Source organism: Niabella ginsenosidivorans (assembly GCF_001654455.1).
GTDB classification, from domain to species: Bacteria; Bacteroidota; Bacteroidia; order Chitinophagales; family Chitinophagaceae; genus Niabella; species Niabella ginsenosidivorans.
Genome location: NZ_CP015772.1, coordinates 1153429 through 1268771 on the forward strand (window position 1 = coordinate 1153429; position 115343 = coordinate 1268771).

Genomic DNA, 115343 nt, shown 5'->3' on the forward strand with positions numbered 1-115343 from the left:
TAAACCGCCCGGATGAAACAACAGACCCGGTTGAAGTGGACACACCGGTTACTGATGGCGATGCGCTTACCGTAAATGAATACCTGGGCGATGGTGCTGACAACCCCGGACTTGACGCCTTTTTAAAAACGGACCTGTTTAACCTGTTATCCATTCCGCCACCGGTAAGAGGTCAGGATACCAATGCGGCTGTGTATACAAGAGCGCTGGATATCTGTGTAAAAAAACGAGCCATTTTATTGGTAGACCCGCCGGTGGCATGGGGCAGTAACAGCAATAATGCGGTCAGCAATCCTATTGGAGGTCTGAACAGCTTAGGAATATCCGGTAGTGTTGCCAGAAATGCTGCACTGTATTACCCGTTGGTTTACAAAGCTGATCCTTTAAGGGAAAATCAAACCGATCTGTTTGTGCCCAGCGGGATCATTGCCGGACTTATTGCGGCTACTGATACTAACCGGGGCGTCTGGAAATCACCTGCAGGCGTAGACCTTGGATTATCCGGTGTACAGGCATTACAGGTCAGTTTGTCGGATGATGAGAACGGGCAGCTGAATCCGCTGGGGATCAATTGCCTTCGTTCCTTCCCGGTGATCGGCCGTGTGGTCTGGGGCGCACGCACCATGCGGGGCGCTGATCAGCTGGCGGATGAATATAAATATTTAGCGGTCAGGAGAACAGCGCTGTATATAGAGGAATCTTTATACCGCGGTACCAAGTGGGTGGTATTTGAGCCCAATGATGAACCGTTATGGGCGCAGATCCGTCTAAATGTAGGTGCGTTTATGCACAACCTTTTCCGGCAGGGCGCTTTCCAGGGTAAAACACCAAAAGATGCTTACCTGGTAAAATGCGACAGCGAAACCACCACGCAAAATGATATTAATATGGGCGTGGTAAATATTCTTGTTGCATTTGCACCGCTGAAACCTGCGGAATTCGTCATCATAAAAATTCAGCAGCTGGCTGGTCAAATTGATATTTAAAATTCTATAACTATGGCACAATTCACAGTAAACACACAGCGTTTTGATCCTTATAAAAACTTTAAATTCCGGGTGAAATGGGATGGCCGCTATGTAGCCGGCGTAAGCAAAGTGGGCGCTTTAAAAAAGACCACCGAAGTGGTAAAGCACCGGGAGGGAGGCGATCCGAGCAGTAGCCGTAAGAGCCCCGGCAAAACGGAGTACGAGGCCATTACCCTGGAAAGAGGAGTAACACATGATACGGAATTTGAAAAATGGGCCAATAAGGTATGGAATTACGGAGCGGGCCTTGGTGCAGAAACATCGCTTAAAGATTTCCGGAAGGATATTATTATAGAACTGTATAACGAGGCGGGCCAATTGGTAATTGCCTATAAGATTTATCGTTGCTGGGTTTCGGAGTTTCAGGCCATGCCCGACCTGGATGCCAATGCCAATGCTGTGGCGATACAAAATATTAAACTTGAAAACGAAGGCTGGGAGCGGGATTATACAGTTGTAGAACCGGCTGAACCTTCCTTTACGGAACCTTCCTGATGCTTAAATGGAACTGCTGTCAACCCCCCGGTTATTAAATTTGTGGGAAACCTGCTTGCCGCTTTCCCCTGTCCGGCGTTCCAGGCTCCTGCTGACTGTTGCATTCCCAAACGATGACATCGGCGGCTTAAGCGTGGGCCAGTGCAACGGACGGCTGTTACGGTTACGGCAACAATTGTTTGGTAACCGGCTTCCCTCACTGGCCAGGTGCCCCGCCTGTTCACAGACAGCGGAATGGGAACAGGATCTGCTCAATTTTCAACTGGAAACAGTATTGGGAAATAAAACTGCCGAACAACGGGATATAACGCTTGATGAGTATACAGTTCATTTCCGGTTGCCTGGTATCGCAGATATGGAAGTGTTGGAAACCATTATAGCTGCCGGAGAAAAACAGCAACACCTGCTCAAACAATGCGTGCTCAATGCGTATAAAAAAGAGGAAGTCTGCCCGGTAAATGAGTTGCCCCAAACAGTTATACAGGAAATGGAAGCGCAAATGGCAGCAACAGACCCACTGGCTGATATAAGGGTCTTATTGAGCTGCCCAGCCTGCTCCAATTCCTGGGAGGCTGTTTTTGATATCCAGTCGTATTTATGGAAAGAACTGAACGCCTGGGCCCGTAGTCTTTTTAAAGAAATTTATACACTGGCAAAATATTTTGGCTGGGGGGAAACAGAGATCCTGGAAATGAGCCATCAGCGGCGACGGCTCTATCTTAAAATGATATGGGGATGAGCGGTTTTTTAAGCAGACTGGCAGGTGCGTCAAGCAGCAACAGCAAGGTAGAGCCACGGTTGGCTACTGCTTTTGAAAGCCCGGCAGCTGCAGCTTTCGGAGAAGTGCAAACGGTTTATGAGCAATCACCCGATCCTGTCAAAAGGCAGATGGGAACTGATGCTTTTGAACAACCAGCCATTCCGCTAACTGAAAATGTTTCTGTTAAAGAATCTCTTTTTGCAGAGTTACTGCCTGGTACGGTTACAGCTCCTGTAATCAACACTGAAACCGGGCCACAAGGGAATGTGCTACATCCGGAGGCTAAGGGAACAATCTTACAACCCATCAATATAAAAAAGGAGGAGCCTGTAATGCCGGTGATTTTTTCAGGCGTATTGAAAAGTGAAGCTGAAACGTCCGGATCATTGTCGCCGGTTGACAATAATAAAGCGCCTTTCAATTTTCCGGAGACCGGTAAAGAGGCATTTGTGGCCGGCACCGGTGATCAACAGAGCAGGTATGCGACCATCCGGCCAAAACAAACTTTTACAGCCTTCAGTCTGAATAATACATTCAATGCATTCCTGTCATCTGGAGGGGGCACTGAAATTAACAATTATTCAGAAAGTGCTGCTCCTGCGCAGCCTGTTATCAAAATAAATATTGGCCATATTGATATAAAAGCCGTTGCACAAACGCCTTCTGTACGGGAAGCAAGAAAACAGACCCCGGGTATATCACTGGATGATCTTTTGAAGAAGAAAAATAAGTAAGTATTATGAGCTCGGCCCTGGCCATTGCGGGAATAACACAGGTTCTTAAGGACCTGCTGAATGACGGTATTATTAATAATATTACCACAGCTACCGGCACAACGGTTACTGTTACCGCGCTTCCGCCGGACAAAATAGAAGATGCCGGTGAGCAAACCCAGCTGAACCTTTATATGTATCAGGCCACGGTGAACCAGGGATGGCGCAATGAAGGATTACCTGTTTTTACCCCGCGCGGGGACCGGGTCAGTAACCCGCCATTGGCGCTGGATCTGCACTATCTTTTATCTGCCTACACCGGAGGCGCAGAACTGCATACGGAAATATTACTGGGCTATGGAATGCAGCTTTTGCATGAGAACCCGGTTTTAACAAGGGATGCGATTAACAAATCATTAAGTCCGCCGGATCATGTAGACCTGGACGGGCTGCCACCGGTACTGAGAGCACTGGCAACAACGGGGCTTGCAGATCAGGTGGAACAAATAACGATCACGCCTGAAGTATTAAATGCAGATGAGATTTCCAAGCTCTGGACAGCCTTCACTACAAAATACAGACCTACAGCCGCGTATAAGGTAACCGTAGTGCTGATCCAAAGCGTAAAAAGCACCCGCAAGGCGCCGCCTGTTCAGAGCAGGAATATTTATGTGATTCCCTTTAATGAACCGGTTGTTGAGGAAATAGAACCGGTTCCGGCTACAGGAGAACCGTCATTACCGCAGCAATTGGTTTTTTCAGAGTCAGATCTTATCCTGAAAGGAAAACGGCTTTGGAACGATACGGTAATGATCAATATCAGTGGCATTCAGTTTCCCGTTATGGGAATGGGAGTAACAGGCACCACTATTCAACTTAAGTTGCCCGAAGGATTAAAAGCAGGTTTGCAAAGCTTACAGGTCATACACCCCGTGGCAATGGGTACCCCGCCTGCTGCTCATAATGGAGTTTGCTCAAAAGTACAGGCATTTATTTTATCGCCTCTGGTTATTGACAACCCGATAGCTACCGGTACCGCGCCAGAAGGAAAATTTAAGGGGAGCATCAAAGTAAAAATAAAACCAATGGTTACGGCCCGGCAGGAGGTGCAGCTGATCTTAAATGGACTGCCACCTGCTACCGGCGCATATACGTTCTCATATGTTGCTGCAGATAAAAACGGACCGCCGGTAGATGAACTAACAATCCCTGTGTCCAATGTTGCCCCGGGTACTTACCTGGTACGCGTTCAGGTAGACGGAGCCGAGAGCCCGCTGGAAACGGATAATAGCACAAAAACATACAACAGTCCTGCAATAACAATCACATAATGGATCCCTCAATTCAGGAATGGAGCTCAGTAAACCAGCAATTTCTTGCGGCAATGGTTGCCATTGTCCGCAAGCGGCTGGAGGTTTACGATCAAAACGGTAACGCCGATGCGGAAAGGAAGCAGGAAGCAGCGCTGCTGCCGCTCCAAAAAAAAGCAGCTGTTCTTCTGAACGGGATGACAATACCTGCTGCGCTGAACAGGCTGGGAGATACGTTCGGGCTGTCGGAATTTGAAAAAAATGTGCTGCTGTTATGTGCAGGAGTAGAACTGGATCCGGAATTTGGTGGCCTGGTTTCAAAGATCCAGGGTGGGGGAGTATATCCTACTTTCGGCCTGGCACTTGCGGTACTGCCGGATGCGCATTGGAGTGCTGTTGTACCCGGCGGATCGCTGCGGTACTGGCGGTTTATAGAGCTGACAGGGCACTTACCTGTAACAAAAGCACCTTTAAAAATTGATGAGCATATCCTTCATTACCTGGCAGGTATTTACCAGGTAGATGAGCGCCTGCTGACTTTTGTACAGCCGTTCCGGACTGCGCAGGATATGGTTCCCTCACATGCTGCGCTGTGTGATCTGATTTTAAATAACCTTACAGCCGCAGCACCGGATAACAGGCTGCCTGTCCTTCAACTGGGAGGAGCCTATGATTCGGATAAAAAAGAGATGGCTGCGCAATTGTGCAGGCAACTGGGCGTGCAGCCTTACAGCGCTTCTTTATACGCACTGCCTTCAGGGTATACAGAGATCGAAGATTTTGCAAGGCTCTGGAACCGCGAATCTGCCCTTAAATTGTATGCCCTTATTATAGATGCCACCAATCTGGATCCTTCAGACAAACACCGGGAGCAGATCCTGAATCAATACATTGTGGCTGTTCAGAGCCCACTGATAATCCTGGGTGGCAAAACGATTAATAACCGGGTACATTCCGGCCGGTTTTTTGAAATTCCCAAACCACTGGCAGAAGAACAATATCATTTATGGAAAAAGCACCTGAACGGTTCAGTTGCCCTGCCTGATCAGGAGCTGAGACGCCTGGTGTCCCAATTCGACTTTAATGCAAAGACCATAGAGCAGACAGTAACCGGCTTTACCGCTATTCCTGTAAACGGAAAAGATAACCGGCTATGGCATGCCTGTTGCCACCAGGTTCGCCCGGAAATTGAAGAACTGGCCCAACGGATCCCTCCTCTGGCGGAAATGGACGATCTGATATTACCGGAATCACAAAAGGAACGTTTGCGGGAATTGATTTTACAGGTAAAACATCGTTCAAAGGTATATGATGAATGGGGCTTTGGCCGCAACAGTAACCGGGGACTGGGTATTACCGCCCTCTTTGCAGGAGAGAGCGGAACCGGAAAAACCATGGCATCAGAAGTGATCGCAAAAGCACTGGATCTGGATCTGTACCGGGTAGACCTGAGCCAGGTGGTTAATAAATACATTGGCGAAACCGAAAAAAACCTGAAAAAGATATTTGATGCTGCGGAGCAGGGAGGAGCGGTGCTCTTGTTTGATGAAGCTGATGCGTTATTTGGAAAAAGAAGCGAAGTAAAAGACAGCCATGACAGGTATGCCAACGTGGAAGTAAGCTATTTACTGCAACGCATGGAAGCCTATAAAGGATTGGCGATACTGACCACGAATATGAAGCAGGCTATGGACAGGGCCCTGATGAGAAGGATCCGATTTGTTGTTCAGTTTCCTTTTCCCGGAGCAGAACAGCGTGCCGCAATATGGAAGCGGGTTTTTCCCCGGGAGACCCCCATAGCTAGCCTGGATATTTCAAAGCTGGCTCGTTTAAATATAGCAGGCGGCAGCATTAAAAATGTAGCCATGAACGCAGCCTTTATAGCCGCGGAAACAGGCGGGCCGGTAACCATGATGCATATACAGCGGGCACTCCGGGGTGAATATGAAAAAATGGAAAAGCCATTAAGTCATGCAGAAATCAACCAGCTGCAATGAAATGTTCCAAAGAGCCTGGGCCTGACAAAGACTACCTCTTGTCTATATTTCGTCAAGCTGTTAATGACAAGTATCTTATTGTATTGAAAGCCAATAATATACAAGATCGTCGTCTTGACCGAGTTCGGAGAACGAGCGGAGAGATCTCTATAACAGATGAGATCCCCCGGCTTTTTCCCGCTATCGCGGTATGCGCTGCCAATGACAAGTTGCCTTATACATTGAAGATCAATCACACTTATCGTCATGCTGAGCGAAGCGCAGCGTAGTCGAAGTATCGCTGTAATATAGAAGTGTTCGATGATTGAGAGATCCTTCGGCTCCATCCCGAGGGCTTTCGGGATTGCGTTGCCAATGACAGATGATTGTTTTGAAAATCAATCCTTCTTATTGTCATGCCGTTCCGATAGTTCGGAATTGTTTCGGCATCTATCTATCGTTCCCCTGGACCCTAAACAGGAGTAGACCCTGAAATACCTCGAACATTTGGGGCAGGGTGACCATAAGCGTATTTGTCATCTTCTCATAGATTCAGGATGACGATAGGAAGATTTGTCATTGCCACATTGTTTTGTAACAAAAATAAAAAACTCAGCGTGACAGATACTTTTATCATTTTAAAGAACTTAAAAATGTTTTTGTTTAAACTTAACAGGACAGGCATTTTTGGGTTATCCTCGTAAAAAAGATACAAATGAATCCCGGTTTTGAGATCAATATAGACGCGATAACCCTGGAAGGCTTTGCACCGCAGGATCGCAGAAAAATAAAGGAAGCGGTAGAGCAATCTCTTATACAGTTGTTTACAATGCCCAGCACGGATTGGATTGCCGCAGCCGGTTTTTTTGATAAAATGGATGGCGGCTGCTTCCAGGCAGGCGATGGTAATAACCCCCATCAGTTGGGCGCACAAATTGCCCGGTCTGTGTACAGCGCTATTACAGGGGCGGGCAACAAGTGAAAACCGGAGGTGGTTTCATAGTTCATGGTCGATAGCTCATAGCTCAAGGTCTGTTATCTAACATTTATTATCTAATATCTAACGTCTCAATTCCGGATCCTGGTATAACGGATATACTGCAACTGATAGCTGATGACTGATTCCGATACGCTTTCATACACCCGCCGGCGTTTAACCGGTCCGATATTATAAACATATGTCTTCATTTCCCGGTACTCCGAAATTAATAAAGGGAGGGCTGGTGCTGCTAAATGCCACCACCTCTGCAATTGAAAGAATTATAACCCTGCAATACAATCCTGATGCCCTTTCGCGTACATTACAGGCGCAAACGGTTAGTGAAGACGGGCATAACCGCTCCCAGCCACTACGGCTGAAAGGGCCTCCTGTTGAAACCCTGAAGCTGGATGCGGAAATTGATGCAACAGATCAGATGGAAGTGGCAGATCCGCTTACCAGCGCAACCGGCATCCACACACAACTGGCGGCGTTGGAAACGATCGTTTATCCCACCAGTCAGCAGCTGATCTCCAATAATAATCTTGCAGCGAACGGTACCCTGGAAATTGTTCCGATGGAAACCCCGTTGATCTTATTCATCTGGAATAAAAACCGCATTTTACCGGTACGCATTACAGAGTTCAGTATTAATGAAGAGGCTTTTGATCCGCTGCTGAACCCGATCAGGGCTAAAGTGAGCCTGGGTTTAAGAGTGTTAAATGTAGATGATCTCGGGTTTGCCCACAAAGGCGCCAGTCTTTATATGGCCTATCAGATCAATAAAGAAAAAATGGCACAACAGGCAAAATCGGGCACATTAAATAACCTGGGCATAAATGCAATACCATGACCCATCCGTTACAGGTATTATTACAGGGCAGCAACCAGCCGGTGAATTCCCTGCCTCCCAACAGCCGGTATTATCCGGTTGCTACGGCATCATTGGAAAAGGAAGACGGCACAGAAGTGAATTATCTGAAACGGCGCCTGATACCGCCGGTGGATAGTTTCCGGACGGACCAGCTCTATATTGTAAAACAGGCAGACCGCCCGGATAATCTGGCGGCGGTATTTATCGGGGATCCTGAGCAGTTCTGGCAACTGGCCGATGGCAATAATAATATTGCTCCGGAAGCATTGACAGCCGAGCCGGGTTCGGTATTGAAAATAACAAAACGAATACAGACACCCATTTATTAATGCTGCTCTTTGTTGTCATGCTGAATCCTAACAAAAATATTTTGCGTTCTTTAGAATGATCAGAAGTGCTGTTGTGCTGAGTCCGAAGCCTGCCCTGGCCCTACCAACTTTCCGGCCCGTTCAGGCGGGCATGATTACATTGTAAAAACTGCCCTTCGTCAGGCTGCTAATGACAGATGTGTTATTGTTTTGAAAATCAATCTTTCTTTTTGTCATGCCGTTCCGATAGTCCGGAATTGTTTCGGCATCTATTTATCGCTCACCTGGGCCCTGAAACAAAAACAGATCCCGGAACAGGTCGGGATGACATCTTCAGGGTGACCCGTAAAAATGATTGTCATTGCCGCATCCGAACTTTCGGATGATTTTGTTTTTACAAATGGAAAAACCCAGGATGACGGTTCTTATGCCTCGGTTCACATGCGCCGGTTCGTGTCCTCAAGAAACGGAAAAGAAGTCACTATTGATTATTGACCCAATCCTACCATGTTAAAAGGAAAAATAAGTATTGCCATATTCATTGGTACTCCCGTTCCGGTGCCTGTACCGAACCCGGTCATTGAAGCGCTTTCCAGCGTGGAAGTGAATACGGATACAGGCTCTGCGAGTGGTTTTCAGCTGGTGTTTAACTTCGATTCTAAATCTCCTTTGAACACTTTGCTCCTGCTGGTGGGACAAACAGGCCCTTTTGTCAGGGTCATTATACAGGCAACAATAAATGGTACGGATTCGGTGCTGATGGACGGCATGATCACGAATCATCAGCTAACCCCTAATGTGCAAACCGGTGAGTCTGTGTTTACCATTTCGGGCCGTGACCTGACCTCGGTAATGGATTATATTGATTTTTCAGGATTGCCCTATCCCTGTATGCCGCCCGAGACCCGCGTCCTGCTGATACTGGCCAAGTATGCGGTGTTTGGGATCATACCGATGGTGATCCCCAGCATTTTTCCGGATATACCGATCGTAACAGAGCAGATACCATCACAACAGGGAAAAGATCTCGAATATATCACGCAACTGGCTACTGAGAACGGGTATGTCTTTTATATAGAGCCCGGCCCCGTGGTAGGCACCAATGTGGCTTACTGGGGGCCGGAACTGAAAGTGGGTGTTCCGCAAAAAGCGCTGAACATAAACATGGATGCATATACCAATATTACCAGTTTGAATTTCAGCTTTGATGACAGCAATAAAAGTATGCCCATTGTTTATATACAGAACCAGCAGACAAGGGCGCCCATTCCTGTTCCCATACCGGATATCAATCCCCTGCAGCCACCACTGGGCTTAATTCCGCCCATACCGGTGCAGTTTAATAAGATGACGGATACGGCAAAGCTGAATCCCGTGCAGGCACTGGCAAGAGGGGTTGCTGAAGCATCTTCCTCTTCTGATGCAGTTACAGGAACCGGCTCCCTGGATGTGGTACGTTATGGTGCTGTTTTAAAAGCGCGCTCCCTGGTAGGTGTGCGCGGTGCAGGAGATGCTTTTGATGGATTGTATTTTGTAAAAAGCGTAAAACATAAAATACAGCGGGGCACCTATACACAGGATTTTACATTAACACGCAACGGGCTGGTGTCTACACTCCCGGTAGTGCCCGCTTAATAATCACAATCGTAATGGCTGAAAAATATTATGGTAAATACCGGGGCATGGTGCTGAATAATATCGATCCCATGAACACCGCAAGGTTGTTGGTCCAGGTACCGGATGTGCTGGGGTTAAGCACTTCCAGCTGGGCACTGCCCTGTGTTCCTTTTGCGGGCGTACAAAGCGGTGTGTTTGTATTACCCATTATTGGCGCCGGTGTATGGGTGGAATTTGAAGGCGGAAATCCTGATTTTCCCATCTGGACCGGTGGCTTCTGGGGATCCGCAGCTGAAGTGCCCTCCTCCGCTTTATTAGCGGCGCCCGGTTTACCCAATATTGTATTACAATCTACCAATATGAACGCAGTAGTGATCAGTGATCTGATCGCCGGGCCCAAAGGCGGCATCATGCTGCAATCCACTACCGGCGCATTTATTACGGTAAATGACACTGGCATCTATATCGACAACGGCAAAGGCGCCAGCATCAATATGATTGGCCCAACTACAGATATTAATAAGGGCGCATTAACCATTACCTGAATCATTCATCCGATATAAAAATATGCCCGGTCCTTTATTACATATGGGAGCAATGGTTCAATGCAGCCACGGAGGCCAAGCCCAGGCCACATCTCCGGTGCCGAGAGTATTAGTCAGCGGCCAGCCGGTTGTTGTGCAGCCGTTTCCTTATGCGGTTACCGGCTGCCCGTTTAATGTATCCGGTTCACCCGTGCCCTGTGTTACGGCACAATGGACCACCGGGGCCACGCGGATCCTTTGCAACGGCATGCCGGTGTTATTGATGGACAGCCAGGCAATATCGGTTCCGAACGGTACACCTTTAATGATCGTTAGCACCCAGACGCGGGTAATCGGAGTATAAACGATGAATCTTAAATTTCCCATACAGTTTGACCAGAACGGAAAAACAGCGGTTGCTGGTTCCGATGGTCATATCTATTCTTTGATAGAGCAGGTCCTGTTTACCACGCCCGGTGAACGGGTGAACCGGCCGGACTTTGGCAGCGGGCTGATGCAGCTCGTTTTTGAGCCAAACAGTGATGAACTGGTTGCTGCTACCGAGTTCCTGGTACAGGGCTCTTTGCAGCAATGGTTGGGCGACCTGATTGAAGTAAACAATGTGCTGGTAGAGAATACAGATGCGGCCGTACAGGTTACTGTGGTGTATACCGTTCGTGCTACCGGGCAAAACAATACAGCCACTTTTACACGATAAAGATCTTATGAATTATTTCTGTTGTGACGAAGAGCGCCGGACCCTGGTCATCAATCATCCTGTATTGAACGGGATTGATTACCTGGAAGTGGTGGACAACCCGGAGGATGCCAATGCCATCCGCCAAACAGTGCTGCAGGTATACTTATTAAAGGAAGTAATGCCCGGCACTATTACCACAGAGAATATAAGTATAGAAGGCGGGGAACGGATCCGGAATATTGAAGTGCTTTGGGTTTGGGTAGGGCCGGCAGCTACTCCTCCGTCATTATCCATGTCTCCTCCCGGCAGCAGCTCAAAGGTGCTGACCGTAAAAGTAAAGGCAGCCGGAGACTTTTCAGTTTACCAGTTACGCCTGATCAACCTGGAGACAGAAAATTTTGATCCCATATTATCATCTGTCGATTTTTCTTTTAAGGTTGTATGTGATAATGAATTTGATTGCAGCCCGCAATGTACCTGCACAGAGCCAATGGCAAAAGAGCCGGATATTAATTACCTGGTAAAAGACTACAGCAGTTTTAAACAATTGATGCTTGACCGCATGGCGCTTTTGCTGCCCCGGTGGCAGGAGCGGAACGCGGCAGACCCCGGCATCATGCTGGTTGAGTTGCTGGCCTATGTAGGCGATTATTTAAGCTACCGGCAGGACGCCATCGCTACCGAAGCTTACCTGGGCACAGCACGTAAGCGGATATCGGTAAGAAGACATGCCCGCCTGGTGGATTATCGCATGCACGATGGGGCAAATGCCCGTACCTGGGTACATTTTGAAGTAGCAGAAGGAATCACCAACCTGCAAATAAAAAAAACCTGTAATGGTGCAGCTACGTCGCTCCTTACAAGATCGCCGCGGTTACCATTGATTTCGGTTCCAGGCACAGAGCCCGTTGAAATGGCAATGAAAGAAGGGGCGCTGGTATTTGAGCTCCTGCACGATGCCACACTCGATGCCCGCAATAATATCTTTTATTTCTATACATGGGGAAATAAAAGCTGCTCACTGCAAACAGGTGCTGTAACGGCTACTTTTGATACACACTTATTAGCCTTGAAACCCGGTCAGGTGCTTATTTTCGAAGAAATTGCCGGGCCGCGCACCGGCAAAAAAAGCGATGCAGATCCCAATCACCGTCACCCGGTTAAGGTTACATCAGTTTCTTATCAGTCGGATCCTGTAGGAAATCCTTATGGCGTGCCGCCCGATAATACTCCAAGACCGGTAACCGTAGTAGAATGGGCGGCTGCCGATGCGCTTCCCTTTGATCTGTGCATCAATACGGTTGATGAAAACGGAGATGCCATAGTGGTGAGCGCAGCCATAGGCAATAATATACTGGTGGATCATGGCTATACATTGCCCCCGGAACAATTGCCCGGTGTGCCCGAAGCACAACAGGCTGTGCTTGTTAAGAATACCTCCTGTGATCCCTGCAAAGAGCAGGTCTATAGTAATACACCGGCAAGATACAACCCGGAGCTAAAGCAGTACCCGGTAACCCGGGCTGTTCCCTGTCCGGCAGATCCGTCTTCTGCATACTCATTAATCAATGCAGATCCCACGGAAGCCAGTCCTGCCGTTGTCATCAGGGAATTACCTGTAAATGAAACATGGACACCGCTGAATGACCTGCTGAGCAGTAACAGCAATGACAAAAATTTTGTGGTGGAAACGGAGTCGGACGGTGTGTCTTACCTGCGTTTCGGGAATGATGTGCAGGGAAAGTTCCCCGCTGCCGGCAGCGTGCTCCAGGCGGTCTATCGTATTGGAAATGGGCTATCAGGAAATATCGGTTCGGAGGCGCTGCAACATATTGTAACGGCAGATCCTGCACTCACTGCATTAAATATCCAACAGGTTCGTAATCCCCTGCCGGCTGTCGGTGGTGTGGATCCGGAAAGCATAGAAGAGGTGCGGAACCGTGCCCCCATTGCTTTTCGTAAGCAGGAAAGAGCCGTGACGATGGAGGATTATGAAACTGTTTCCCAACGGCTGTTTACCGGTGTGCAAAAGAGTACCGCTGCCCAGCGATGGACGGGAAGCTGGCGCACTGTCTTTCTTACGGTAGACCGGCTGGGTGGTCAGCAGGTTGATGAAACCTTTAAAAATGCTTTAATAGCTGCTGTTGAAAAATACCGGATGGCAGGCGAGGACGTGGAAGCAGAGAATCCTGTTTTTGTTTCTCTGGAAATAGATATTACAGTATGTGTAAGGACTGACTATCTCAGGAGCCAGGTAAAACAGGCGGTAGCTGAAATGTTGAGTACCCGTGAGCTGCCCGGTGGCCGTAAGGGTGTCTTTCATCCGGATAACTTCAGCTTTGGACAGCCCGTCTACCTGAGCGCCGTTTATGCGGCTGCCCAGCAGGTAGCCGGTGTTTATTCCATTACCATTACAAAGTTTCAGCGTCAGGGGCAGGCAGCCAGCAATGCTTTGTCCAGTGGCGTTCTGACCATCGGCCGCAATGAAATAGCCCGTTTGGATAATGACCCCAACTTCAGGGAGCATGGGGTGCTGAATATAACCCTGCAGGGTGGAAAATAAATTATTATGTTGAACAAATCGGATACCTGTCATTTTTGCGAAGGGCTGTCGGTACAAACACCGGTTAGGATCGATAACCGCAGCGGGTTATCTGCCATTGCTTACAGGGTGGGAACGCATTCCACATTTAAGCAAAGCCTGCTGGCACGCTTATCATTGATCGATCATCCGCTGCTGAACAGGCTGACCAACCGGACAGATGACGATTTTACGATAGCCTGGCTGGATGCATTTTCAGTAATAGGAGATGTGCTTACTTTTTACCAGGAACGGGTTGCCAATGAATCGTATTTACAAACAGCCACCGAGCGTTTCTCCGTTTTACAACTGGCCCGTTTAATCGGATATGAGCTGAGGCCGGGTGTTGCCGCAACCACCTGTATTGCATTTATAGTAGAAAATGCAAACGGCGTTTTGGGGCCGGTATTGCCGGCTAATCAATTATCCAATCACCTGGTGCCCTTACCACCGGTATCCATAGAAAAAGGCATTAAAATTCAGAGTATTCCCGGCCCCGGTGAAAAAGTACAAACCTACGAAACCATTGAATCTATTGAGGGACGGCCGGAATGGAATGATATGCATCCGCGGATGTCACAGCCGCAAAACCCGTTAAATGACGGGCTGTTGCTGTTGCAACAAACCAATAATAATCTTAAGAAAGGAGATGCGCTGCTCATTCGTAAACAGGACGGGAGCAATGATCTGAAAACCATTCTGAATTGTACAACAGACGAGGAGTTAAAAACCACAAGGGTAGACATCGGTCTTTCTCCTGTTTTACCTGTTTACAATAAACCGGCATTGGAGTACGCTGTTTTCAGCCAGTTCTACAGTTCAGCCTTATTGACAGGGAGCACCGTAAATAACCTGATCAATAAATCGTGGAGGGAAGCCGATCTGTCGGCCCTGGTAAAAGCAAATAAATGGGCGGTTACCGCTGCGGTTCAGAGCATCAATACGATTTCCGGGACATTGCAGCCCCCCGCTGAAGCGGAAGTATATGTGATGCGGAAAAATGCCCAGGTGTTTGGCTATAACGCCGCAAAAAAAGTGACCTATGATTCCGGTGGTAAACCCAATGATCCGGAAAGCTGGACCGAACGGGATCATAACGAAACACCCGGGATCTTATATCTTGACAATAAATATGAAGAAGTATTATCTGGTAGTTATATTGTCATTCAAAACCCGGTTACCACCCCTTCACTTAAATATTATAAGGTGGATAGTGCGCATATTATGGCGTTAACGCGTTACGGGATCAGCACCAAAACCACACAACTAAAACTGATACCGGAAGATCAATGGTGGGGAACGGGCACAACACTTGCCGCTATCCGCAATGCAACGGTATATATTCAAAGTGAAAAACTGGAGCTGGCGCCATTGCCTCTTGAAGATATTGTTACAGGCGATGCTTTAACCCTGGATCGTTATTATCCGGGATTGAAGGAAGGTCAGCAGGTGGTGCTGAGTGGTGAATGCAGCGATCTTCCGGGTGTGGCTAACAGCGAATTGCTTACATTGAAAAGTATCAATGTGATTCAGGGATTTACTGATCTGGAATTCCGGCAATCGCTGATGTATAACTATATCCGTAAATCCGTAACTATAAATGCAAATGTGGCAAAGGCCACACATGGCGAAACAACGGAAGAGATACTGGGCAGTGGTAATGCCGGGCGTACCTTTCAGAAATTTACATTAAAACAGCCCCCGCTTACATTTGTCAGTGCCGCTACCAGCAGCGGTATACAATCTACCCTGGAGATCAGGGTGAATAATCTGCTGTGGAAGGAAGTGGACTATTTCCCGGATCACGGTCCTGATGAACGCATCTACATTACCCGGAGAGATAATGAGGGTAACACTACGGTTATTTTTGGAGATGGTATTACAGGAGCAAGGTTACCCAGCGGCTCCCAGAATATAAAAGCTACTTACCGGAAAGGGATCGGAACAGCCGGACTGGTAGCTGCCAACCAGTTGTCGCAACTGGTAACAAAGCCACTTGGCGTAAAGTCGGCTGTGAACCCTGTTGCACCTACAGGGGCGGAAGATCCCGAGAACCTGGATGCTGCCCGTAATAACGCAGGTCTCACCATCCGGGCGCTGGACAGGATCGTTTCCTTACAGGATTATGAAGACTTTGCCAGGGCATTTGCCGGTATTGATAAGGCGCTGGCCAGCTGGACCTGGCTGAACGGGAAACGCCAGGTGTTTATAACCGTTGCCGGCAGTAAGGGCCAGGCGGTAAAAAAATCGGACGATCTGTATACAAAACTGGTGACAGCCATTAAAAACGCCGGTAATCCAAGGGTTGCCATATGGCTGGGCACCTATTCCCCCCGGTTTTTTCGTATAGCTGCGGGAATCATTCCCGGCCCGGAATATTTACCGGCGGAAGTGCTCACAGCCGTTGAAGAAAATTTACGGGTGGCCTTCTCTTTTGAAAACAGACGTTTTGCACAGCCGGTCACTTACAGCGAGGTAGTTACCTGCATACAGCAGACGGCAGGAGTGGTTGCTGTAGACATTGATGCCTTGTACCGGACGGAAGATAGTACCGCAGGCATTCAGTATTTTATTGATGCGGCTCTGCCCAGGATAACGGCAACGGATCTGTTTGCTGCGGAATTATTAACACTTGATCCCACTCCTGTTGATTTAAAAATAATACAATGAGTTTTGATAAAGAGGCTTTATTTAAGCTGTTGCCCGCCTTCAACAGGATGCGCGATCAGAAGATCGGGAACAGCCTGCTCCCGGCCGGAAGCCCGGAGGGCGCCTCCATTGACGGACCGCTCAAAGCCCTGCTGGGGCTGATCAGCGAGCAGATCGCTGTGCTGGAAGAGAACCTGGATCAGTTGTATGATGATCAGTTTATTGAAACCTGTGCAGAATGGGTGGTGCCCTACATCGGGGAACTGGTAGGAACCCGCAGCCTCATTGACTTTCCGGAGGCGCCTTTCAGTCAGCGTGCACAGGTAGCCAATACAATTGGTTACCGCAGAAGGAAAGGAACCGCTTCCATTATTGAAGAGCTGGCACGGGATGTAACAGGGTGGACAGCAAACGTGGTGGAGTATTTCCAGTTGCTGGCAACCACACAATACCTCAATCACCTGAGGCCCGGTAATTTATCCGTAAGCCCGCTGCGCAATTGGGAACAACTGGAATATATACATACCCCTTTTGACAAACTGACCCGCACGGCGGATACACGGAACATTTCCTTAAAACAGGGAAAATACAATATTCCGAATATCGGTATTTTTCTCTGGCGCATCGATGACTATTCGGTTACCCATGCCCCGGCTTATAAGGTAGATAACCTGCGGTATAAATTTGATGCCTTAGGAAAAGATGTTCAATTGTATAATCATTCCGCCCCGGAAAAAGAAATCACGCATCTGGCAGACTCGCTCAATGTTCCGGCGCCGCTTAACCGGCTGATCACCCATTATTACAGGGATCAGTATTATGGAGTGGATAAAAGCATTTTTGTTTTCGGCGTTAACGATGTAAGTATTTGTAATTTATCGGATGCCACAGACGGAACCGGTAACTGGGTGAATATGCCGGATGGGAAAGTAGCAGTGGACCCGGTATTGGGGCGCATTGCCTTTCCTGCTGCGCTGGCTCCGGCTGAAAAAGTATACGTAAATTATTTTTATGGCTCAGGCTATACAATAGGAGGAGGTGAATATACCCGGGAGGCTGATTTTTTGAAGGGTGATTTTACAACAATAAAAGTGCCGGCAGATCAGCCTACTATACAGGCAGCTTTAAATGAACTGGCAGCTATTGGTGGGATCATTGAAATTACCAACAATGAATATTATATAGAAACGCCGGTAGTGCAGATCGCCGCCGGTAAGAAAATAGAGATCAGGGCTGCCGAAAAGCAACGGCCCGTACTGGTACTGGATGCCGATATGGAAATAGCGGGTGGAGAGAACGCATCGTTATCAATAAACGGATTACTGGTAAGCGGAGGTTGTTTAAGGGCGCCCGTAACAAATGGAGATGGCGCTCTCAATCAACTGGCAACTTTATTCCTCAGCCATTGTACATTGGTTCCCGGCGATACATTGCCTGTTGGAACTGTGCCGGCACAAATGGCGCAGCCCCGCCTGATTATAGAAGCCGATGGAGTAAATGTAATGATTGAACGATCCGTTACAGGCCCCATACGGTCTGCGGATACGGCTAAAATACAGATCAGCGATTCCATTGTGGATGCCGGCGACCGCTCGGAAATAGCTTACAGCGGAATTAACGGGCCTTTAAGTTACGGAGCAGAATTGAGCACCGGCAATGTAACGATCATTGGAAATGTGTTTACACGGATCATGCGACTGGCCGTCAATACGATCTTTTTTGCCAAACAGAATGAGGCTTACAATAATGAATTTGTAGTAGCAGCAGAACGCCTGCAGGAAGGTTGTGTCCGTTTTTCTTATGTTCCTATACCTTCAAGGGTGCCCCGGAAATTCCAATGCCATCCTGATAGCAATGATGATGCGGTGCTGGTTACGCCCATATTTAATTCCCTGAAGTATGGTGATCCTGATTATTGTCAGCTAAACAATCGCTCTGCGGAGGTAATAACAAAGGGGGCCGATAATGAAGCTGAAATAGGCGTGTTCAGGAACCTTTATCAGCCGCAACGGGTACAGAATTTACAGATACGCCTTAATGAATACCTGAGGTTCGGACTGGAAGCGGGTATTTTTTACGCTTCCTGATTTAATGGAAGTTTGGACCGACCATAAAAGCGTTGTATTTATGATTATTAAAAGGACAAGTAGGTTGCTAAAGCGAATGTCATGGTGTGCCTGTTATAGTGAGCTTGTTGCCCTTCGTCAGGCCCGTCGGACCGGGTCATCCGGGCGGGCTGCCAATGACAGATGTTATTATGCATTGAGGATCAATGATACTTTCGTCATGCTGAGCGTAGCCGAAGCATCTCTTCAACTCTGAGACCTTTCGACTTCGCTACGCTGCGCTCCTTTAGAATACAAGGTGACGACACTTTTTTTGTCATTGCCTCATTGTTTTTGCAGCGCAAATAAATACCTCAGGGTGACACATACTTTTTCTCAATGCCCAGGTCCGTGTCCGCACGAACCGGAAAAGATATTGCTTGACTTAACTTTTTCTTCGCCACAGTTGGTGCCTTCACCAACCGCTTAAGTCAGCTGTTTTAATTTAAAACTTCGGTCCGTATTGCACGAGCCGGAAAAATGTTTCTGATTTAACTTTTAAAAACTGAAATATGCCTGGTGATTTTTCGCGCAAACTTTTTAATTCAAAAAAGCACTATAGCGCCGTGCTTGAGCAGCAGGGTAGGGTACAGCTTGATGCTGACTGGAATGAGCAGGTAGACATTCAGCAATACCGTACCCATACAGAAGCCAAAGATGTGATCGGGTTAACCGGTGTGCCGAAGAAACCCGGCGGGTTTGCTATATCTGTATTGCAGAATGGAAGCGATTTGGGTATTGCCGCCGGAAGAATTTATGTGGATGGATTACTGTTTGAGCTGGAGGCCGGAGGAGCAACCAGCTACCTGCATCAGCCGCATTATCGCTCACCGGATCTTTCTTTTTTCAATCCTCCGTCAAGCCCGCTGAGCCCTCCCGCCAGTCCGCCTGTTGCTGCGCTGAAAAACGGCACTTATATCGTTTATTTAAAAGGATGGCAACAGGAAGTCAATTTTTGGGATGATCCGCAGATACAGGAAGTGGCATTGGGAGAAGCCGACACTACGGTACGGTTAAAAAATTTATGGCAGGTGCGTCTGCTGCCTGTTTCGGCTATCAATAGTGCTTCAACCTGTACAACGGTATTTCCGGAATGGGACAGCCTTGTTGCCCGGCCAACAGGCACATTAAATGTACAGGCGGTTCAGAATACCGCAGTACAACAACCCTGTGTATTGCCTCCCAGCTCAGGGTTCACCGGGCTGGAAAACCAGCTGTACCGGGTGCAGATCTTAAAAAGTGGCGACCGGAATACTGCCCGCTATATATGGGCGCGTAATAATGCATCGATTGAAACCAGTATTATAAAGGTTTCCGGAAGTGTAGCACAGGTAGCTGATACGGGTAAGGATGAAGTGCTGGGGTTTACAAATGGTCAATGGGTGCAGATCGTAGAAACAGAGCCTACCATCGATGGAAATCAATTGGTACAGATCGAATCCGTGGATATTGCTACCGGAGCGATCACCTTTAAAACATCTATTGTACAGTATGAAACAAAAAGCGGGCTGAAACTGCGCCGCTGGGATGTGCAGGGCACGGCTATGGAGAACGGGATTTCCATGCAGAATGGCTGGGTGAACCTGGAAAATGGCATCCGGTTATCATTTAGTGCAGGTACTTATAATGAAGGAGATTACTGGCTGATCCCGGCACGCACCGCTACTGCGGGTATTGAATGGCCGGTGGACAGCGCTAAGAATCCTGTACCTATGGCGCCGTCAGGTATCCGGCGGCATTACTGCCGTCTGGCCCTTATTGTGGTTCAGAACGGACAATTAAGCAGTACGGATTGCCGTCCTTTGTTTCCATCCCTTACAGAAATCTGTGCCGAAGACATTTGTTTTAACAGTAATACCTGTAATTTTCCTTCCAATATTAAAAATGTGCAGCAGGCGCTGGATCAGCTCTGCCAGAAAACCGGGGGTGGATTGTGCACCTATGTTGCCAAACCCGGCAACGGGTGGGAAGCTGTTTTTGAAAGTGTAAAAGCGGGTATGGATGCGCAGATCTGTTTGCCGGCAGGGCAGTATCCGCTCGAAAAGCCGGTTACCGTTAGTGGAAAAGGCAACTTAAGGCTTGTTGGTTCAGGGCTTGCCACCAGCATCCTTTCGCCGAAGGCAGAAGCTGCAGTGTTATTTGATAAATGCAGTTCGGTTACGATCACAGATCTGCATGCTGAAGGCGGAACGGCAAGTCCAAATGATAAATCATTGGTAAAAGGGCTCAATGGCATATTCAATTTTACAGGCTGCAGCAGTGTTACCATGCATCATGTATCGCTGAAAACCGGTTCCGGTACATTGAGAAGCTGTACCGGCATTACGGTTAAAGGTACTACGGAATTGCCAACAGCTGTGCGCATTGAAGATTGTGATCTTTCAGTTGGTGGATGGCAGCAGGGCATACTGGTCGTGAATACGGGCGCCTGTTATATTGAACGGAATACCATCAGTACCTATGTATCGGATAATAACCCCGGACTTTCAAGGGCGGCTATTAAAGATTTGCTGGTTTCAAATATTCATGAAGGCGTGATAGGAAGGACTAAGGGCAGTGGCGCCAATAATGTGACCATTACCTCTGGTAACTTTACGGTTAATTTCCGGACAGATCCGTCATTGAAAGGCGACTGGCAGCGTGCCATGACAGCCAGCTATCCTGCGCCTGCGAGGTCAGTTATGGAACTTCAAAAAAGGATCAGTGATCTGGCGCTGAAACTGATTACTGATAAAAGGCTGCAGGATGCCTATGTAAATATAGCAGCCCTTATTAAAAGTGTTGTTGCAGCAGCAACTGCCGGTACAATAGCAGCACAGGGTATTACAATAGGCGGCCAGACAGGTAAGGATCTTTTTATCAATAACAATATTATTTCAAATGTACTACAGGGAGTGCATGTGGGTGTAAGCCACAGAACGGCCACAAGAAACCCGGATACATTGGGAAATGTATCCATTACCGGGAACTCCATTTCGGTATTCCTTCCCAGGGTACTGGGCAAACAGGACCGTTATGGCATTTTTATCGGCAACTGCAAAAATGCACTGGTAGAAAATAATACCCTGTATATTAATCGCAGTGCAGGCAATACTTCAGCGATTGACGGAATAAGAGTATGGGGCATTCTGGGTCCGCGTTTAATGATTACGAAGAATTTTGCGGGTGCAGCTGATGGCAATCAAAAGAGCTCATTTGATATTGGCATTAATATAAATCCGCTCCAGCAAAAGCCTTCCAATGCCCAATGGGTGGTGCTATGGAACGTGGTGCCCAGCAAAGCTGTTTCCGTACAGGTGAAGAATGGCGCGGTATCCGTTGCAGGCACCAATACGCCCTGATGCAGCATTTGCAGATAAAAGGTAAAGGGATCTATCTCCTGTTGCTACCTCTATGACACCCTGCAGGGCTGTCTGATGCTGGAGCTCTGTAAGAGCGGCCTTTTTTAAAAACAGGAGCAGAAATGTTTTTTGCATCTCTCTGTTTCGGTTTAACAACAGCCTGGCAACAACAGGCTCTCACTACCTGATATTAGGTATAAAAAACACGCTTATAAATTTGTTTCCGCCTGTAAAATTGCTTAACTTTATTATGCATGTCACATTTCTTTGGTATTGATCGTTTGTAAGCAGTCTTTGAGTCTTAGTGGTCGTTTAGTCTACTTGGTATCTTAGTTTGTGAAGCAAGTTGAAGGGTTCGAATCCCGTGGTATGCATTTACGAGGTCGGTACAACTGTCCTCGTTTTTTTATTAATACACTTTCCCTCATTCCATAAAATTTTTTTGTGTCAGTTGCTGATCTCCCCTTGGTATCCTGCATTATGCCTACGTATAATCGCCGTGCCTTTGTACCGCATGCGATCCGGTATTTTTTGCAGCAGGATTATCCCAACAAAGAATTGGTGATTATTGATGACGGTACGGATTGTATAAAAGACCTGGTGCCGCAACATGCCAATATTTATTATAAGTACCTCCCCCGGAAGATCACACTCGGCGCAAAGCTGAACATGGCCTGTCAATATGCACGGGGCTCTATTATTGCCAACTGGGATGATGACGATTGGTATGCTCCCTGGCGCTTGGGGTATCAGGTTACATCGCTGATGAATGAAAAAAAACAGGTGTGCGGTATTAACCAGCTGCTTTACCTGGATCTTGGCAGCAAAAATACTTTTGAGTACAGGTACCCTCCGGGTCAGAAGCCCTGGCTGCTCGGCAGCTCCCTGTGTTACCGGAAAGAAGCCTGGTCCCGGAATCATTTTGCAGATATTAATGTAGGCATGGATGGGCTTTTTGTCTGGAATATGAAAGCGGAAGAGGTTGGGGCGCTGGAAGATAATCGTTTTGCTGTTCATCTGATCCATCCTTCTAACATAAGCCCCAAAGATATATCAGGAGCCTGGTGGCACCCGAACAACCAGGAGGCGATCCAACGCCTGATGCAGGATGACTGGCAGTTTTATGCCAATGGTAAAATTACTTACCCTGAAATTGAAGCACATCCGCTGCATGATTTGCCAGGCAGGAAGAAAAGACATGTGGCAAAGAATGTTTTTGCCTGTCTGGTCCATGAAAAAAAAGAATGCATCCGGGATCTGGTCCGTAACCTGCAGTATCATGATCCCGATTCCATTATTTTACTGTATAACGGGGGGACGGGTAATTTGAAGCTGGATCAGAGTGATTTTCCCCGTGAGTTTAATATAATAATTCATCCGGAACCTGCTGCAATGAAACATGGCTATCTGCACCGTTTTGCATTGGATTGCTTTCAATATGCAGCCGATCATTTTGATAATTCATTTATCACGGTAGTAGATTCGGATCAGTTATGTGTCCGTCCGGGGTATACCGATTATATCAGTAAGTACCTGGCGTTGCTGCCGGAGGCAGGCATGCTGTCGAGCAACGCGGCCCGGGTAGAACGCTTTAATAAAACCAACTATGTAGCCGGCCTTGCTTTTAATGAGTATGAGCTTTGGGAACCCTTACTAAAGCAATTCCCCGGTGGCGGGCAGTGTTTTGCGCACTGGACCTTCTGGCCCTGCGCTGTTTTTACAATGAAGGCCGTACGGGCGCTTTTACAACTTTTTAAAGAGAATATCCTGTTGCAAAAGATCATGCAGCAAACCAGGATATGGGCCACGGAAGAAGTTATTTTACCTACGCTGATCCGATTATTAGGATATGAGATCCATTCCAATCCCTGCAGCTATGAACTGGTACGGTACCGGCAACCGGTGAACCGGATAGAGTTACAAAAGGCGTTGAAAAATGATAAGGTATACTGGCTGCATCCGGTTCCCCGTATGTTTCATGATGCGATACGCAAAACGATCCGCGAAAAATGTAATTATTATATCAAAGAAACCAATCAATCCATTATGAAAAAAGCAACATTGCCAAAAGGGTTTCAGACAAAGCGATTATTAAACAAGGTGCAGCAGATTGAAGGCTGGTTTAGCGAAGAGGAAGCAGGATTATTGCTGGGTTGTTGTGCGGAGCTGTTCTCAAGGCTAAAGGAACCACATGCTGTTATTGAAGTAGGCAGTTATCATGGAAAGTCTACGGTATTACTGGGCAGCGTTTTGAAAGCGGTGTCCCCGTCGGGAAAGCTCACGGCCATAGATCCGCATAATGGAAAAGTGGGAGCTGCCGATCAGGTGCTTCATAAAGTGGCACCATCATATGACGCCTTTATGAAGAATATTAAAGAGGCAAAGCTGGAAGATGTGGTGAGTGTTATTAAGGATTTTTCCTATAATGTGCACTGGGAAGCGCCCGTTTCATTACTCTTTATTGATGGGCTGCATGATTACCGGAATGCGTTAAGAGATTATAAGCAGTTTGCAGATTGGGTTGTGCCGGGCGGAATGGTGGCGTTCCATGATTATGCCGATTATTATCCCGGTATAAAAAAACTGGTTCATGAATTGCTGGGGAAGGGAATATATCAACAGGTAGGAATGGCGGGCACCCTGGTTGTTTTACAGAAATTATAAGTTCCTGAAAATGCATGCCGTTGCAACAAAAGAAAAAGCTGCTATTACTGTAAATAGCATTCGGAATACACGCGCTGTTCAGCCGAAGCGGGAAGTGAATCAACCTAATGACCCCGATAGCTATCGGGAAGAGCGGGAAGCAGATGCGGTTGCAGACAAAGTAATGCGAATGTCTGTTCGGGGTACAATGCAGCGTAATTGTGCCCATTGCAAGGAAGAAGAAAAGAACGTACAACGAAAAGCAGTAAGTCAGCAAATGCATGACATTGCAGGATCATCAGAGCAGTACAGCAGTAATATAACAGGAGGTGAGCCAATGCATATGGCTGATCAGCGTTTCTTCGGGTCGGCACTAAACTATGATTTCTCTAAGGTACGCATTCATAAAGATCCGGTAGCCAATAACTCGGCCCGGTCTATTAATGCACGGGCTTATACAAAGGGAACCGATATCGTATTCGGAAGCAATGAGTACCAACCCCAGACCGCGGTGGGTAAACGATTGCTGGCACACGAGCTGGCACATGTTATACAGCAGGAAGGAATAAAAGAAAACGGGCTGATACAGCGCGATGCCGCAACGGACGGGAAGCAGGCCGAGTTGAATTTTAAGAATGACTGGCAAAACAACTTTTCCTATTATGACCAGTTTATAACGATTGTTTCGCGTGTTTTTGATAAGGCCTTCAAAGGAAGTATCAGAGCCACAAAAAAGGATAAGGATGTCAGTGTTATACTGGGTGAAAAATTTGCAAAAGAGTCGGATGAACCCACCCGGTGGGGATATATAAAAACAGAGATCATTGATAAATTTGTTACGGTAGACCGCTTTGAAGATGTTGCCTATGATCCTACCCGGTCAAAGATCAATGAGATCAATCCGCCCTATGCGGCCGGTCAGTATTGCGCGCTGAACTGCCCGGCAACGGCCGCAGCACTTTCTGACTATTTAAAGACAGGTAAGGTAAACAAAGCTATTTGCAATCCCCGGCAGGAAGGTACGCCCGGTTACGGCTTTGTGGTTGAAAAAAATACTTTTTCCAAAGCAGTGAACTGGAAGAATGCAGAAAAGCAGATCCGGGCACAGTTAAAAAAACATGGCAATTATGTAGTGGTGGAGGCCAAACGTAGTCAAAAGCAGATGGATGACAATCACCTGGCAGAATATCATTATTTCACGGTTGTAAATGTAAAGGGAAAATTATTTGTGATCGATGCATTTGGCGGGGGTATTGTAACCGAGTACATTCAGAATTACATCGATCAGAATATAATAGCAACCACCTATCGTCTTGTAAAAGGGGATTTTAAGGTAGAGGAATATATTCCAAAGAACTAAGCAGCTTTACCGGCTGATTCTATAAATGCATTGTGAAAACAAGTAACACCATTAATGATCAGGGAAGAATGTTTCCGAACCATTCACCAAAAACCGGTTTGTAAAACAACCACTGCCGGGCATGGTTTATTCCGGCAGTCGGCCCGTTCTGCATGCCGGTAATTCATCGCTGATTCAACGCCAGGAGAATGATAAGAAAAAGCAGGGGGATCATGAGTTACCCAATTCCTTTTCGCCCGCTGAGCCTAAAACAGATGCGTTAAGTGGCGGTATTGCTACAGTAGCAGATAATCCTGGCGTCAATACCCCGCAGTTTACGATCCTGACAGATCAGCTGAAATTGAAACTATGGGACAGCCAGCCGGCAGCACTGAAGAGAAGGGCCATCGGTTTTGCAGGCGGCCAACAGCCCTTCTTCAATTGATGTATCATTTGTTACCACGCCATTGCTTGAGATAGTGGTCAATCAAAAATGCTAAACTGATTACACAACAAATTCTGTTTTGTACGGAACTCTGCCGCAAGGATCATCATAATAGTTTATAATTTTTTTACCTGCATTCTTAAACGATACATTATGCAAAAGACAGCCTATCTAAAAGAATTGACGATAAGCGCAACCCAAAAAAAGAATGGCGCCGAAAACACAAAAACCGATGTAAGAAAAATACAATCCTGGCTTACCCTTTATTCAATGGTGCATCCCATCGTGGCGACAGCAACAGGAATTGATGGCGATTTTGGCACCGCAACGGAAAAAGCGGTCATCAATTTTCAAAAAGCAACGGGGATCCCCCAATCGGGTATTGTAAATCAAAATACATTTTCGCTCCTTTGCGCACCCCTGGCAAATGCATTTACAGTACCTGTTGCCGGCAATGACCTGCGCCAGTTGGTCGTTAATACAGCAGTCCGGCATGCGCAGCAAAATCCTTTTGAATTGAATTATGCCGGCCAGTCGAACAAGGGCCCCTGGGTACGGGCTTATATGGACGGTAATGAAGGCACTCCCTGGTTCTGGTGCATGGGTTTTGTGCAAACCATTATTGACCAGGCGGCTTCCCGACTGGATAAAAACTTTAAGAAATTAATGCCGCTTACCTATAGTTGTGATACGGTAGGAACAACAGGATTACAAAAGGGCTTGTTAAGCCGTTATACAACGGTTCGGAGTAATCCTTCTGCTGTAAAACCCGGTGACATTTTTTTGCTGCAAAAAACACCGTACGACTGGGTGCATACCGGCATTATTACAGCAATTGGTACGGATGTATTTGAAACCGTGGAAGGAAATACCAACCAGGGCGGTTCCAGCAATGGTATTGCAGTGCTGAAAAGAATAAGGAACTTCCGGCAATCGAAGCTGGATGTTTTTTCAATTCAGCCATTGGTGGAACAATAACAGGAATCGTATACTACTTTTCTTCTATGAAGCTACATATTACGGCATTAAGAACTTCAGAGCGGGATACCAGCTTTTGCAAAGGGCAGCATGCACGCCGGCAGGCCAGTACAGAAAAAGAGCCTGTTTTAAACGCATTTGATCATCTTAATACGGTGCGTAATTTCAGCTCAATGCATTTGCACCCGCCTGCCGTTCAGCCCGGGCTTTCCGTTAATCAATCCAATGACCCGGATAGCTATCGGGATGAGCAGGAAGCCGGTACGGTTGCAGAAAAAGTGATGCGTATGCCAGACAAGACCTGTACTAAAACGTTATATAACTTGCAGCGCAGGTGCAGCCATTGCGAAGAGGAAGAGAAAAGCATACAGCGTAAGGAAACGGGTACAAAAGATAGCCCCGCTTCGGTCATTACTCAAGGTTATCTGGATAATTTATCCGGTGGTAAACCAATAACGGATAAGGAACGCAATGTTTTGGAATCAAAAATGGGGTATGATTTTTCTAAGATCCGCGTATATGATGACGCCCGGGCAAGCAGGTCTGCAGAAGAATTGAATGCACTGGCTTATACGCACGGTAATCATATTGTTTTTGCAAAGAATCAGTACAATCCGCAAACAGCAGCAGGGCGCCGGCTGCTGGTACATGAACTGGTACATACCATGCAGCAGGGCAATAGGATCCGGCGGGATGAGCGGAAAGACAAGCAGGAAGATACCGATATTGTAAAGTTAAAAAAGAATATCAGCACCGGCGAATGGAAAGAAGCCTATCAATGGTTGAACGGGCAATGGATGAAAATAATGCTGGAAAAATTAAACGGCCTTACGGAACCGGAGGTGGACGCGCTGATCAGTAATACAGACGCTGCTAAAAATGCCAAAGACAGTATGCTGAGCAAAGAAGGTCAGCTGCGCTGCCTGGCTGCCCTGCGCTGCGTAAAAGCGGCCAAAAAAGAAGACTGGCCCGATGCTGAAGTGGAAGCCACCGTAAAAATGGCAGTAACGGTTCCTTTTGACCAGCGAAAAGAAATCATCATCTTTCTTTCAGCAGCCTCATCAAAGGCGGCTAAGAAGCTGCATGATGCGCTGAATAAGCCATTCCTGGGTTACACGGCATCTGCTTATGATTTTAGTGACCGGTTTCTGAAGCAATCGGACCGGCTTGGCTTTGAGGTAGAGCCCACAGCCAAAACGCTTCCGACAACTTCCTGGACAGGCGATGATCCCGATCCGCAATCACCAAAGACAACGGATGAAGCGACGAGATCTTTTGAAAAATCGGATATGGTGTTCTTTTCCGGACATCAATATGCTCAATATAAAAGGCCGGGCTTATATACAAATGATAACAGTGATAGTTGTTTTGACATCAGCGCTATTTCTAAAAAGATCAGCAGGGTAAAACTGGTTGCCAGCACCAGTTGCGCTACAATTTGTAAAGATGTAGCAAAGATTTATGAGAGCAAATTTCCCAACGCGCTCATACTTGGGTATAAATACAGCGCACCATTGAATGGCGGAAAGGTGAGCAGGGCATTCGGAGACAGCCTGATAAAAAAAGGTGCAATTGATCTGAGCACAAACGCCGGCCTGGATGCGGTTAGGGATTCCTGGAGAACCGTTACGCTGGCCAATCCCGGAAAGGAGGGCCAGCCGGGAATGCTGTTTGGAGGCAATGTGGAATTTTATAACGGCAAGAACTGGCAAACTGCAAAATCCGATAGCAGGGAGAATGATTGTCATTACCATTAAAATCAAAACGGATGACTACCTATTTACATAAGCAGGCAACTGCAAATACACATGAGCCTGCCATCGCTAAATCAGCTAAAACGGATTTGGTAAAGACAAATGATGCCGAAGGCGCTGGTTTGCCGGAGCAGGAAGCTGTTGCTTTTGATTTTATGCGGTTTCCTATTCACCGGCCGGCCATTCAGCCAAAATTGACTATCAATGAGCCCGGAGATATCTTTGAGCAGGAGGCGGATGCTGTTGCTGAAAAAGTAATGCGCATGGAAGTGGCGGAAACGCAGGGAGAACAGGCAAAGATAGTTCAGCGAAAATGTGCAGCATGTGAAAAAGAGGACGAAGAACTGCAACGTAAGGAAAAAGGAAGGCACGCCGCAGAGCGAAAACCGGGGGAAGATGAAAAAGAAGAGGGCGAAAGGATCATTCAGCGTAAGGAACTGTCCGGGAAAAATCATAAACAATACCCGCCTGCAGAAAACTACGTTACCCATTTATCAGGCGGCAGGCCATTAAACCCCGGTGATAAGCAATTTTTTGAATCCCGGATCGGGTATGATTTTTCAAAGGTCAGAATTCATGATAATGCGTTGGCTCATGAATCTGCAAAAAGCATGAATGCGCTTGCCTATACTCACCGCAATCATATCGTTTTTGGAGCTAACCAGTATCAGCCCGGATCGGAAAAGGGAAGGCGGTTGCTGGCGCATGAGCTGGTGCATACCGTTCAGCAGGGAAGTACAGTGCATAACTTTGTACAAAGAGATCTTGCTGTGGAACCACCAGGGCCTGCAGCGGTTGCCCGGGAGCTGACCCCTGAAGAAATACAGGAAGCCATACGCTTTAACCAGCAGCGGTTCCGGAGCGGGGAGGAGATCCGTAATTTAAGAGATGTGCTGGGGATCAGTCCTGAACCACCGGTTATTGATGAGGAATTTGTGAATACGGTGGTTCAGTGGCAGGCAGAGAATAACAAAACACAGGATGGTAAAATAGGAGCGGATACGGCCCGCTTTCTCGGAAAAGAAATGCTGGCGGAATCCGCTACAGATGCATCACAAAGAGGACCGGCCATTCAAATGCTGGAACGGGGCATTACTTTAACGCTTACAAATAATACCTATACGGATACGGCAACAACTTCACAAAAAAATATCCGGTTTAATGTATCCGTTCCCGAGGGATTGAATATAAGGGATTATGCATTGGTGAATTTTATCCGGGGCCAGATACTGCGTGTTCCGGGCCCTGCAAACCCTACGGTGACCATGTATGGAAATAATGTTCCTTATAACTTTGCGGCGGAACAGGTAGATTCGGTGGACACTGACCCCATTTACTGGAGCACCGCAGGCGCAAGGTGGAACTATAATGTTTCGGGAAGAACCTTTACAGCAACCGACAGCCCGGGCAGGGCGGACGGAACCTTTAACAGCGGTGACAGTGCCGATCTGAATTTCCGGATTGCGTTGTTCCGTGTCAGGGATCTTCCGCTTACCACGACCGGAAACGTGGGCGCTGCCCGGTCGCTGGTTTCACGCAACTGGCGGTTCTCTGTTGTACGGGATGCCGTCACGGGCGTGATCTCGCATCCCTGATCACCCCGAATTCAAACGTAATAATACACCGGGATCAATTATACTTTCGTCATACTGAGCGTAGCCGAAGCATCTCTTCAACTCTGAGACCTTTCGACTTCGCTATGCTGCGCTGTCAATGACAGATTACATTATACGTTGAAAACCAATCCTACCTTAGTCATGTTGAATTTATTTCAGCATCTATGTATATGATCACTCAACAGACCCTGAAACAAAAACAGATCCTGGAACAGGTCCGGGATGACATCTTCAGGGTAACCCGTAAGAATGATTGTCATTGCCTCATCGTTTTTGCCCGCCTCCCGGAGGCTACGCTGTACACACAACTTTTTTTTATCATTTTTGAGGCTTGTAATACTGAGCTGTCTTATTCAAGTTACAAAATCATCCGAAAATTCGAATGAGGTAATGACAGGCTTTCCTCTCTTCATTTTTTCAACCTTTTTCAATCGCCACAAAAGGTTGGCAAAAAGGCTTGGCCAAAAGAATGCTCCGCCTTTTGGCTTCCCACGCACGCGAAGATTCCAATCGAAAAAGCAACCCCAAAATGCTAATGAAGAGGTAGGCCGCAGACTCCACTGCCGGGCTGTTGTACAGTCATCACTGCGCTACTTTTTTACTGGAATGACTTGTTAAAAGATAAACATCTGTTGCGTAAAAAAGAGGCGCTATGAGCCGGTTGGCTGCAGTAGTCGTAATTATATTCCGGAATTGAAAACAAGAAAAACGCAGCGCATAATAATCAGAAACCCTTATACCTGTTGGCAAAAGATATGTATACTGGATAGCTCCCGGAGGGCAGGTAGCGTAAATAAAAAACTCAATATGACAATCAAGGAACCTTTTGGGCCAGCCCCAAATGAATTATTATTTTTGATCCCGGCTCATTATAAAATAAGGCTATGCAAAAAAAAACTTCAAACAATAAAAAAAAGGCAGCCGTTATCCTGGAACAGTTAAATGAATGGATGGACGCTGTTTATAATAAGGATACAAATGAATTAGCCTCTACAGGCGAAGCCCAGGCCCGGATCCGGGATTACTTATTGCAACTGGACCGGTTAAAGGTGACCTATGTGCTTAAAAACGGGCGTTATATGCTTTTGTGATGAGGTAGCAGCCTTATTTTATCTGCCCTTTAATTTCCTGCAGTTTCAGCAAGGCTTCAACGGGTGTTAACCGGTTGATATCAATATCAGCGAGTGATTTGCGTATCGCATCAAAAGTAGCACTGTGCGCATCAAAGATGGACAACTGGAATTGGGGAACTGTTATGTCTTTCACTTTTTCCTTAACAGACCGGCCTTGTTCTTTTTCATCAACATGCTTATGTTCCAGCTGGGACAGGATTTCGTTGGCCCGGCTAATTAAAGAAGGGGGCATGCCTGCCATTTTTGCCACATGAATACCAAAACTATGGGTGCTGCCTCCACGGGCCAGTTTACGGAGAAAAATAATTTTATTACCGATCTCTTTATTGGTAACGTGGTAGTTTTTGATACCCTCCATTTTTTCTTCCAGCTCGTTCAATTCATGATAGTGCGTTGCAAACAGTGTTTTAGGCTTGTGCGGAGATTCATGCAAATATTCTGCTATGCTCCAGGCTATTGAAATACCGTCATAGGTAGAAGTGCCGCGACCGATTTCATCGAGCAGCACAAGGCTTTTGTCAGTAATATTATTAATAATGGAGGCGGTTTCATTCATTTCTACCATAAATGTGCTTTCACCACCGCTTAAATTATCGGATGCTCCTACCCGGGTAAAGATCTTATCCGTTAAAGGAATTTTTGCCTCTGTTGCGGGTACAAAACTCCCCATATGTGCCATTAATGTGATCAGTGCCGTTTGCCGTAGCAGTGCCGATTTACCGCTCATGTTAGGTCCGGTAAGAATAATAATCTGCTGGCTGGTTTTGTTAAGCTCAAGGTCATTGTGGATGTAGCTCTCACCAACAGGCAGGTTCCGTTCAATAACCGGGTGCCGGCCTTCTTTCACATTCCATTCAGCCCCTTCATATACCACCGGTTTTTTGTATTGGTACTGGATGGCATTGTGCGCAAAGCAGCAAAGACAATCCAGTACGGCAACCAGGTTCCCGTTGGTTTGAATGGGTGCCAGGTAATCGGATAGCTCGTTCAGCAAATGATCATACAACTGCAGTTCCAGTACCAGGATCTTTTCTTCAGCTCCTGTGATCTTTTCTTCATATTCTTTTAATTCAGGTGTAATATAACGCTCCGCGTTGGCAAGCGTTTGTTTCCGGATCCATGAACCGGGCACCTTGTTTTTATGTACGTTGGTTACTTCAAGATAATAACCAAAGACATTATTAAAGCCGATCTTCAGGGAGCTGATCCCGGTGTGCTCGGCTTCTTTTGCCTGTAACTGTGTTAAATACGCTTTCCCGTTCTTCGATATATTTCTTAATTCATCCAATGCTGCCAGCACATTATCCCGGATCATGCCTCCCTTTGCCGCAACCGCCGGCGGGTTCTCAATGATCTCCGAAAAAATTTTTTCGGCTATAAGCGGGCAGGAATTTAAGGCATCTCCGGTCCGTTGCAGATAGGGGTTGCTGTGCGCCAGGCAGATCTGTTTAATGATAGCTACCTGTTGCAGTCCTCTGGCCAGTTGTAATACCTCGCGCGGGTTAATTTTTTTGGCAGGTATTTTGGCTACCAGCCGCTCAATATCTCCACAGTGTTTAATGGCCTGTATCAGGGACTGTCTTAAGTCAGTATCCCTGATCAGCACTTCTACTACCTCCAGCCGTTCATTGATCTTATGCACATCGATCAATGGAAAAACGATCCAGCGTTTCAGCAAACGCGCGCCCATAGGAGATGCGGTATTATCCAGCACTTTCAAGAGGGTGTGTTGCTGGTCATTCTGGCCGCCGATCAGTTCCAGGTTGCGGATCGTAAATTTATCCATCCATAAAAAATCATTTTTATGAATGCTGCCGATAACGGTAATATGCTGTAAGTTGGGGTGTTCTGTGTCCTTCAGGTAATGGATAAGGGCTCCCGCTGCAGTAATGCCCAGTTTTATTTCATCGATCCCGAATCCTTTTAAGGAATGGGTCTGGAAATGTTTTAATAAGATGTCCCGGGCGTAAGCCTCGTCAAAGATCCATTCATCTAACGTGTAGATATAGGTTTTGCTTCCAAAATATTCTTTATATTTCTTTTGCTGGTGCCGCTGAAAAATAACTTCTGACGGGCGAAAGCTTTGTAGCAGCTTGTCTGTATATTCCTGGTCGCCTTCCGCAATAAAAAATTCGCCGGTTGAGAGGTCTAAAAAAGCAAGCCCAAACACATCATCATCTGTAAAATGAATAGCCGCAAGAAAATTATTACTGTTGTGCTCCAGCAGCTTGTCATTCATAGCGGTGCCGGGGGTCAGCATCTCTGTTACTCCCCGTTTCACAATGCCCCTGGCCTGTTTTGGGTCTTCCAACTGGTCACAGATCGCCACCCTGTAACCGGCTTTTACTAATTTATGCAGATAAGTGTCTAAAGAATGGTGCGGGAAGCCGGCCAGGTCTAAAGAGGCCGCTGCGCCGTTATTTCTTTTGGTCAATGTAATGCCAAGCACCTGGGAAGCAATAATCGCATCCTGGCCAAAAGTTTCATAAAAATCGCCCACCCGGAACAACAGGATTGCATCCGGGTATTTTTGTTTTATAGCCTTGTGCTGCTGCATCAGCGGCGTATCCAGGGGATTATTCTTTGCTTTAGCCATGACGCACAAAAATAGGGCGAAAAGGCCATTTTAAAGGGACTGCCTGCCTGGTTTTTAAGAGGGTGCCGAAAAAAATAGCGCCTGATTTTTAAATAGTAAGCAACCTTATGGCATAATTGTTGGTCTATGTTCATAAAATCTTAATATTATGAAAAAGTTACTGCTTTCTGCCGTAGTGCTCGCTACGTTGGCAATGGGTGCAAATGCACAAACACAAAAAGGCTATTATTTGATTGGTGGAGATATTGGTAATATCAGCGCTGATTTACAAAAAGGGGGATCCACGTTTGGGATAAGCGTTACTCCAAAGGCTGCATGGTTTATCCAGGATAATTTTGCGATCGGTGGCCAGGTAGGATTGGGATATCTTACAAAAAAACATGCTGGAAATACCTTTACTTATAATATTGGTCCTTTGGCAAGGTATTATTTTGGAGATGCTCAAATGGAGAAAGTAAAAATTAATGCTCCGAAACCCGTTCGCTTTTTTGCAGAAGCAAATGCAGGCTTTGCCGGATCAAATACCAAAGTTCCAGGCGAAGATGCCGCTACTACAAACGGCTTTAATGTAGGCATCGGGCCAGGTGTGGCATTTTTTGTTAACGAGAACATTGCTTTAGAGGCATTGGCAAAATATGATCTGACATTAGGTTTTGGTACAACTCCTACAATCAACCATATTAATGTGGGCGTTGGTTTCCAGATCTACCTTCCCGGTTCTAAGTTGAAGGCAATTAAAAATGATATGAAGTAGTAACCAGTTATAGCAAAAAGTGCCAACCGTCCGGATTTATTTCCGGGCGGTTTTTTATTGCACTTTTCTTTAATGAGTTTTAATTTTGCAGTATGCGAAAATTAAGTATGGAAGAATTGGGACGAAAGACCGTGGAAGAATTTAAGGAATCGGAAAAGATGCCGATTATTGTCGTATTGGAAAATATTAGAAGTGCTTATAATGTGGGCAGTGTGTTCCGCACCTGCGATGCTTTTTTGATAGAAGCAATCTATATTACGGGATATTCGGCAAAGCCGCCGCATAAGGAGATAAAAAAGACGGCCCTGGGGGCTGAGGAATCTGTTAGCTGGAAGCATTTTACCAGTGCCCCGGAAGCTATTGAAGCGCTGCACAGGAACGGATATACCATTTTGGCGATAGAACAGGTAGAAAACAGTAAAAAGCTTCATGAACTGCAATGGGATGGAAAAAGCAAGATAGCCCTGGTGTTTGGGAATGAAGTAACAGGTGTTGAGCAGCAGACGATCGCCTTATGTGATGATTGTCTTGAAATACCCCAGCTGGGCATGAAACATTCCTTAAATATAGCCACTGCCGCCGGTGTGGTTTTATGGGAACTGGTAAGGAAAAGTATTCCCTGATCCCGAGGTGCTATCGGCATTAACTATTAATAGCTTATGGTTCATGACTAAAAGTCAATAGTGAATGGTGAATAGTCAATGGTTCATAGTTCATTGACATCTGATAACTGATCGCACAAATCTGAATTCTCAATGCTTGCCGATTGCGTGAAGTCCGTTAATTTTGCCCGATGTCTGTTACAAAAAATTATCTGAGCCTGGTAAAGTTCTCGCACACCATTTTTGCCATGCCCTTTGCCTTTATTGGGTTTTTTCTGGGGATAAGGGATCTGGACATAAGTGATGCTTCGCCCAATGCTACAGGCATCATGCCCACCATGTGGAACAAGACCCTCTATCTTTTCAGGGAAAAAGGCTGGTTGTTCTTGCTGGTGCTGTTATGCATGGTGTTTGCGAGGAACGCCGCAATGTCGTTCAACCGTTACCTGGATCGTAAATATGATGCGCTGAATCCGCGGACGGCTGTGCGGGAAATACCCGCAGGCATTTTATCTGCCAAAAGTGTTTTATGGTTTGCCATCCTGAATGGCCTGCTTTTTATAGTGGCAACCTATTTCATCAACCGGATCTGCTTTTATTTGTCTCCAGTAGCGCTTCTGGTAGTGCTGGGGTACAGCTATACCAAGCGGTTTACCGCCTTATGCCACCTGGTGCTGGGGCTGGGATTATCATTGGCGCCCATAGGGGCCTACCTGGCTGTTACCGGGGTTTTTAATACATTGCCTGTATTGTTTGCATTTGCTGTGGTATTTTGGGTAAGCGGGTTTGATATTATTTATGCGTTGCAGGATGAACAGTTTGACCGTTCCAATAAATTATATTCCATCCCCTCGCAACTGGGTGGGCGGGGTGCATTACGGGTTTCTGAACTGCTGCACCTGTTGAGCGCGGCCTCCGTAATAGCGGCAGGTTTTTTAGGAGGCTTTGGATGGTTGTACTGGTGCGGTATTGCGGTGTTTGCAGGAATGCTGCTTTATCAGCATAGCATTGTAAAGCCCAATGACCTCAGGAGGGTCAACCTGGCATTTATGACCGCCAACGGCATTGCATCCGTTGTATTTGCCGTATTTGTGATCGCGGATCTGTTTCTGGTGCAGGGTTCATAGTCAATGGTTCATGGTTTTGTAGACGATCATTGGTTAAAAACGTTAACTTTTACATTGCTTATTTTATATTCCTTATTTCTCATTTTTCATTTCTCATTTCCATGGCCCGGATCCTTGCAATAGATTATGGTTTAAAACGAACAGGAATAGCGGTTACAGACCCGTTGCAGCTGATTGCAACCGGGCTTGCTACCATTAACTCCGGGGAACTGATCCCATTTTTAAAGAAATATTGTTTGCAGGAGCCGGTTGAAAAAATCATTATCGGTGACCCTAAAAACTGGGATGGCTCAGATACTCATGCTACGCCGCTGGTGAAAAAGGCTATCGCAGACATCAGAAAGCATTTCCCGGCTTTGCCGCTGGAAACGGTAGATGAGCGTTATACCTCCAAAATGGCAAAGGACGCCATGCTGGAAATGGGGCTGAAAAAAATGCAGCGCAGGAACAAGGCCCTGGTAGATGAAATTGCTGCTACTATTATGCTGCAGGAATATATGGGTAGGAGCGGGATGTGAAAATGTGGTAAATGCGGAGCTATGCTAATTTAGAAATGGGGCTATTGGGGAGTAGGCAGTAGGAGGCTTTGTTTATAGTCCATGGCCAATAGCCCATGGTTTTCTTCGACACTGAAAACTGATAGCTGATAACTGAAAACTGAAATCTAAATTCTCATTACCTTTGCAGCTATGATATTACCAATTGTTGCATATGGCAACCCGATCTTAAGAAAAGTAGCAGCCGATATTGATGCCGGTTACCCTGGTTTACAGGAACTCATAGCATCTATGTGGGAAACCATGTATGCCAGCAATGGAGTGGGACTGGCGGCTCCGCAGATCAATAAATCGATCCGTCTCTTTGTTGTAGACAGCCAGCAGATTATTGAAAATCTTGAAGAAGAGGACAAAGACCTTTATCCCGGTGATGAAGGTATAAAACAAGTCTTTATCAATGCCTATGTTGATGAAACAGAGGGCGAGCTATGGAGCTATAATGAAGGATGCCTGAGCATTCCCAAGATCCGGGAAGATATCCGCCGTAATGAAACGGTAACTATTACCTACCAGGATGAGCATTTTCAGCAGCATACGAAAACCTTTAGCGGCATTACTGCAAGGGTCATTCTGCATGAATATGACCATATTGAAGGAAAATTGTTTATAGATTACCTGCCTCCTTTAAAAAAGAAGCTGATCAAAGGAAAGCTGAATGATATTTCCACCGGGAAAATAAAAGTGGATTATAAGATGTCATTTAATTAATACATGTTTTTATAAATCAGGCATTGTAAGCATGAAAAAAGAGCTGTTTCTTATAGGTCTTTTGATGATTGTGGTTAACGGCTATACGCAGTCCAAAAAATATACGGTTGCCAACGCCCATTCCCATAATGATTATGAGCAGCGAAAACCTTTTTGGGAGGCATACCGCCACGGATTTGGTTCTGTTGAAGCAGATGTATTCCTCGTAAACCATCAGTTGGCGGTTGCGCATAATGCGAAGGACATCAGACCCGGCAGGGAACTGCGCTCTTTATACCTGGATCCGTTGCGGAGCTGTATCCGTAAAAATAACGGGTTCGTTTATGCTGATCCGCAAAAACAACTGAACCTTTTAATTGATTGTAAAACAGCAGGGATTCCTACGCTGGATGCTATCATCAGGGAATTAAAAGAATATCCTGATATTATTGATAATAAAAGCATCCGGATCGTTATTACCGGCAACCAGCCCAATAAGGATTCCCTGTTCATATATCCCGCATTTATAGGTTTTGACGGGGATCTTACTTACCGTTATTCCGGAAAAAACCTGGACAGGGTAGTGCTTTTCAGCGCCAATTTCAGAGATTATTCACAATGGAATGGGGAGGGCATGCCGGACAGCGCTTCAAAAGCTGCTTTGGAAAAGGCCATCCTTGCCGCAGGACAGGCAGGCAAACCTATTCGTTTCTGGGGAGCCCCGGATAATGAAAATGCCTGGAAAATTTTTGAAGGAATGGGGGTAGGCTTCATCAATACAGATAAGATTGCAGCATTGAGCCAATTCCTGACGCACCGGTTTTAACGCTCGTTCAGTTGAATATTGCCTTGTTCCGTTTTGTTTACTGCAATCAGCAGAACAGGGCGCATTGTAAAAGATTGCCGATCCGCTTTTCTGTTGATATATGAAAAAATGATATTGTTAGAAGAATCGCGCAGAAGGCTAACGGGAACAAGTATGGTAGCCGTGTCTGTTTCCGGCTTTATAACCGCAATAACATACTCCCGGTCAAAATAAACAGGAGTTGGCCTTTTCTTCATGGTAGCAGCAGCTCCAAATGTTTTTTCAAATTGGTCTTCTGACTCTATTTTTAACGGTACTGTCTGGTTTTTTACCGTATTCTTCAGAAAATAATGTTCCAATACTTTGTATGGAATATCGGCTTGGGTAGCCGGGACTGCGGTTTTGCTGATCAGACTGTCGGCTGAGGATGTTTTCGGAGAATTATCGGGGCTTTGGCAGGCGGCAAGAAATAACCCGGCTGCAAAAAATGCCTTGATTTGGACTGTCATAAGTATAAAGATAAAAAGAAATATTCAGTAAAGGGCCTGGTTTCCGGACGCCCTGTATCTGGTGCCGGTTCCGGATGATGGAAGATTGTTAATTCTATTTCATTGATTATTAAAGGTTAGTAATTATTATTGATGATTGCTGGTTTGTTCCATCTGGCTGTGCATTCCGGTTGTACTCTTTTTACAATCTGGCCGGGCCTACTTATTAAATTTTTTGCAGTAAAAAACGAAATATCTGTTTAAAAATTAGTTTATTTCAAAACGAGGCTGTACATTTGCACTCCCAAATAAAATTGGGATTTATCCAATGTCACAGAGAATCAGAATTAAATTACAGTCTTACGATCACAATTTAGTTGATAAATCGGCTGAAAAAATTGTGAAAACAGTGCGCAGCACTGGTGCAGTTGTTACAGGGCCTATTCCTTTGCCCACACACCGTAAAATATTTACTGTTTTACGCTCTCCTCACGTAAATAAAAAGAGCCGTGAGCAGTTTCAGCTGGCTACACACAAAAGATTATTGGATATTTATACTTCTTCTTCCCGCACGGTAGATGCTTTGTCAAAGCTGGATCTTCCAAGCGGTGTAGAGGTGGAGATCAAAGCCTAAGACCCGGCAGGGCTGACAAAGCCAGAGGCAATAGTTCTTTTTTAAACATTTTTCATCTCTCAATTCCCGAAAAGCGGGAAGAAAAGAGCTCTGAGATACACTTCTTAAGTAAAACTGAAGTAAAACATAAAAACAAGCCATTCAGGGTTTGTTTACTACCGGTACTTCCCAATTCCGCAGTAAGCGGAAAACAACGGAAAAGGTCGGTAGCAAACGGGGATCGATTCCGGCAGATAGCCGGAAGTCCCAATAATCCTGCAAGGCATAAAACTACATAACAATGAAAGGTATTATTGGGAAAAAATTGGGAATGACCAGTATCTATGATCCCTCAGGTAAGCAAACAGCCTGCACGATCATTGAGGCAGGTCCTTGTGTTGTAACTCAGGTAAAGACATCTGATTCAGACGGCTACAACGCCTTACAGATCTCTTTTGGCGATAAAAAAGAAAATCGCACATTGCTTTCTGAAAAAAACCACTTCGCCAAAGCTAACACTTCCGCAAAAAAATTCTCAAAAGAGTTCAGGGATTATTCCATAGAAAAAAATTTAGGGGACACTATTACTGTTGACATCTTTGAAGAAGGTGAAAAAGTAGATGTAGTAGGTACTACAAAAGGTAAAGGGTTCCAGGGTGTGGTAAAACGCCATGGTTTCCATGGGGTAGGTGAGCAGTCGCACGGTCAGCATGACCGCCAGCGTGCTCCCGGTTCATTGGGTAACTCTTCCGATGCCAGCCGTGTAATGAAAGGTATGCGTATGGCAGGCCGTATGGGTGGCGACAGGGTAAAGCTGAAAGGCCTGAAAGTAGTAAAGATCTTCCCTGAAAAAAATTACATTCTGGTAAGCGGTTCAGTACCGGGCCATATCGGTTCTATAGTTTTCATTCAAAAATAGGTCAACATTATTAATGTCATCCTGAGCTTGACGAAGGATAAAATCATAGAAAATGCAAATTGAAGTTTTAAATATAGAAGGTAAAGGCACCGGCCGTTCCATAGAGTTGCCTGATGATATTTTTGGCGCTGAGCCCAATAATCATGTCATTTATCTGGCTGTAAAGCAATATTTAGCTGCCCAGCGCCAGGGGACGCACAAAGTAAAGACCCGTGCAGAAGTGCATGGCGCCAGCAGAAAACTGCATAAACAAAAAGGAACCGGTGGCAGCCGTAAAGGAAATATCCGGAACCCTTTGTACAAAGGCGGTGGTACTATCTTTGGTCCCAAGCCGCGTGATTACAGCTTTAAACTGAACAAGAAAGTAAAAGATCTTGCCAAGATCTCCGCACTTTCCTATAAGGCCAAAGAAAATGCTATTGTTGTTGTGGAAGATGTAAACCTGGATGCTCCCAAAACAAAAACATTAGCCACAGCATTGAGCAAGTGGAATGTAGGTGATAAAAAATCATTGTTCATTTTGCCTGAGCCCAATGAGAATGTGGAGCTGTCCCTGCGCAATGTGCCTTCAGTGCTGGCAATGCCGTTGAGCGATATCAATACTTATGATATTGTGAATTCTGAGGTGCTGGTGCTTTCTGAGGGGGCTGCAAAAATATTTTCTGAAGATTTAGAAGAGGCTGTAGAAGCTTAATATAAATGTGATAATGTGCTGATTTGAAAATCTGAGAATGGAGATCAGCATAAAACAAAGAGTTCTTGATTTAAAAAAGGGGATAAGGAGAACAATAACAGATTTTCAAATTTCCGGATTTTCAAATTTTCAAATTTTATAGGATGAAACCGTCTGAGATATTAATAAAACCGATTTTAACCGAAAAAGCAAATGCCCAGCAGGAAAAACTGCGCCGGTATGCTTTTAAGGTGGCAAAAAAATCCAATAAGCTGGAGATCAAAAAAGCGATCGAAGCTTTTTACGGTGTTACCGTTACCAGCGTCAATACAGTTGTTGCACCTGCAAAAAATAAGACCCGCTATACAAAGGCCGGTTTTATTCAGGGCCGCAAATCCGGTTACAAAAAAGCGTATGTAACCGTAGCAGAAGGAGAGGAGATCGATCTGTATGCAAACATTTAAGTTCATAGCTAATAACATATAGTTCACAGAAAGCAACCATGAACTATCATATGAACCATTAACTGAAATAGAAAGGCAATCAACCGCCGCGAAGTGTTGGAACTTTTAAAGCGAATAGAAGTAAAAGAAAATTTAAGATGTCAGTAAAAAAGTATAAACCGGTAACCGCCGGTACCCGCTGGAGAATCGGAAACTCGTTTTCTGAAATCACTACGAACCAGCCCGAAAAAAGCCTGGTGGAAACCAAGAAGAGCACAGGCGGTCGTAACTCTTCCGGTCACTTAACCATGCGTTACAGAGGGGGTGGTCATAAAAAGAAATATCGTATTATAGATTTCAAGAGAAATAAGCATGATATTGCTGCAAAGGTGGTAAGCATTGAATATGATCCCAACCGTACAGCCTTTATTGCGCTTTTGGAATATGCTGATGGAGAGAAGCGTTATATCCTTGCTCCCCAGGGGCTGACTGTTGGCGCTGAAGTGATCAGCGGTAACATGGTAGCTCCTGAAATCGGGAATGCTTTACAACTGAAGAACATGCCGTTGGGTACCAATGTGCATAATATTGAGCTGAACCCTGGACAGGGCGGAAAAATTTCCCGTAGTGCCGGTGCTTCCGCCCAGCTGACCAACAAGGAAGAGAAATACGCGGTATTGAAAATGCCTTCCGGCGAATTACGGAAAGTGCTGATTAACTGTTTTGCTACGGTAGGTGTGGTAAGCAATAGCGATCACAGCCTGCAAAGCATGGGTAAGGCAGGAAGAAACAGGTGGAGAGGGATCCGCCCAAGGAACCGTGGTGTTGCCATGAACCCCGTAGATCACCCGATGGGTGGTGGTGAAGGTAGAGCTTCCGGTGGTCACCCACGCAGCCGTACCGGTAAATATGCCAAAGGTGAAAAAACAAGAACTGTTGGCAAAGCAAGCGATAAGTTAATTATCCAGCGCAAAAACGGTAGCAAACTGGCTAAATAGTAATCAGTAATCAGTAATCAGAAATCAGAAATAAACAAATATGGCTCGTTCGATAAAAAAAGGTCCTTATGTAGCAACTCACCTGGAAAAGAAAGTGCTGGCTATTAATGAAGGAAAAGGGAAAAAGGCTGTAATAAAAACCTGGAGCCGCCGCTCTACCATTACGCCTGATTTTGTTGGCCACACTTTTGCAGTGCATAACGGAAATAAATTCATACCGGTATATGTTACAGAGTTTATGGTAGGTCATAAGCTGGGTGAATTTGCGCCAACCCGCAATTTTAAAGGGCATGCGGGCGATAAAAAATAATTATAAAAAAGAACGCATCAATTAAGAAATTAATTATAATGGAAGCAGTAGCAAAACTTAGAAATTATCCAACATCTCCCCGTAAAATGAGGCTGTTGGCTGATTTGATCCGCGGCCAGAAAGTGGATTTGGTATTGGCCGAATTAGAGCACAATCCCAAACACCCTGCCGTTCCTTTGCGCAAATTGGTTTTAAGCGCCATTGTGAACTGGAAGCAGGCAAATGAAGGCGCTGATGAGTCTGGATTGGTTGTAAAAACGATTTATGTGGATGGTGGCAGAACTTTAAAGCGCATGCGCCCTGCACCCCAGGGACGTGGCTACCGCGTTCGTAAACGTAGCAACCACGTAACATTAGTGGTAGATGTGGCGGGTGAAGATAAAAAAGCTGCAAAGAAAGCAAAAGCTGTTGCAAAAAAAGAAGAAGCTCCCAAAGCTCCTGTAAAAAAGAAGGCTGCTGCAAAAAAGTCAACAAAAGAATCTAAAAAAGCATAACCAATAAATATGGGTCAAAAAGCAAATCCAATTGGTAACAGATTAGGTATCATCCGCGGATGGGAATCTAACTGGTATGGAAGCAAAAAAGACTTTGCTTCTAAGTTAATCGAAGACAATAAGATCAGAACTTACCTGAATGCGCGCATTAACAAGGGAGGAATCTCTAAAATTGTTATCGAAAGAACCTTAGGTAAGTTAATTATAACCATTCATACATCCAAGCCGGGCATCATCATTGGTAAAGGTGGTGGAGAAGTAGATCGCATCAAAGAAGAGCTGAAGAAATTAACACATAATGATGATGTGCAGATCAACATTCTGGAGATCCGCCGCCCGGAAACTGACGCGATGATTGTGGGGGATACCATCGCCCGCCAGATCGAAAACCGGATCAACTTCAAACGCGCCACAAAAATGGCCATTGCATCTGCATTGCGTATGGGTGCGGAAGGGATCAAGGTAAAGCTGAGCGGTCGTTTGGGAGGCGCTGAAATTGCCCGCAGCGAAGAGTTCAAGCAGGGCCGAGTTCCTTTGCATACTTTTCGTATGGATATTGATTATGCAAACGTATTTGCTCAGACTGTTTACGGAAAAATTGGGATCAAGGTTTGGATCTGTAAAGGTGAGGTTTTAGCAAAACGTGATCTGAATCCGAACTTTATCTCCGGAAATGATAAAAATGTAGGGGGCGGAGACAGGAGAGAGCATCGCAGGGATGACCGGAGAGGTGATCGCCGCGGAGGCGGAAGAGACAGAAAAAATTAATTAATGTGTAGATGTGGAAATCAGGAAATGTGAAAATTTATGGTTCCTGTTATCCATCTTATAAAATAGTTATTTGGTTGTGAGGGTTCATTTTCACATTCTCACATTTTCAAATTTTCAAATTAAGAAAGATGTTACAACCGAAGAGAACGAAGCACAGGAAAATGCAGAAAGGCCGCATGAAGGGCAATGCGAAAAGAGGTACTACCATTTCGTTTGGTTCTTATGCGTTAAAAGCCCTGGATGCTCACTGGATTACTGATCGTCAGATTGAGGCTGCACGTCAGGCATTGACCCGTAGTATGAAAAGAGAGGGAAATGTCTGGATCCGTATTTTCCCTGATAAACCCATTACAAAGAAACCTGCTGAAGTACGTATGGGTAAAGGTAAAGGGAACCTGGAATACTGGGCTGCTGTTGTACAACCCGGCCGTATCATTTTTGAGGTGGACGGTGTTAGTGAAGAAGTGGCCCGCCAGGCACTGGCGCTGGCGTCCGGTAAGCTACCCATTAAGACCAAGTTCACCATGCGCAGGGATTTAGTGACACACTAATGTGTAGATGTGGAAATCCGGGAATGTGAAAATTTGTGTTTCCTGGTATCCATCGAATATAATAGATGTTGGGTTGTGAGAGTTTATTTTCACATTCGCACATTCGCAAATTTTCAAATTAAATAAGATGTCAAAGAAAAAAGAATTTATAGACAGCATAAAAGGGTTAAGCGTTGAAGACTTAAAGGTTCAGTTGGAGCAATCTAAACAACGGCTTAAAAAGCTGGAGTTTGCGCACGCCATCTCTCCGCTTGAAAACCCGATGTCTATCAGGGCGCTTCGTAAAGATATCGCCAGGATTGAAACGTTTTTAAAACAAAACAGCGAAGCTGCAAAAGCTTAGTAGCAATTTAGTACAAGCCAAAAGGTAAATAAAATGTCTGAAAGAAATTTAAGAAAAACAAGAATAGGTGTGGTTACCAGCAACAAGATGACTAAAACCATTACAGTTGCGGTAGAAAGAAAAGTAAAACACCCTATTTACGGTAAGTTCCTTAAAAAAACGACCCGGTTTCATGCTCATGATGAAAAAAATGAGTGCAGTATTGGGGACACTGTTAAAATTATGGAAACCCGCCCCCTGAGCAAATTAAAGCGCTGGAGATTGGTGGAAGTGATTGAAAAGGTGAAATAAGATCGGGTATTGAGCTGTCAGTGTTCAGTATTTTTTAAAAAGGTATAATTTTTTTATAAACAGATATTGGGGAATGAGTAGCTTGAATCTCATTCCGATAGCTATCGGAACCCCGAATCTCAAATCTCAAATAAAATGATTCAGCAAGAAAGCCGGTTGAACGTGGCCGATAACAGTGGAGCTAAAGAAGTGCTTTGTATTCGCGTACTGGGCAACAGCGGTCAGCGTTATGCAAAGATTGGCGATAAAATAGTTGTAACGGTTAAAGACGCTACACCTGCTGGCGGTATTAAAAAAGGTACGGTTGCAAAAGCAGTTATTGTGCGCACTACAAACAAGCTGCGCCGTAAAGACGGGTCTTACATCCGCTTTGACGACAATGCAGTAGTGATCTTAAACGCAGCTGACGAACCAAGAGGTACGCGTATTTTTGGACCGGTAGCCCGTGAGCTTCGTGATAAAGGGTATATGAGAATTGTTTCATTAGCTCCCGAAGTACTGTAAGCTAAGCAATTTAAAAATAAAGCGAACTGCATTTTGCAGTTTGCAACAAGCATAAAGAAAATAAAATGAGCAAAAGATTTAAACCTAAGTACAATATTAAAAAAGGTGATCTGGTTATTGTTATCAGCGGTGCTGCAAAGCCCCGCAAAGATGATAACGGTAAGTATGAATATAAACCCCGTTTGGTAAAAGAGGTTCTGGTGGAGGATGGAAAAGTGCTGGTAGAAGGAGTGAACATTAAAACCAAACATACAAAGCCTTCCGCTCAGAATACAAAAGGCGGTATTGTAAAAACCGAAGCTCCTATTCATATAAGCAACGTAATGTTGTGGGATGCAAAAGCCAAAGCGCCTTCTAAAGTAAAACGTGTTCGGGAAGAAGGGAAAACACAGCGCATCTTCAAGAAATCAGGAGAAAAAATCTAATCTTTTGTGTTAAGCAAAATAAAGTAATAGACCATGAGTACTAAAACATATATTCCCAGGCTGGCCACAAAATATAAAAATGAAGTGGTACCTGCATTGGTTAAAAAATTCGCTTACAAATCAGTAATGCAGGCTCCGAAGCTTGAAAAGATTTGCATCAACCGTGGTGTGAACGGCGCGGTAACCGATAAAAAGCTGGTTGATATTGCCGTTGATGAACTGACCACCATTACCGGTCAGAAAGCGGTGGTAACCAATTCCAAAAAAGATATCTCCAATTTCAAGCTGCGCAGGAACATGCCGATTGGCGCACGTGTTACTTTACGCGGTGAAAAAATGTATGAGTTCCTGGACCGCCTGATTGCTGTAGCATTGCCCCGTGTACGGGATTTCAAAGGCGTTAATGAGAAATCTTTTGACGGCCGCGGGAATTATACCATGGGTGTTACAGAGCAGATCATTTTTCCCGAGATCGATATCGATAAGGTGAATAAGATCACCGGTATGGATATCACTTTCGTTACAACAGCCCATACTGATGAAGAGGCATATGAGTTGCTGAAAGAGCTGGGAGTTCCATTCAGGAATGCAAGAAAATCTGCTGAATAATAAATATAAAATTGAAATTCATATAAAATGGCAAAAACTTCAATTATAGCCCGTCAGAAAAAAAGAGAAAAAATGGTGGAGCAATACGCCGCTAAAAGAGAGGAGCTGAAAAAAGCCGGTGATTATGCCGCTTTGGACAAGCTTCCTAAGAACTCTTCCAAAGTGCGTTTGAAAAACCGTTGCCAGTTAACAGGTCGTCCTAAAGGTTATGTGCGGTACTTTGGTATTTCGAGGGTTGCCTTAAGAGACATGGCGCTGAATGGCAAAATTCCCGGGTTGAAAAAAGCAAGCTGGTAGTTTCTGTATATTTTTCCCTGAAAGGGATGCTACAAAGCCGTAAGACAGGGTATGGGCTTTTAAAATAAACCACCCACTAAATTTAGAACTGAAATAATTCATATAAAATGGTAACAGATCCAATTGCAGATTTTTTAACAAGAATACGTAACGCTCAAATGGCAGGCCACCGCATAGTGGAGATCCCTGCATCTAACCTTAAGAAACGTATGACTGAGATTTTATACAACCAGGGCTATATCCTGAAATATAAGTTTGAAGAGGATCATAAGCAAGGTGTTATTAAAATAGCGTTGAAGTATGATGCAACTACCAAGCAGCCCGCCATTCAAAGCCTGGAAAGGGTTAGCCGGCCAGGTTTGCGCCAGTATGCAAAACCTGCAGAGATCCGCCGGGTAAAAAACGGCCTGGGCATTGCTATTCTGTCTACTTCAAAAGGAGTAATGACTGATAAGGATGCAAAAGCGCAGAATGTGGGCGGGGAAGTTCTTTGTCACATTTATTAAGTGATCTATATAAGGGGTTGAAAATTTGAGAATGGTTTTCAGATCCCCGAAACAAAAGGGTGCATGATAATTTAAGTTTTTTATACGATAACTGAAAACAGGCACGCTCACATTTTCAAATTATTAAATTTCCAAATTTTCAAATTAAGATTATGTCTCGTATAGGTAAAAAAGTAATCGCTGTTCCTGCCGGAGTAACTGTTACTGTAGGCGCTGACAATGTTGTTACAGTAAAAGGTAAGAAAGGTGAGTTAAAACAGTCTGTTAGCCCTGATATTAAGGTAGAGGTTAAAGATGGTGAGGTAGTGGTTACGCGTCCGTCTGACCAGATCCAGCACCGTGCACTGCATGGTTTAACCCGTGCGCTGGTGGCCAATCTTGTAGAAGGTGTGACGAATGGTTTTGAAAAGAAAATGGAATTAGTGGGGGTAGGTTTCAAAGCTACTAACCAGGGGAATGTATTAGATCTTTCTCTGGGGTATTCTCACAATATCATTTTTGATATTCCCAAGGAATTGACGGTAGCTACTGAAACCGTAAAAGGACAGAATCCGACCATAACAATCAGCGGTGCTGATAAACAACTGGTAGGCGCCGTTTGTGCCAAAATCCGGAGTCTGCGTAAGCCGGAGCCTTATAAAGGAAAAGGAGTACGCTTTGCAGGTGAAGTAGTACGCAAGAAAGCCGGTAAATCAGCTGGTAAATAAATAATTTGAAGATTTGAAAATGAATTAATTTGAAAGTTTAGTCATTAATCATTCTCAAATTTTCAAATCCACAAATTTTCAAATTATTCCTGGCAGTATCAGGGAGAAAAATAAAAAGCAATGTCAAACGCAAAAGTTAAAAGAAGAACCAGTATCCGCCGCAGCATTCGCGCAAAGATCAGCGGTACCACGCAAAAGCCAAGACTGGCAGTATTTCGCAGCAACACTGATATTTATGCTCAGCTGATTGATGATGAGAAGGGAGTTACCATAGCAGCTGCCTCTACAAAAGATAAAGATATTAAAGCGCAGGCAGGTACCAAATCTGAGAAAAGTAAATTAGTAGGCGCAGCCATTGCACGTAAAGCGGCTGATCTGAATGTGAAGACCGTTGTTTTTGACAGAGGCGGTTATTTGTACCACGGACGAGTAAAATCTGTGGCTGAAGGAGCCAGAGAAGGCGGGTTGCAATTTTAAAAAGTTATTCAATTCTAAAACGAAATAATGTCAACAGTTAATTTCAACAATGTTAAAGCCGGCGACCTTGAATTAAAAGATAAGGTTGTAGCTATAAATCGTGTAGTAAAAACAACTAAAGGTGGCCGCGCATTCAGCTTTTCTGCATTGGTTGTGGTTGGGGATGGTAATGGTGTTGTAGGGCATGGGTTAGGCAAGGCTAAGGAAGTTCAGGAAGCTATTACTAAAGGAATAGAAGACGCTAAGAAAAACCTTATTAAAATCCCTGTAATGAAGGGCACCATCCCTCATGATCAGTGGGCTAAGGAAGGGGCAGCAAAAGTAATGATAAAACCAGCTTCTGCAGGTACGGGTGTAATAGCAGGAGGGTCTATGCGCGCGGTGCTGGAAGCAGCCGGTCTTACTGATGTTTTGGCGAAAAGCCTGGGCTCTGCAAATCCGCACAACGTGGTTAAAGCTACTTTTAAGGCTTTGGCAATGATGAGGGAGCCAGTAAGCATCGCCAAGACCCGTTCATTAGGTTTAAAGAAAGTATTCAACGGATAATGAAATGTTTATGATTGGAGGCTTAAAGTTTGAGGTTCGCTAAAAATCTCAATCTCAAACCTCATACCGATAGCTATCGGGACAAAATCTGAGATTATGAAAAAGATAAAAGTTACTTTAGTAAAAAGCCCAATTGACCGCCCCGAAAGGCAGAAACTTACTTTAAAAGCATTGGGTCTTAACAAAACTAATAGCAGTAAAGAAGTAGAAGCTACTCCACAGATCCTGGGTATGATCCGTAAAGTGGAGCACATGGTGAAGGTGGAAGAGCTTTAATAGCGCTACCTGTAAAAATTATTTTTAAATAGGCGAGCCTCCTGCTTTGAGGCGCAAGTAAAAACAAAAGCAAAATGAAACTACATGAATTAAAACCTGCAAAAGGTTCAGTACACAAGGAGAAAAGAATTGGTCGTGGTGAAGGAAGCGGTTATGGCGGCACATCCACTAAAGGTAATAAAGGAGGGCAGAGCCGTGCAGGTTACAAAAGAAAAATGGGGCACGAAGGCGGACAGATGCCAATCCAGCGCCGTACACCCAAAAGAGGGTTTAAAAATCCGGATAAAATTGTTTACAAAGTCATCAATATTGGTCAGATAGACCAGTGGGCGGAAACACACAATATCACTGATTTTTCTGAAGAAAATCTTTATCACCTGGGCTTTATTGGCAAAACAGACAGGGTAAAGGTGTTAGGTAACGGGGAAATTAAGGGAAAATTCAACTTTAAAGTTCACGCGATCAGCGAAAAAGCTAAGGCGGCAATCGAAGCAGCGGGCGGAACTGTTGAAATTTTGAAATAATTTCTCAAAAATAAATTTTGACGCACGTAGTGCGTCTTTTAATTTTGGAGAATTGACAACTTAAGAAGAATCAGGTGAAAAATTTAATCAAAACATTAAAAAATATATGGAGCATTGAAGAGCTTAGGAGTAAGATCCTTTTCACTTTGGTGCTTACAGCGGTATATCGTGTCGGTGCGCATATTGTATTACCTGGTATTAATCCGGTTGCACTGGAGCAGTTTAGCAAAGCCAACCAAAGCGGTATCCTGGACTTGATCAATACCTTTGCCGGAGGTGCTTTTAACCAGGCCTCTATTTTTGCATTGGGTATTATGCCCTATATCACCGCCTCTATCTTCATACAACTGATGACGGTGCTGGTGCCTTCTTTCCAGAAGATGCAGAAAGAAGGGGAAAGCGGGCGCAATAAGATCAATCAGATCACCCGGTACCTTACAGTTGCCGTAACACTGGTTCAGGCATTTGCATATATTGCCTACCTGCATCAGACCGCGGGTCCTGCAATTGTAGCCGGGTACGGATCTTTTAATTTTACGCTTACTACTGTTGTAGTGCTTACTTCAGGTACATTATTTGTAATGTGGCTGGGCGAAAAAATAACGGATAAGGGATTGGGCAATGGTACATCGCTCATTATTATGGTGGGCATCCTGGCACGTCTTCCACAGGCGCTTACACAGGAATTAGCGTTCCGCTCTACCCGTACCGGTGATATCCTGATCTTCATTATTGAAATTGCCTTGTATATTGCCATCAACCTTGGCTGTATTGTTCTGGTACAGGGCGTAAGAAAAGTACCTGTGAACTATGCAAAGCAAATTGTCGGCAATCGCCAGTTTGGCGGTGCCCGCCAGTTCCTGCCTTTAAAGGTAAATGCAGCGGGTGTAATGCCCATTATCTTTGCCCAGGCCATTATGTTTGTGCCCACCTTGTTTACAATGGGCAGCAAAAATGCTGATTTAGGCAGGATGTTTACAGATCATACCAATGGCTGGTATATGCTCATTTATGCCACTGTAGTGATCGGTTTTACCTTTCTGTACACAGCACTGATCTTTAATCCCAAGCAGATTGCTGATAACCTTAAGCAGAATAACGGGTTTATTCCGGGGGTAAAGCCCGGTCAGCCTACTACTGATTATATTGGTACGATCATGGACCGGATCACATTCCCGGGTGCAGTTCTGTTGGCCCTGGTGGGTATTTTACCGGGTATTATTCAAAAAATATTCGGAATGACCCAGGGATTTGCAATGTTCTTTGGCGGTACCTCCCTGCTGATTATGGTTGGAGTAATTCTTGATACCCTGCAACAGGTGGAAACACAATTGATGATGCGCCAGTATGACGGTTTGATGAAAAGCGGCCGTATACAGGGGCGCCAGAGCTCCTCTGCCATTCAGATTTAATTAGTTCTGAGAAATTTAATAACTTTGCAGTCCCGCAACGTGAGTTGCGGGACTTTTTAATGAACAGTATGATAAAGGTAAAAACGGATGACCAGGTGGAGCTGATGCGCAAAAGCGCATTACTGGTGAGCAGAACATTGACAGAAGTTGCGAAAATACTGAAACCGGGCATCACTACTTTAAGTCTTGATAAAATAATAGGTGAATTTATAAGGGATCATAAGGCTGAGCCGTCTTTCCTGAATTATAACGGGTATCCTTTTAATTCCTGCATTTCTGTAAATGATGTTGTGGTGCATGGTTTCCCCAATAAAACCGAGCTCAGGAACGGGGATATTGTTTCCATTGATGTAGGTGTTATACTTGATAAATGGCATGGTGACCATGCCTACACGTTTGTGATCGGTACGCCCGGCCCGGAGGCAGAGCAACTGGTAGCGGTAACAAAAGCATCCCTATATAAAGGAATCGAAAAAGCCACCACGGCTGGCCGGATAGGCGATATTGGAGCTGCTATACAGGAGTATACTGAAAAAAAACATGGCTACGGTGTGGTCAGGGAACTGGTAGGGCATGGGCTGGGACAGAAAATGCACGAGGATCCTCAGGTACCCAATTATGGAAGAAGAGGCAATGGAATGAAATTGCCCAGTGGCCTGGTGCTGGCTATTGAACCAATGATTAACCTGGGAGCAAAGGATGTATTTACCGAAAGCGATGGATGGACCGTTCGTACAAAAGACGGGAAGCCTTCTGTTCATTTTGAACACGATGTTTGCGTAAGGCCACGCAAAGCAGATATCCTTTCTAACTACGCAACGATTGAGGAGGCCGAAAGAAATAATCCCGAGTTGTTTGTTTGCCAATTAAAGCCAGAATAAAAAATAAATCTTACTTTCGGTTTGCAATGGTTTTATACCCCGGTTTGCCTTTAAAAGCACCGGGTGTTAGTGCTTGTGAACAGGTCTGTTACTAATTAAATATATTAGTCATATTTTTTTACCTGACTAATAGGATTTATACTGTAACTTCAATTATTATGGCCAGCCCTTTTTTAAGAAAAGTTTCTGAGAGAAATACGATTATTATTTTTTTGGGCTTAAGTATGATCATACTTGTGGGGCTGGGTATTTATGCCAATACTTACACCTTCCGGTACAAACAGTCTATGAAGAGCACTACAGAAAAAGGAATTTTGATCGGTAAGGCTGAGCAGATCCTTTTTGAGGTACAGGAGCTGCAAAACAATTTGCGCGGTTACCTGGTTACTTCCGATCCTAGTTATCTTAATTCCTTTAAAGTAGCTGAGCGAATGGTACGGCTAAACCTGCTGCAGATAAAGCCGCTTGCTTTGTCCCAGGATCAGATGGGGCAGTTTACGGAGATTAGTTCCCTGGTAGAACAGGAAATAAGCCTTGCAAAGAATATCATTGCCATCCAGGCAGACACAACATCGGCAGCAAAGGCCAATGTACTGTCGGCTAATAAAGACGAGCATTACCTGTCTGCCAATATTAAGAGCAAACTGTTAGCGCTTATTAGCGATCAAAGAGCCAAACAGAACATCGATCTGGCTCTGGAAAAAAGAAATTCAAATTTTGATAAGGTCGTTTTTGTAATAACGCTAAGCATTTTAGTGTCTGTCACCATTTTATTGCTGTTGCTGTTCTATATTTTAAAAACCTACAAGCGCCTTACATCTACCGAGAAGCTCTTGCTGCAATCGCAGTTGCGGTTAGAGAATATCCTGGATATGCTTCCTATCGGCATTTTCATTGTAAATGCGTTAAACAGGGAATACCATGCCAACCACAAAGCAACTGAACTGCTGGACAGCGGGCTGGCTGCCGATGGTTATTTAGCAGAAGAAGTTGAACATACAACTGAAAAGGACCGTTTGGGGAAAGATCTGATGGAAACGCTGCTTATATCGAAAGCATTGAACGGGGAGCATCATATTGGTATCAACCGCCTTATTCTAAAAAAAGATAATAGCGAGCTGCCTTTAAGGGTAAGTGCAACACCTTTGTATAACGATAATAACCAGATAGAATATGCCATTTCCGTATTTGATGATATTACCAGTATTAAAAATGTTGAAAATGAGTTGATAGAGGCAAAGAAGCTGGTTGAGCAATCGCTCCGGTTAAAGGAATCTTTTCTTACAAACATGAGCCATGAAATAAGAACGCCCATGAACGCGATCCTTGGCTTTACAGAATTATTAGCCAGGAAGGACCTTGGGCCACAACAAAATGAATACGTAAGAACCATCCAGTCGTCAAGCGATAACCTGCTCCGGCTTTTAAATGATATCCTGGATTTTTCAAAGCTGGAAGCGGATATGCTTGTATTTGAAGAGCAGCCCATTTCTATTAATGACATTGTTGTATCTATCTGTGATCTTCTGATGCCAAAAGCTGTCAGCAAAGGAATCTCTTTAAGTTACCTTTGCGACCCCTCGATTCCAAAAGTGGTTACAGGCGATTCTGTAAGGCTGAACCAGGTAATTACCAACATTGTTGGTAATGCAATAAAGTTTACAGACCAGGGCAGTGTGAGTATCCTTGTAAAATTCCTGAAAGCGGATCAGGACAGGACCTTTATTGAATTTACGGTTAAAGATACCGGCATAGGAATTGCTGCCGACAAAATTGCGTCTGTTTTCAACAGGTTTGAACAGGCTGATACGGAAACTTCAAGGCATTATGGAGGAACAGGACTGGGGCTAAGCATTGCCAAGCATATTATTGAATCCCAAAAAGGAACTATAAACGTAGCCAGTCAACCGGGGGTAGGAACCACCTTTACATTTGTCATTCCTTTCAAGTTCTTTAATGAAACAGATGGTAAGATTGATAAAGTAGAAGAGCGCCTGCCGATTGACGAGCATTTCATGCATTCTGTGAAGGTTTTGCTGGTTGAAGACAATTTATTTAACCGTAAATTAATGCAGGGCATTTTTAAAGAATATTATCTTACGATTGATATGGCTGAGAACGGGAAAAGCGCGCTGGAGCGATTGCTTTCCGTTGACTATGATGTGATCCTTATGGACATTGAAATGCCTGAAATGAACGGTTATGAAACATCCAGAATTATAAGGAATGAATTAAAGCTGAATACGCCTATTATTGCGCTGACCGCTCACGCCATGGCCGGGGAGCGCGAAAAATGCCTGCAGGCGGGCATGAACGATTATCTTACGAAACCTGTAAACGTTAACCAGCTGTTTGAAAAGATCTACAGCATCATGCGCTTCGGGGAAACGGACCCCGCTGCTAATGAAAAGAACAGGATGCCGGAACAAAAAGAGGCGCCGGCAACTGAAGGAGGCACACCCGGTTTCAATAATGCCGTAGACCTCAGCTATCTCAGGGAAATATCAAGCGGGAACAAAGAGTTTGAAAAAGAAATGATTGAACTATTGCTTGCTGAAATTCCTGAACAGATTGAAAGCCTGACCACTGCCGTTGCCGCAGAGGATTTCCAGGAGATTAAGATATATGCTCACAAGCTTAAATCACTGGTGCCGATAGTAGGAGCACCGGATACAGCTCCTTTTTTCAGCGACCTGGAAGATAAAGCGGTTAAAAAAGTATTGGATAAAGAGGACACCGCCCTTTTTTACAGGATCATGACCCGTTTAAACACCTGCATCAACCAGCTAAAGCAGATGCTGGAAAATGAATATGCCTGAAGCATCCGGGAAAGCGACCCCGGTAACGTTGACGGCAGATCTTGTTGACTTTCGTATTACCCGGCAGGGAATGCTGTTAAAAGCTTTTGTTTTTGGGTACCGCATGGCTCCTTTCTTAGGACAGCGTACAAAATAATATTTTTTCTTGGAATATTATATAATATATTTATATTAGCAATGATGATCGCTTCTTATCTAAGTACATGATCGGCAAATACGGTTTTGAAGCTTCAGCTGTGTATTTATTTTATATTATAAAGCTATGAAGCCTATGTAATATACCGGGTTCTTTTGTCTTAGTTGAATTTAATAAAAGGGTAGTATTTATTTCTATCCCGTTAAACCAATCTTCTGTTTATATCATGAGCTCACTTAAAAACATAGCTAAAAAGATCATAAAAAAAATATGGGGGAAAACGTCTGTCAGCCATACCTACTGGAACTTCAGAGGGTTTTCTTTATTAACCGCCGGAGAAACAAAGCAGCTCCTTGAGCCTTATTGTATAAAAGTTGTACCCAAATCATCTGTTGATTTACCGGAGATCACAGACGAAAACGACCCCCGGAATGTAATCTATAAGGCAAATAAATTTACCTCGGAAGAAGTTTATGTATGGCAGCATGAATTGAAAAACGGCTTTATTTCAAAACATGGTTCTATTGTAATAGATCATAAGGTGCTTTGTACAGATTGGGACCACCGGGGGTTTGAACATCAGTTTTGGAAAAGGGATAAACGCCCCTCTAAATTCACCAAAACAGTCATCCCCTTATTAAGCCATCACCAGGATATGAATAGCCCGTCGGTGCTTACGGGGTATTATGATTTTGTATTGATGGTGGCCGCAAAGCTAAGCAGGATCAAAGATACTCTTAAGGAGGAAGACATCCGCGATATTGTTATTACATACCACTCGTTTGGAGGGCATTATGAAAAACAATATCTGGAACTATTAGGTTTTAATCCGGATAACTACATTGACAGCCGCACGTATAAACTTTCGGCAGAAAGAGTGATTTTCGGGAATTGTGGTACCTGGAAACCGAATGTAAATGAAATCCTTTCGCTGAAAAGAAATATTGAAAGCCGGCTGAATATCTCAGATATGACACCGTCTGCAGGCAACAGGGTATATATCAGCAGAAAGGGCAGGCGGGAGATTGAAAATGAAGGCGAATTGATTGAATTGCTGAAGAAGTTTAATTTTATGATAATTGAAGATAAAGGAAGAAGCGTTGAAGAGCAGATCGATATATACAGGAACGCTTCTTTTATCATCGGACCGCACGGTGCGTCATTTGCCAATGTTATATGGTGTAAACCCGGCACGTATTTATATGAACTTTTTTCAAAAAGCTGGGCGCCCGACTACTTTCTTTACCTGGCCAAAATAAACGATATGCAGTATGCAGCTTATCAGGATGACACTCATGAGGAGATCACCGATGACTTATTTGAAGCGTTATGCCAGGATATTTATGTGTCGATCCCAAAATTAAAAGTCAGTTTAGAAAACATATTGGGCAAACTTTGATTATTGTAATAACTGTTAAAAGTAACAGTGACTCGGTGAGAATGAAGAAAGAGCAGCTGAACCCGGTACAGGAGAATATGATTAGGGGCTTTGTATGAGTGTACGGGCCAAAGCTCCGGAACGCATAGTCAGCGGATCACTTATTTTCATAAAAAAGGGATTTTCATTTTCCATAACTGGGCTCTATTTGTTCGCATAAACTCCTGTTAAAGCCAGCCAGGAAAAACTGAGCGGATAAGCGATATTTCCTCAAAGAGTGCCTGCTCTTTCTGTTTTTTGTCCGGATAATCCATCGCAAAAAAAATTATTACTATTTTATAACATGAGTTGTTTTTGTTTTTAATAAAGAAAAGATGGATGACGGCCCTTTCCAAATGTTTAAGTTCACAAATATAGAGATCTGCTTTTCGTTTATCAGTAACCCATATTGGCGATATGAATAAAATAATAAATTTGTATCTTTGAGCAGAAGAGGCAATTACTTCTTAAAAAGAAGCCTTCTATTTAAAACTCAATGTACAATAGCATATATAGCTAAAACACACTGATTTAAAAAATATGAAAAGCGGCTCTTAAGAAATAATTCCAAAATATGATCTTTTGACCTGGTTATTTTGCGATTGATTTAGAAGACCAATCTACTTGTAAAGGCTAGCTTATGAAGCTTGGGTAAATTGACGACTATAAACCAAATTTTATTTAACATAAGGGGGTTAACAATGAATGAGGAATCTGAATTTCCGGATGAGCGTAATGAGCAGGTTGGATTTCCCAATTGTACGCTTATTGATTTGCTGAATGCCCAGGTATGTAAAACACCCGACCGGATTGCTGTGGTTTGTGATGGGCAGCAACTTACGTATGCCCAGTTGGATGCCCGGGTGAACCGCCTGGCCTGTTATCTGCGTACCAGGAACATTCAAAATGAAGAACTGGTTGGTATCTGCATTGAGCGCAGCCTGGAAATGATTATCGGGATGCTGGCCATCGTAAAAGCCGGAGCCGCTTACGTGCCAATGGATCCGGACGCTCCCAGGGAGCGCATAGGATATATGCTGGAAGATTGCCGGTCAAAAATAATTATCAGTACGTCCAACCTGAAAGGGCGCGTAGAAGGATTTGATGGTATCAGCCCCGTTTACCTGGATCTGCTTGAAGGTGAACCTGAACAATACGATACGCAACCGCCTGTTACCGGAATCGATGCCGGCAGCCTTTTGTATGTGATCTATACATCCGGCAGCACCGGAAAGCCCAAAGGGGTGCTGATTGAGCACCGGAACGTGGTACGGTTATTTTTTAATGATGCACCTTTGTTTGAATTTACGGAAAACGATGTTTGGACCATGTTCCATTCCTTCAACTTTGATTTTTCAGTGTGGGAAATGTATGGTGCTTTATTGTTTGGGGGAAAGCTGGTTGTTGTAAAAAAGGAAGTAGCTAAGGATCCTTCTCTTTTTTATGAACTGATGAAGAAAGAGGGCGTAACCCTGTTAAATCAGACCCCTTCTGCTTTTAACGCCCTGCAGGAGGTGGTTTTGCGGAAAGAACCCCTGAAGAGCCTGCGTTATGTGATTTTTGGCGGAGAAGCTTTATACCCTGCCATTCTTAAAAGATGGTATGAGACTTACACCTGGTGCCACATTATTAACATGTATGGGATCACTGAAACAACCGTGCATGTGACCTATAAAGAGATAACAGCAAAAGAGATTGCAGCCAATGTAAGTGATATTGGTACACCCATTCCGACCCTTTCCTGTCTTATCCTTGACGAGCAGTTGAATATTGTTCCCGAAAATGTGGTGGGAGAGTTGTGCGTAGGGGGCGCAGGCGTTGCAAGAGGCTACCTGAACCGCCCGGAACTAACAGCAGAACGGTTTATTGAAAATCCTTATAAAAAAGGCAGGCGCCTGTACCGCTCGGGCGACCTGGCAAAGCGGTTACCAGACGGCAGCCTGGAATATATAGGCAGGAGAGATAACCAGGTCAAAATAAGAGGCTATCGTATAGAACTGGGAGAAATTGAAAGCCGTCTGCAGGAAGTGGACGGCATAAAACAGGCTGTAGTGGTAGTAAAAGAGCGGCAGGAGGGGGGAAAATACCTGGTAGGCTATTTTACAAAAGGCGCTGGCGGAACCGAACCCGAGAGGGCATATATACGTAAACAGCTAAGCAGGGCATTGCCGGATTATATGATACCCGATTTTTTTGTGGAGCTGGATGTAATACCCCTTACAAGTAATGGCAAAGTAGATAAAAGAGCGCTTCCGGAGCCTGATGTAAGGGCTATGCAAAAGGGCCTCTATGTTGCGCCTGTAACAGAAACAGAGCATCAGCTGGTCAATGGCTGGCAAAAAGTACTGGGTATTCCTAAAATAGGGGTAGAAGATAATTTTTTTGAGTTGGGAGGGAACTCTTTACTGGCTCAAAAGCTGGTAACAGTCTTAAAAGAGGAGTATCATTTTGAAATCCCCATTACAAGGCTCTACCAGAGCCCTACAATAAGCGGGCTTCAGCAATTTTTAAAAGGCAACAAAGGTGTTTTGCGCACGCACCGGAAAAAGAACAGGAGCACAGGTGCAGATGCTGTTGCGGTGATTGGCATGGAATGTAATTTTCCCGGAGCCGGTTCGGTTGAAGCCTTTTGGAATAATCTGAAAGAAGGAAAGGAAACCATTACATTTTTTAAGCAGGAGGAACTGGATGCAGCTATTCCTGCAGCTATAAAAAACAATACGGATTATGTTGCGGCAAGAGGCATTATTAATGAAGTGCCGTTTTTTGATGCCGAATTTTTCGGTATTAGTCCCCGGTTGGCAGAACTGATGGATCCCCAGCATCGCCTGTTTTTACAGGCATGCAGGAACCTGCTGGAAAAAACCGGGTACCTGCCGGGGAAAAGAGCATCAGTCACCGGAGTATTTGCAGGATGCAGCACCAATACTTATTTTAATAACAATGTAGTCTGGCACAAGGATAAAATAGCCCTTCAGGGCAGCATACCTGTAATTTCGGTTTCGGATAAAGATTATGTAAGCAGCCGTGTAAGTTATCAGTTAAATCTTTCAGGTCCTGCTGTAAATGTGAACACAGCCTGCTCCACTTCACTGGTAGCCATTGTACAGGCCGTGGAGAGTTTAAGGGCAGGTCAGTGCGATACGGCTATAGCAGGCGGCGCGGCCATTACAGTGCCTGTAAGCAGCGGCCACCTGTATGAGGAAGGATCCATGCTAAGCGCAGACGGGCATTGCCGCCCCTTTGACGCGGATGCAAAGGGAACTGTGTTCAGCGATGGTGTGGGTGCCGTATTGCTGAAGCGGCTTGATGATGCTGTTGAGGATGGAGATACGATCTATGCCGTTATAAAAGGTGTTGGGATCAACAATGACGGAGGCCATAAAGGAAGCTTTACAGCCCCCAGTGCTGAAGGCCAGGCTGCCGCCATTTCAATGGCTTATGCCGATGCGGAAATTGATCCGGGGAATGTATCCTATATTGAAACGCATGGAACAGCCACGCCGTTAGGAGACCCTATTGAAATAGAAGGGCTGAAGCTTGCTTTTGGTAAGCAGGAGCGGAGGCAGTTCTGTGCAATAGGCTCGGTTAAAAGCAATTTCGGGCATTTGACGCATGCTGCGGGTGTGGCAGGATTTATTAAAACAGTGCTGTCCATATATTACCGGCAATTACCCCCTTCCATCAACTTTGATAAGCCCAATCCGCGGATTGATTTTGAATCGACTCCTTTTAGGGTAAACAACACATTAAAGGATTGGGCCAGTCAGGGAAAAAGGATCGCCGGGGTCAGTTCGTTTGGTGTTGGCGGTACAAATGCGCATATAGTGCTGGAAGAATTTGAAGGGAAACCGGTTATGGAAGCTTCTTCCGTAGGAGAGCTTCTGCCACAATTGATCTGCTGGTCTGCTCATAACAGGGAGAGCTGTACAGCTTATGCAGACCGGTTAAAAGAATTCCTGCAAATGCATCAGGACGTTTCCCTGCGGGATGTAGCCTATTCCCTGCAGGTTACACGGCAGGAGATGAGGGTGCGGAATTTTATAGTAGCCAAAGATGTAAAGGAGCTTATAGCCCGGTTAAATGAAAAGGAAGCCGTTGCGGCTGCGGCCCAACTGCTTAAAGAAAAAAAGGCCAACGTGGTATTCCTGTTCCCGGGGCAGGGAAACCAGTATCCCAATATGGGGCAGGAGCTTTATAATACTGAAGCCGTTTACAGGGAAGCAGTGGATCAATGTGCTGTTCTACTCCGGGAATATATGGGTGAGGACATCCGCAATATTATTTTCACCAATGATGACGGGGCTGCAGAAAAGCTGAAGAATACAAAATATGCGCAGCCTGCCATCTTTACCACCTCTTACGCTCTTGCAAAGTTGTATATGAGCTGGGGCGTTACACCGGTTGCCTTTGCAGGGCACAGTGTTGGTGAATTTGTGGGGGCCCATCTGGCAGGTGTCTTTTCGTTGCCGGATGTGCTGAGAATTGTAGCCGAACGGGGCCGTTTAATAAGTGAACTGGCTCCCGGCAGCATGCTTTCTGTGCGTGCATCACAGGAAAGGGTAAAAGAATTGCTGCCGCAGCAGCTTTCCATTGCTGCCCAGAATGCAACAGAGTTATGTGTTGTTTCCGGAGAATCAGCAGTCATCAGCCAGTTTGCGCAGCAGCTTACGGAGGCCGGTATCATCAATAAGCCTTTAAAAACCAGTCATGCTTTTCACTCTTCCATGATGGACCCGGTGGTTCCGGTGCTGGAAGCAGTGGTAGCAACAACAACCATGAATGTGCCGCAGGTACCGGTTATGTCTACCGTAACGGCAGCATGGCTAAAAGACAGTGAAGCTACCAGCGCGGCGTACTGGGCCAATCATGCAAGGGAAACGGTACGGTTTGGAAGCGCATTAAAGAACCTGCAACAGGACTTAAACCCCCTGTTCCTTGAAACCGGGCCGGGTACCTCGTCTACGATTTTTGCAAAGCAGAATGGAATCAGCGAAGGTGCTTTTGCCGCATTAAATACCAATTCCCAGCCAACCGGGGAAATCGTTGCTGCAAAAAATGCCCTGGGAAAATTGTGGCAGTACGGGGCAACAATAAACTGGGCCGGTATATATAAAGGCAAACGCCTTCATTTACTTCAAAATCTTCCTACTTATGCATACAACAAAAAACAGCTTTGGGTGGACCCACCTCCACCTGTGCAGCCTTCATTAGCACAGCCACCAGTTGTTCCTATGCAAAATACAACAATGATCACTACATCAACAACACCTGAAATGAAACGGAAAGAAACGCTGTTAGAGAAATTAAAAGATATTATAGAATCAGCATCGGGGATCCCCGTTGCCGACGCCAACCCACAGAGCAACTTTGCCGAATTAGGTCTGGACTCTTTACTGCTGACTCAATTAACCTCCAGCCTGAAAAAGGAATTTGCAATTCCCGTAACTTTCCGGCAACTGAGCGAGGATTTTGACAGCCTTGACAAACTTGCTGCATTTTATGATGAACATTTACCGGCTCACCTGTTCAGGAGCACTGTAAGCGAGGCCCAACAGCCGGTTAACGCTGTAAACGGTACAACGCCTGCGCCGGCAGCGCCTGTGATGGCGGCACCTGGTGGTATGCAGCCGGTTGGAGCTGATATGATGAGCCTCATCACGCTTCAGTTGCAACTGCTGACCCAGCAGGTAGCAATGATGCAAAACGGCAACGGTGCAGCTGCCCATATAGCAGCAACGCCCCCCGCGCCTCCTGTACAAAGCCCGGTTGCCACAACACCCGGTACAGGAACAGGAGATGAGCTTACTGCAGAGGAAAAAGCTGAATTAAAAAAGCCCTTTGGAGCCACTGCACGTATAGACAGAAGAGCTACAGCAATGACGGATCAGCAGCAACAATTTATTGCCGACTTTATAGCAGCTTATAATAAAAAAACTGCCGGAAGCAAAAAGTATACACAGGAGCACCGGGCAAAGATGGCGGACCCTAGGGTGGTTTCGGGCTTTAAGCCATATACGAAGGAAATGGTTTACTCCATTGTGGTAAAGAGGTCGAAAGGCTGTTATCTATGGGATATTGATGACAATAAATACATAGATGCCTTAAATGGTTTTGGTTCTAATTTCCTGGGCTACCAGCCGGATTATGTAAAAGAAGCCATCCTGAAACAGGTAGAAGAGGGCTATGAAATAGGACCCCAGCATGTTTTGGCCGGGGAGGTTTCTGATCTTATCTGTGAATTGACCGGCATGGAACGGGCTGCTTTGTGCAATACGGGATCCGAGGCTGTTTTAGGGGCGATGCGCATTGCACGTACCGTTACCGGAAGGGATACAATTGTTGCATTTACCGGTTCGTACCATGGCATTATGGATGAGGTATTGGTACGGGGCAGCAAAAAGCTGAAGACCTATCCTGCAGCATCCGGAATACTGGCCGATAATGTGCAGCATATGCTGATCCTTGAATACGGTACAGAAGCTACCTTAAATATTATTAAGGAAAAAGCCGGTGAGATTGCTGCTGTTCTGGTAGAACCGGTACAAAGCCGCCGCCCGGAATTTATACCGGTAGAGTTTCTAAAAGACCTGAGAAAGCTGACAGCAGCCAATGATATTGCGCTTATTTTTGATGAAGTGATCACCGGTTTCCGCAGCCATTTAGGTGGGGTACAGGCCTTGTTTGGGATCCGGGCTGATATTGCTACCTACGGAAAAGTGGCAGGGGGCGGAATCTCCATCGGGATTATTGCCGGGAGCAAAAAATATATGGATGCCCTGGATGGAGGCTTCTGGCAATATGGCGATGCTTCGATACCTGAAGTGGGGGTGACTTATTTTGCCGGAACGTTTGTGCGCCACCCGCTGGCTTTGGCCACAACACTGGCCACCTTAAAATACCTGAAGGCTCAGGGCTCTTCCTTACAGGAGTCATTGAATGAAAGGACCGCCCTGCTGGCAAAGCGGTTAAATACTATTGCAGAAAAATATCGTGTACCAATCTATGTGGTGCATTTTGCCTCATTATGGAAAGTGAAATTCAAAGAAGAATATGCGTATTACGAGCTTCTTTTTGCGCTGATGCGGATGCGGAATATTCATATTTGGGACCTGTTCCCCTGCTTTTTAACAACAGCGCATACCGGGGAAGATATAGAGGCTATTTGCCAGGCATTTGAAGAAAGTATTGCTGAATTGTGCAATGCCGGTTTCATACCCCAGGCCATAGCACCGGCAGGTAATGGACAGCATGCACGCACAGGCATTCTGGACAACAGTCATCCGCCGGTCCCGGGCGCAAGATTGGGAAAAGACAGGAGCGGGAACCCCGCCTGGTTTGTTCCGGATGATACCAACCCCGGAAAATATTTACAAATATCATTGGATGGAAATAAATGATCGGTATAGAAGTGAATACAGAGCCCTTAGTTGATTTTGACCCCTTTGCCGGAAATGCGATCGAAAAAGTAGTACCAACTACTGAATCACAAAAGGAAATTTTTGCATCCTGCATACTGGGAGGAACCGAAGCGAACCTTGCTTATAATGAATCCCTGTCGCTGGAATTTACCGGCAATGTACAGGGAAAAATAATGAATGAATGCCTGGATGAACTGATCCGGCGGCATGAGTCACTGCGGGCTTCTTTCAGCAATGACGGATCAAAAATGATGATCTATGAATCGCAACCGGTCCCGCTGCATCAGGAAGATCTTAGCGCGCAGGAACCATGTGCGCAACAGGCCTTTTTACAAATGTACCACCAGCAGGACGCTGCAACCGCATTTGATCTTTTAAATGGCCCGCTGATCCGTTTTGCGCTGTTTGCGTTATCCCGCAACAGGCACCTGCTTACGATCAGCGCACATCATATTGTTTGCGACGGGTGGTCTTTTGGTATTTTGCTGGAAGATTTAAGCAGGCTGTACAATGCCAGGATTTCAGGGGAGCCCTTATCCACCCGGCTGATGCAATTCAGTGATTATGCCATTCATTCCGCCACATTCCGGGAATCGCCGGAATACAAGGCAACAGTAGCTTACTGGAAACGGGAATATGAAGGCAATATACCGGTGTTTGAAATACCTCCGGACTATCCGCGTCCACCCCTAAGAACCTATAAAAGCCGGAGAGATGATTTTGTACTTCCTGCTGCAACTGCAGCGGCTATAAAGAAGGCAGGAGCAAAGTACGGGAGCAGTTTTGTAAACACCCTGATGGCGGCTTTTGAAATATTATTATATAAGTATACCGGGCACCGGGAAATCGTGATCGGCTTACCCACCGCCGGACAGGCCGCCACAGAGATGTATGATCTGATAGGGCATTGCGTTAATCTGCTGCCTTTAAGGAGCCAACCGGACCCGGCCCTGAGTTTTGCTGAATACCTGAAGCAACGGAAGTCCAAAACGCTCCGGGATTATGAACATCAGCAATTTACCTTCGGAACATTTTTAAAGGAGCTGAAAATACCGCGCGATCCGTCCCGCATGCCACTGGTCCCAGTGTCTTTTAATATTGACATGGGAATGGATATGCAGGTGTCCTTTAAAGATCTGGATTATCAATTGATCCATAATAAACGGGCAGCAGAAACCTTTGAATTGTTTTTAAATATTGCAGACGGAGAAGAGGGGTATGTATTTCAATGGTCATATAATGCACAGTTGTATAAGCCGTCCACTATAAAGGGCCTGATGGATAAATACTGCTACCTGCTTTCGCAGATCGTGGATAACGCAGAGCAAAAGATCGGCAACCTGCGGCTGGAAGATGAAAAAGAACTAACCGCTTACTGGCAAAACTGGAATAACCGGGTTAAGGCAATACCGGAACCCGCAACAATAATAGAAAAGATCAACCGTACCTGTTTAGAGCATCCTGATCGAACAGCCCTGTATTATGGAGGGCAATCACTAAGCTACAGGGAAATTTATGAGCGGTCCAATCAGATGGCGCATTACCTGATCGCATCCGGAATGCTGCCGGGTGCTGTGGTAGGTATAGCCATGGAAAGAGGAATAGATCTGATCATCTCCATCCTGGGCGTGCTTAAGGCAGGCGGGGTCTTTCTGCCACTGGATCCGCAATATGCCCGGGAGCGTATTGAATACATGGTTGGCAATGCCGGGGCGCAGCTGTTGCTGACCACACCGCTGTTTTCAGGGAAGCTGCAAACAGAAGCCCGGGAGATCTGTGTGCAGGATATCAGCAAGGAGCTGTCAGGTTGCCCGGTTACCCTGCCGGAAGTGACCGTTACAGCAGATTCACTGGTTTATATTTTATATACTTCAGGCTCTACCGGCAGGCCAAAAGGAGTAATGATCGCCAACAGGTCATTGATCAATTATATCAGTTGGGCTGTTGATTACTACCTGAAAGGCGCAGCGGCCGTATTCCCTTTATATACTTCCATCTCTTTTGACCTTACCATCACTTCGATTTTTTCACCACTGGTATCGGGCAGCCTGTTCAAGATATATGAAGAGGAGGAGCCGGCATCCCTGCTGGAAAAGATCTTTACAGATCAGGAAGTGAATGTGATCAAGCTAACACCTTCACATCTGCGGTTAGTAAAGGATAGCGCACTTATCCGGAAAAGCCTTCCCGGGCAGCATCTAAGGCTGATCGTTGGCGGAGAGGACCTGGAAACCGCTTTGGCAAAAGAGGTATATGACCTTTGCAAAGGGAAGGTGGAGATCTATAATGAGTATGGCCCTACGGAGGCCACGGTGGGATGTATGATCCATGAATATACGCCCGCGGAGCAGCGGCCTTCAGTGCCGATAGGGGTGCCCATCTCAAATGCCCGCATCTATTTGCTGGATAACACGTTACAGTTGGTGCCAAAGGGTATTAACGGCGAGATTTATATTGGGGGTGATTGCGTGGCCCTGGGCTATTACAGGAATGCGGAACTGACAAAAGAGCGTTTTTTAGAAGATCCGTTTGTGCCGGGAGGAAGAATGTATAAAACAGGCGATAATGCGGTAATGCAGGAAGAGGATGTGCTGTTGTTTAAAGGACGTATAGATGACCAGGTAAAGCTGAGAGGGTACCGGATAGAGCCGGGAGAGATCGATTATCATCTTTCAGGGCTGGCAGGTATAAAAAATGCCGTAACCCTAGTAAGGGAGGATAGCCCGGGTAAGGGATACCTGGCATCTTATGTAGTATTGCAAGAGCCGGAAGAAGCACCGGAGCTGTTAAAGAAAAAATGGAGGGAAGCGTTGCGCAGCAAGCTGCCGGACTATATGGTGCCCGGCGTGTTTGTGATTTTAGAGAAGCTGCCGCTTACAGGTAACGGGAAAATTGATAAGCGGGCACTACCGGCACCTGTGTTTGATGCAAAGCCCGGTAAGAAGCTGAGCAACCGGCCGCTTTCAGCACTGGAAAGCCGGATAAAACAGATCTGGGAAGAAGAGCTGGGCATACAGCAACTGTCTCTTTCAGATGACTTTTTTGAGCTGGGCGGACATTCGCTCACCGCCATTAAGATCATGACGCGGATAAAGGACGAAACAGGGGTGAACCTTCCCATTTCAACGCTTTTTGAACACTCAACCCTGGCGGCTGTTATCGGCCTGTTGCAGGAGAACGAGATCGAAATAGGGAAAAAAGTGCTGGTACCTATAAAAACAACGGGTTCGCTGCCCCCCATTTACTTAATTCATGGCGGCGCGTTAAATATTCTTTTGTATAAGCAACTGGCGCCGTTTTTAAATGAGGATCAGCCTCTATATGGTATCCAGGCATTAGGGCTGGACGGCGACCTTTCCTGCCTGGACAGCATAGAAGAGATTACGGCACGCTACCTGACTGAGGTACTGGCCCAAAATCCTGACGGGCCTTATATCATCATTGGCTATTCCTTTGGAGGTCTTGTGGCTTATGAAATGGCGCGTCAGTTGTTAGCAATAGGAAAAACAATCCGGCTGCTGGGTATTATGGATACCAACGTAAGTGGTTTTAATGCTCCAAACGGAAAAAAGAGCAGGTTATTAATGCATGCAAAGCGGCAGATTAAGAAAGCCCTGTTTATAGGTGGCAACCTGTTCCGGTATCCGAAAGATGTAATCGCCTACCAGTGGCTGATTTTTAATAAGAAGTTTAATAAGGATTTCCGGGAGGAGCCGGAAGAACAGGTCTATGACTATGATAGTAAAGTATTGGAAGCCTATGAAAGGGCCTATAATAACTATAAGATAGCTCCGCTGAATGTCGTTATTCATTTGTTCCGTGTAAAAGAACGTATTTATTTTGTAGATGATCCGCTGTATCTTGGATGGAAAAGATATGCCTCCGGTGGGGTAGTGGTACATGACGTGGCAGGAGATCATAAGACATTTTTGCTGCCGCCTAATAATAAAACGCTGATGAACATTGTACAGAAAAGTATAAAATAATTGTATAAATAAAATTTTAAAAATTGTATGAAAATAGCAGTAGTTGGAACCGGTTATGTTGGGTTGGTTACGGGTACCTGTTTTGCCGAAACAGGCAATCATGTTACCTGTGTTGATATTGACAGGAATAAGATAGAGGCGTTGCAGAAAGGCATTACGCCCATTTATGAGCCGGGTCTGGAAGTGCTGCTGGCCAGGAACATAAAAGAAGAGCGTATTGCTTTTACTGATAATTTAAAAGAGGCGGTTGAAGAAGCCGTCGTGATCTTCCTGGCATTGCCAACGCCATCAGATCAGGATGGGTCTGCAGACCTTAAATATGTGCTCCAGGTAGCAGAGCAGCTGGGGGATCTGATCACCTCTTATAAGGTTGTTGTTAATAAGAGCACGGTACCGGTGGGCACCAGCGAAAAAGTAGCAGCAGTGCTTTCAAAAAAAATAGCACCGGAGTTATTTGATGTGGTTTCCAATCCTGAATTTTTAAGGGAAGGGGTAGCTGTAGAAGACTTTCTGAAGCCGGAAAGGGTGGTGGTGGGCACCCGGTCAGAAAAGGCCACAAAGATTATGGCGGATCTGTATAACCCTTTCGTACGTCAGGGCAATCCTATTTATTTTATGGATCCGCGCAGTGCGGAAATGACCAAGTATGCTGCCAATTCCTTCCTTGCAATGAAAATTTCATTTATGAACGAGATCGCCAATTTATGTGAGCGCACAGGTGCCAATGTAGACTGGGTACGGATGGGAATCGGAAGTGATCACCGGATAGGCAAGCGCTTTCTTTTCCCGGGTATTGGTTATGGCGGCAGCTGCTTTCCCAAAGATGTTTTGGCGCTGAACCTTACCGCCAGGGAGCATGAATACGATTTTCAGCTTCTGCAATCTGTTTTGACAGTAAATAAACACCAGAAAAAAGTCATCGTTCAAAAGATAAAACGGCATTTTAAGGATGCGCTTCAGGGAAAGCGGTTCGCAATATGGGGGCTGGCATTTAAACCGGAAACTGATGACATCAGGGATGCCCCTTCCCTGGAGATTATTGAAGCATTGCTGAATGAAGGAGCCACCCTCAACGTTTATGACCCTGTGGCAATGGAAAATGTTCGAGGCAGGTTTGGTAACAGGATCACCTATTCTGCCAATCAGTACGAAGCACTGGATGGGGCAGACGCATTGCTGATCTTAACGGAATGGAGCGAGTTCAGAAACCCTGACTTTGATAAAATGAAAGATCTTTTAAAAACGCATACTATATTTGATGGCAGGAATGTATATGCTCTTGATAAAATGGAAGAATTGAATTTTCATTATGAAAGTATCGGCAGGGCAGTAATTAATAATAAAGCCTGATCAAATAACAGATCAGGTAAATTGAACGATTAGATTGGGTACAGAGAGTAAAATGAAACCGGGTCATTGTAAATAGATGTGAATTTGGTGTTTTTATCGAAGAACTAAGGCGTTTCATCGAAAAACTGGATCTCCGGCAGATAAAAACTGTAGCTTTAGTTTCAAGAAGGTTGGTCCTTTAAAACTGATTTTAAGTTAATTAACACAACTGTAAAATGAACTCTAAGCATCTACTAATTGTTGACGATGAACCTGCAATTCTGAAATTGCTGCAATTTATCTTATCAAAAGACTACACCGTTACGCTTAAAAGCAACGGTTTGGAAGCAGTCCTCTGGTTGGAAGAAGGCAATAAGCCTGATTTAATTATACTTGACATCAATATGCCTTATTTCAACGGGCAGGATTTCTTTAAGTCTTTAAAGGTAAGCGGGTTGTTCCAGGGAATACCTGTAATCATCCTCACCGGTCATACAGATGTTGACCGTCTTAAAGCCGAGCTGGAATTCCCCGTGAATACTATCATCTCAAAACCCTTTAACCCAACAATCCTTCAAAATGCAGTCAGATCTCTCCTTACGCCAAAACCTGAAGTATACTAAATCCAGCATTGTCAACACCAATGAATTGGCTTACATCGGAAAAAAATACGTAACAGACGTAACATTGCCGCTTCAGGAGCGCCACGGGTTTCTTGTTGATAAATTTGAATCGGTTGAAGAGTTTCATGCCTTTCTGAAAGGCAGTTCGATCCTCGAAAGCCCGGGGGTGATTTTGCTGGAGGAGGATGACAGCATGGATGTCCGGTCTGTGCTGAGCGAACTCCGGACAAACCCTTTAACGGGCGGTGCCATCATTATTTTTCTTGCTTCAAAGCCCCGGAATACTGATTTTTACCGGGAGCTAAAAGTTAACGATAGCTATAATGCCCCTTATGATCCGGGCATGATCGCTGAACGGATCAATTTTTTGCTGCGGCTTAAGATTGCTCTATCCAATAATACCAGGGTAACAGCAACAGCCGTGCCACAGTATAAAATGGCATTTGGCAAACGCCTTTTAGACATCTTAGTGGCTGCATCCGGGCTAATCATCCTGTCGCCTTTAATGCTGATCATTGCTCTTCTGGTAAAACTCTCCGGGAAGGGCCCTGTTATTTATAAAAGTAAACGTGCGGGTACCGGCTATAAAATATTTGATTTTTACAAATTCCGCACCATGTACGCAGACGCTGATCAGAAACTAAAGAACCTTAGTTCCACCAATAACCAGTACGGGAATGCCTCCGATAAAGCGCCTCAGGCGTTTGTAAAAATTTTAAATGACCCCAGAATTACACCCATAGGCGCTTTTTTACGTAAAACCAGTCTGGATGAACTGCCTCAGCTTTTTAATGTATTAAAAGGAGACATGTCTTTGGTAGGCAACCGGCCGCTGCCGCTTTATGAAGCGGAAATGCTGACATCCGATCAGTTCGCCATGCGTTTCCTGGGCCCTGCCGGAATTACCGGTCTGTGGCAGATCAGTAAAAGAGGGAAGGCTGAAATGTCGAGCGAAGAGCGGATCGCCCTTGATAACCATTATGCCCAATACACTTCCTTCTGGATGGATTTCAAAATCGTATTGAAAACCATACCAGCCATGCTGCAAAAAGAAAAAGTATAATTATACGAACTTTTAAACCACTTATAATGAGGATACGCTATTTCTTCTTTCTGATGACCTGTTTTGTAAGCATAACTGCCCTGGCTCAGGAATCGATCATTGGTGATATTGATAATGATCTGCTCGCAAAATATATTGCCCTTGCGAAGCAGAACTTTCCGAGAGTAAAGGCGTTTCATGCAAGAGAAGACCGTGCAAAATATATGGCTAATGCTGCTTCTATGGGATGGTTTGATATTATTAATGTTGGATATTACTACTATCCCAACAGTTCTTCAAAAGGAGTGGGAGGAAATGTGAGCCCCGGCGGGCAAATTGTTACAAACGGATTTATGGTAGGCGTGAGCGCCAATATAGGTGCTTTGCTGTCTAGACCATCTACTGTTAAAGCGGCAAAGGCTGAGGTAAAATCCGCAAAAGCCGAAACGGAGGAGTATGATATAACCCTGGCCAGCGATGTAAGAGCGAAATATTATGATTATCTTTCCAGTAAAAAGCAACTGGCAATCCGAAATCTGGCTGCTCAAAGCCTGAAGGGGATTCAGGCAGATGCCCAGCAAAAATATGAGCGGGGGGAGATTGCTATTGATGCCTATACCACTGCAAAGAACTCTGCTACTGAAGCAGATGCCCAGGCATTAACAGCAGAAGTTACTTACCTCAAAGCTAAGGATGCTCTGGAAGGAGTGATTGGAGCAAAACTCGAATCTATAAAATAATAAAAATTTAAGAATTAAGGATAGCCTAAATGAATCTAAATCTAAACCTGAAAGAGTTTTTAAAGTATTTGTCACGTTTTAAGTGGCTTTTAATTGTTGTTCCCATTCTATGTGTAGGGCTCGCCTATTTTTTATCAAAAAAGGCGGCGCGAAAATATGTATCAGATACACTAATAGCCACAGGAATCACTAACCAGTTCCAGCAAACACTTACAGAAGGCCAGAATCTGGATTATTTTAAAATAAGTCAGCGGTTTGGGAATCTTTTGGAAATGATCAAATCCAGACGGATGATCAGTGCGCTTTCTTATGAACTGATCCTGCACGACCTTAAAAATCCAAAAGAAGCATTTATTCCGGTTTCCGGTGTTGTTAAAGAATATACACCTGATGAATTGAATAAACTCATCCAGGAATATCAGCAAAGGCTTGACGCACATACACTGATTTCAATTGCAGATAATGCAGGTATGAAATTATATGATATCCTGAAATCTAAAAGATATGATGAGGAATCCATTCTGAAGAACTTATCCGTAGCAAGAAACGGAGAAAGCGACTTTATTAAATTGTCCTATATTTCTAATAACCCCAGACTTTCCGCTTTTGTTGTAAATACGCTGGCAGATAACTTTATAGACTATTATACCAACATGAGTACAGCAGGAGAAAGAAAGTCGCTTGCTATACTGGACACAGTTTTAAGGACCCGGCAGGTAGCATTGGAAAGAAAAGGCGCTGCATTAACTTATTCTGCTGCTTCTTCTAATGCAACCGTTAAGAATGAGATCGTAGCTCAAAAAAAGTCGGATATGGCGTATCAGCAAATTACCGAGGCTCAATCTCAGAGAAATCAGACTATGCGCACAATTAGCTCTTTGGAAGGCGCGATCACTGAAATTGACCAGAAGCTTAAAGGTGCTGGAGGTTATCTGACCCCCGGGGCTCTTACGGATAATAGCGAGATTGTAAGAATTGATAATCAGTTAAAGACTGCTAACAGGAACTATATAAATAATAATTTTCAGGCATCCGACAAAAGAAAAATAGATTCTCTTCAGGAAATCAGAACTTCTTTGATCACAGCCGCCTCTAAAAAAGGAAATACAAATCCTGCTGTAATCAGACAGAATTTAATAGAACAACGGATCAAGCTTGAAAATGACCTGGCTTCCGCCAAAAGTACTCTTAACACTATTGACCGGCAGTTGAATGCTTTGCAAAGCACCGCTGGTCCGATTGTGGCAGCTACAACTCCTGATAACAGTGCCGGACAGGCATTGGCCCGAGATGTAGAAATTGCCTCAAAGGATTATGCAGATGCCCAGGAAAAATACCAGCAGGCTGAGCTGGCCTCAAAAACAGGCGTTAATCTTGCAGTGGTGGAGCCGGGAGTACCAGGGCCACCAGAGCCATCCAAGACACTTTTGTTTGCAGGATTGGCTGGTTTCTCAGGATTGATGATCAGCCTGGTAGGCATCTTTCTTACCTTTGCTTTAAATAAAACCTCAAATACACCCCAGGAACTTGAAATTAAATTGCATCAGCATGTATTAGGATGGTTAAATGACCTGGGCGAAGAAGACAAAGACCTTCGTAAAATATGGAAAGATAAAGGTTCCACAGCGTCCTATTCAGTTTATAAAGATGCTCTGAGATCTTTGAGGTTTGAGTTAAATAAATTTATAAAGCCAGGTAAAAACGTAATTGGCATTACTAGTGTATTACCCGGAGAAGGGAAAACCTTTGTTGCGGGTAGCCTGAGTTATGCCTTCGCAATGATGGGCAAAAATGTGCTGGTCATTTGTGAAAAAAATGATTCTATTTCGGATCTGGTTATAGGCCGGCGTTTTAATGAAGATCCGCCTCAAAAATTTGAATCATTTTTAGTTAAGAAAGAAATACAGATTGAAGACCGGATCACTATTTTGAATAAAAATGCGAGCAGCAGCTCCCTCCTGGAGTTGAGAGATGGCAGGAGTCTTGAAGCAGGGTTTAAAATACTCAAGGAAACTTTCGATGTTATTGTTGTAGATATTGGTAGCGCGTATGATATTTATAATATGAAAGAGTGGTTGATGTTCTGTGATTACAGCATTGCTGTTTTTGAAGCAGGGAACAAAGTGGCCGAAAAGCACCATGATGTGGCAGCGCTTTTATCTTCATACGAAGGTTTTTTAGGGTGGACCCTGAATAAAGTAAAAATTCAGAATGTGAAAGGTCTTGTTGAAAAAATGTAACATTCATGAGCCCTCATACTTTAAATAATTCTGGATTTTCAAAAGGAGAAATTGGGTTTATTTCAGCTGGCTTAATTATACTGATTGCATCAGTTATTTTAGCTGTTTTAACACAGTCTGTTCTTTTCTTTTTTTTACCCGTTTTGATTTTATTGGGTATTGTTTTTCTTGTTTTATTATTTAGAGAGCCTTTAATTGGCTTATTTACATCTCTTGCATATAGTTTTTTGTTTGTAATACTGGACCGAGAGGTTGGAGGAATGTCTTATGGAACGTTAAATGAAGCGTTACTTATATCTACCTGGTTAAGTGTCTGGTATAATTCTGGTCGGTACGATTTTAAAGTATTGAACAATAATTTAGTATGGCTTTCTCTGATTTGGTTTATTATCAGCGTGATGGAGCTGGGTAACCCTAATGGAGGAAGTTTTCAGGGGTGGATGCAGGAAATAAGAACTTCGGCATTATATCCGCTTTTAATAGCGCCTTTGGGATGCTTATTAATTAACACAAGAAAAAAGTTGAACTACTTTTTAATTCTGTTACTGTTACTGTCATTTATTGCAAGCCTGAATGGGATAAAACAGATAAAAATAGGATTGAGCCCAGGTGAGCAGCGGTTCCTGGATGAGGGAGCCTCATCCACGCATTTGCTTTTCGGGAAGTTAAGGGTTTTTTCATTTTTTTCGGATGCAGGTCAATTTGGAGCTTCTCAGGCTCAGTTTGTAGTATTAGGAATTGTGCTGGCTATTGGTTTAAGAGGAACATTGAAAAAAACGCTACTATTTATTTTGGGAGCTATTTCCTTTTACGGGTTGTTAATCTCCGGAACAAGGGGGGCTTTATTTGCCTTAATGGCCGGGATCTTTTGCGCCTTATTGCTAAGCAAGAACTATAAGGTGCTCATTATTGGAGGCATCATTGCCATAGGGTTTATAGGAATGTTGAAATATACTTATATTGGTAATTCTAATTATAATATATACCGGTTACGGACAGCACTTGATCCGGAGGATGCTTCTTTGAATGTACGTTTAAATAATCAGGCTAAACTAGCAGATTATATGGCATCACGTCCTTTCGGAGGCGGGTTGGGTGTTATAGGTACCTGGGGTGTAAAATATAATGCAGATAAATTTCTTTCCACCATACCGCCGGATAGCTATTGGGTAAAAGTATGGGCAATGTATGGTATTATCGGCTTTATAATATTCTTTAGTTTCTGGATGTATCTTATCGGTAAATGTTGTGGAATGATCTGGAATGTAAAGGATCAGAATCTGAGGTTGAAACTGATTGCCCTGATTTCTGGAGTGGTAGGCATTTTTTTGTGTAGTTATGGAAATGAAGTAATGAATACAATGCCTTCCCTGAACGTAATACAGCTTTCTATGGGAACCGTGTATATAATGTGTCTGAATTACAGAAAGGAACAGCAGGCTTCATAAGCATCCATTTTAAACATTTAATATATGCCAGTTGCTTTTTTTGCAGTGCCCGGGATAATATCTTTGCTTTGGGGCATATACATGGGATTGATCTTTTATAAAGAGGTGAAGCGTCCCCGTTCCCGTTGGCAATCGAACAGAAGTTAATTATTATGGAATCGTTAAAAAAAAAGATCAAATCTGTTCCAGCGCTGAAAAAAACAGCGCAATGGTTGTTGAATGCTGAGCATGATCCTCGCCCAAGATGGTTAATCCGGGCGTTTGTTAATCCTTTTGTTCATAAAAAAGGCGGGGGTTCTATCGTCAGAAAATATTCACGAATGGATCTTTTCCCTTTTAATAAGTTTTTTCTTGGGGAATGCGCTATTATAGAAGACTATGCAGTAATCAATAATGGAGTGGGAGATGTAGAAATCGGCAGTCACTCTATTATTGGGGTCGGTTGTGTTGTAATTGGCCCTATATCTGTAGGTAAACACGTCATGTTTGCCCAGCATGTAGTGGCATCCGGGCTCAATCATGGTTATCAGGACATTCATCAACCCATCAGCCATCAGCAGGTGGAATGCAAAAGAATTATTGTGGAAGATGAAGTTTGGATAGGGGCGAACAGCGTAATAACTGCAGGGGTTACTTTAGGAAAGCATTCAGTTGTGGGCGCAGGCAGCGTAGTAACGAAAGATGTGCCTCCATTTTCAATCGTGGCTGGGAATCCTGCCAGGGTTATTAAACAATATAATAACGTATCTAAAAACTGGGAAAGGGTTTAAACGTATGTATACATTCTGGCTCATTTTGCAGGTTATTTTCACAGTACCTTTTTGGTTTCCGTTTTTGCTGTTTATAATATATCAGATCAGGAAGAGAATTCAATGGCAAACGACTCCTGGCGGGTGGGATCATTATGATATCGGCGTGATTATTACAGCTTATCAGCAAATGGACCTGGTAGAAGATGCTGTAGCATCAATTTTAAAATCAACCTATGACAATTATCTTATTTATGTTGTGGCTGATGCTTGCGACATTACCGGCGTTTCATTTAAGTCAGACAGAGTTATTCTGCTGCGACCTGAGAAGGTACTGTCCAGTAATACAAAATCACATTTTTTTGCTATAGAAAATTTTAGACGCGCCCATAATATTATTACAATTATTGACAGCGATAATTTGGTAGATCCACACTATCTTTCTGAAATAGCGAATAAAATGGAGGAAGGCTTTGATGCAGTTCAGGGAGTGCGCGCTGCCCGGAATTTGAACACAGTGTATGCCTGTTTGGATGAAGCAGGAGATATCTTTTACAGGTTTATTGACCGCCTGCTTTTATATGGAACAGGATCTTCTGCTTCGTTGGCCGGTTCAGGAATGGCATTTGATACCGAAGTTTATAAGAAAATGTTCCGCAACTTTACTGCTTCCGGAGCAGGGTTTGATAAATACCTGCAGTATCAGTTAGTGAATCAGGGATATCGTATTGCGTTTACCAGCAATGCAATTGTATATGATGGGAAAACTGATAATCCGGAACAACTAGTGAAACAACGTGCCCGTTGGATCAATGCATGGTTTAAGCATTGGGTATTGGGAGTAAAACTGTTTTTTAAGTCAATATTCCGCCTGAACTGGAATCAGTTTGCTTTTAGCATAATGATTATTCGCCCACCCCTGTTTATGCTGGCTTTTCTAAGCGCTGTAATGGTTCTGCTAAACTTGTTGTTTACTCCCGCAGGTTTGCTGATATGGACCTGTTCATTCGTTTTTTTTATATTCCTTTTTTTCTACGCATTGGATACTTTTAAAGCAAAACCCTCAATATATCAGTCGCTTAAACAAATACCCCGTTTTATGTATTATCAGGTTGTTGCGCTTTTCAAAGCCAAAAAGGCGAATACGCTTTCTGTTGCAACAAAACATAATGTAAAAGCCTATAAATAATAAATTTTCCGTAAGGTAATTAATGTTGAATAATGCTAAAGAATAAAGATATTATTATTGTTGGGCAACAGCCCTGGGATACTGAAATAGGCAGCAACTGTAAAGATATTGCACTGGAGCTTAGCAAGAATAACCGGATATTATATGTAAATTCTCCTTTGGACCGTATCACTAAGGTCAGATATGGAACGGATCCGAAAGTTAAGAAGAGGATTGATATAATCGCCGGCCGTTTGCCGGGGATTGAGAAAATTAAAGAAAATCTGTATAATTTATATCCCGACTGTCTGGTTGAATCCATCAATTGGATCTCTTCCACAAAACTATTCAAATTCTTTAACCGACGGAATAACCGCAAATTTGCTAACTCTATATTGGATGCCATTCATAAACTATGCTTTAAAGACTATTTATTATTTAATGATAATGAAATTTTTAAGGCATTTTATCTGAAAGAGTTCCTAAAGCCGTCTCTTTCTGCCTATTATTCACGGGACAATATTGTAGGAGTGAAATACTGGGCAAAGCATGGTGTTCAGCTTGAGCCGGAACTGATGGCAAAAAGCGATTTGTGCCTGGCCAATTCAGAATATTTAAGGTCGTATTGCAAAACCTTTAATCCTGACTCTTTTTATGTAGGCCAGGGGTGCGATTTTACCTATTTCAAGGACGAAGGACTGAAACCGTCTCCTGAAATCCTGGCTATTCCGAAGCCAATTATAGGATACATTGGTGCATTATGGAACTCCAGGCTTGATCTGGCTTTACTAGAACGAATTGCAGAAGAAAAAAATGACTGGAGTCTTGTCTTTATTGGAGCAGAAGATGAAGAATTCGCAGCCAGCAGGTTACATACAATGCCCAATGTGTATTTTCTGGGCACAAAGAAACCTGAAACGTTGGCTTCCTATATTAAGGGATTTGACGTATGTATGAATCCTCAATACATAAACCCTATTACTGTTGGCAACTATCCAAGAAAAATAGATGAATATCTGGCTTTGGGAAAACCTACTATTGCCACAAAAACAGAACCGATGCTGGACTTTAAAGAATATGTTTTTTTAGCTGAAGATGGGGATGGCTATATAAGAGGGATTCAGGAATTGCTGGATACAGATGCGCCTGAACTTCAGGAAGCGAGAAAAAAGTTCGCATTGTCACACAGTTGGGAACGAAGCATTCAACTGATCCTGGACGCCTACGGGCAAACGGCAGCCAGAAAAGGAATAACGCTTTGATATCTTTTCCTTAAGCGTTATTGCCAGATCGTTTTTTGTTTGAAAATATTTACTAACCCTGTTTCAGGGTTAAAAGTAGCTTTATCAATACCGTTTAAATTTTTAATATTTGTAATCTTTGCTTTGGAAGTTACAATAAAACTAAGATCACGCCAACGAAAGCGGTCAGGGAGCGTTTTTGGGTCAATAACTACTTTTAAAATATTAGCTTCCGTTTTATAGGTTATTGGAAGTTTCGCCATAACTCTGTATTCCATGATCTCTCTTGTAGAAAGAAACAGAATATTGTCTTTTGTAACAGAAGAAAAATTATCCAGTATGTTTTGAAGATTATTTATATTCACTTTATGCGACCCTAACCGGAAATAGGAATTCTTACGGGTAATAAGGGTAGCAGTGGCGCTTTTAACATCGGTCTCCATTTTTGACCAGTCGTCGTTAAAGATTCTGTTAAAGGCGCTGAACGTTAAAGGCGCAAGATTGAAAGAGGCTACTTTTTGATAATCACCTAAGCCGGGAGCCAGATTATCAAAAGTACTTTCAGAGCTTGAAAATAAATATCCGAAATTTTTGGCTGCTGTAGGAAATCCGGAATAGTTAACCGGTACAACAGCACCGTTCATATTATAATTGATCTTCTGAAGAATAAGCGCATTCATTTCGGAAATATTTTTAGCCCAGTCGGTACCGTTATTATAATTTCCGGTTGGTTCATGATATAAGCTATGATTTTCTATATCCCAGCCTAGCCCGATCATCGTTTTCATTTGTGCATAGGTTACATAGTAATCTCCCATAGTTCCCATCTCCTGGTTATTATAATTACTTCGTCCGATAACCGCTAATGCAGCGGCATAAGGGACATTGTTACCACAGCCATCAGTATAAAATTTGCCTTTTAACAACTCTTCAGCTTTTAAAGCATCTAAACTATTGTCATCAAATTCAAGGCTAACCCATCCATTTTTGTTGTACTTGAGCTCGGCCACAGTAGCTTTTGCATCATCTGCAGTGTTGGAAAATACAACTTCAAAGCTCATTTTAGTCGGATCTAACGGCTCCGGGCTGGTATTGTCATGATGAGAGGTATCTGTTTTATTCGTTGTTGAGCTGTCCTCGGGAGGTAAATTATAGGAGCCGGGGGTGAGCTGTCCATGGTTTTCTCCTTTCTGGCAGGATTCGGCACAAAATGAGAATGTTATAACCACTAATCCCAGCAATAAATGCATTTTTAAATAATCCATTTAATAATAATACTTATTTAATTTCTACAAAAAATAAATTAAAGTGTGTATTTTACAGGATTTGCAACTGCAGGAGGGAGTGATTATCAATACAATCACATATTGGTGAATATTAGCAAAAACTGTTCCATATTATTATAGAAATTTATAATAAATGTTGCAAAAGCAATATTTAGCTCTACTATTGATCTGTCCTTACTTCGCTTTTCGAAAAAAACTGGATTATTTTTTGATAAAAGCGCTTCGGCCAGTTTTTATCCATAAATGGCTTTTCAAGCAGCAGAAAGCAAAATGCGCTGATGATCAGGATTAAAGGTATAAAAATTAATAATTGAAGTAGAAGGTTGGGCGCGTAAAACTGGGTAAAATGGATTTTTTTGGTAATGGCGATCAGCAGTTCTGAAAAAGGCAGATGAATGAGATAAATAGTATAGCACATTCCTCCGATGGCAGTGATCCACCTGTTGCATAAAAAACGGTTTACATAACGACTTTTAAAAGCTGAATAGAAAAACAGGAATAACGCAGTTACAACCAATATCCTGCTATACCAGACAAAATCCCAACTCCAGCCAAATAGCAATGTGATTAGCGCTATTATTGCGATGACATCAAACCTGCCGTTGCCTTTTATTGGTGTACTATTCCAATCCTCAAGGAAAATATCAGCAAGGAAAAAGCCTACCAGAAAATAATGCAAATGCCCTAAAATAGTAAAATTGTAAGGACGGGCATAAAATTGCAGGTATTGCTGAAGCAGCATCAAAACTGTTACAGCCACCAGGTTAATGACCCTGCGCCTCATTTTGTTTTTAACACTGAAAAACAGATAAGACAGGAAGGGCGCCAGTATATAAAACTGAACCTCTATTTCCAGTGTCCAGGTAGGGGGATCAAAGGGAGACCATTCTTTATATATGAGTGTATGCGTATAAGTTATATTGGCCAGGTAATGTGGAAAATAGCTGCTGAAACTTTCATGCCGGGCAAACAGGAATAGTATGAAAAAAACAGACATCCAGATAATATAGGGGGGCTCAAGCCGGGTAAGCCTGCGCCAGAAATAATTTTTCAGTGGTACCTTCTTCTTCTGCTTCAGGTAATGAGACGCAAAAGGCAGCGCCAGGATAAATCCGCTAATTACAAAGAAGATATAAACACCTAAAAAGCCTCTTGAAGCTAAAAAAGACAAAAAATTTCCTTCCTCTGGTTTGGCAAAGTTGATAGACGTATTGCGTTCGAAACGTTCCGTCATATGTTGTATAAGCACAGGGATAATAGCAACAAAACGTAAACCATCGATTTCGTTGATGAATTTGCCGCCTGATGTCACTCGTCTTAATTTTTCAGGGATCGATAAAAAATGTTTTCGCAAAATGCTGAGTGCATATTGGGTGGTTGCTTTTTTATCAATCATTGCTTTCCTGCTTTAGGTATCATTCTTCGTCATTTTAGATTGTAAACAAACATAAATATTGCTAATTAGGATGGAAATACTTACTTGTCGAAGCCTTCGTATAACCTGTATAAACTCTATTTACAAGTTACCCTTTCAGAGAGTAAGTATACGAATTTTTGGCAGCAGTAAAAAATAGCCGATCCTGATTAATAATTCTATGTGGTTTTTGGTGTAAAAATAAAATTAGTCTTTTTTTGGTCAGTAAAATCAATGAGTTGGGAGCCTTCAAAAACCTTTACCGAATACCCCAGTTCCTTTAAAAAATCTATTACTATGTTCCTGTTTTCATTGGGCCAAAGTTCGCAATAAATAACCGGCTTGTGCTGCAGTAGTATTTGCCGGGCACCTTTAAGAACATGGTATTCAAAATTCTCAACATCAATCTTTATAGCTACAATCTTTTTTTCAGTTTGTAAAACTGACACATCATCAAGTTTTGACATCGGGATCTCACAAATATCGCCTGTGTTCCAATCATCCTGAAGCTCTTCCACATAGGCGTGGCTTAACCCCTGCATTCGTACACCTTTGATAATGGGAGTAACCAGTTTTAATATTCCGTTTTCTTCACCCAGTGCAATCTTATGCAGTTGGGCATTGTTTACTTTATAAAATTTCACTATTCGCTCAAGGGCATTACAGTTAGAAGGAATCGGCTCAAAAGCATGTATACGCTCCTTTGGAAATTTTTGGGCGAATGGTATAGTAGTAATTCCGATGTTGGCGCCAACATCCAGAATGGTACCAGCCGGTATCAGGTTCATAAATTCAAAAAATTCAGGTTCAAATGCCTGACCCTTGAAGAAAGAAATCTTGGCTCTCGAAAAATAAAAAAGATAATTCTCATATCCCAAGATTTTTTGCAGAAAGCTTTGCAGTATTTTTTTCATAAACCTAGTTTTGAGTACTTATATAAGTAAAGATAATAATTTATAGTATAGTTAGTACACAATTTATAGGGAAACCCGGTTGGGTCATTCACCGAATTCATAATTACAGTAGCATAGATTGTTTTTCTGACAAAAAGGGCAAATGATCAAGCTTAAATTGCTTTACTGCTTTGAACAGGGCTACAAATAGAGGCTGTCAAAATAAAGAAAGCCGTCATTCTGAAGCGAAGCGAAACGGAGAAATCTCATAATCAATACAAAACATTTTATGAGATTTACCTTCGGTGAAAAAGTTCTCGGCTACACTACGTTTCGAAATGACGACTTTTGATACACCCTCAGTTGACTTATAATTATCCTGAGAGAAGATGGTGTCTACATCCATCTATCTCTTCCTATTTCTGTTTATCAGGGTTTAATAAAAACCGGGGCACCCGTAAGAGCTATTTTATTTGTAGCTTGAGCCGCTTTTTCATCCCAACTATAAATTTTAGAAGTTGACTTTATACCAAAAGATGCCGGGAAGGTATAGGTCGAAGTAACTGATTCCGAATTGCCTGATGCCTTTGCCCATAAAACATAGATGTAATTTTTTTCACTGGCGGAATAGAATGCACCCCCGTCTATATTAGATGGTAAACTCATGGATTGGGTTTTTGTTTTATCAAATAGTCTGTCTTTTAGCAACCGGCTTGTTGTACGCCAGGAAATTCCGGATGAATTCATTACTACATTATATGGACCTGAGGTGATTTTTTGATAAAAACCCATGGTTTGGTAAGGATCGGTAGCCGCATCATATGTTTCCGTTTCTGCTATCTGGTACATGTATATACCGCGAATATTGGCTTTTTGTGATGACACGGCAGCTTTTATCATAAAATTGCGCTGAGCCTCATCTGAACCAATGTAACCACTCAAGGCCTTTCGGGGAATATTGCATTCTGTTATGATATAATCTTTTTTATTGGCATATTGATATTTGGTAAGTACAGACTCAAAAGTATTTTTTCTGTCTGTGATTGCCTTAGCTGCAGCATCAGAATTTTTGTTATTTCCTAAATAATACATGGGATATATATGAAAACTAACGCAATCAAATAAGGCGCCGCCTTTATCAGGGTAAGCTGTGGCTACTGCTCCGCCTTTGGGATTATCCGTATTTCTTAATACAGCATCTAAAAACCCCTCGTATCCAATACCGCCTAAACATACGAGATCTGTAGGGTCAAGCTTTTTTACGATCTCATGTGTTATCCGTAGCATTCTTACATAACTCTGTATAGGAGCATAAAATCCTACAAGATCACAAGGATCAGGATCGGCTTTTACCCAGGCATCGTTCGGATACCAGTTATTCGTAAAATCCGGTTCATTCCATACTTCCCAAAATTTTACATATGGGCCATAAGTCTTAACTACGTCATATACATATTTCGCGTAATAATTATTGGCATTGACGCTTCCATCCTGGTTCCAGATGGGTTCATAAAGATTGGCAAAAGTTTCAGATTCGTGTGTTGCACAATACTTGGTTTTGTCCTTATGCGCATCACTCGGACCATTAAGAAAAACCACATTGTCTTTTGCTCCCAACTGCTGGTAATATTTAAAAGTACTTAACCGGTTAGTAAGACCCCATTGTGCCAGGAAACTTTCATAAAGCGCAGGGCGCAAACTATTTACTCCGACACCCGGTGTATTTGTAGAGCCAATGAGAATTTCGGCTAATTTTTCATCAGGCCAATTGGCACCATAGTAACCCATATTAGAACCATACAAAAATAGGTTCCCTGTAGGAAGGGGAAGCGTTGCTGGCACGCTGTCACTTTTGGGAGGATTTGTTATGGAAGAATCTACCGGGGTTGGAATATTGGTGAAGTTTTGAGTTTTAGAACAAGAAAAGAAAGAAATGCTAAAAATTACAGCTAAAATAAAGCTGGCGAGGGGGAGGACCGGGCGCATGAAATAAAAGATTTTGATTTTAAGAAAAAATTACAATTGACTTAGTATAGTGAATTATTTTAATGTTTTGGTCTATTCAAAAACACTGCCAAATATTTGATAAGAAAGAATATTACCTGCGCAGATAGCTGGAATTAAGAATTTTGGGAAAGGTGTTATATGTTAACTAATTGAATATTAGAAATATTTATATATTTTTTGAGGAAGAGCTTTTTTTTGTTAAATATTTCTTAACAAGTTCGGGGTAAAATTGGACCGCATAATAAACGGAATTTTTAGTATTAATATTAAAGTTTTTCTTTAAAAAATACCTACAAACCAGAAAACCTACAAAACTGCTTACCAGACTAGAATATGCAGCGCCAAAAATTCCGAACTCCTTTATTAAAATTAAATTAGATATAACGATTACTGCTGTGAGGATCAACAGCATATAAAAATTTAATTTAGATTTTCCGGTTGAGTTCAAAATAGTGCCCCCCTGCCTTCCATAAGGGCTAAATAAGCATCCTAACAATGTAATTCTAAGAAGGGAAATCGATTCCTCATATTTTTCTCCTCCTAAAAAATGTATCACAATACCAGAGAAAAAAAGTAAACAAAGAACAATGGGAATTTGAATAGCAAGGATAATACCCACTGACTTTTCATAAAGATACTTAATGTCCGTTTCTCCTTTAGTTGCTGCCATTTTTGAACTCTGGGGATACAAAATTGTTGCCATAGCCGAAGACGGTATATCTACTACGTTGGAAATTCGGACAGCGATATTGAAGATACCACTGGCTGTTTTGGAGAGCATTGAACCCAGCATCATTTGATCAATAGTGCCGGCGAGCATAGAACTTAAGGTGACTCCAAAAGTGAATTTCCCAAAATTAAAAATTTTTTTCCCCCAGATTTTATCAAATCTTAAAGAATAATTGATCCTTTTGTAAGAGCATAGCAATGCTATCAGCATTGCTATGCCAACGCTAAAAACCTGAATAGCTACAAGTGTTTGTAATTTTGTGGGAGTCTTGGTAATCCAGCAATAGATTACAAAGCTTAAAAAAATAAGTTGGCGGGCTGTATTGGAAAGGAAATTACCTGTAAAACTTAAATGGGCTTGTTCAATACAATTTACCTGGTTCAAAACTGACGAAAAGATTAATGCAACTAAATACAAATGAAACATACTGTTTATTTCGGCAGATTTCCAACTTTGACCAAGCCAGGAACCGATTGCCAGCAACAGGATTGTTATCAGAATGGTCATGCTCATATTAATGACGAAGGTTGCCGTATTAATTTTTTTTTGGTCTGAAGGCATGCTTGATGTGAGGTATTTGACCAATGCCTCTTGAGTAAGGCCGTTTCTTGCAATTTCCAAAACGCTGATGGTAGCTAAAAAAAGCACCCATGTGCCATATTCTTCAGGTGATAGTACACGTACCAGTATATACAGGCTCAGGAAACCAAAAAATACAGTAAATAATTGCTGGGCAATGTTAATGATCCCATTTTTAATCCAGTAATTAGGCATCTAGTAGTCCGGATTTTATATAGTTATATAATGCAAGATATCTTAAATAATAATATATAGTGATATTTTTCTTTTGAAAGTATATTGATATTATTGTAGTTTACTACAAGAATTAACTGATCATTAATCGGTACTGTTACAGGGGATTTAGGAAACAACCAAAGTAAGGAGAAATGGAAAAGGTTCACAAAAGAAACCATATATCAAAAGAGTTGTATGTACCCCTTACGGTAGTTTTTTTATAAGCCCATGCAACTGTTTTAAGACTGTATATTCTGGAAAAGGCTGCCGTAAATAATCGTTACTAAAGATTGATCCCGGTTACTCTCCCTTTTAAAATGGGGAAAAATCGTGCTACTTTGTCTTCATCCATAAATCCCCCAGAATTATTTTTTTATTTTAGAACAAAAAACCCTAAATTCATGAGGACATTCTGAGATAAGTTTAAAATTTAAATATGCCTGACTATCTACCGATCCTACAGTTTTTTAAAACAGCATCAACTACTTTGCCCGAGGTAGGCAAAGAGCTTTATATTGAAAGTATTAATGCAAATAATGAAGTAGCTACAGTTGGATTCAAAACTCCTGGAATAAATGTTGCAGGGCAGGCAACATTAGTGAATGGTTCTGCAGAAGTTCCGTATAATATAGATCAGGCTACCCAAATGGTAATAGTGAGTTATGAATCAATTAACGGAACACCTGGTGTGCTATACTGTAGTGAAGCAGATTATATTGTATCCGGCGGGTTTATAATAAAAAGTACAAGCACTGCTGATAATAGCACAGTTAATTATCTGGTTGTTCTTAAACCTGTTATAGAAAAATTAGCAACACCTGTTATTACTTTAAATAGTAAATCAGATACTACTGCTGATTTAAGTATTACAACTATACCTAATGCTACAAATTATATCTGGTATAAGGATGCTGTACAGGTACAAAGCAGTAGCGGCACTACTTTAAGCCTTACAGGGCTTACAGCAGCTACAATTTATAATATTACATGTAAAGCTCAGGCTTCAGGTTATACTGATAGTGACTTAGGCCAATACAATTTACAAACTAATGCTGAGCAAAATAGAGTATTTACACTAACGGCTGAAAATAGCCAAATACAGTTTGATGGTGACGATTTTTACGACAATGGTATTAAAATAATATTGCAAGATAACGATGTACTTTTAATACCTGCCGGTAGCTATACATATATAGATCTAGAGAACATAGTCTTACCGGAAGGCCAAAGGGTGTATATAAGAAATTCCGGCGGTGTTGTAGAACTCACCGGACTGTCTACATTAGAGATGTCTAATATTAATGGTGTAACTATTAGCGGAGATGGTGCGCTGGGTACAGAATATGGATTTTGGTTTCATGATAATTCATATCGTGCCATGTATTTTAGCGGCAGTAATCTTACTATTGCTAATATGAAGTTTGAGAATATTGGAGACTATACAATATATTATAATGACAAAGACAAAATATATGATCCTTCTGACTCTTCAACATGGAGTGAAAATGTGAAGTTTTCAAACCTGTACTTTGATAACACCGGTTCTCTACAGGCAGATGGAGGATTTCCTGAAACATCTAATGAAAGTCATACAGGTATTAAAAAGAATTGGGAAGTGAGCTATTGTACGTTTATAAATGCAGATTGGGGTGCATTAGTTTATATAGGTTCTGTTGAAGACGTAGATATACATCATATTATCTTTAATAATATTAACGCCACCAATAACAATCATAATGGCATAATATTCGTAAAGGGTAATGGAAAAGTGCATCACTGTAAATGTACTAACCATCAGGGAAATATGGTAAGATTCTGGAATTTTAACTTTACTTCCAATGCAAATAAAATAGCTGAAGTATTCCATAACAAAATTTACCATAGTAGGAAATACAGTGGTATGGAAATAAGCCCACAACCTTACATGTTTGAAAGCCCTTATTTCTATCCCACTAATGCTAAAGTATACAATAATACAGTTGGGGATATGAACTATGAAAATAATGACTTCCCCGGTAGACTGGTTGATTTTTATAACCTGCATGGAACGTTTGAGTTTTATAATAATTTAGGTTTTGAACTTGATGATGATACTTTGATAAACTATGCAAGTGGTACAAGCGATGCTGATATGACTGTAAATTCCAATAATGTCTATAAAACCACAGCAGCAGAGGCTGTAAATAATACAACAGACTTAAATAGTATAATTACCGGTGTAGGGGCAGAAGACTGGTGATTTTCAGGTTCAGGTATTTAATGAAAGATAAAAAGTTAGGATAGGTGAGCCTAAGTTTAATTTTACAGAGCCCGTGTAGAAATTTTATCAGGAATATTTTGTAATAGATACTGGATATGATCCTTTTTTAGACAACAATAATACCGGGCAATTTATTGTGCCCGCTAAAATATTTTATTAACCAGGTCTGACAACTCCTCATCAGAGGCTGCATGATAGATAGCTGCACCGGAAAACTGGGGGTATAGTTTTTTAAAGCAGGAAAAATAATGCTCCGGCCCCTGTTTGGAAAGGATAAGGTTTTTACCGCCAAAATAGCTGGCTAATGTGGCGGTGCCGCCATGCACAGAGATAAAGTTGGAACAGTTGGCATAAACGCAAAGCTGGAAATGATTGAAGTTATAGGCTTTTATTTTGTTTTCCCGGAACAGATGATCCAGTAACAACACTTCCGGGTGGGTATTGGTTAGCCATTCAAAATCCTGCAGATCATAAATAGCGCTGTTATCGTTTACAATATTCCCGGGTTGGGGGCGATTATATATGATCGTATACCGGCCATTCAACTGCGTGATGATTGTATGCAGTAACTCCAGGCCAATGAAATTTACCGGGGGGCCATCCCATTCTGAATTAAATTTATTGGCAATGATCAGCATTGGTTTATCAAAGTGATAAATATCATTTTGATAAATGCTCTTTAGCGGAACCGGCAGCCATTTTTTCATATGGTAATCCTGGCTGTATAAGATCCTGGGCAGTTCAAAATTATAGTTGCCTTCATTGCTTCGCTCCGTAAAAATTTCTTCATGATCTTTAGAAAAGAAGTACAGTTCTTTGGTTTGAGCAAAAGATCTCGTAGCCTTCAGGGTGCCGTTCTTATAATGCCAGTAGGCAAACGGAAGCGCAAATTGCAGTTCGGCTGCAAACTCTCCTTCAAAGCTGATCACTTTGTAAGGCTTTTTCAGCATATAATCTTTAAAGAAATAGCGGATCTGGTTCAGCTTGCATACAATCGTATCCCTGTAGAAATATTTATATTTTGCCGGTATTCCCCGGTAGCGCAATGCAATGATAAAGCTTGCAGCCTTTTTTAAGACAAATATCCACACAATATAATAACTGGTTTTTTTATTTATTGCTCAATAAGGATTGCTGATCATTTTATATTGTCTACAGCAATAAAAACGGGCTTTTCTGATACATCAATGTATACGCTGCCTTTATTAATAGTAAGGTTTTGCGTATCGCCTTCTGCATTGCCGGGTAATAACGTGATGAGCCGGGCCTCTTTGGTATCAGAAGAAACGGGCACCTGAAAATCTGCCGCCTTATAGTCCCTGCTGGTCCTGGCCCATACTACATAGGCGCCTTTTGAAGAGGAGATATCTTTGAATTTATAAATGAGCACATTCGGATCTTTTGTGTCCTGGTTGCCCATATAGCGCATATGCTGCAATACATTTTTTAAAGTATGCACATAGTACCATGACTTTTTAGGTGTAAAATCGCCTTTAGGCCCCATTAGCCCGCTGCTTGAAAACCAGGTTTTATCATTGGGGTTCACATCGCGCGACATAAACATTTGTGCTCTGTCTACCCCGGCGGCGGCAAAGGCGAGGTAAGCGCGTACCAGCCAGATACCCTGCACTTCCTGGGCATCCATATTGCCTATTTGGGGAGGGCAGAGCACGGATTGTGGGTTGGTATCCCACCCGAACTCGGAAACCCATACTTCTTTTTGTGGTAAATATTGGTTCCTGTATTTTACGATTTCGGAAAGGCGTTCTCTGAAATGCGCATCCTCCGGACTGATGGCCGGCCCGCCTCCCTGCCAGCTTTTACCATCCTTAAAGGCATAAATATGAAAGTTCAGCACATCAGCGGCAAATACTTTGTCCCTGCGGTTGGCCTCAAACCAGGTCTTCATTCTTTTTATATATTCCAGATTAGTATTCACCAATCCGCCCATGACAAGCTTTGCTGACGGATCAGCATTCTTTATACCATACTTTTTCCCATATTTGTTCATGGTATTGCAGTGCCCGTCATAATCGGCGCTGGCCATTGCTGCATACTCTTGCGGGCTGAACTCTGCATCCTTTCCTTCCCAATCCCGGTCCTGTTCATTCCAGTCTTCAATATAGCCGATCAGCCCCATTCCGGACAGCCTGGGCTGATCAGGAGCTAATGCAAGACTGCTGTCCGGCACTTTTACAGTGCCATATCTTGCCGCAAGCTGGTAAGCAAAAAAAGCCTTTTTGTAATAGGAAAAGGGATCTGCCGGATCTAAACCCGGGCTGTCAATAGGTTTATTATCTTTCGGGAAATCGTTTCCCCCGTGCAGCCAGCCCGCAGCGCCCTGAAGGCAGGGCGAAACGGTTATATTTTCATTTTTCAGTACTTGGTAAAAATCATCAAAACTCCAGCCCGGATAGCTGGGAGCAAACCGGATCTGGTTATATGGGAACCCCGGGTAATTACCGGAGCGGTTGCCCTCGTTCCAATCCCAGTCGTGGTACTCTCTTATAAAGCCTACCGGCTTCAGTTTCTCCGGAGGATCATCAATAAAAGCATTGGCGCCAATAAAAGCATCCATGGTTATAGGGTGCGTGGAATCAATAATTTTTCCTACCAGCCCGCTCTCATATTGATGTTCCTGTCCTTTGCTTTTCCCACAGGAAAATAACAGGTATAGTGCCAAACCTGATACAGAAGCCAGTTGTTTATAGTTCATAGTATCTTAAAATTACACGCTTTGCGTTGAAATGCATAAAAAAGTTTTTATAAGCGTTCCTTTTTGTTATTTTGCTGTTTAAATATTCTTTGATATTGAAAGCGATCGCTGAAATCCATTGTTACAGGGAACAGGAAGTGGCATGGAGCTCCCATTTTGTGCCGGATAGTACAGGAGTGCATATTCATAAGTTTGCTATTAATGAATGGACACACCTGATTGAGGAAAAGCCCTCACTCATCAGTCCTGCTGAATCCGAAAAGAGCAGCCGGTTTTATCACCGGGAAGATGCGCAACGTTATTTGCTTGCCAGGATTGTATGCCGGCTGCTGCTGGCAAAATATAATGGCCTCAACCCATCCGGAATTGAGTTCCTGAAAGGACGATTTGATAAACCTTATCTGAAGCAGGCAGGCACTTTAAAAACCCCCTGCTTTAACTGGTCTCATTCACACAATTTGCTGGTAATTGCAGTCAGTTGCCTGGAGGTGGGGGCAGATGTGGAACGGATAAAGGATTTTGATATTGAATCGATCTCAGAGGCCACATTTAATAATACAGAACAGCGTTTTTTAAATGAATCTGAAAACAGGCTTGAGGATTTTTTTATGCTCTGGACACGCAAAGAAGCTGCTGTGAAAGCAGCGGGCATCGGGCTGAATGATGAATTGAAGTGGTTCCAGGTACTGGACGGGTACAACAGATTGAGTGACCCTGATACGGATCTTCACGCTGTTTTGCAAAATACCAGTCTGATTGCAGATGATGCATATGCCGTAAGTATATGCAGCGTTTCTGCACAGCGGCCTCCGCTATGGTTTTTTGCTTTATCGCCGGAACAGCTGGCTACCGGGGTATAGATCTTTGCTGTACAATAGTCCGGTAGGATAGTGTTATGCTTAATGAAAAACAAGGCAATATTATTTCTCACAGATTGTATTGGCGGCGAAGCCTGATAAATATTTGATTATCAATATCATATTTTTTGATGAAAAGTTAAAGCGGAACTCTATTTATTGTCGTTTCGTTTACACTATACTTAAAATCAATATAATCATGGAGGCAGTAGAAAAAATCAGTAAAGCTGAACAGAAAATAGCTATTGAATCCTATGATGCTTTAGCTTCTGTTATGAGGATATCTTAACATACAAGAAGCAGACAAAAAAACAACAGGAAAAATATATTGTAGACATCATGAACTTTAACGAAGAAGCCGGATTGTATGATTCATAGTGTGCGGTTCATCGCTGCTTTGGATACAAACGTTATTTATCCTGTTGAAATAAGAGACCTTTTTTTTGGGTTTGCACATTATGATTTGTACACCCTAAAGTGGGGGAGCATGTATTTGAAGAATGGGAAAAAGTAATGATGCGCAAAGGCGTTCCGGCAGCGGAGGCTGAAAAGCGCGTGAGCAAAACAAACCTGGCCTTGGGCTTTATGCACCACATCCATGATCATTTTCGGCTAATCGTAATCTTCCTTTTTAAGGATCACCTTTCTGATGTTGCCTTTTTGATCCTTAATCGTTATTGCTTCTGAATCTGCATTGTCGGGGAATGGGATCCTTGTTAAAAGGTCACAAAAGTTATTGCCATCATAACTGTGGTTGCCAATGGCAAGGATCTGGTCGCCTATCTCCAGTTGGCTTCTTAATTTCGGATCCCAGACATAAGTAATAATAAGGTTATCGTCAGACAGGCCAAGGCTGACCGGCCATTCGCCATCGCCCATATTTATGGTTGTCTTATCTGGTAAAAAATAAAACTTTTTATTTTTATTATCAAGTATGCAGGCCCCGTATTTTAAAAGCTCCACTCCCAAAGCATTATAGGGTTTATCCATACTTTGTACAGGTACATCCAGAAAGCGGGCATTGCCAATATGCAGCTCCGGCAATAGCATACGGTAATGCGTTTCTAATGTTTCAATATTCTGATCATAAACGCTTAAAGAATTAGAACCTTTGATTCGCCCTGAGTCCAGCACCCTAAAGTATGAGCTCATTTCCGGGTCAGCTGCAAACAGTCGGGATACCTGGTAGAACCCCCGGAAGCCTGTGTCAAAAACAGTAACAAATGCACCTGTCGTTTCATGTGTAAGGCGGGTATCAATAAAGGGACTCTTCTGCTGGGTAAGGGTAACAGGAGAGCCGGCTGCCTTATTCCGGGAAAACGTCAGCTTGTTAAGCTGGTCAGTAATCGTGATCTGTTTTTTTACAGGATCGATCATCACAATATAATTGCTCAGCAAATCATTGCCAAGGACCCCTTCTATTCCAAGGCATTTGAACAGCGGACTTGCGAAAAGGGCTGTTCTTTTATTGAAGAATTTTAAGGAGCCTACAGCTATATCTTTCAGATCGATGAAGCTTGCGCTGCCCGCAATGTTATTGGCATCTACAAAATTTATCTGACCCTCTTTTTTGAGTTGTAATATACTGTCCAGCTCGGGGGCAATTGCGGTAAAAGCACCGGTGTCAAAAAGGAAACGGTATGTTTTGCCTTCAATAGTAACAGGCACGATCAGTAATCCTGTGGCATCTTCATAAGGGATTACTGTAAAAACAGGTATGGCGGATGAGATGGTCTGTTTTTGCCCGGTTTGTGAAAATATCAGCAACGGAGCCAGCGCTATCAAAGACAGGAAACCTAAAACCCGGTTTATGGCATTTATATTCATTGGCTCAAGATAAATAGGGCTGCCGGAAATAGTTATTTTTCGGCAGTGTAAATGCAGCAGATGCCAAAAGTAAGTGCTTTATATTTAGCCTTCTTAAAACCTGCTTTCGTTAAAATATCCGTAAAGTCATTCCGTTCCGGGAAAGCCTTTGCCGATTTATTCAGGTATTGGTATGCTTCTTTGTTTTGTTTCAGCATTCCTGCAATTTGTGGGGCCACTACGGTCATATACAATTGATACAGCCCTTTAAATACACCGGGCCGTGGCCTGGAAAATTCAATGATCAGGAGCTGACCTCCTGGTTTTAAGACCCGCAGCATTTCAGATAGCCCTTTTTCCAGGTTTTCAAAATTGCGCACTCCAAAAGCTGCCATAGCGGCGTCAAACTGGTCGCCCGGGAATTCCAGGTTCTCAGAATCGCCCAATTGCAATGTTATTTTACCCGAAAGGCCTTCTTTCGCTATTTTTTGTTTACCTACTTCCAGCATCTGAGCCGAAATATCGATACCGGTTATATGCTGCGGATGCAGCAATTTGTAAGCGGTAAGCGCCAGGTCGCCGGTTCCGGTAGCAATATCTAAAAGTTGTTGCGGCTGGTATTTTTTCAGCATATTGATGGCTTTCTTTCTCCACGCAACATCTGTTCTGCCGGAAAGTACCCTGTTCATTAAATCGTACCGGACCGCAATGCGGTCAAACATTTCCGCTACCTGTTCCTTTTTGGTCTTTTCAGACGCTTTGTAGGGAATAATATGGTCATGTGGTAATTCCGTCATAACCTGCAAAGGTAAAGGGTTTTGCATTTTCAGAAATGAGGATCGCATTTTGTACCCAAGAAATCAGCTGAAAAACTGCGGCGCCACTTTTCTGATCGGGTTTGAGAATAAGCTACTCCTGATGAACAGCGTTTCCAACGCTTATGCTTGCAATGCAGAAGAAATGGCATCAGTTTTTGACCGCTGTAAACAGGGCTCATTAACATACTTTGCGGATTTTTGTTACATTTAATGGCTGAGAAAGCTTGTTACAAAACATGAATATTCTGAATTATATAGAACTGGATGTACTTTCTGCCACGCCCAAATACCGGCAACTGGCGCAGTCAATCATAAATGCCATTGAAGCAGGTGAGGTTAAGAAAGATGAGATACTGCCTTCTATTAATGAACTGAGCTATGAATTTGATATATCTAGGGACACTGCGGAAAAAGCTTACAGGCATCTGAAAAAGCTGGGCATTTTAGGCTCGGTGCCTGGTAAGGGCTATTATGTAAAAACAAAAGAAGTGCCCAGTGATGTAAAGATTTTTTTGCTGTTCAATAAGCTGAGCACACATAAAAAGATCATTTACGATGCTTTTGTAAAAACCCTGGGCTCCAAGGCGGTCATTGATTTTTATATCTATAACAATGACTTCAATTTGTTTAAAAAACTGATCTCGAATATTGAAAAAAAATATACGCACTTTGTTATTATAACCCATTTTATAGACGGGGGAGAAGGCGCGGCGGAAATCATCAACGCATTGCCTAGGGAAAAGCTGATCCTGTTAGACAAATTGGTACCCGGGGTAACAGGGGAGTTCAGCGCTGTGTATGAAAATTTTGAGGAAGATATCTACCGGTCGCTTCAGCAGGCGCTGGAACGGCTGAAGCATTATACCACATTAAAGATCATTGAGCCGGAATATTCTTATTTCCCTTTAGAGATTACCAAGGGGTTCAGGCAGTTTTGTGAAGAGCATGGATTTAATGCCAAAGTGGTGCATCATATAGAAAAGGAAGTGATCGGCAGGGGGGAAGCCTATATTTGCCTCATGGAGGATGACCTGGTGACACTGATTGATAAAATACTGGCAACAAAATTAACCATAGGAAAGGATGTGGGAGTGATCAGTTACAACGAAACGCCTTTAAAGCGGCTGATCCTGCAGGGCATTACTACTTTTTCTACTGATTTTGCTGCAATGGGAGAGGAGGCTGCCCGGATCATATTAAGTGGCGAAAAAAAGAAGGTTCCTGTACCTTTTTATCTTCAACTGCGGCCATCCCTTTAATTTTGCCTGTATGGAAGTGATTTCTGCTACTTATTTAAAAAGCAGTGCCGAGCAGGCGCAATGCCCTGTTGCCGACCGGCCGGAATATGCATTTATAGGAAGAAGCAATGTGGGCAAATCATCCCTCATTAATATGCTTTGTAATAAAAAAGGGCTGGCGAAAACCTCTGCTGCACCGGGAAAAACGCAGCTGATCAACCATTTTGAAGTGATAACAGGTGTAAGAAATAAAGTGGGGCATATGGAAAAATCGTCCTGGTTCCTGGTAGACCTTCCGGGGTACGGGTATGCAAAGGTTTCACAAAAGCAACGTAAGAACTGGTCGGCCATGATTGAAAAATACATTCTCAAAAGGAAAAACCTGGTCAATATGTTCGTACTGATCGACAGCCGGCATGAACCACAGCCGATCGACATTGAATTCATCAATCAGTTGGGCGAATGGCGTGTGCCTTTTGCGCTGGTGTTTACAAAGGCGGATAAAAACAAACCGGCAGCAACGGTAAGAAATGTAGACGCTTTTTTAAACGGGTTGAAAGAAAGCTGGGAAGAACTGCCGGTTCATTTTGTTACTTCTGCAATTGATAAGCGGGGAAGGGGAGCAGTGCTGGATTATATTGCTGCCCTTAACGGGCAATTGCAATAGAGCGCTTCAGTACCTGTCGTTTCAAAGCAAAACTTTATAATTAAAGCGGTAAAAGATGGGGCCTGAACAAAAACTGATGTCAGCCTGTCCCGGTATCTACCTTATCGTGCAGACACAAATATTTTCTTTAAAACGATGATACAGGAAGCAATATGATAATCAGAAACAGCAGAAGCTTATATCACGCCGCGCTGCGGCTCTGCGGTTATTTTGAATGGAATCTGTAAATAGTGTCGGTGCGCTGCACCTTTACCATACGCTATGGGGAAAGCATAGCTGCAGAGCAGCCAAAATATTCGTAGCAGCAAAATAACCAAAGCCCCGAAAGGCGCGTAACGCCGTAATAATAAAAATGTGGTTGAGAGGGCACGGCCAACGCAGCATATAGAGGCGGTTAATGATATATGTTGTAAGTTGTTGGAAATGCATCTGCATACGGAACGTCATTCCGGCCGGATGGAGCGGAGCGGAATGAGCGGAGGAATCTCTGCAAAGTTAGAGACCCCTCGGTTTCGCTGTGCTTCATCCGGGGAAGGATTGCATTTCTTTTTAGAAGACCGAAAGCGTCATGGCTCCATTGCTAAAAACTCAATATAACAATCAGGTGGTCTTTTAGCCATCCTGGGCCGGTAATTACAGCTTGTCCAGCAGCTCGATCACTTTTTCTTTTTTCAGAATAAAATATCCCAGCCTGTCCTTACTGATGCCCTCCTTTAGCTGGTAGCTGAAGGAAAGCGTGTCTTCTGTTACGGTGGTTTCAAAATGCCTGAAGGTAATGGAGCTTTCCTCTTCAAGGTCTTCTCCTATCTCATACAGGTGGGTGGAAAGCACAAATAAAGAGGTCTTTACCTTTAACAGCCCTTTAATAACAGCAAGCGAGCAGCGCATTGCATCCTGAACATTGGTGCCTTTAAACAATTCATCAATCAGCACCAGCCATTTTTGCCCGTTGCTTATTTTTTCAACCGTATTTTTTATACGTTGTACCTCGTTAAAGAAATAGCTTTCCCCTTTTACAATATTGTCCACCACATTAATGTTGCTGATGAGCCCGTCAAATAAGGTCAGGCGCATAGATTGGGCCGGAACGCCCATGCCAATGTGGGCCAGGAACACGGATGCACCAACGGATTTGATCAGCGTGCTTTTACCCGCCATATTAGCGCCGGTTAAGAACAGGAAATTGTTTTCCTGTGTAATATCCAGGTTATAAGGCACTGGGTTTTGCAACAGGATGTGATAAAGCCCTTCCGCTTCGATCATGGGCATTTGCTGGTCAACAAAAACCGGAAAGGAAAGCTGATAGTGCTTTACGGCCATAGCCATCGAATACCAGGCGTCCAGACGGGAATAAATATCCATTAATTCCTCTACCTCTCTTTTATGTATCAGCCGCAACTGGCCTGCATAGTAAACATTACTGCTGAGCGGGATCGTTTGCTCTTTATGCAACTCCGATAATTGACGGAATGCTTCTATTTTCAATAACTGGTCAATACGATTCAGGTGTATCTTAAAAGTGGCAGGAAGCGGAACATCCCGCAGCAGATCTGCAATTTTGCGGATGCTTCTGAAAAAATCACTGAAATGGCTGATGGAAAAACGTGCCATTGTATAATCTGCGTGATGGAATATCCGGTAAATAATAGCATCTACCGCATTCGGATTATTACCTATTTTATCCAGCGCATAATCCAGGAACCGGTCCATTACCAGGATCGTTCCATTGGTAATATCCTCCGGCCATTCATCCACATGCAGGATCAACTGCTTCAGGATATTCTGGGTGCCTGTAATTTTGGTAATGTCGCTGAAGGGGGTTGAAAAGTAGTGGCGCAGCCATTCCCTGCCTCCGAATGTACGTGTAAAATTGAGCTTATGAAAAATGGAATATTCCTCCTCCTCGTGAAAAATAGCAATATCATTAAAAGAAATATGGTCGATCTGCATAAGAAAAGTTTGACAGACCTGTGAGGTTTTAAAAACCTCACAGGTCTTTACTTCCTGTCAAATAATAATCGCTGTCCCTTTATAGACTCATCCCACTGCCCGTTTCCATAAACCAGGTTCCCATTAACAAAAGTATGGGTAACGCTTGCAGGAAAAAGGAATGGTGTACCGCTGCCATCGGCATGTTCAAAGGGGCTCCATTGGCACTTGTACAGGATATTGTTCTTTGTTGCCCGGAAGGGCCGGTGCCTGTCAACGATCACCAGATCGGCATGGTATCCCTCCCGTATATAGCCGCGTTCTTTTATCTGGAAACAGTCTGCCACGGCGTGGCTCATTTTCTCAGCCACTTTTTCAATGGTAATGTAGCCCTGTTGTACATAATACAGCATGAGCGGTAAAGAGTGCTGCACCAGGGGAACGCCGGCATGTGCTTTCAGATAAGGCTCGTTTTTTTCTTCCCAGGTATGTGGCGCATGATCGGTAGCAATCACATCCAAACGGTCGTCCAGTAAAGCCTTCCACAATGCTTCGCGGTTATGAGGAGCCTTGATGGCGGGGTTGCATTTTATTAAATTGCCCTGCACCGGGTAGTCGGCTGCTGTAAAATGCAGGTGATGCACACATACTTCAGCAGTGATCTTTTTGTCTTTTAAAGGAAGCATATTGGTAAATAGCTGCAGCTCTTTTTCGGTGCTGATATGCAGGATATGGAGCCGGCTGCCATGTTTTTTTGCCAGTTGAACGGCGTAGAAAGAGGATTCAAAACAGGCTTCTTCATTGCGGATAACCGGGTGGTCTGCCGCAATCAGTTCCCTGCCGGATGCCATTGCTTTTTGTAAATTGGCTTTAATGATGCGCTCATCTTCACAATGGGTGGCAATGAGCAGCTCACTTTCCCCAAATAACTTTTCCAGCACTAACGGGTTATCTACCAGTAAATTTCCTGTACTGGAGCCCATAAAGGCTTTTATGCCGCAGATCCTGTCTTTATGCTGATTGGCTGCCAGGGCATCTGCTGCATTCTGATTATTGGTGCCCATGAAAAAGGAATAGTTGGCCAGGGATGTGCGGCGCGCTGTTTCATATTTGTTTTCCAACAGCTCCAGCGTAAATGCAGGGGGCACCGTATTGGGCATTTCCATAAAACTGGTCACCCCCCCTGCCACGGCAGCCTTGCTTTCCGTATAGATGGTCGCTTTGTGGGTCAGCCCCGGCTCCCTGAAATGCACCTGATCATCAATTACACCGGGTAAAAGGTATTTTTCATCGCCATAGATCTCTGTAACGGCCAGGTTGGTATGGATCACCGGGGCAATTTTTTCAATCCGGCCATTCCGGATCAGCACATCACTATTATATATTTTTCCTTCATTTACAACGTTTATGCCCTTTATTAAGAATGTTTGCATGGTTTTTGTAATTAAGTGCAACAATATCAGTAAAATCCTTCAGATTTTTCGAAATTACTTAATTGATTTTAAATGAAAGGATTGTAACATGTTGGTTGATAGTATCTTTGCTGAAAATTATGAAAAGCTTTCCTGAGTAAAGCTTTGAATGTAAAACCATTATCCTATTTGTATGAAAATGAAAAATTTCCTGAAAATCGTATTCGTATTGCTTCCGTTTTACAGTATGGCGCAAACGGACAATATTGAATTGAGCGATAAACAAAACCGCTTAATAGAAAGACTGGATATAAAGCTGCGCAATGATTCAGTTTTACGCTTTACAACGGTCAGGCCCTGGGGGCGTAAAAGGGCAACCGAACGGGTAGAACGGATCGATTCACTGGATAAGGCTGGTGCTTTGGAAGGGGTGCTGACCAAAGTAGACCGGTACAATATCCGGAGCATGATGATGAATAACTCCGACTGGACAGCCAACTACCGGGATTCTTTCAAAAGAAAGCCCATATTGGGCGCTTTCTTTGAAAACCCGTCGCATTTGTATATGATAGACAAAGGCGATCAGTATAGCCTGATCATCGATCCTGTTCTGAATTTTGAAATAGGAAGGGCAACCGGAACCAATACTTTTGTAAATACAAGAGGTATCCGCTTTCGGGGGCAGATCGACCAGCGGGTAGGCTATTACCTGTATTTTTCAGAGAACCAGGAGCGGGATCCACGATATGTGCAGGATTTTACCAGTGCTCATGTCAGTGTGCCCGGTATGGGATATTATAAGAAATATAAAACAGATGGATATGATTACTGGAATGTGCGTGGCGGCATTACATTTCATGCCGGTAAATACATCGACTTCCAGTTGGCGCATGATAAGTTCTTTATAGGCGATGGTTATCGCAGCTTATTCATCAGTGATTTCAGCGCGCCTTACCCATTCCTGAAAATGGCAGTGCAGGCGGGTAATTTTCAGCTCACATCAGTAGCCGCTCAAACCATTGCGCCTTTTGATAATTCTTATACAAGAGATTCTACCAGACCGCGGAATTACATGATGTTCCACTACCTCACCTGGCAGGCAACCAACTGGCTGAAGCTGGGCTTTTTTGAAAGCACTATGTTTAACAGTGAAAAGAACGGTGGCTTACAGGTGGGCTACCTGAATCCTTCCATGTTTAACAGGGCATACTCCTCTTATACGGGCAATAGTGCAAAGTCCAGCATCGGGTTGGATGTAAAGGCCAATTTTGCCCGCCAGTTCCAGGCGTATGGTCAATGGCTGATCAATGAATTTGTTGTGAGCAAAGTATTAAAATCAAACGGGCCCTGGGTAAATAAATTCGGTTACCAGATAGGCGCTAAATATGCTGATGCCTTTACGGTTAAGAACCTGGATCTGCAGGTAGAGGGCAATTTTGTACGACCGTTTACTTACACTGATAAGTGGGCTCAGAACAACTTCCTGCATTATAACCAGCCGCTGGCGCACCCGTTGGGCGCCAATTTCAGGGAATTTGTAGGTATTGCCAACTATCAGCCTTTGCCGAAATTATATTTAAAGGCCATGCTGATTATGTATAATAAAGGATTGGATACCACTAATTATTATACAGCATGGTCCTCGCCCAGTTATGGCGGAGATCTGTTCCGCAATTACAGGGATGGCCGGTTATATGATGACGGCTATTATATTGGTGGAGGCATTAGCAATAAAGGTATGCTGGGTTCACTGACCGTGTCTTATGAGATCATTCAGAACCTGTTCATAGATGTAAGCGGCATGTACCGCAAATACAGGGTGCAGGGAGTGCCGGATAATACCACCAAGTGGGCTGCTGTAGGGCTCCGGTGGAATATGGCACGGCGGGACTTTTTATTTTAACAATGAGGGGGATCATACTTGCAGGCCTTTTGCTGGCTGCGCAGATTTCAAATGCTCAGGCAGGAAATGCTGCGCCTGCAATTGAATGGTCGGCTACCCGGGTTTTAAAGATAACAGACTTTAAAGTTGTGCGCGCGGGCCAGTATATTCCAAAGCAGTTGGGCGTTAACCAGGCTGTAACCCGGACCGGTTTTTTATATACGCTGACACATATCAATTCAGGAAAAGAAAAGGGGCGCAACTTTATAAAGATACAGGCGTTAATGTACCCCGGAAATTCTTATATAAAAGCACCTGTGCTCAATGCCGGCGTATCTGCGGTTGCTTATCTCTTAAATCATGAGCAGAAACATTTTGATATTTCAGAGATCTTTGCCCGGGAGGCCTCCCGGTTTTTGCAAACCCATCATTTTTCCAGGAACTATGCTTCGGAAATAACCAATGAAATGCAACGCCTTTCTAAGGAAGCTGCTGCGCTTCAAAAGCTTTATGATAAAGAAACCAATAATGGGCGTAATGAACCAAAACAGCGGGAATGGAATAGGGCTATTGCCAAACGGCTGAGCCGCCTTTCCGCTTATAGCCAGAAGGATTTTTTTCTTGACATCCGGTAAAAAACAGAAAGATGGCCGGGCCTTGCCGGTACGTGGCCAATGAGGCTATATCAAAAGTCATTTCAGAACGTAATGTCGTTCAGAACCTGGTTCAGAACCTATTGAGAATCATAGCTCATTTAGATGCTGAAATAAATTCAGCAAAACAATAGAGAACTTTTGATACAGCCCGGGGGTGCAATGCTTTGTTCTGGTCTATAATCTGCCTGAACCTGCAATACAAGAAGGTAATACAAGAAAAAATAATGTGTACAACATAATCCGCCGGTATGTGGAAGAAATCTCTGCATTATCAGAAAGCGATTCCGGTATTATAGTTATTTTACACTTACTATAACCGCAGTGAGCGGTAAACACAGAAGCTGACACCGAACAACGACAATAAAACTGACAAAAATGAAGAAGACAATTTTAATAACTTTATTATTTGCGACAACCTTTTTCTTAGGTTTCGCTTTTAAGGCAATTACGACGAAAACAACAAATAATAATTATAAAATGAAGAGAGTAACAGGGATCGGCGGCATTTTTTTCAAAAGCAAAGACCCGAAAAAAATTACAGAATGGTACCAAAAACACCTTGGGTTGAACACAAATCCTTATGGTGCAGGCTTTGAGTGGTATGAAGCCCCGGACAGTTCAAAAAAAGCTCAGACACAGTGGACACCATTTCCGGAAACGACGAAATACTTTGAACCATCGAAACAGGACTTTATGATCAACTACCGGGTTGAAAATCTGGAAGCACTTGTGGAGGAACTAAAAAAAGAAGGAGTGACTATTGTGGACAACATTGAAACATATGATTACGGCAAATTTGTGCATATACTGGATGGGGAAGGGAACAAGGTTGAACTATGGGAAGCTGTTGATTAGCGGAATAAAAAAATAAGTTCAGGTACATAGAAAGTTTTTTGCTCCCGTAAGGGTTGCGGCTTCAACTGTGTGTGATGCACACGTCTGCCATTTGACAGCTGAGAGGAAAGCACAGGCTACCCCCATCAGAAAATAGAACCCGGCTGGCCGGATTGTGTCAGTGCGGTATTCAGATCCATATGGAATCTGTCAAATTTCTCTTTATTGTTCAACTTATAAATGAATTTTAACAGCAGCAATAGCAGAACGATCCATAGAACCCCTCCGATAGTAAACCGGCCGCCCATAGAATACACAATAAACGCCATTACAAAAGAGCCGATCAGACCCAGAACAATGGCCAGGATGGTAATAAAAACCGGGGGCACAAAATCAGTGATCAACATAGTGTTCTTTTTAACCGGTCTTATTACGTGCTTGAAATTATCTGTTGGTACCACCAGGTTCCTGGGAGCTAGTCCAAACAGGGGCCTGTTAATTTTTGTGCCGGGTATAAAACAGATAAGCTGTTCTGCAATTCTTCAAGTGTTTTTCCGGTAGGGTTTGCTACTTTCATAATTCGTTATAGGAGTTGAATGTTTAAATAATAATTGTTTGCAGGCAAAGTTCCGGTTAGCCGCCCAGCGCCTGTAATACATCGTATTTGGTAATGATATGATAATTGCCTGCTTCATCCCTGCTCATTACCGCGCCGTTTTCTCTTGTTAAAAACGATTTTAACTTTTCAAGCGACGTGTTGAAGTTCACAATGGGAAATGCAGGCTCCAGCAGATTCCCAATAACTTCATGCTTCAGGTCGGGATTGGAGAATATTTTCTGAAAAAGCCCGCTCTCGCTGATAGAGCCAATAATTTCGCCATCCTTCAGTACCGGTATCATCTCAATATCATATTTACGCATCAGTTCTACCGCGGCACCAACAGTCTGGTTGCTTTCCACACTGATCAGCTTGTTGCCAACAGGCCGCCCGCTGATGATATCCCTGAAGGTTTTCACCTCCAGGAATCCCCGTTCCATCATCCACTGATCGTTATAGATCTTTGCTACATAACGGCTGCCATGATCATGGAAAATACAAACTACCAGGTCGTCTTTTTTAAGGCTGTCTTTAAGCTGCATCAACCCTTTCAGACAGCTTCCGGCGCTGTACCCGCAAAATAAGCCTTCTTCTTTTGCCAGTTTGCGTGCCATAATGGCGCCCTCTTTATCTGTTACCTGTGTGAACGCATCAATGATGCTCATATCATAGTTCCTGGGAATAAAATCTTCACCAAAGCCTTCACTGAAATAAGGGTATACCTCGTTCATATCTATTTCCCCGGTATTGAAATATTTTGTTAGCAATGAGCCGTAGGCATCTACGGCCCAAACTTTTATACCGGGATTTTGTTCTTTCAGATACATCGCTGTTCCGGTAATGGTTCCTCCGGTTCCGGCAGTACAAACAAGATGCGTGATCTTTCCATCTGTTTGTTTCCAGATCTCGGGCCCCGTTGTTTCATAATGTGCCAGGCGGTTAGCCAGGTTATCATATTGGTTCATATGATAAGAGTTAGGTATTTCCTTTGAAAGTCTTGCTGCAACACTGTAATAGCTTTGCGGGTCTTCCGGTTCTACATTCGTGGGACACACAATTACCTCGGCGCCCATCGCCTTCAGCACGTCAGCTTTTTCTTTTGATTGTTTATCAGTGGTAACAAAAATGCATTGATAGCCTTTTACAATAGCGCCCAAAGCAAGCCCCATACCGGTATTGCCGCTGGTGCCTTCAATAATGGTGCCGCCCGGTTTTAATTTTCCCTCGGCTTCTGCTACTTCGATCATTTTTATTGCCATGCGGTCTTTAATGCTGTTACCGGGGTTAAAATAATCTACTTTGGCAGCTACCGTACAGGGTAATTCCTTTGTGATCCTGTTCAGCCTTATTAAGGGGGTATTGCCAATTGTTTCCAGTATATTATTTTTTATATCCATTTCATTTCGATTTTAGGAATTCGATCGATTTTGCAACTACAGGATCAGTAAGGTTCAGCACCTCGTAAAAACCATTATCGTTCCATTTAAACCGTGCCAGGTAGGCTTCCATCCGGTTCTGAACCCTTGTCCGTTCGGCAGCTGAAATATTGGCAAGATTGGTTGAATCCTTTTGGGCCCAGCTTACAAACTGCTGCCACATGATCCTGCCCGGCTCAAATTGTTGTGAAAAGGTGATCGGGGACTGGTAAGGATCCAACACCTTCTGGTTCTCTATATAATATTGGTAAACAAAATCATTGAACGATCCGTTGAAAAACAGTTTATTGATCTCCTTTGATGTTTTTGTGGTATCTAACCCAACAAAAATGTCCGGCATAATTCCGCCGCTGCCGTACAGAATGCGCCCATCAGGGGTTTTATACTGTTTGCCGGTATTTACTTTATTGCTGTCGGCAAAGTATGCCTGCCCGTTTGCATAACGGTTCCATATTTCGTCCATATACACCTTCCTGCCTTTGCTGTAAGAGCGCTGGATGCTTCTGCCCAATGGCGTATAATAGCGCGCCACGGTCAGCTTCAGCGCTGCGCCATCACTTAGCGGAAATATTTCCTGTACCAGGCCCTTGCCAAAGGTTCTGCGCCCGATAATGGTAGCACGGTCCCAGTCCTGGAGCGCTCCGCTCAGGATTTCACTGGCGCTTGCGGAAAGCTCATCTACCAGAACGGTCAGCTTGCCGTTCTCAAAGATGCCCGGCCGCTTGCAGCGATATTCTTTTTTAGGACTGTTGATCCCCTCCGTATAAACGATCAGCTTATCACCGCTCAAAAATTCATCTGCAATATCAATGGCTGCGTCCATATAGCCACCACCATTTCCACGCAGATCAAATATGAGCTCGGTCAGTCCTTCTTTTTTCAGCCGTTCCATCGCCTCCATAAATTCGCGGTAGCTGGTGCTGCCAAACAGATCCAGTTTAATATACCCAATGTTTTTATCAATCATATAAGCCGCCACCAATGTTGGTTTGGGAATATCGGCCCTTGTAACAGAAATGTTTAAAAGCTGGCTGCCCCGTAATATCTGAAGGGTTACAGGAGTGCCTTTTTCCCCTCTGATCAGGTTGCTGACGCCTGTATTGCTGAGTTTTTTCCCCGCGATGGTAGAATCGTTCACCCTGATGATCTTGTCGCCTGTTTGCAGCCGGGCCTTTTCACTGGGGCCATTTTTAACAACGGACATAATATTGACTGTATCCTTTATGATCCGGTACTCAACCCCAATGCCTACAAACCGGCCCGACAGGTCTTCAGTGGTTTCTTTTAGCTCTGCTGGTGGCAGGTAAACAGAGTGTGGGTCCAGCTCATTCATTATTTCCCTAAGGGCATTGGCTTCCAGTGAATCTATTTTTACAGAATCCACATATTTCTGTTTAATGATCTCGGTTGCTTCATCCAGAGGGGAACTGCTGGCCACCCTTGAAAAACCTCCGTTCGGTTGTGCTCCTCTTAGTTTATAGCCAATAAACATCCCAATGATCATTGCAATGGAAAACAGCAATGGTAACCATACCTCAAATTTCTTTTTCATCCCTATTCTTTTGTTTCATCCCGCTATAAGCAGGGACACGCAAAATAGCCAATCTTTGCTGTTTATTTCAGAAATCAAATCATTTTGTTATTATTTTATCAATAAGCCGTTTTTGATACTTATATTGCAGAGCGAATCATCCTAATAGCGATCAGGTAAAATATCAGTTTCGATGACAAAAGTGCAACTCATTGCGGATGCCGGTTCTACAAAAGCTGAATGGTGCCTTCTGAATAACGGTAAAATCAAAACCATACTTACAAGCGGTATAAGTCCTTATTTTTTAGATGGCAGCCAGATCGAGGATTTGTTAAGCAGGGAACTGCTTCCCAGGTTGGGCAGGGTGGAAGTGGAGGAAGTTTTTTATTATGGCACCGGTTGCCTGAACCCGGATAACCGGGCTCTGGTTCTGAAAAGCCTTCGCCGGCTGTTTAAAGCAGCCAGGGTAGCTGTCTGGCATGATGTGGAAGGTGCAGCCCGCGGGCTTTGTGTACACAGTAAGGGGGTGGCCAGCATCCTGGGCACAGGCTCCAGTTCCTGCTTCTATGACGGAAAGAAGATCCGTAAAAATAACCCCGGCCTGGGGTATGTGCTGGGCGATGAAGGCAGCGGTGCTTACCTGGGGCGTAAGGTGATCCAGTATTATCTCTATAATACCTTTGATGAAGACCTAAGGGCCCGCTTTGATGCAGCTTATGTAACCAATAGCGCCGAAATACTGGAACGGGTATATAAGCAGCCGCTGCCTAACCGGTATCTTGCAGGTTTTGCCAGGTTCCTGGCAGACAACCGCGGCCATTATATGGTAGAGAACATTATTGAAGACGGGCTGAACGATTTTTTCTTTACCCATCTCTGCAAGTTCCGGGAAGCCTGGAAATATCCCGTTAATTTTGTAGGCAGCATTGCGTTCGGCTTTAAGGACGTGCTCAAAGACCTGTGCAGCAGCTATAGTTTTGAGTTGGGTAAGATCCTTCAAAAACCGATGAAAGGCCTTATTGAATACCATTCATAACGATTAAACATAATTTGTTTTTTTATATGACGAGAGAAAAAATCACCGAACAGTCCAGTAAATATGATCATTTGGAAAAAATGTCTGTGCTGGAATTGCTAACCTCTATGAATAAAGAAGACCAGACCGTGCCCCTGGCTGTTAAAAAAGTAATTCCGGATATAGAAAAATTAATACAGGCTATAGTAGAGCATATGGTAGTAGGCGGACGGCTGTTTTATATAGGTGCGGGAACCAGTGGACGTTTGGGAATCCTGGATGCCAGTGAAATACCTCCTACCTATGGACTTCCGGCGGGCGTGGTAATTGGTGTAATAGCCGGTGGCAGCAAAGCCATTACAACCCCAGTTGAAAATGCTGAAGATGATGACATGCAGGGCTGGAGGGATCTGGTCGCCTATAAGGTTAATGATAAAGATGTGGTGGTAGGCGTGGCCGCAAGCGGTTCTACTCCTTATGTTATCGGTGCTTTGCGCGAGTGCCAGAAAAGAGGCATTGTTACCGGCAGCATTGCTTCCAACCCGAATGCGCTGGTCAGCGAAGTGGCCGATTATCCCATAGAAGTGATCGTTGGGCCTGAATTTGTAACAGGGAGCACCCGTATGAAAAGCGGTACCGCCCAAAAGCTGGTGCTGAATATGATCTCTACCACCGTTATGATCCAGTTAGGCAGGGTAGAAGGAAACCGTATGGTAAACATGCAGCTTACGAACTCCAAGCTGATTGACCGCGGAACAAAAATGGTGATGGAGCAAACCGGTATTACTGATTATGAGCAGGCAAAGCACCTGCTGCTGAAAAATAAAAGCGTGAAAAACGCAGTTGCTGAATACAAGGCTTTATAAAATACGAAAAGTGATCATAACAACAAAAGGAAGAGTGAACGCTCTTCCTTTTTTTATAATAAGTAAGGTTGAAATAATTATTGGGCGGCAGCAAGATCTGTATTGATCTTACGAGCTAATTTGCTTTTCAGGTTCGCCGCCTTTTTGCGGTGGATAACCCCTTTTTTAGCTAATTTATCGATCATGCTTTCAACAGAAGGCAATTTGTCCTTTGCTTCTTTTGCATCCCCGGCTCTTAAATCTTTAATAGCGTTACGGGTGGTTTTGCCATAATATTTGTTGCTGTCGCGACGCTTTAAGGCCTGACGTGCATGTTTTTTTGTAGCTTTATGATTCGCCATTGCTCTCTTTTTTTGGATTTTTCGGACGGCAAAGGTAACGTAAATAAATGAAAAATTACGATTTTACGGTAAATTATTTCAATTCATTATTTTGACAGGCTGCAATATATTAAACAGAACTTAAAATAGCAGGGCAGAGCGTTTGGGTTGTGTAAATATTGCGTATCTTGTGGGGCAATTTCCGAAAGTGATCTTCGCACCCAAAGGATAAATATAATCATATATAAATAGCTGATTTACAATGAAAGATTTTTCATACATTACAAGCTCCTCTCCTGAGTTTATAGAAAATATGTACAAGGAGTTTGTAAAAAACCCGGAAAATGTTGATACTGAATTAAAAAAATTTTTTGAAGGATTTGATTTTGCCATCGGCAATGGCCTGGCAGAAAAGAACGGAACAACCAGGGCTGCCGGCAGCAGCACATTAGCTACCCCGGGAACTGACTGGAGAAAAGAGATCGCCGTATACCGGCTAATACTGGGCTACAGGAATAAAGGTCATTTGCTGGCAGATACCAACCCTATTAAAAAAAGAAAGGACCGGGGCGCCAATCTTGATCTTCCTTTTTTCGGACTGTCAGAAGAAGATCTGGACAATGAATATGAAGCCGGCAGCCTGATCGGCCTGGGCACTACCCCGCTGCGGAATATACTGTCGCATCTTAAAAAATGCTATGCAGGTCATGTAGGTATCGAGTTCAAATATATCAGTGATCAGAAAAAGGTAGACTGGCTGACCAATGAAATGGAAAAGAAATTTACCAATCCGTTACCGCTGGAACAAAAGAAACGGATCCTTGAAAAGCTGAATGAAGGGGTGATGTTTGAAAAGTTCCTTCACACCAAATATGTGGGGCAGAAACGGTTTTCCCTGGAAGGTGGTGAAACAACCATTCCGGCGTTGGATGCTATTATTAATAAAGGAGCAGAGCTGGAGGTGAAAGAAGTTGTGATCGGTATGGCTCACCGCGGCCGCTTAAATGTGCTGGCAAATATTCTGGGTAAGACATATGAGCAGATCTTTAGCGAATTTGAAGGCACGGGAGAGATCAATCAGACCATGGGCAGCGGTGATGTGAAGTATCACCTGGGGTATGGAAGTGTTATAGAAGCTGCCAATGGCGAAAAGGTGCATTTGAAGCTAATGCCCAATCCTTCGCACCTGGAAGCTGTGGACCCGGTTGTGCTGGGCTTTGCAAGAAGCAGTGCCAATATTTTACATAATGAGCGTTATGAAAGTGTATTGCCCATATTGATACATGGGGACGCCGCACTGGCAGGGCAGGGCGTTGTTTATGAGTTATTGCAGATGTCCAAACTGAACGGATATTATACAGGCGGTACCATTCATTTTGTCATCAATAACCAGATCGGTTTTACAACTGATTTTTCTGATGCGCGCAGCTCAGATTATTGCACATCGCTGGCAGCAATCGTGCAGTCGCCGGTTTTACACGTGAACGGAGACGATCCGGAAGCCGTTGTAAAGTGCGCGGAAATAGCCATGCGCTACAGGAACGAGTTTCATGCGGATGTGTTTATTGACATGGTGTGCTACCGGAAACATGGGCATAATGAGGGAGATGATCCCAAATTTACACAGCCAACGATGTACGCCCTTATTGACAAACATCCCAATCCCCGGGAAGTGTATATAAAATATTTACTGGATAAGGGTGAGGAAGATACCAAGGAACTGGCAAAGGAAATGGAGAAAAAGTTCTGGGACGACCTGCAGGACCGCCTGGATGAAGTAAAGCAGCATCCGTTGCCCTATACTTATCAGGATCCGGAACTGCAATGGAAAAGCCTGCGTAAAGCTACTGCGCTGGATTTTGAAAAAAGCCCGGATACCGCAATCAGCGGGGAGCACTTCAAAACAATCTTTGATGCACTTATGAAGATCCCCGATGGGTTTACTCCTTTAAGAAAAGTAGCCAAGCTGCTTCAGGATAAAGTAAAACTGCTGGAAACCGAACAAAAAGTGGATTGGGCAACCGGTGAATTAATGGCTTTTGGTTCCCTGCTGCTGGATGGCTCTGATGTGCGCATGTCTGGCCAGGATGTTGGCCGGGGTACTTTTAGTTCCCGCCATGCCGTGCTGAGAGATGAAGTTACGGATGCTGCCTATAACCGTTTGAGCGGGTTACCCGGCTCCACAGCCAAATTCAGGATCTATAACTCACTGTTAAGCGAGTATGCCGTACTGGGCTTTGAATACGGTTTTGCACTGGCAACCCCTAATGTGCTGGTTGTATGGGAGGCACAGTTCGGTGATTTTGCAAATGGCGCCCAGACCCTGATCGATCAGTTTATTACCAGCGCTGAGCAAAAATGGAACCGTATGGACGGATTGGTAATGCTGCTGCCGCACGGTTTTGAAGGGCAGGGGCCGGAGCACAGCAGTGCGCGGATTGAACGCTTTTTACAGTCCTGTGCTGAGCTGAATATTGTGGTGACCAATATCACTACGGCCGCCAATTATTTCCATGCGCTGCGCCGCCAGCTTAAATGGCCTTTCCGTAAACCACTGATCAACTTTGCACCTAAAGCCAATCTCAGGCATCCGGGCAGCTATTCATTAAAAGAGGAGTTCACGAACGGCCGTTTCCGGGAGGTGATCGATGATGCGTTTGCAGACGATCCTGTAACAGTAAAAACAGTGTTGTTCTGTTCCGGTAAGATCTATTTTGATCTTGCTGAAAAACAGGTGAAGGATAACCGTAAGGATGTTGCTGTTATTCGTATGGAGCAATTGTACCCCCTGCCTAAAAAACAGCTGGACGACCTGTATGCCAAATACAAGAATGCTGTTTGGTACTGGGTACAGGAAGAACCGCTGAATATGGGTGCGGCCTCCTTCCTGCAAATGAACCTGAAAGATATCAATTATGGTATCATTGGCCGTAAACCAAGCGCGGCACCTGCTTCCGGATTTATGAAAGTGCATAAAGCAGAGCAGGAGGAGATCATTAATACAGCTTTTTCAATGTAAATAGAGTGGGCGGAATAGAAATTCCGCCCTTTTCATCTATTCAAAACTAAACATGAGCTGTTTATAGTAACTTTTGATTTAAGGCTTTTACCACTGCTTCGGAAACAGAATTCACCTGTAACTTTTCATACACATTCTTAATATGGGTATTTACAGTATGTATGCTCAGGTTACAGGCAGATGCTACCATTTTCCGGGTGTAGCCTTTTACAAGGAGGTTTAAGATTTCCTTTTCCCTTACAGTCAGGTCTGTTTCCGGTGCCGACTCAAAAAAAATATTTTTCTGGAAAGCGTTCAGCACTTTCTTCGCAATGGAAGCTGTCATGGCTGCATCGCCATTATAAACATCCTCAATGGCCTGTAACAGCTGTGCAGGCGGGGACTTTTTTAAAATATAACCGGAGGCGCCGGCACATATGGATGCAAATATTTTGTCATCGTCTTCAAAAACGGTCTGCATTAAAAGCTGCACATGCGGAAAATTAACCTTTATGATCTTGACGCCTTCAATGCCGTTTACATTTGGCATATCAATATCCATTAATACAATATCCGGGTCAGCCTTCCTTACATCGGTAATTACATTGCTGCAATCAAAAAAGGTTCCTGTACAGATCATGCGGGGCGATGCATTGATGAGCATATTCAGGCTTTCCCGCCGGTAGGCATTATCGTCAAAAACAGCCACTTTTATGGTTGATGCGTCCATATAATAAAATTACAATTTAAAACGGGGCAACAAATCGCCAATTTGGGGGATATTTAGAGGGCGGTGATTGTTCATAGGTTCTGGCTTATTGATGCTGGATGCTCGCTTCCGGACATTTCGCTTTCCACTGCTCACTTATAGCTGCCTGCTGAAAACTGATCACTCAAATCCCATACTTCCCCTCTCAATTCTCATTTATACTTTAGAGTTTGGAATTTTTTGCCGTACTTTGTTCTACTTTTTTAAAAAGCAGTTTTTTTTATGGCAATTGATATAAAAGTTCCCACAGTCGGGGAATCGATCAGTGAAGTGACCCTTTTGAAATGGATCAAAAATACCGGAGAATATGTTGAGCGCGATGAAGTGATCGCAGAGCTGGAAAGTGAAAAAGCCACTTTTGAAGTCAATGCCGAAAAGGCCGGTGTATTAACAACAAATGCCACAGAGGGAGACACACTGAATATCGGGGATGTTATTGCCACTATTGATGATACTGCTGCAAAACCGGTTGAAATTCCGCGTGCAGAACAAGCCCCGGCCGATAAAGTGCCGGATGAAGCAAAAAAACCGGCTCCTGATCCGGATAAAGCGCAGCCAGCTGCTCCGCCCCCGGCAAAAGAAACTGCTCCCACTAATGTAAAAGCCACACCCGTGGCTTCAGCCATCATAGCAGATAAAGGCGTGAACCCGAAGGATGTTACCCCCTCCGGATTTTCCGGGAAGATCCTGAAGGAAGATGTGCTTTCTGCCCTGGCCAACCCGGGCAGAAGGTCATTTAACGGCAGTGAATTGTTCAGCCGTAGCGAACGTGCCCAAAAAATGACCAATCTGCGAAAAACCATCAGCCGCAGGCTGGTAGAATCCAAAAACACCACGGCAATGCTCACCACGTTCAATGAGGTGAACATGAAGCCTATTATGGACATCCGCGCTAAGTATAAAGATAAATTTAAAGAGGCCCATGGTGTTGGTCTGGGCTTTATGAGCTTTTTTGCAAAGGCATGCGCTATTGCACTGGCAGAATGGCCTTCCGTAAATGCTTATATAGATGGCGACCAGATCATCTTCCATGATTATGCCGATATCAGCATTGCTGTAAGCACTCCGCGTGGCTTAACAGTGCCTGTTATCCGCAATGTGGAAAGCCTGAGCATGGCGGGTGTTGAAAAAGCAGTGCTGGATCTGGCAAAAAAGGCGCGCGACAGTAAATTAACCGCAGAAGACCTTACAGGGGGCACTTTTACAATTACAAACGGTGGCGTATTTGGCTCGCTGATCAGCACTCCCATCATAAACCTGCCGCAGAGCGCCATCCTGGGCATGCATAATATTGTGGAGCGCCCGATCGCAGAAAACGGGCAGGTGGTCATTCGCCCGATGATGTATATTGCACTGAGCTATGACCACCGTATTGTGGACGGGCGTGAATCTGTAAGCTTCCTGGTACGGGTAAAGGAATTGCTGGAAAATCCGGCCTTATTACTGATACAACAGGATCCTATTAAAGCATTGCTGGAGCTGTCTTAAAACCTGAAGGACGCACTAAAACTGTCATAAATTTTCACGGGTAGATTATTTTGTCAGCCGGCACAACCATACCAGACCCGCAAAAGGGATTGGGGCGTTTTCATTCCTACCTGAAAAGCGCTGTAAAGATCATCAGCCGGTATAAAGGCAATGAACCACTTGCTTCTTTTTTAAAGAGCTATTTTTCAGGGAACAAAAAGTTTGGAAGCAATGATCGCAGGGAAATTACCAACCTGTGCTATAGCTATTATCGCCTGGGGAAAGCATTTACAGAGCTTTCCCTGGAACAGCAGGTGCTGCTGGGCCTGAAAATATCTGCCCGGGATCCGGGGCCGCAATGGAAAGCTTTGCTGCCGGAATACGGGGTTCCTGAAGAGCTGCAGCTGGAAATATTTCCCTGGAAAGAAAAATTGAGCGCAGGCATTAATGCCGCTATATTTGAGCGCTCCTTTTTGATCCAGCCGGATCTGTTTTTACGTATACGCCCCGGAAATGAAGCACAGGTGCTTAAAAAGTTAAATGATGCGCTGATCCCCTTTGAAAAGGAAGGTAGTGCATTGCGGCTACCCAATGCAGTAAAAGCCGGGAGCGTATTATCCATAAACACAGAAGTGGTTGTGCAGGATCTCAGTTCTCAACAACTGGGACGGATGCTGCAACATTGCCATGCAGCCATTTCATCCAGGTGGTCACCAGGGCAGCAGTCAAT

Annotated in this window: 97 protein-coding genes (2 of these 97 only partly in view); 78 read left to right on the forward strand and 19 right to left on the reverse strand. The window is 43.8% G+C overall.

The genetic code is table 11. The annotated features are described in order from the left end of the window. From A8C56_RS04745 to A8C56_RS04800, 11 genes are all read left to right on the forward strand, one after another. A protein-coding gene (locus tag A8C56_RS04745; RefSeq protein WP_067752738.1) for a phage tail sheath family protein crosses the window boundary here: on the forward strand, nt 1-986 show its 3' portion. It extends 607 nt beyond the left edge of the window; 986 of the gene's 1593 nt are visible here — the last part of the coding sequence; the start codon falls outside the window, past its left edge; its stop codon occupies nt 984-986. A 12-nt stretch (nt 987-998) separates the two neighbouring features. Next, a complete protein-coding gene (locus A8C56_RS04750) occupies nt 999-1523 on the forward strand; it encodes a phage tail protein (protein ID WP_067752741.1) in 525 nt (174 codons plus the stop codon). Nucleotides 1524-1563: 40 nt separating this feature from the next. Beyond that, entirely contained in the window at nt 1564-2262 is a 699-nt protein-coding gene (locus A8C56_RS04755; protein WP_157097874.1) for a T4 family baseplate hub assembly chaperone, read from the forward strand. Further along, the gene (locus tag A8C56_RS04760; RefSeq protein ID WP_067752747.1) at nt 2259-3017 is read left to right on the forward strand and encodes a hypothetical protein; all 759 of its coding nucleotides are present in this window, start codon (nt 2259-2261) and stop codon (nt 3015-3017) included. The genes A8C56_RS04755 and A8C56_RS04760 overlap by 4 nt, the downstream gene beginning before the upstream one ends. Nucleotides 3018-3022: 5 nt before the next feature. Continuing rightward, nucleotides 3023-4327 carry a DUF4255 domain-containing protein gene (locus A8C56_RS04765; RefSeq protein ID WP_067752750.1) on the forward strand — a complete coding sequence of 435 codons (1305 nt, stop codon included), beginning with the start codon at nt 3023-3025 and terminating at the stop codon, nt 4325-4327. Beyond that, the gene (locus A8C56_RS04770; protein ID WP_067752753.1) at nt 4327-6303 is read left to right on the forward strand and encodes an ATP-binding protein; all 1977 of its coding nucleotides are present in this window, start codon (nt 4327-4329) and stop codon (nt 6301-6303) included. Before A8C56_RS04765 ends, A8C56_RS04770 begins: the two co-directional genes overlap by 1 nt. A 694-nt stretch (nt 6304-6997) precedes the next feature. Further along, on the forward strand, nt 6998-7264 hold the full coding sequence (locus A8C56_RS04780; RefSeq protein ID WP_067752759.1) for a hypothetical protein: 267 nt from the start codon (nt 6998-7000) through the stop codon (nt 7262-7264). 196 nt (nt 7265-7460) lie between these two features. Next, a complete protein-coding gene (locus A8C56_RS04785; RefSeq protein WP_067752762.1) occupies nt 7461-8114 on the forward strand; it encodes a CIS tube protein in 654 nt (217 codons plus the stop codon). Further along, nucleotides 8111-8464 (forward strand): hypothetical protein, encoded by a 354-nt coding sequence (locus A8C56_RS04790; RefSeq protein WP_067752766.1) that lies wholly within the window; start codon nt 8111-8113, stop codon nt 8462-8464. Before A8C56_RS04785 ends, A8C56_RS04790 begins: the two co-directional genes overlap by 4 nt. Before the next feature lie 486 nt (nt 8465-8950). After that, nucleotides 8951-10078 carry a hypothetical protein gene (locus A8C56_RS04795; protein WP_067752768.1) on the forward strand — a complete coding sequence of 376 codons (1128 nt, stop codon included), beginning with the start codon at nt 8951-8953 and terminating at the stop codon, nt 10076-10078. A gap of 14 nt (nt 10079-10092) precedes the next feature. Next, complete coding sequence (locus A8C56_RS04800) at nt 10093-10605, forward strand: phage baseplate assembly protein V (protein WP_067752771.1); 513 nt, start codon at nt 10093-10095, stop codon at nt 10603-10605. A 147-nt stretch (nt 10606-10752) separates the two neighbouring features. Here the strand turns inward: A8C56_RS04800 and A8C56_RS24750 are convergent, their stop codons facing one another. After that, nucleotides 10753-10971: a hypothetical protein gene (locus A8C56_RS24750; protein ID WP_067752774.1), complete on the reverse strand. Its 219-nt coding sequence runs from the start codon at nt 10969-10971 to the stop codon at nt 10753-10755. Between A8C56_RS24750 and A8C56_RS04810 the strand changes: the two genes are divergently transcribed. The 12 genes from A8C56_RS04810 to A8C56_RS04870 all read left to right on the forward strand — a co-directional run bounded on the left by A8C56_RS04810 (nt 10952) and on the right by A8C56_RS04870 (nt 31826). Then, complete coding sequence (locus A8C56_RS04810; protein WP_067752778.1) at nt 10952-11302, forward strand: GPW/gp25 family protein; 351 nt, start codon at nt 10952-10954, stop codon at nt 11300-11302. The genes A8C56_RS24750 and A8C56_RS04810 overlap by 20 nt on opposite strands. 7 nt (nt 11303-11309) lie before the next feature. Continuing rightward, nucleotides 11310-13847 carry a putative baseplate assembly protein gene (locus A8C56_RS04815; RefSeq protein WP_067752782.1) on the forward strand — a complete coding sequence of 846 codons (2538 nt, stop codon included), beginning with the start codon at nt 11310-11312 and terminating at the stop codon, nt 13845-13847. Nucleotides 13848-13853: 6 nt separating this feature from the next. Next, nucleotides 13854-16535 carry a putative baseplate assembly protein gene (locus tag A8C56_RS04820; RefSeq protein WP_067752785.1) on the forward strand — a complete coding sequence of 894 codons (2682 nt, stop codon included), beginning with the start codon at nt 13854-13856 and terminating at the stop codon, nt 16533-16535. Then, nucleotides 16532-18601: a hypothetical protein gene (locus A8C56_RS04825; protein ID WP_067752788.1), complete on the forward strand. Its 2070-nt coding sequence runs from the start codon at nt 16532-16534 to the stop codon at nt 18599-18601. Before A8C56_RS04820 ends, A8C56_RS04825 begins: the two co-directional genes overlap by 4 nt. A 530-nt stretch (nt 18602-19131) precedes the next feature. Then, entirely contained in the window at nt 19132-21960 is a 2829-nt protein-coding gene (locus A8C56_RS04830; protein ID WP_067752791.1) for a DUF6519 domain-containing protein, read from the forward strand. A gap of 480 nt (nt 21961-22440) precedes the next feature. Beyond that, nucleotides 22441-24624: a class I SAM-dependent methyltransferase gene (locus tag A8C56_RS04835; protein ID WP_067752794.1), complete on the forward strand. Its 2184-nt coding sequence runs from the start codon at nt 22441-22443 to the stop codon at nt 24622-24624. A 10-nt stretch (nt 24625-24634) separates the two neighbouring features. After that, a complete protein-coding gene (locus tag A8C56_RS04840) occupies nt 24635-25963 on the forward strand; it encodes an eCIS core domain-containing protein (RefSeq protein WP_157097875.1) in 1329 nt (442 codons plus the stop codon). Between the two features lie 121 nt (nt 25964-26084). Next, a complete protein-coding gene (locus A8C56_RS04845) occupies nt 26085-26387 on the forward strand; it encodes a hypothetical protein (protein WP_067752798.1) in 303 nt (100 codons plus the stop codon). 153 nt (nt 26388-26540) lie between these two features. Then, a complete protein-coding gene (locus A8C56_RS04850) occupies nt 26541-27365 on the forward strand; it encodes a peptidoglycan-binding domain-containing protein (RefSeq protein WP_067752800.1) in 825 nt (274 codons plus the stop codon). Between the two features lie 26 nt (nt 27366-27391). After that, a complete protein-coding gene (locus tag A8C56_RS04855; protein ID WP_067752802.1) occupies nt 27392-29122 on the forward strand; it encodes an eCIS core domain-containing protein in 1731 nt (576 codons plus the stop codon). Between the two features lie 11 nt (nt 29123-29133). After that, complete coding sequence (locus A8C56_RS04860) at nt 29134-30714, forward strand: eCIS core domain-containing protein (protein WP_067752805.1); 1581 nt, start codon at nt 29134-29136, stop codon at nt 30712-30714. A gap of 905 nt (nt 30715-31619) precedes the next feature. Beyond that, nucleotides 31620-31826, forward strand: coding sequence for a hypothetical protein (locus A8C56_RS04870; protein WP_067752811.1), 207 nt, complete (start codon nt 31620-31622; stop codon nt 31824-31826). A gap of 13 nt (nt 31827-31839) precedes the next feature. Here the strand turns inward: A8C56_RS04870 and mutS are convergent, their stop codons facing one another. Continuing rightward, nucleotides 31840-34464 carry a DNA mismatch repair protein MutS gene (gene mutS, locus A8C56_RS04875; protein WP_067752813.1) on the reverse strand — a complete coding sequence of 875 codons (2625 nt, stop codon included), beginning with the start codon at nt 34462-34464 and terminating at the stop codon, nt 31840-31842. 148 nt (nt 34465-34612) lie between these two features. Here mutS and A8C56_RS04880 point away from each other — a divergent pair, with 148 nt between their 5' ends. The 6 genes from A8C56_RS04880 (at nt 34613) to A8C56_RS04905 (ending at nt 39017) form a co-directional block, all read left to right on the forward strand. Beyond that, on the forward strand, nt 34613-35218 hold the full coding sequence (locus A8C56_RS04880) for an outer membrane beta-barrel protein (RefSeq protein ID WP_067752815.1): 606 nt from the start codon (nt 34613-34615) through the stop codon (nt 35216-35218). Nucleotides 35219-35310: 92 nt separating this feature from the next. Further along, nucleotides 35311-35841: an RNA methyltransferase gene (locus A8C56_RS04885; RefSeq protein WP_067752817.1), complete on the forward strand. Its 531-nt coding sequence runs from the start codon at nt 35311-35313 to the stop codon at nt 35839-35841. Between the two features lie 170 nt (nt 35842-36011). Continuing rightward, entirely contained in the window at nt 36012-36947 is a 936-nt protein-coding gene (locus A8C56_RS04890) for a UbiA-like polyprenyltransferase (protein WP_067752820.1), read from the forward strand. A 101-nt stretch (nt 36948-37048) separates the two neighbouring features. Continuing rightward, the gene (ruvX, locus tag A8C56_RS04895; RefSeq protein WP_067752823.1) at nt 37049-37465 is read left to right on the forward strand and encodes a Holliday junction resolvase RuvX; all 417 of its coding nucleotides are present in this window, start codon (nt 37049-37051) and stop codon (nt 37463-37465) included. 171 nt (nt 37466-37636) lie between these two features. Further along, the gene (gene def / locus A8C56_RS04900) at nt 37637-38212 is read left to right on the forward strand and encodes a peptide deformylase (protein WP_067752826.1); all 576 of its coding nucleotides are present in this window, start codon (nt 37637-37639) and stop codon (nt 38210-38212) included. A gap of 31 nt (nt 38213-38243) precedes the next feature. Further along, on the forward strand, nt 38244-39017 hold the full coding sequence (locus A8C56_RS04905) for a phosphatidylinositol-specific phospholipase C/glycerophosphodiester phosphodiesterase family protein (protein WP_067752829.1): 774 nt from the start codon (nt 38244-38246) through the stop codon (nt 39015-39017). On the opposite strand, the gene A8C56_RS04910 is transcribed toward A8C56_RS04905, so the two are convergent. Next, complete coding sequence (locus A8C56_RS04910) at nt 39014-39505, reverse strand: hypothetical protein (RefSeq protein WP_067752832.1); 492 nt, start codon at nt 39503-39505, stop codon at nt 39014-39016. The genes A8C56_RS04905 and A8C56_RS04910 overlap by 4 nt on opposite strands. Nucleotides 39506-39812: 307 nt before the next feature. On the opposite strand from A8C56_RS04910, the gene rpsJ reads away from it, so the two are divergent. The 37 genes from rpsJ (at nt 39813) to A8C56_RS05090 (ending at nt 79434) form a co-directional block, all read left to right on the forward strand. After that, on the forward strand, nt 39813-40118 hold the full coding sequence (gene rpsJ / locus A8C56_RS04915; protein WP_008584585.1) for a 30S ribosomal protein S10: 306 nt from the start codon (nt 39813-39815) through the stop codon (nt 40116-40118). 280 nt (nt 40119-40398) lie between these two features. Continuing rightward, the gene (gene rplC, locus A8C56_RS04920) at nt 40399-41016 is read left to right on the forward strand and encodes a 50S ribosomal protein L3 (protein ID WP_067752835.1); all 618 of its coding nucleotides are present in this window, start codon (nt 40399-40401) and stop codon (nt 41014-41016) included. A gap of 52 nt (nt 41017-41068) precedes the next feature. Further along, nucleotides 41069-41710: a 50S ribosomal protein L4 gene (gene rplD, locus A8C56_RS04925; RefSeq protein WP_067752837.1), complete on the forward strand. Its 642-nt coding sequence runs from the start codon at nt 41069-41071 to the stop codon at nt 41708-41710. Between the two features lie 143 nt (nt 41711-41853). Continuing rightward, entirely contained in the window at nt 41854-42153 is a 300-nt protein-coding gene (gene rplW / locus A8C56_RS04930; protein ID WP_067752840.1) for a 50S ribosomal protein L23, read from the forward strand. Nucleotides 42154-42290: 137 nt separating this feature from the next. Continuing rightward, on the forward strand, nt 42291-43130 hold the full coding sequence (gene rplB / locus A8C56_RS04935) for a 50S ribosomal protein L2 (RefSeq protein ID WP_067752843.1): 840 nt from the start codon (nt 42291-42293) through the stop codon (nt 43128-43130). A 40-nt stretch (nt 43131-43170) separates the two neighbouring features. Further along, on the forward strand, nt 43171-43440 hold the full coding sequence (gene rpsS / locus A8C56_RS04940; protein ID WP_018630051.1) for a 30S ribosomal protein S19: 270 nt from the start codon (nt 43171-43173) through the stop codon (nt 43438-43440). Between the two features lie 86 nt (nt 43441-43526). Further along, nucleotides 43527-43934, forward strand: a complete 408-nt coding sequence (gene rplV, locus A8C56_RS04945) for a 50S ribosomal protein L22 (RefSeq protein WP_245645883.1) — start codon at nt 43527-43529, stop codon at nt 43932-43934. A gap of 9 nt (nt 43935-43943) precedes the next feature. Further along, nucleotides 43944-44702, forward strand: a complete 759-nt coding sequence (rpsC, locus tag A8C56_RS04950) for a 30S ribosomal protein S3 (RefSeq protein WP_067752848.1) — start codon at nt 43944-43946, stop codon at nt 44700-44702. A gap of 131 nt (nt 44703-44833) precedes the next feature. Then, nucleotides 44834-45256, forward strand: coding sequence for a 50S ribosomal protein L16 (gene rplP / locus A8C56_RS04955; protein ID WP_067752849.1), 423 nt, complete (start codon nt 44834-44836; stop codon nt 45254-45256). Between the two features lie 127 nt (nt 45257-45383). Then, the gene (rpmC, locus tag A8C56_RS04960) at nt 45384-45599 is read left to right on the forward strand and encodes a 50S ribosomal protein L29 (protein WP_067752851.1); all 216 of its coding nucleotides are present in this window, start codon (nt 45384-45386) and stop codon (nt 45597-45599) included. A gap of 33 nt (nt 45600-45632) precedes the next feature. Beyond that, on the forward strand, nt 45633-45890 hold the full coding sequence (rpsQ, locus tag A8C56_RS04965) for a 30S ribosomal protein S17 (RefSeq protein WP_067752853.1): 258 nt from the start codon (nt 45633-45635) through the stop codon (nt 45888-45890). 135 nt (nt 45891-46025) lie between these two features. Further along, the gene (gene rplN, locus A8C56_RS04970) at nt 46026-46394 is read left to right on the forward strand and encodes a 50S ribosomal protein L14 (protein WP_018630057.1); all 369 of its coding nucleotides are present in this window, start codon (nt 46026-46028) and stop codon (nt 46392-46394) included. A 65-nt stretch (nt 46395-46459) separates the two neighbouring features. Then, nucleotides 46460-46819 carry a 50S ribosomal protein L24 gene (gene rplX, locus A8C56_RS04975; RefSeq protein ID WP_067752856.1) on the forward strand — a complete coding sequence of 120 codons (360 nt, stop codon included), beginning with the start codon at nt 46460-46462 and terminating at the stop codon, nt 46817-46819. Nucleotides 46820-46852: 33 nt separating this feature from the next. Next, nucleotides 46853-47428, forward strand: coding sequence for a 50S ribosomal protein L5 (gene rplE / locus A8C56_RS04980; RefSeq protein WP_067752859.1), 576 nt, complete (start codon nt 46853-46855; stop codon nt 47426-47428). Between the two features lie 27 nt (nt 47429-47455). Beyond that, nucleotides 47456-47725: a 30S ribosomal protein S14 gene (gene rpsN / locus A8C56_RS04985; RefSeq protein ID WP_067752862.1), complete on the forward strand. Its 270-nt coding sequence runs from the start codon at nt 47456-47458 to the stop codon at nt 47723-47725. Nucleotides 47726-47832: 107 nt separating this feature from the next. Continuing rightward, on the forward strand, nt 47833-48231 hold the full coding sequence (gene rpsH, locus A8C56_RS04990) for a 30S ribosomal protein S8 (protein WP_067752864.1): 399 nt from the start codon (nt 47833-47835) through the stop codon (nt 48229-48231). Nucleotides 48232-48383: 152 nt separating this feature from the next. After that, nucleotides 48384-48938, forward strand: coding sequence for a 50S ribosomal protein L6 (rplF, locus tag A8C56_RS04995; protein ID WP_067752867.1), 555 nt, complete (start codon nt 48384-48386; stop codon nt 48936-48938). A gap of 120 nt (nt 48939-49058) precedes the next feature. Continuing rightward, nucleotides 49059-49415: a 50S ribosomal protein L18 gene (rplR, locus tag A8C56_RS05000; RefSeq protein ID WP_067752870.1), complete on the forward strand. Its 357-nt coding sequence runs from the start codon at nt 49059-49061 to the stop codon at nt 49413-49415. Between the two features lie 27 nt (nt 49416-49442). Continuing rightward, the gene (rpsE, locus tag A8C56_RS05005; protein ID WP_067752873.1) at nt 49443-49961 is read left to right on the forward strand and encodes a 30S ribosomal protein S5; all 519 of its coding nucleotides are present in this window, start codon (nt 49443-49445) and stop codon (nt 49959-49961) included. A gap of 96 nt (nt 49962-50057) precedes the next feature. Continuing rightward, a complete protein-coding gene (rpmD, locus tag A8C56_RS05010; RefSeq protein ID WP_067752876.1) occupies nt 50058-50237 on the forward strand; it encodes a 50S ribosomal protein L30 in 180 nt (59 codons plus the stop codon). 74 nt (nt 50238-50311) lie between these two features. Continuing rightward, nucleotides 50312-50761 carry a 50S ribosomal protein L15 gene (gene rplO, locus A8C56_RS05015; RefSeq protein WP_067752878.1) on the forward strand — a complete coding sequence of 150 codons (450 nt, stop codon included), beginning with the start codon at nt 50312-50314 and terminating at the stop codon, nt 50759-50761. Between the two features lie 74 nt (nt 50762-50835). Further along, entirely contained in the window at nt 50836-52173 is a 1338-nt protein-coding gene (secY, locus tag A8C56_RS05020; protein WP_067752881.1) for a preprotein translocase subunit SecY, read from the forward strand. A 68-nt stretch (nt 52174-52241) separates the two neighbouring features. Beyond that, the gene (map, locus tag A8C56_RS05025) at nt 52242-53054 is read left to right on the forward strand and encodes a type I methionyl aminopeptidase (RefSeq protein ID WP_067761606.1); all 813 of its coding nucleotides are present in this window, start codon (nt 52242-52244) and stop codon (nt 53052-53054) included. A gap of 224 nt (nt 53055-53278) precedes the next feature. Then, nucleotides 53279-55873 (forward strand): response regulator, encoded by a 2595-nt coding sequence (locus A8C56_RS05030; protein WP_169818746.1) that lies wholly within the window; start codon nt 53279-53281, stop codon nt 55871-55873. Next, a complete protein-coding gene (locus A8C56_RS24345) occupies nt 55860-56009 on the forward strand; it encodes a hypothetical protein (RefSeq protein WP_169818747.1) in 150 nt (49 codons plus the stop codon). Before A8C56_RS05030 ends, A8C56_RS24345 begins: the two co-directional genes overlap by 14 nt. A gap of 226 nt (nt 56010-56235) precedes the next feature. Then, the gene (locus A8C56_RS05035) at nt 56236-57408 is read left to right on the forward strand and encodes a glycosyltransferase family 61 protein (protein WP_067752887.1); all 1173 of its coding nucleotides are present in this window, start codon (nt 56236-56238) and stop codon (nt 57406-57408) included. Nucleotides 57409-58127: 719 nt separating this feature from the next. Then, entirely contained in the window at nt 58128-64826 is a 6699-nt protein-coding gene (locus tag A8C56_RS05040; protein ID WP_067752890.1) for a type I polyketide synthase, read from the forward strand. Further along, entirely contained in the window at nt 64823-68833 is a 4011-nt protein-coding gene (locus A8C56_RS05045; RefSeq protein WP_067752893.1) for a non-ribosomal peptide synthetase, read from the forward strand. The genes A8C56_RS05040 and A8C56_RS05045 overlap by 4 nt, the downstream gene beginning before the upstream one ends. 27 nt (nt 68834-68860) lie before the next feature. After that, nucleotides 68861-70183 (forward strand): UDP-glucose dehydrogenase family protein, encoded by a 1323-nt coding sequence (locus A8C56_RS05050; protein ID WP_067752896.1) that lies wholly within the window; start codon nt 68861-68863, stop codon nt 70181-70183. A gap of 215 nt (nt 70184-70398) precedes the next feature. Next, nucleotides 70399-70785: a response regulator gene (locus A8C56_RS05055; RefSeq protein WP_067752899.1), complete on the forward strand. Its 387-nt coding sequence runs from the start codon at nt 70399-70401 to the stop codon at nt 70783-70785. Between the two features lie 25 nt (nt 70786-70810). Then, nucleotides 70811-71848, forward strand: a complete 1038-nt coding sequence (locus tag A8C56_RS05060; RefSeq protein ID WP_245645765.1) for a sugar transferase — start codon at nt 70811-70813, stop codon at nt 71846-71848. Nucleotides 71849-71874: 26 nt separating this feature from the next. After that, nucleotides 71875-72567, forward strand: a complete 693-nt coding sequence (locus tag A8C56_RS05065; RefSeq protein ID WP_084490018.1) for a TolC family protein — start codon at nt 71875-71877, stop codon at nt 72565-72567. Nucleotides 72568-72596: 29 nt separating this feature from the next. Next, on the forward strand, nt 72597-74807 hold the full coding sequence (locus A8C56_RS05070; RefSeq protein ID WP_067752908.1) for an exopolysaccharide transport family protein: 2211 nt from the start codon (nt 72597-72599) through the stop codon (nt 74805-74807). 347 nt (nt 74808-75154) lie between these two features. After that, a complete protein-coding gene (locus A8C56_RS05075) occupies nt 75155-76255 on the forward strand; it encodes an O-antigen ligase family protein (protein WP_218917243.1) in 1101 nt (366 codons plus the stop codon). A gap of 152 nt (nt 76256-76407) precedes the next feature. Beyond that, nucleotides 76408-77025, forward strand: a complete 618-nt coding sequence (locus A8C56_RS25395) for an acyltransferase (RefSeq protein WP_067752916.1) — start codon at nt 76408-76410, stop codon at nt 77023-77025. Nucleotides 77026-77089: 64 nt separating this feature from the next. Then, nucleotides 77090-78193 (forward strand): glycosyltransferase, encoded by a 1104-nt coding sequence (locus A8C56_RS05085; protein ID WP_218917244.1) that lies wholly within the window; start codon nt 77090-77092, stop codon nt 78191-78193. 32 nt (nt 78194-78225) lie between these two features. Continuing rightward, entirely contained in the window at nt 78226-79434 is a 1209-nt protein-coding gene (locus tag A8C56_RS05090; RefSeq protein WP_067752922.1) for a glycosyltransferase, read from the forward strand. 17 nt (nt 79435-79451) lie between these two features. Here the strand turns inward: A8C56_RS05090 and A8C56_RS05095 are convergent, their stop codons facing one another. From A8C56_RS05095 to A8C56_RS05115, 5 genes are all read right to left on the reverse strand, one after another. Then, nucleotides 79452-80678, reverse strand: coding sequence for a hypothetical protein (locus tag A8C56_RS05095; protein ID WP_157097877.1), 1227 nt, complete (start codon nt 80676-80678; stop codon nt 79452-79454). Nucleotides 80679-80859: 181 nt separating this feature from the next. Further along, entirely contained in the window at nt 80860-82095 is a 1236-nt protein-coding gene (locus tag A8C56_RS05100; protein ID WP_067752928.1) for an acyltransferase family protein, read from the reverse strand. 197 nt (nt 82096-82292) lie between these two features. After that, nucleotides 82293-83027 carry an FkbM family methyltransferase gene (locus A8C56_RS05105; RefSeq protein ID WP_067752931.1) on the reverse strand — a complete coding sequence of 245 codons (735 nt, stop codon included), beginning with the start codon at nt 83025-83027 and terminating at the stop codon, nt 82293-82295. Between the two features lie 408 nt (nt 83028-83435). Then, complete coding sequence (locus tag A8C56_RS05110) at nt 83436-84992, reverse strand: glycoside hydrolase 5 family protein (RefSeq protein WP_157097878.1); 1557 nt, start codon at nt 84990-84992, stop codon at nt 83436-83438. A gap of 187 nt (nt 84993-85179) precedes the next feature. After that, a complete protein-coding gene (locus tag A8C56_RS05115) occupies nt 85180-86517 on the reverse strand; it encodes a flippase (RefSeq protein ID WP_067752936.1) in 1338 nt (445 codons plus the stop codon). 457 nt (nt 86518-86974) lie between these two features. Between A8C56_RS05115 and A8C56_RS05120 the strand changes: the two genes are divergently transcribed. Continuing rightward, nucleotides 86975-88777 carry a hypothetical protein gene (locus tag A8C56_RS05120; RefSeq protein ID WP_157097879.1) on the forward strand — a complete coding sequence of 601 codons (1803 nt, stop codon included), beginning with the start codon at nt 86975-86977 and terminating at the stop codon, nt 88775-88777. Between the two features lie 164 nt (nt 88778-88941). Here the strand turns inward: A8C56_RS05120 and A8C56_RS05125 are convergent, their stop codons facing one another. Next, nucleotides 88942-89889 carry a hypothetical protein gene (locus A8C56_RS05125; RefSeq protein WP_218917245.1) on the reverse strand — a complete coding sequence of 316 codons (948 nt, stop codon included), beginning with the start codon at nt 89887-89889 and terminating at the stop codon, nt 88942-88944. Between the two features lie 47 nt (nt 89890-89936). Further along, nucleotides 89937-91514 carry a hypothetical protein gene (locus A8C56_RS05130; RefSeq protein WP_067752941.1) on the reverse strand — a complete coding sequence of 526 codons (1578 nt, stop codon included), beginning with the start codon at nt 91512-91514 and terminating at the stop codon, nt 89937-89939. A 95-nt stretch (nt 91515-91609) separates the two neighbouring features. On the opposite strand from A8C56_RS05130, the gene A8C56_RS05135 reads away from it, so the two are divergent. Further along, nucleotides 91610-92374 (forward strand): 4'-phosphopantetheinyl transferase family protein, encoded by a 765-nt coding sequence (locus A8C56_RS05135; protein ID WP_084490401.1) that lies wholly within the window; start codon nt 91610-91612, stop codon nt 92372-92374. A gap of 609 nt (nt 92375-92983) precedes the next feature. Here the strand turns inward: A8C56_RS05135 and A8C56_RS05145 are convergent. Together A8C56_RS05145 and ubiE are read right to left on the reverse strand one after the other, a co-directional pair. After that, a complete protein-coding gene (locus tag A8C56_RS05145; protein ID WP_067752951.1) occupies nt 92984-94198 on the reverse strand; it encodes a retropepsin-like aspartic protease in 1215 nt (404 codons plus the stop codon). A 32-nt stretch (nt 94199-94230) separates the two neighbouring features. Beyond that, a complete protein-coding gene (ubiE, locus tag A8C56_RS05150; RefSeq protein ID WP_067761609.1) occupies nt 94231-94974 on the reverse strand; it encodes a bifunctional demethylmenaquinone methyltransferase/2-methoxy-6-polyprenyl-1,4-benzoquinol methylase UbiE in 744 nt (247 codons plus the stop codon). A 257-nt stretch (nt 94975-95231) separates the two neighbouring features. Between ubiE and A8C56_RS05160 the strand changes: the two genes are divergently transcribed. Both A8C56_RS05160 and yihA read left to right on the forward strand, forming a co-directional pair. After that, nucleotides 95232-96254 (forward strand): GntR family transcriptional regulator, encoded by a 1023-nt coding sequence (locus A8C56_RS05160; protein ID WP_067752955.1) that lies wholly within the window; start codon nt 95232-95234, stop codon nt 96252-96254. A gap of 10 nt (nt 96255-96264) precedes the next feature. Continuing rightward, nucleotides 96265-96900: a ribosome biogenesis GTP-binding protein YihA/YsxC gene (yihA, locus tag A8C56_RS05165; RefSeq protein WP_067752957.1), complete on the forward strand. Its 636-nt coding sequence runs from the start codon at nt 96265-96267 to the stop codon at nt 96898-96900. Between the two features lie 633 nt (nt 96901-97533). Here the strand turns inward: yihA and A8C56_RS05170 are convergent. Further along, entirely contained in the window at nt 97534-98850 is a 1317-nt protein-coding gene (locus tag A8C56_RS05170; RefSeq protein WP_067752959.1) for a MutS-related protein, read from the reverse strand. Between the two features lie 47 nt (nt 98851-98897). After that, entirely contained in the window at nt 98898-100262 is a 1365-nt protein-coding gene (locus tag A8C56_RS05175; RefSeq protein WP_067752962.1) for a dihydroorotase, read from the reverse strand. A 172-nt stretch (nt 100263-100434) separates the two neighbouring features. Here A8C56_RS05175 and A8C56_RS05180 point away from each other — a divergent pair, with 172 nt between their 5' ends. From A8C56_RS05180 to A8C56_RS05190, 3 genes are all read left to right on the forward strand, one after another. Continuing rightward, a complete protein-coding gene (locus tag A8C56_RS05180) occupies nt 100435-102144 on the forward strand; it encodes a hypothetical protein (RefSeq protein ID WP_067752965.1) in 1710 nt (569 codons plus the stop codon). A 2-nt stretch (nt 102145-102146) separates the two neighbouring features. Next, entirely contained in the window at nt 102147-102758 is a 612-nt protein-coding gene (locus A8C56_RS05185; RefSeq protein ID WP_067752968.1) for a DUF922 domain-containing protein, read from the forward strand. A 396-nt stretch (nt 102759-103154) separates the two neighbouring features. Further along, the gene (locus A8C56_RS05190; RefSeq protein WP_218917246.1) at nt 103155-103634 is read left to right on the forward strand and encodes a VOC family protein; all 480 of its coding nucleotides are present in this window, start codon (nt 103155-103157) and stop codon (nt 103632-103634) included. A 125-nt stretch (nt 103635-103759) separates the two neighbouring features. Here the strand turns inward: A8C56_RS05190 and A8C56_RS05195 are convergent, their stop codons facing one another. The 3 genes from A8C56_RS05195 to A8C56_RS05205 form a co-directional block, all read right to left on the reverse strand. Then, on the reverse strand, nt 103760-104020 hold the full coding sequence (locus A8C56_RS05195; RefSeq protein WP_067752971.1) for a hypothetical protein: 261 nt from the start codon (nt 104018-104020) through the stop codon (nt 103760-103762). 226 nt (nt 104021-104246) lie between these two features. Then, nucleotides 104247-105608, reverse strand: a complete 1362-nt coding sequence (locus A8C56_RS05200; RefSeq protein WP_067752974.1) for a pyridoxal-phosphate dependent enzyme — start codon at nt 105606-105608, stop codon at nt 104247-104249. 1 nt (nt 105609) lies between these two features. Continuing rightward, on the reverse strand, nt 105610-107199 hold the full coding sequence (locus A8C56_RS05205; protein ID WP_067752977.1) for a S41 family peptidase: 1590 nt from the start codon (nt 107197-107199) through the stop codon (nt 105610-105612). Nucleotides 107200-107371: 172 nt separating this feature from the next. Between A8C56_RS05205 and A8C56_RS05210 the strand changes: the two genes are divergently transcribed. Continuing rightward, a complete protein-coding gene (locus A8C56_RS05210) occupies nt 107372-108214 on the forward strand; it encodes an N-acetylglucosamine kinase (RefSeq protein ID WP_084490020.1) in 843 nt (280 codons plus the stop codon). Between the two features lie 26 nt (nt 108215-108240). After that, the gene (murQ, locus tag A8C56_RS05215) at nt 108241-109059 is read left to right on the forward strand and encodes an N-acetylmuramic acid 6-phosphate etherase (RefSeq protein ID WP_067761613.1); all 819 of its coding nucleotides are present in this window, start codon (nt 108241-108243) and stop codon (nt 109057-109059) included. 77 nt (nt 109060-109136) lie between these two features. Here the strand turns inward: murQ and rpsT are convergent, their stop codons facing one another. Further along, complete coding sequence (gene rpsT, locus A8C56_RS05220) at nt 109137-109400, reverse strand: 30S ribosomal protein S20 (RefSeq protein WP_067752980.1); 264 nt, start codon at nt 109398-109400, stop codon at nt 109137-109139. A 241-nt stretch (nt 109401-109641) separates the two neighbouring features. On the opposite strand from rpsT, the gene A8C56_RS05225 reads away from it, so the two are divergent. Further along, the gene (locus A8C56_RS05225; protein WP_067752983.1) at nt 109642-112398 is read left to right on the forward strand and encodes a 2-oxoglutarate dehydrogenase E1 component; all 2757 of its coding nucleotides are present in this window, start codon (nt 109642-109644) and stop codon (nt 112396-112398) included. A 61-nt stretch (nt 112399-112459) separates the two neighbouring features. Here A8C56_RS05225 and A8C56_RS05230 read toward each other — a convergent pair whose 3' ends face one another. Continuing rightward, nucleotides 112460-113107, reverse strand: a complete 648-nt coding sequence (locus A8C56_RS05230) for a response regulator (RefSeq protein ID WP_067752986.1) — start codon at nt 113105-113107, stop codon at nt 112460-112462. Nucleotides 113108-113368: 261 nt separating this feature from the next. Between A8C56_RS05230 and odhB the strand changes: the two genes are divergently transcribed. Both odhB and A8C56_RS05240 read left to right on the forward strand, forming a co-directional pair. Then, nucleotides 113369-114634 (forward strand): 2-oxoglutarate dehydrogenase complex dihydrolipoyllysine-residue succinyltransferase, encoded by a 1266-nt coding sequence (odhB, locus tag A8C56_RS05235; protein WP_067752989.1) that lies wholly within the window; start codon nt 113369-113371, stop codon nt 114632-114634. A gap of 50 nt (nt 114635-114684) precedes the next feature. Further along, nucleotides 114685-115343 carry the 5' portion of a methyltransferase domain-containing protein gene (locus tag A8C56_RS05240; RefSeq protein ID WP_245645768.1) on the forward strand. It continues 541 nt past the right edge of the window, so only the first 659 of its 1200 coding nucleotides appear in the window; the start codon lies at nt 114685-114687; its stop codon lies beyond the right edge, outside the window.

What these genes read in the sequence shown, in the direction of transcription:
- A8C56_RS04750 (WP_067752741.1), top strand. Translation starts at nt 999, where the DNA reads ATGGCACAATTCACAGTAAACACACAGCGTTTTGATCCTTATAAAAAC.
- A8C56_RS04760 (WP_067752747.1), top strand. Translation starts at nt 2,259, where the DNA reads ATGAGCGGTTTTTTAAGCAGACTGGCAGGTGCGTCAAGCAGCAACAGC.
- A8C56_RS04765 (WP_067752750.1), top strand. Translation starts at nt 3,023, where the DNA reads ATGAGCTCGGCCCTGGCCATTGCGGGAATAACACAGGTTCTTAAGGAC.
- A8C56_RS04770 (WP_067752753.1), top strand. Translation starts at nt 4,327, where the DNA reads ATGGATCCCTCAATTCAGGAATGGAGCTCAGTAAACCAGCAATTTCTT.
- A8C56_RS04780 (WP_067752759.1), top strand. Translation starts at nt 6,998, where the DNA reads ATGAATCCCGGTTTTGAGATCAATATAGACGCGATAACCCTGGAAGGC.
- A8C56_RS04785 (WP_067752762.1), top strand. Translation starts at nt 7,461, where the DNA reads ATGTCTTCATTTCCCGGTACTCCGAAATTAATAAAGGGAGGGCTGGTG.
- A8C56_RS04790 (WP_067752766.1), top strand. Translation starts at nt 8,111, where the DNA reads ATGACCCATCCGTTACAGGTATTATTACAGGGCAGCAACCAGCCGGTG.
- A8C56_RS04795 (WP_067752768.1), top strand. Translation starts at nt 8,951, where the DNA reads ATGTTAAAAGGAAAAATAAGTATTGCCATATTCATTGGTACTCCCGTT.
- A8C56_RS04800 (WP_067752771.1), top strand. Translation starts at nt 10,093, where the DNA reads ATGGCTGAAAAATATTATGGTAAATACCGGGGCATGGTGCTGAATAAT.
- A8C56_RS04810 (WP_067752778.1), top strand. Translation starts at nt 10,952, where the DNA reads ATGAATCTTAAATTTCCCATACAGTTTGACCAGAACGGAAAAACAGCG.
- A8C56_RS24750 (WP_067752774.1), bottom strand. Translation starts at nt 10,971, where the DNA reads ATGGGAAATTTAAGATTCATCGTTTATACTCCGATTACCCGCGTCTGG.
- A8C56_RS04815 (WP_067752782.1), top strand. Translation starts at nt 11,310, where the DNA reads ATGAATTATTTCTGTTGTGACGAAGAGCGCCGGACCCTGGTCATCAAT.
- A8C56_RS04820 (WP_067752785.1), top strand. Translation starts at nt 13,854, where the DNA reads ATGTTGAACAAATCGGATACCTGTCATTTTTGCGAAGGGCTGTCGGTA.
- A8C56_RS04825 (WP_067752788.1), top strand. Translation starts at nt 16,532, where the DNA reads ATGAGTTTTGATAAAGAGGCTTTATTTAAGCTGTTGCCCGCCTTCAAC.
- A8C56_RS04830 (WP_067752791.1), top strand. Translation starts at nt 19,132, where the DNA reads ATGCCTGGTGATTTTTCGCGCAAACTTTTTAATTCAAAAAAGCACTAT.
- A8C56_RS04835 (WP_067752794.1), top strand. Translation starts at nt 22,441, where the DNA reads ATGCCTACGTATAATCGCCGTGCCTTTGTACCGCATGCGATCCGGTAT.
- A8C56_RS04840 (WP_157097875.1), top strand. Translation starts at nt 24,635, where the DNA reads ATGCATGCCGTTGCAACAAAAGAAAAAGCTGCTATTACTGTAAATAGC.
- A8C56_RS04845 (WP_067752798.1), top strand. Translation starts at nt 26,085, where the DNA reads ATGGTTTATTCCGGCAGTCGGCCCGTTCTGCATGCCGGTAATTCATCG.
- A8C56_RS04850 (WP_067752800.1), top strand. Translation starts at nt 26,541, where the DNA reads ATGCAAAAGACAGCCTATCTAAAAGAATTGACGATAAGCGCAACCCAA.
- A8C56_RS04855 (WP_067752802.1), top strand. Translation starts at nt 27,392, where the DNA reads ATGAAGCTACATATTACGGCATTAAGAACTTCAGAGCGGGATACCAGC.
- A8C56_RS04860 (WP_067752805.1), top strand. Translation starts at nt 29,134, where the DNA reads ATGACTACCTATTTACATAAGCAGGCAACTGCAAATACACATGAGCCT.
- A8C56_RS04870 (WP_067752811.1), top strand. Translation starts at nt 31,620, where the DNA reads ATGCAAAAAAAAACTTCAAACAATAAAAAAAAGGCAGCCGTTATCCTG.
- mutS (WP_067752813.1), bottom strand. Translation starts at nt 34,464, where the DNA reads ATGGCTAAAGCAAAGAATAATCCCCTGGATACGCCGCTGATGCAGCAG.
- A8C56_RS04880 (WP_067752815.1), top strand. Translation starts at nt 34,613, where the DNA reads ATGAAAAAGTTACTGCTTTCTGCCGTAGTGCTCGCTACGTTGGCAATG.
- A8C56_RS04885 (WP_067752817.1), top strand. Translation starts at nt 35,311, where the DNA reads ATGCGAAAATTAAGTATGGAAGAATTGGGACGAAAGACCGTGGAAGAA.
- A8C56_RS04890 (WP_067752820.1), top strand. Translation starts at nt 36,012, where the DNA reads ATGTCTGTTACAAAAAATTATCTGAGCCTGGTAAAGTTCTCGCACACC.
- ruvX (WP_067752823.1), top strand. Translation starts at nt 37,049, where the DNA reads ATGGCCCGGATCCTTGCAATAGATTATGGTTTAAAACGAACAGGAATA.
- def (WP_067752826.1), top strand. Translation starts at nt 37,637, where the DNA reads ATGATATTACCAATTGTTGCATATGGCAACCCGATCTTAAGAAAAGTA.
- A8C56_RS04905 (WP_067752829.1), top strand. Translation starts at nt 38,244, where the DNA reads ATGAAAAAAGAGCTGTTTCTTATAGGTCTTTTGATGATTGTGGTTAAC.
- A8C56_RS04910 (WP_067752832.1), bottom strand. Translation starts at nt 39,505, where the DNA reads ATGACAGTCCAAATCAAGGCATTTTTTGCAGCCGGGTTATTTCTTGCC.
- rpsJ (WP_008584585.1), top strand. Translation starts at nt 39,813, where the DNA reads ATGTCACAGAGAATCAGAATTAAATTACAGTCTTACGATCACAATTTA.
- rplC (WP_067752835.1), top strand. Translation starts at nt 40,399, where the DNA reads ATGAAAGGTATTATTGGGAAAAAATTGGGAATGACCAGTATCTATGAT.
- rplD (WP_067752837.1), top strand. Translation starts at nt 41,069, where the DNA reads ATGCAAATTGAAGTTTTAAATATAGAAGGTAAAGGCACCGGCCGTTCC.
- rplW (WP_067752840.1), top strand. Translation starts at nt 41,854, where the DNA reads ATGAAACCGTCTGAGATATTAATAAAACCGATTTTAACCGAAAAAGCA.
- rplB (WP_067752843.1), top strand. Translation starts at nt 42,291, where the DNA reads ATGTCAGTAAAAAAGTATAAACCGGTAACCGCCGGTACCCGCTGGAGA.
- rpsS (WP_018630051.1), top strand. Translation starts at nt 43,171, where the DNA reads ATGGCTCGTTCGATAAAAAAAGGTCCTTATGTAGCAACTCACCTGGAA.
- rplV (WP_245645883.1), top strand. Translation starts at nt 43,527, where the DNA reads ATGAGGCTGTTGGCTGATTTGATCCGCGGCCAGAAAGTGGATTTGGTA.
- rpsC (WP_067752848.1), top strand. Translation starts at nt 43,944, where the DNA reads ATGGGTCAAAAAGCAAATCCAATTGGTAACAGATTAGGTATCATCCGC.
- rplP (WP_067752849.1), top strand. Translation starts at nt 44,834, where the DNA reads ATGTTACAACCGAAGAGAACGAAGCACAGGAAAATGCAGAAAGGCCGC.
- rpmC (WP_067752851.1), top strand. Translation starts at nt 45,384, where the DNA reads ATGTCAAAGAAAAAAGAATTTATAGACAGCATAAAAGGGTTAAGCGTT.
- rpsQ (WP_067752853.1), top strand. Translation starts at nt 45,633, where the DNA reads ATGTCTGAAAGAAATTTAAGAAAAACAAGAATAGGTGTGGTTACCAGC.
- rplN (WP_018630057.1), top strand. Translation starts at nt 46,026, where the DNA reads ATGATTCAGCAAGAAAGCCGGTTGAACGTGGCCGATAACAGTGGAGCT.
- rplX (WP_067752856.1), top strand. Translation starts at nt 46,460, where the DNA reads ATGAGCAAAAGATTTAAACCTAAGTACAATATTAAAAAAGGTGATCTG.
- rplE (WP_067752859.1), top strand. Translation starts at nt 46,853, where the DNA reads ATGAGTACTAAAACATATATTCCCAGGCTGGCCACAAAATATAAAAAT.
- rpsN (WP_067752862.1), top strand. Translation starts at nt 47,456, where the DNA reads ATGGCAAAAACTTCAATTATAGCCCGTCAGAAAAAAAGAGAAAAAATG.
- rpsH (WP_067752864.1), top strand. Translation starts at nt 47,833, where the DNA reads ATGGTAACAGATCCAATTGCAGATTTTTTAACAAGAATACGTAACGCT.
- rplF (WP_067752867.1), top strand. Translation starts at nt 48,384, where the DNA reads ATGTCTCGTATAGGTAAAAAAGTAATCGCTGTTCCTGCCGGAGTAACT.
- rplR (WP_067752870.1), top strand. Translation starts at nt 49,059, where the DNA reads ATGTCAAACGCAAAAGTTAAAAGAAGAACCAGTATCCGCCGCAGCATT.
- rpsE (WP_067752873.1), top strand. Translation starts at nt 49,443, where the DNA reads ATGTCAACAGTTAATTTCAACAATGTTAAAGCCGGCGACCTTGAATTA.
- rpmD (WP_067752876.1), top strand. Translation starts at nt 50,058, where the DNA reads ATGAAAAAGATAAAAGTTACTTTAGTAAAAAGCCCAATTGACCGCCCC.
- rplO (WP_067752878.1), top strand. Translation starts at nt 50,312, where the DNA reads ATGAAACTACATGAATTAAAACCTGCAAAAGGTTCAGTACACAAGGAG.
- map (WP_067761606.1), top strand. Translation starts at nt 52,242, where the DNA reads ATGATAAAGGTAAAAACGGATGACCAGGTGGAGCTGATGCGCAAAAGC.
- A8C56_RS05030 (WP_169818746.1), top strand. Translation starts at nt 53,279, where the DNA reads ATGATCATACTTGTGGGGCTGGGTATTTATGCCAATACTTACACCTTC.
- A8C56_RS24345 (WP_169818747.1), top strand. Translation starts at nt 55,860, where the DNA reads ATGAATATGCCTGAAGCATCCGGGAAAGCGACCCCGGTAACGTTGACG.
- A8C56_RS05035 (WP_067752887.1), top strand. Translation starts at nt 56,236, where the DNA reads ATGAGCTCACTTAAAAACATAGCTAAAAAGATCATAAAAAAAATATGG.
- A8C56_RS05040 (WP_067752890.1), top strand. Translation starts at nt 58,128, where the DNA reads ATGAATGAGGAATCTGAATTTCCGGATGAGCGTAATGAGCAGGTTGGA.
- A8C56_RS05045 (WP_067752893.1), top strand. Translation starts at nt 64,823, where the DNA reads ATGATCGGTATAGAAGTGAATACAGAGCCCTTAGTTGATTTTGACCCC.
- A8C56_RS05050 (WP_067752896.1), top strand. Translation starts at nt 68,861, where the DNA reads ATGAAAATAGCAGTAGTTGGAACCGGTTATGTTGGGTTGGTTACGGGT.
- A8C56_RS05055 (WP_067752899.1), top strand. Translation starts at nt 70,399, where the DNA reads ATGAACTCTAAGCATCTACTAATTGTTGACGATGAACCTGCAATTCTG.
- A8C56_RS05065 (WP_084490018.1), top strand. Translation starts at nt 71,875, where the DNA reads ATGAGGATACGCTATTTCTTCTTTCTGATGACCTGTTTTGTAAGCATA.
- A8C56_RS05070 (WP_067752908.1), top strand. Translation starts at nt 72,597, where the DNA reads ATGAATCTAAATCTAAACCTGAAAGAGTTTTTAAAGTATTTGTCACGT.
- A8C56_RS25395 (WP_067752916.1), top strand. Translation starts at nt 76,408, where the DNA reads ATGGAATCGTTAAAAAAAAAGATCAAATCTGTTCCAGCGCTGAAAAAA.
- A8C56_RS05090 (WP_067752922.1), top strand. Translation starts at nt 78,226, where the DNA reads ATGCTAAAGAATAAAGATATTATTATTGTTGGGCAACAGCCCTGGGAT.
- A8C56_RS05095 (WP_157097877.1), bottom strand. Translation starts at nt 80,678, where the DNA reads ATGGATTATTTAAAAATGCATTTATTGCTGGGATTAGTGGTTATAACA.
- A8C56_RS05100 (WP_067752928.1), bottom strand. Translation starts at nt 82,095, where the DNA reads ATGATTGATAAAAAAGCAACCACCCAATATGCACTCAGCATTTTGCGA.
- A8C56_RS05105 (WP_067752931.1), bottom strand. Translation starts at nt 83,027, where the DNA reads ATGAAAAAAATACTGCAAAGCTTTCTGCAAAAAATCTTGGGATATGAG.
- A8C56_RS05110 (WP_157097878.1), bottom strand. Translation starts at nt 84,992, where the DNA reads ATGCGCCCGGTCCTCCCCCTCGCCAGCTTTATTTTAGCTGTAATTTTT.
- A8C56_RS05115 (WP_067752936.1), bottom strand. Translation starts at nt 86,517, where the DNA reads ATGCCTAATTACTGGATTAAAAATGGGATCATTAACATTGCCCAGCAA.
- A8C56_RS05120 (WP_157097879.1), top strand. Translation starts at nt 86,975, where the DNA reads ATGCCTGACTATCTACCGATCCTACAGTTTTTTAAAACAGCATCAACT.
- A8C56_RS05130 (WP_067752941.1), bottom strand. Translation starts at nt 91,514, where the DNA reads ATGAACTATAAACAACTGGCTTCTGTATCAGGTTTGGCACTATACCTG.
- A8C56_RS05145 (WP_067752951.1), bottom strand. Translation starts at nt 94,198, where the DNA reads ATGAATATAAATGCCATAAACCGGGTTTTAGGTTTCCTGTCTTTGATA.
- ubiE (WP_067761609.1), bottom strand. Translation starts at nt 94,974, where the DNA reads ATGACGGAATTACCACATGACCATATTATTCCCTACAAAGCGTCTGAA.
- A8C56_RS05160 (WP_067752955.1), top strand. Translation starts at nt 95,232, where the DNA reads ATGAATATTCTGAATTATATAGAACTGGATGTACTTTCTGCCACGCCC.
- yihA (WP_067752957.1), top strand. Translation starts at nt 96,265, where the DNA reads ATGGAAGTGATTTCTGCTACTTATTTAAAAAGCAGTGCCGAGCAGGCG.
- A8C56_RS05170 (WP_067752959.1), bottom strand. Translation starts at nt 98,850, where the DNA reads ATGCAGATCGACCATATTTCTTTTAATGATATTGCTATTTTTCACGAG.
- A8C56_RS05175 (WP_067752962.1), bottom strand. Translation starts at nt 100,262, where the DNA reads ATGCAAACATTCTTAATAAAGGGCATAAACGTTGTAAATGAAGGAAAA.
- A8C56_RS05180 (WP_067752965.1), top strand. Translation starts at nt 100,435, where the DNA reads ATGAAAATGAAAAATTTCCTGAAAATCGTATTCGTATTGCTTCCGTTT.
- A8C56_RS05185 (WP_067752968.1), top strand. Translation starts at nt 102,147, where the DNA reads ATGAGGGGGATCATACTTGCAGGCCTTTTGCTGGCTGCGCAGATTTCA.
- A8C56_RS05190 (WP_218917246.1), top strand. Translation starts at nt 103,155, where the DNA reads ATGAAGAAGACAATTTTAATAACTTTATTATTTGCGACAACCTTTTTC.
- A8C56_RS05195 (WP_067752971.1), bottom strand. Translation starts at nt 104,020, where the DNA reads ATGTTGATCACTGATTTTGTGCCCCCGGTTTTTATTACCATCCTGGCC.
- A8C56_RS05200 (WP_067752974.1), bottom strand. Translation starts at nt 105,608, where the DNA reads ATGGATATAAAAAATAATATACTGGAAACAATTGGCAATACCCCCTTA.
- A8C56_RS05205 (WP_067752977.1), bottom strand. Translation starts at nt 107,199, where the DNA reads ATGAAAAAGAAATTTGAGGTATGGTTACCATTGCTGTTTTCCATTGCA.
- A8C56_RS05210 (WP_084490020.1), top strand. Translation starts at nt 107,372, where the DNA reads ATGACAAAAGTGCAACTCATTGCGGATGCCGGTTCTACAAAAGCTGAA.
- murQ (WP_067761613.1), top strand. Translation starts at nt 108,241, where the DNA reads ATGACGAGAGAAAAAATCACCGAACAGTCCAGTAAATATGATCATTTG.
- rpsT (WP_067752980.1), bottom strand. Translation starts at nt 109,400, where the DNA reads ATGGCGAATCATAAAGCTACAAAAAAACATGCACGTCAGGCCTTAAAG.
- A8C56_RS05225 (WP_067752983.1), top strand. Translation starts at nt 109,642, where the DNA reads ATGAAAGATTTTTCATACATTACAAGCTCCTCTCCTGAGTTTATAGAA.
- A8C56_RS05230 (WP_067752986.1), bottom strand. Translation starts at nt 113,107, where the DNA reads ATGGACGCATCAACCATAAAAGTGGCTGTTTTTGACGATAATGCCTAC.
- odhB (WP_067752989.1), top strand. Translation starts at nt 113,369, where the DNA reads ATGGCAATTGATATAAAAGTTCCCACAGTCGGGGAATCGATCAGTGAA.